Source organism: Brenneria tiliae (assembly GCF_023347575.1).
Taxonomy (GTDB): Bacteria; Pseudomonadota; Gammaproteobacteria; order Enterobacterales; family Enterobacteriaceae; genus Brenneria; species Brenneria corticis.
In genome coordinates, this window is the sequence record NZ_JAKPCB010000098.1 from 1 (window position 1) to 115,343 (window position 115,343).

Below are 115,343 nucleotides of genomic sequence, written 5' to 3' on the forward strand. Positions count from 1 at the left end.
TGGTCAACCTCATGCCGTCAATGGCAGCGGGTCGAGGTGGTGATGTTGAATCCAGATAAGCCAGAAACTGGGCTGAAAACGGCAGCATAAAAACGAATAAGGGTGTCAACTTCGTTGACAGCTACCGGCATCTGAAAGCAAAACATATCGAATGCTATATCGCCGGGCGGTTAGAGCAGGGAATTACTCTGCGCACGCTGCATAACGAAATGGCGGCGGTGCGGGTGATGCTGCGCACCGCCGGGCGGGACAAGCTGGCGGATGCGGACCGATTGAGCAACAGGGCGTTAGGCCTGAGTGGGGCCAGCCGGGACGGTACACGGAAAGCGATTACGCCGGAACGCTATCAGACTGGGCTGGCAATCCTGCAACAGAAAGACGCCGGACTCGCGTTGACGCTGCAACTGGCACGAATGATAGGTCTGCGATCGCAGGAAGCGGTACAGTGTTCGCAGTCGCTCAAGACATGGGCCACCGCGCTCGAGCGAGGCGACGAACAACTGACGGTGGTATTCGGCACCAAAGGCGGACGGCCCCGACAAACGCGGATTCTGGATCGGGAAGCATTAACGCAGGCAGTGCATCAGGCGATTGCGATTACCGCTGCTCGCAACGGTCGGCTGATTGATAAACCGGATCTGAAAAGCGCCATTAACCGCTGGCGTTCACAAACTGCTCTGGCAGGACTAAAGGGGCAATACTCCCCGCACAGCCTGCGTTACGCATGGGCGCAGGATGCGATGCGTTATTACCGGCAGCAGGGTTTCAGTAACCGGGAAGCAAGTGCGCTGGTGTCGATGGATTTAGGGCATGGCGATGGGCGTGGGCGGTATGTGGAGCGGGTTTATGGATGATTGGACTAGCTCAGGATTGGTACTGATGTCTCGGTAGGAAAAATATCTAAAAGTGAATGGCCTGTTTGTTGGGATGCGGACATTAGCACTGTTTAATTGATTCAAACCTAGCATCTAGAATCGGTATGACTTTTGAAAAGCCCTAGCCGACGCTGCGACTAAAAGAATTACCAAAGCAAATGCGATAGCTGGTAATGTCTAACCTGTCCGTTGCGACTAGCTGCCTATTGGAATTGCAGCTACTAAAACAGATTCGCCCGGCGAAAGCCTCCGCCACGGCATGGGCAGAGATCGATATTGAGAAAAAAATGTGAAGCATTCCGGCTGAACGATCGCTAAATTGCTCTGCAAGAAATCACGGGAGTACCACTTACACTCACACCACTGAATATATTTAAAGGTGTAGTTTTATAGTGTTATGGTGGGTGAACAATCTTGATGTGAGCCGAGAGCGATATGTTAAATCTTATTCGGTTGCTAAGAACGGAGACTAATTTCACATATTATTATATATCTGGCCGTAGACGAGTAGTATATTATTGGTGATTAACGATGTTGAAAAAGGGGGGAGGATTCCCCCTTTACTACATCTAACTGACTCTTGATTTTTTATAGGGACCACAACTCCAACTGAAGAAATCCCGCCCTAATTTATACCATTTTTCATGAAGTTCGGGCGGTAAGCTAGGGTTATACTGTCTCAAGTTACCTTTATTGATGTATTCTAGAGTATTATTTAGTAAGTTATCACCAAATCCATCATAAGTCAGGCAAGATGGTTCACATTCGCACTTTTTCAATTCAATGCATTTGCAATTATATTTATTGTTAATTTTTTTTAAAATTGAGCACCAAAAATCTCCATGAGTATTATCAAGTTTCAATGCCGTTTTAAGATCGAATCCTTTTTTATGATCAAAGTAAAACTTAACCGATTCATCTATAGAACAAATTTCTTTTAAAAAGGAGAGGGATATTTCCTTTCTTACCATTAGATTTAAGCTTTTAAGTACCGCTTCAATCGTCTCTAATGGTAATAATGATTCAATTTCATGAACATCTAAAATCTCTACAAACCCTGATCGATTAGTTTTTGGACCAAGGAAGTGTGTGCTTGTTCCACCATAAGGAGCTCTAGGATGTTTTTTATCATTATCTACAATGCAAAAAGCAATTTCATTATTTTTAATGGTGCGTTCGAAAATATATTTAGTGCTACCTCCACCACCGTTAATGGCATTAAAACCAATTGAGCAACGTGATAATTTTTCATTACGGGCATAAAACTCAGCGATAATTTTGAAAAAATCAGAGTCTAATGGATTTTCACAAACTATTTTTGTTTTTTGTAATTGTGACGAATCATTGAAGTATAAAGGGCCACATAAAAATTTATATTTTTCGCCATGATTGACCCATTTAAAAGATGTATCAGTGATTTCAAAATCGATGGAAATATAAAATGAAACTTGGTTTAGTATTGCATGATATTCTCTTAGACCTGATAATGCTTCAGATGCAAAATTTTTTGACGATATACTGTAAACACCGTTATGCTCTCCGATTATAGTGTTAAAAAAAACCTTAGATGCAATTACCAAGTGTTTTTTTTCTGCAAATGAACGAAGAATATTCTCGATAGCCATTGAGAACTTACTATTTAACACATCTTTTTGTGTGACATTTTCAATATTTATAATCATGCTCATCTACCTGAAAAAAAACCGACAGGCCAGTTTTGGAGAAAACCTTCTTCATTAAAGTACGATTTTGTAACTACCGTTTGCTGTTTTTCATTCTTTTCAAAAACTAATATTGAAACATCATTTTCTAAAAGCCCTTCATTATCTTCAATACATTCACCAAGAGCTTCTATCATTGTTTGACTATGTGTTTCAAAAATAATTTTCAAGTCTATTTTATTATTTTTTGCTTTAGTTACTACCTTTGCAAAAATCCTTGCTAAATTGTGTTGATACGATGAGTGAAGATGTAATTCAGGTTGTTCAATGATAAATGTAATCGGTTTCCTAGAAGTAGTTGCTCTGCGTTCCGTTTCGAGCCAAATAGCTGTAACTATAGGTAATACCTGTGAGTAACCGAACCCCATGTCACTTATATTATAGTTTTCGTTATTTTCGCCCGTATTTATCAAAATCGCGAAGTGAGATCCAGTTTGCTCAACTTTTATAATAAAATCAAAATTAGATTTAGTCCACTCTTCAAATCTTGTTTTTTCATTTGGCCTTAATGAATTTAACAGCATTGCCAAATTAGAGCCAGTATGGTCTATTTCATTTACTTGTAAATCTTGAAATCGGTAGAATCGCTCTGATGTAGCCCGAAGTGGTGCTATATATTTTACATTTCCAAACGAGTCAGATAAAGAAGTATTTATTATATCTATGAGATTATTAATGTTCCATCCAATTATAAATGGATATAATTCTTTCATGATATCATTTTGATGATGTTCGAAATTTTTACTGAATGTTTTTTGTTCTTTAAAGAGAAAAACAACTAATTTTCTTGCATATTTTTCAGGGAAAAAACTTATTTTTTTAAAGGCATCGATAACTTGATTTATATCCGATTTTACATGAAAGTATGGTTTAATAAACTTAGATGCTGAATCAATGAAGGATATTTCTAAAGCCCGATCATTTCTAGAGTTTCGTAAATAAAAAGGATTGGATGTAGTAGGTGTTTCTTCTTTTCCTTTTAAATAAATATTTGGTATAAATTGACCAAGGTTTTTAGCAATTATTCCCTCTCTCTCTAATACTCTATCCTCAGATTCTATCTGTAGCTTAACGTTATTATTCTCATCAAGAGAAAGTGTGATCGTTGCATCATTAAGAATGACTCTTATTTTTTTGTTTTTGTCTTTTTGTCTTTGGAATAAACAGTTAATTCGGTGTCAACATTGGTATTTTGCTTGGCCAAAACATTAAATCGATAGTAAGAATGCTTTTGAGTTACTTCGGGTGGTACTGAAAGTGAAAAACTAAAAGTGATCTCTTTACTTTCTGAGTTTTTAGAAAGAACATCAGTAAAGTCCCCATAATCTACATATCGACCATACCATAATATAGGGCCAGTAGTATTTTCTTCCACGGATTGACGAAACAATGGAAATGTACGAAGTAATGAGCTCTTCCCACTACTATTTTTACCAACAAAAACTGTTATTGGTTTTAAATCAATAAAAGTCTTACTGACAAAACTTCTGAAATTCTCAAGACCGATACCTCTAATCATTCTCAATTCACCTAAGCTAAACTATAACACCAATAGGAAGTAAATATTATTACCTTTGCCATTCGCGCGCAATGCTATCCCGGTAATCCCCCCGAAAAAGCAGAGTGTTCATAAGTAGAATTTTCTCGTAATCTAAACGCAGGAGATTCTTATGAAAAAATCACGTTTTACCGACAGCCAGATCATCGCCATCCTCAAGCAGGCCGAAGCAGGAACACCGGTGCCTGAACTGTGCCGGGAGCATGGCATCAGCAGCGCCAGTTTTTACAAGTGGCGGACTAAATTCGGCGGGATGGATGCGTCCCTCATGACCCGGCTGAAAGAGCTGGAAGACGAAAACCGTCGCCTCAAAAAGATGTATGCGGAAGAACGCCTTAAGGCTGAAGTCATTCAGGAAGCGATGCAAAAAAAGTGGTAAAGCCATCTCAGCGTCGGCAGATGGCAAAAGCAGCCGTGGAAAACAGGTATATCAGTATTCGTTTTGCCTGTCAGATATTTTCAGTCAGTGAAAGTTGTTACCGCTATACACCGAAACTTGATGAGGAAAATCAGCAGATTGCAGAGTGGTTGTTGCGTATTACCGACAGCCAGAGAAACTGGGGTTTTGGTCTGTGCTATCTGTACCTTCGCAATGTGAAGGGTTTCGGCTGGAACCACAAAAGAGTTTACCGGATTTACTGTGAGCTTTCGCTGAACATGCGCATTAAGCCGAAGAAAAGGCTGAAACGGGAAGAGCCTGAACCGTTAAGGGTACCGGAGCAAAATAATGAAAGCTGGTCGATGGATTTTATGCATGATCAGTTATCAGATGGCCGCTCAATCCGATTATTGAACATCATTGACGATTTTAACCGGGAGGCGCTGGCAATAGAAGTGGACTTCTCGTTACCGGCGGCCCGGGTAAAGCAAACACTGGAGCGCCTGATTGAATGGCGTGGAAAGCCGGCTTCGCTCCGCTGTGACAACGGTCCGGAATATACGAGTGGCGAGTTGGTTAAATGGGCTAAAAATAATGACATTGAACTGAATTTTATTCAGCCGGGGAAACCGCAGCAGAATGCCTATATTGAGCGTTATAACCGGACAGTACGCTATGACTGGCTGGGACAATATCTATTTTCATCACTGGATGAATTACAGCAGTATGCAACGGAATGGCAGTGGTTTTATAATCACGAAAGGCCCAATATGGCACTGGGTGGATATACACCAAAGCAGCATGTGTTACGTGCTGCATAACTCTACTTATGACCTCCGTTAAAAATGGGGGGATTACCAAGACTTGGAAAAATTTGCCAAAGATAAACTAGCTCATAGCACGTTACAGTATTGGTACCCAAACCAACACAGTGAACAGAGTATGTACTCGAACTCAGATATGCATGGCTCTGCGACAACTAACTTTCCGATAAATGGAAGCTTGGCCCTGGAGCTCGTAGCACAAGAGTGTGAAGGCGCTGATTCGTTTAAGAAAATGTCAGCTGTTACTGAAGGGAAGGCTCCATTGATACTGACAGCTTGTCGTTGTTACCGATATCCAGTTCCTTTCCATTTTATTGAAGATTGGTTAGTGGATTCCCTTCCGAAAAAAACTTCCGCCTCTCAATCTCAGCTAACCTAACGATTATTCAATCTGTCCGTTTCGCGCAAGAAACGGACACTTTACAAATGTACTGTTATTTCATCGGAAGTTGTTAAATAATCCATTGAAATAAAGAGCATTTTATTATACTTTATTTCCATATGTGTTTTCTCTGTTGAATAATATTTTTACTTCATAAGTTTATGAGAAAAAATAACAAGACTTGTAGGATTAAATTATGAAATGGAAAGAATTTAAACTTTCTTTATCGAAAAAAGATTTAATTGGTATAGATTCTGAATTCACCGCTTCAACAAGGCGTTTAATTTCTTTTTTTAAAGCAGATGGAGCCCATCTTAATAAATGGTGGGTTATGACATCGGTTGACTGGGTGTGCCCGTGCTGCAAAAGAAAAAAATCAGAAATTGTTAGGCTAAACAAAAATAATTTTCTAACCTGCCAACTACACGAACATCATGATCATATGAAGGAAGTCGTAAAATCCCTTTTCGAAGAGTTTTCAAAGAGAAAGAAGCGTATTGTTGCAGATGAACTATCTGAAAAATTTTCCATTAAGGCGGCCTTTTCATTATCAGCTTATGACAATACAGTTATATGTTTTGATTGTAATAAAGCAGATGCAGACGCAAAACGTTTAGTTAAGTGCCATAAATTCTTTTCATTCTCTCCGAGGGAAATCTCAGAGTTTATTTGTGTAATTCCCAATCATGAGCACCAGATTGATGTAAAAGCTGCGAATGAAGTTTGGGCACGAATAGAACCCATATTTAAAATGCGTTTAAATCTCGCCAGGCAATTCGCTGAAATAGCTGCAGAGAAGCAAGACTGGTATCAACCATCTGAGAGAACGGCAAAACAGACTGAGCGAATTGCAAAACGATTATTTAAGTTGAATGGATTACATGATTTTGATGAAATAGAGCCTGAAAGGCTACTATATAACACTGAACCATTTAAAGGTTCGAAAAATTCTTGGAGGATAAAAAATAATCCCACAGCAAAAAAAATCCCTTTAGCTAACGATATAGCACATTTAGCTGCTGTTAGAGGTAAATATTGGAACAGATATAATGAAGAATGGGTATGTCCATGTTGTCAGCGAAAGAAATATAGTTGCGTTAGACCATCTAAAAAGAATCAATGGGTTCTTGAAATAAAAAAAGCCCCATTGTTTGATGAGAGTAAATCTAAGACCAAACATCATGAAATTGCAATGTGCATGGATTGTGTTGATTCAGCGATAAATTTAGGGCGCGAGGTCTCACACTTTATATCAAAAGGGATCGAGTTTCCTAGTTCGGTTATCACACTTGAAGAACTTTCCAAAGTTATAATTCCTCGCCCCCACTCAATGCATGCATTTCATAATGATTTAATAGAAACGTTATTGCCTTCGATTATTAAAAGATACCTTAATTTTATTGATGATTAACTTAGTTTACTTCAAAAAAGCGCATTCAGAGACTCAAAAACCCTAAGTGTTTAACATCCGCTCATTGCTGCCTGTCAGATTTGCTGTGTTCTGCTTTTAAAATGCTGTCAGGTTAAGTGGTGGCTAATCCTGTTCATTACATCGCCCAAAAGCCTTTATCAAAAAACATTAACCAGAGGACTTTCTTTATAACAATTCATTTCCAATTAAAATAGATGGTATTTACATTAATATCAAGCCATTGATTAAAAGTTAAGCATATATATTCCATAAATACTTAGTGATAATATTTTCCATTTAGCCCCCTCTCATTCCTCTGATAAATATAACCCCATACTCACACCCCTTTTATCTTAAATATTTATTATTTATAGCTCAGAATTTCCACTAAGACCAATATTATAATTGATCTATGCTTAGCTAATTTTCTTTATAAACATCGTTACGCACAGTTCTGCGACATGCATAAATTGGGTTCTACGCAGGTATATATTTTTCTGACTATTCACAGTCGGAGCTGTATCGAACATGAATTATATGACTATAAAACATACAATTCGATTCCTCGGCTAAAAATATTTTTGCTACTCATGTCACAAATAAGTCCCACAGCCTCCATTTTAACCAAGCAAACAAAAATTTTAGGCCCACAGTTGGGCCCATAGAAAAAAAATTGAATCAGGAATAAGCCATCTAATCAAAATAATAGGCAACCTATTCAACTCCCCCCAGCGCTGAACGCCGCCTGGCTTCCCAAGTGTGATATGCCTTGATTACTATGCCCTATCAGGCCACTTAGTCTGTTTGACATGGCTAATAAATAGCCCATAATGTAACTACAAAAAGCAACTACACGGGGTGATTTTGGACATTCACCACATCCTTAATGGAATAGGGTTTGAGTGGGATGAAGGTAAAGCTCACACAAATTTGCATAAGCACAACGTCGCTTTTGAATTCGCTTGTGAAATCTTTTTTGATCCTAACGCGCTGAGCGTGCTTGATAACAGATTTGACTACGAAGAAAAACGATACCAGACAATAGGCAAAGCAGGCGATCAAATATTACTTCTGGTGGTACATACGGACAGATTCGGTTCAATAAGGCTTATTTCTGCCCGTAAAGCAAACGCCAAAGAGAGAGCGAGGTATGAGGATGATAAATCGTAAACAACAAATCGATCGCCTTAACAACATGGCGGATAAAGATATCGATTACAGCGATGCGCCGGAACTGCCTGATGCGGTGTGGAACAATGCGGTGCGTGGTAAATTCTATAAACCGGTAAAAGTGCAGAAAACGGTACGTATTGATGCCGATGTGTTGAACTGGCTTGAAAGTGAAGGACCGGGCTATCAGACACGGTTGAATAATATTCTGCGCCGGGAAATGGAAAAAGCATTGCGTTCCTGAGTACGCACCCTCCCTTTTTGCATAATCTTAAAAAACGGTGGCAGCCGTATATAAAGAGATTGTCCAGTCTGCCGGCAGGGACAGAGGCGCGGCCACAAGCCTCGCTAAAGGTTTGGGTGTGGCTGGAAAACGTATTCCTTTTGTTTCATTTGCTGTCGCCGCTTATGAAATTTTCCAGGCTGAGGATAAAGCAACGGAAACACTTCATCAGGGAGTCGTTGCCACGGCAGGGATTGCTGGGGGATGGGCTGCAGGAGCCGGTGTTGTGGCTGTTGGCGTTTGCGCCGCCACCGCTCCGGTATGCGTCGGCGTCGCAGCGTTGATAGGTGGAGAACGGGCTACAGCAGGCACAGAAATGTTATATGGAACAATTTATACGGTGCCTTAAAGGGAAAATCTGTGCATGAAACTAAGCGATCACGAACTGTCAAAACGAGTTCTAGTATGGCATGCCTTGTCCGATCTTTTTACAGCGCGTGAGTTACAGGACTACGACTATCAATGGATGGTCAAGGTGCTGAAAGAATCTGGCTTATCCAAGGAAACCATTTTTCAGATAATTGATGACGAAGTGGCGCCCGCCTTACTGGGAAATCTGCTATTCAACCCTACTCCGGTTATGGATGGCTGGGAACCCGAAGAAATAAAAGAATTGGTGCTCCGCTATTTGCATAAAAAATCAACAGTTATAGAGAAAATACTCCCGCGGAAGTCCCTAATTAAAAAAAGGCGTAAAACCATTCAAAACGAATTATCCCGACTATCGATCGAGCTGGATAAAAAACTAACCTGACACATCATCATTAACGCTATCAACTCAATGCCTACTGGCTGCCAGAATACGATATGCCTGATAGACACCAACAATGATAAAACCGTCTGGTGAAGAGGGTGTTGCATTCACGTTTGGCAACACCCACATTGAGGCAATCACAGCGGCTAAACCGAATCGGTATGCTGTGGTGATATTAATTAAACCTCCTGGATAAGAATCGATGGGTCGACCTTATTCACATCGGCGGTGCCGGTCAGCACCATGCTTGACTCAAGCTCACCCTGGAAGCGTTTGAACAGCATCTCAACCCCTTTAACACCACCGCCGAGGCTGGCACGTAGCATCGGACGGCCGACTAATACGGCTTGAGCACCACTAGCCAGTGCCTTGAGCACATCGCCACCATCGCGCACACCACCGTCCACCAGAATTGGCATCTTGTAACCGCGATCACGTACGGCTTTTACAATCGCGGGTAACACATGCATAGAGGCTGGGGTCGAGCTCAGTACGCGGCCACCATGGTTAGACACCACAATCGCACCGCAACCGGCTTCGGCGCACATCAAGGCTTCTTCAACCGTCATCACCCCCTTCGCCATAAAGGGGATCTTGGCGTATTTAACGATTTCTTTAAGCTTTTTCAGATCCTTAGGCTCAACCGTGTTGCCGGGTAGCGCACGGGCGGCGCGACCAGCCGAATCGATGTCAATCGCAAAGAAAGGCGCGCCGGCATTCTGTACGAGATCGATACGTTCAAAGATTTCCTGTTGAGTACGAGGCTTGATTTGCGCAATCGCGCGGCCTTTAAATTCTTTGACGACGTCTAAACGACGTTTGTAGGTATCGAGTGGATCGCCAATACCATCCGCCGCCCAACCTAAACAGCCTACGTTTGCCGCCCCTTCGATAATGCCGCGGGCGTATTTATCTTCGGTCATCACTTCGCCATCGAACGCTAATTTGTTAGCCGCGCCCATGTTGTAGGTTAGACCGCCGGTGACACCGGTTAGGATGGGCATAGCTAATTTAACGCCGAGTAACTCAGTTTCCATTTTCGGCTTGGTCACATTGTGCAGGCTGCGCATATTGAGGCTCATGCCTTCAAAGGCTTCAATGTTGCGCACAAAGCTTTGACGCATACCGCCCATACCAGGAACCCCCTCTCCACAGGGGCCTTTACCGTTACAACGGCCTGCGCCGGCTACATCACAAGCAGCGCAAGTACTCATAATTTTACGGGAATTGCTGAGTACATCTTTTAAGTTTTTAGACTCTTTAATGTAACCCTTGATGGCTTGCGGCGCCTCCGCAGCTTCAGTGGTTGCCGCTGCTGCGACAGCCGATGCGCCTGCGGCATTGACCGCAGATGAGGCCGACATGGCAAGCGTTCCTGCCGCAGCGGCGAGCACGGCTCCCTTGGTTAAAAATTCACGGCGATTTTGGTCTAATCTATTATCCATATTAGTGTCCCCTATGTTATTCAATTTTTTTTTCAGGAGTTATTGACGCATTTTTCTCACGATCGCAATTTACGTCGCGCGACTTCTTAGGGGGTAACACTCGAAGATAAAATTTGGCGATAGATCGCTTAACTCAAAAAACTTTGACCCTTGCATACCCAATTATGCATTTTTGCATAACAGCGAAAACTCAGCCGTTCAAAATCAATTAATTATCTTTATTTTCAATCAAATATAACCTGACCGTAGAATTGGCCACGCAAATTAAATGTGAAATCACTAGCAGAAAAGAGGCAACGGGCTGCCATTGTGGACTGACTGCGCTTATGGTTAAGCCCAATCCCAAAAGGCCCGGATCTCTGATTTAGCCTGGCACCGATTTTGGGAAGATATCAAGAAGGTGTGTATTCAGTGAACTATTGGCAGTATTTACGGGGAATGATATTGGCGCTGAGTCTGATCTCGACTCAAGGATGGGCGCAGCAGGATCTGATGTTCAATGTCCATAGCAATACCCCGCCCTTTGAGTGGCAAAATGAGGCCGGTGAAGAAACAGGCTTTAACATTGAATTAGCCCGTCAAATTGCCCAAAAATTGCAATACGATTTAGTCATCAACCGCCAAACCCTAGAGCAAACCCTGTATTCCGTGACCCATAAGACACGCCAATTAGCCGTGATTGACTTGCCCGCGGGAGAGACGTTCGCTCTCAATACCGCGCTGCCGCTGCTGCCCACCTATATCAGCGCCTATAATCGCCGCACCGAAGGCCATGCGAACTCCTGGGCGGCGCTGCGTAAAAAGCGCGTGGCCATCAAACAAGCCTCCTCGGTGGATATGTATCTTAAGGCCAATCCGCAGGATTTTATCCTCGTGCCCGTAGTCACCAATGAGCAGGGATTTGAGCTATTATCGGCCGGTAAAGTGGACTTTGTGCTGGCCGAATTCTACTGTGCCCGCCGCCTGTTGCAACTGTTCCCGATGACCAAAACGGCGAGTAATCCATTATTTTTCAGTCAGTTTTATTTAGTTATGTCCGATAAGGACCCTTTGTTTTCCAAGGCCGTAAGCGACGTTCTGGAGCAGAATTACCACGGCGGTTATTTCGATGACCTGATTGATAAATGGGCCGGATTCGGCAAGGAAAAAATCGAGCTGGGACAAGTGCGTAACGATTTGTTTCAAGGCGCGTTATTAGCCGCCATCGTCTCCAGCATTGGCCTGTTGATCACCCTCTATATCAGCCTGGTGCTCAGGCAAAAAACCAAATCCCTTAAACGGGAACTCAGCCAACGGCAAAAAGCCGAGGCGGAAATTAGCCGAGTATCGGCTCAATTCCACTCGGTATTAGACGGCTTGCCCTGCGGCGTTATCCTCCTGGATCAACACCTGCAGATAATTTGGCAAAACGGTAAGTATCAATGGATGTTAGCGCCAGAGGGGCTCAAACAGGCGTATCCAAAGGTGGCGCTAACGCAGCTTATCCAGTCGGGATTTAACGGTGAAGAATCGCAATTAATCGAGTTTTCCCTCGACAATAAACGCTGGAAACTTAACTTGTACCTGATCTCAAGCAATATGCTCGCCTTTTTTATCGAAGACTACACCGAACCATTTGAGTTAAAACAGGCGAGCGAGCTGTCCGGCCGTCTCGCTTCCCTTGGGGAGTTGACCACGGGCATAGCCCATGAAATTAATAATCCCGTAGGACTTATCAATCAATCCATGAGTCTGATGCAGGATATTATCGACGATCTGCGACGTGCGCTGCCGTTGGCGGTCACGCAACCGCAGGCGCTGCAACAGGGGTTTGAGGAGCTTAATTATACCAGCCAATCGGTGCAGGAATCGGCCGAGCGCATTGGCTGTATTATTCACGATCTCAAGCACTTCTCCCGCTATGGCCTCAACAATATTAAGCCTGTCGCGCTAAACCACGTTGTTGAAACCGCGCTGCGATTAACCCATAACAATGTCAAACGCTTGCAGTTGCAGCTCTCACTCCATCCTAAACTTCCCGCTATTAAGGGGGACGAACTGCAACTCCAGCTGGTGCTTATCAATCTGATCCAAAATGCCTGTCTGGCGATGGACAAAACCAATCCGCTGCTGACGATTGAAACCGGGGTCGAAGAGGGTCAGGTATACCTTAAGGTGATAGATAATGGTTGCGGTATGCAGCCTCACATACAGGCACGTATTCGCGAACCCTTCTTTACCACCCGCCGCGAGCAAGGCGGCACCGGACTTGGGCTTTCGACCGCCAATAAAATTCTTGTCGAACACGGAGCCCAATGGCTTATCCATTCGCAGCCCAATATCGGCACCGAAATGAAAATCCTGTTAGGAATGTGCAATGAAACTTAGCCGCAATATTCTCGTCGTCGATGATGAAACCCGCTGGTTACGCACCATCGATATGTTGCTCAATCGGCATATTCCAGAGGCCAAGACCTACACCTGCGAAAACAGCCGTCAGGCCCTGCAACTGATCAACGACTTGGATATCGCGCTGGTGTTACTCGATCTCAACATGCCAGCCCTTGACGGTCGGCAATTGCTTGGGGATATTCGCGAGCACGCCCCCTATGTCCGAGTGATCGTATTGACGGGACTCAATGAAACCGCAATCGCGGTAGAGTGCATGAAGCAAGGCGCCTACGATTTTATTACCAAAACCAGTTCGACCGACCACTTGCTGCTATGTGTCCGCCGCGCCATGGAGATGATCGGGCTGGAACGGCGTTACCATCAAGTTAAAGATGGTTTCTTTAACCGCATGAACCTGGAAGCATTCGATCAAATCCTTACCACCGACATCAAAATGCGCGACTGCTTCAACTTCGCCGCCACCCTGCACGATAGCCGCGAGCCCATTTTAATCGAAGGGGAAATCGGCACGGGTAAGCACCTGTTTGCTGAGGCGCTGCAACAACTGGTTTGCCCGGAATTGCCATTGGTAGAGCTGTCACTGGCCGATGTATCCCCGCAGATATTGGAGCAAAAACTGTTTGGGATTGCCAATCAGGCGGGCTTACTCGATATGGCGGGCTCAGGCTTTTTGCTGCTCGGTAATTTAGCGCTGGCGGGCGCGGAAACCCAAAGAACGCTCACTCAACTGTGCCAGCGCAAACGCTATTTTCCACAGGGCTCATTGCGGGAAACCGCCCTTAAGTGCCGATTACTGTTTAGCACGACGGTGCCGCTGGAACAACTCGAACAAAGGGCTTTTTCCCACGGATTGCTCTACTGCTTGCAACCACAACGGATCAAACTGCCGCCGCTTAGGGAACGAGCCGCCGATATTGGCCTGTTATTACAACATTTTAATGAGATGGCCTGCCAAGAGTTGGGCCGAGATTACCTCGCCCTGCCCCACGCTCTGGCGAGCCGATTAGAGGGGTATGCCTTCCCCGGGAATATTGCCGAATTAAAGTCGTTAACCTTTACCGCAGTTGGGATCAGTAACGGCCAGGAACTGGCCCTCGCGCCTTTTTTCAAGGTGCTGGAACAGACCCAACAGATGCCCCAAAGTGAACGGCTTGCCTTTCCGGCGAACTTGCCCACCATTAGAGAAATCACGCAGCAGTTGATCCATGAGGCGCTCATTCGCACCAATAACAACCAGAGCGCCGCCGCCAAACTGCTCGGGATCACCCAAAGCGCCCTGAGTCGTCGTTTATGCAAGACTACCATCCAGCGGGTTGCTAAATAAGTTGGGTAGTAGCAAGAACGCATTGCCGGATGAATCACTTTCGCACGGTACTTTATTTATTTCTTCAACAGACAATAATTTCGTACGCCGGCGTGAACACCAACTAACCAAAATGTGATGACGGGCATTGTATCAGCCGGCTAATACCGGAGTATTGGTCTCTATCGGCTTTATTTAACGCAACCCGCTGGTAAACTTTGCAGGACTTCGTAACCATACAGTTTTTCTGCAACGGGCGTTATTCGATTCGAGGAATTGATGCAATGGCCGTCCGGTTGTCGGTTTATGATATTTGGTAATTGACCAGATTGCACAATCTCTGAGGTCCCTGTGGGCAATCTACTATCTGAAACAGCTAGTTAACAGAAGATCTTGCTATGGAATTTCGTGATATTAAATATGTGTTAATGGTCGCTGAAGAAAAAAGTTTCTCTAACGCAGCGCAAAGACTCTTTATTACTCAGCCATCGTTAAGCCAATCCATCGCCCGCATTGAAGAATCCCTGGGGGTAAGATTATTTGATCGCAGCAGAAAACCGTTAATGCTGACTTTCGCCGGGAAGAAATTTCTTGAAATGGCCTATCAGGTTTTAAACTATGAAAAACAACTTCACAAGAAGATGAAAGACATAGCCGATTTAAAGAGTGGAAATATCACCGTTGGCGTTTCTCAATTCCGGGGAAAGTACTTTTTTCCCAAAGTACTTCCGGTTTTTTATGATAAATATCCCGGCATTACAGTTTCTATTTATGAAAATAATGCATCAAAACTTGAAAGTGCTGTACTTACTGGTGATATAGATTTTTGCGTGGAAATTTTACCGGTTAAAAACAACGATCTGACCTATTCTCTTATCAATAAGGAAAGGCATTTAATCGTATTGCCCCGCGATCATCCTGTTAACAATAAGTATAGCGTTAACAGTTCTGTTGGTTCATATCCCTCCATCAATCTGGTTGATTTACAAAATGAGTCCTTTATTTATCTTCTTCCAGATTCTCAATCCAGAATCCAGCTCACAAATTTCTTTAAAAAACAAAAATTTACACCAAAAGCAATCATTGAAGTCAGAAGTATGGAAACAGCCCATGCGTTAGCGGTCGCCGGCATAGGCGTTGCGTTCGTATCAGAAGTGATCATTCCTTACTGCAATCCTGAATTTCGCGGAAAGTATTATATATTAAACGGCTGTGAGCCTGATCAATTGCAAGTAGGATTCGTTTATAGAAAAAATGCTTATCTGTCTAAAGATGTATTTTCTTTTTTTTCAACGGTAAAAAGTATTTACAGGTAATGCTGCTTTATCTTCCGACGGAATTAATCCTGATTTTCACTCTCTACTATCTGTCCGCCCTGGAGCTATTCATGACTATAGCAATAACTTTCCTTTTTGTATTATAATTATGTATCTGGTAATAGCCCCTGGTGTTGGCCGTCTCACCATTATTACATTAATGTAAACAAAACGATAAATGCCGCTATAACAGTTGGAATCATATTACGTTTGCTAATTTCTATAGGATTAACCCCCGCAATTTTTGCCAGAATAATTGCCGCCGGGCATACCGGTGACATCGTACGCCCTAAACCTGCTCCGATTTGAACCATAGATCCCATTTCAATAATACCATAGCCGAAGGTCGGCGCGTGCGGTGTTACGGCTCCATTGAAAGCGAGTGCTGCCGCATTTCCCGTACCTGATATTGCCGCGATAATAAAAGGACCAAACGCCGCCGAGTATTTTGCCAGTTGCTGCGAGCTCTTCATTATATCCAGCAACTCGTCAACCAGACCAATGGCCTGCATCCCCTGAATAAACATGGCGGCGGAAGCGATAATGCCGACGACATCGCAGAAACCATCACCCATTCCGCGGAAGAACTGCTTTGTCATCTCTTTTAAATGCTGCCGGGTAATAATAAACCCTAAAGCTGTTCCCAGGATCATTGACTGAGGCACTGTAAATTCAGGTATCAACTGTACCTGTTTACTGCCTAAAACTAAAATAACAATAGGAACAACAGGTATAAAGGCAAATAAATAATTGACCTTGTTTTTTTCAATCTCCGCATCCTTACTGACAGAAGGGCTGCTTCCCACGCCCTCTTTTTTTATAAAAGCAATAACCATTAAAATCAATGCGGCGGCAACGGCAGCAATTAATACCTGCCTGGAAAAGGTCGAGATAACGGTCATTACATCCACTCCGGCCATTTCAGCCACCTGAGGGTTAAACATCAGGCCGGGACTCATGACGCTACCCCATGTTCCTAAAAACACAGCGCTGCCGGCCATTGCCGGGCGAACTCCCACAGCCAGCAAAGTAGGAATTAAAAGTGCTCCTACGGCTGCTGCTACGCCAGCCGCGCTTGGTATAGCAATATTCAGAAAAAATGTGGCCAAAACAGCTCCTGGAATAATAACTAACGGAACTTTCTTTAACAAATTCGTCATGAAAGTAACCAGATGTTTGCTGCAACCCGTATAGTCCATTACGTAGCTGAAGCCCATGACCGTGCAGATTGTTGGCACCAGACCGGGATTGGTTAACTCTTTGACAAAGGCATTGACCGCACTTACAACATTTCCACCGAGTAATGCCATAACCGCTCCGGAAATAATCAGCACTAATCTGGTTTCATAATTTTTTATGATAAAATAAAATGTTGCAATAATGATAAGAATACCAACCCATACCATGATTTTATTCTCCTAAATAGAATTACATTGGCTTTTATTGTTGGTTTTATCTGGTTTTTCAAAGCGTCGGGTTATTTTGGCGCCATGCAACCCCGGCAACTCATAGCCGTTTATATTCGATCATTTTTATTACTATTACACTGGAGTAAAACAGTATGGGCATCCGTCAGATTACTTTATTTTTAGATAACCTTATTTTATATCGCATTTATCAAAATCCCATTCCCAGTCACAATAAGGAGCCGTTTCTCTAACGTCATCTCGCAACTCAACGCCAAGTCCCGGACCTTCCGGCACCATTAAATACCCATTTTCAATTTTAAACGGCGTGGTTATCTCTTTTTGAATCCTCTCCCATTCACTTGTGATAGGACACATTTCCATTACTTCAAAATTAGGTATTGCGGCTGCCAGATGCAGGCTACCGGCAAGATTAATGCTGCCTGTGGCAATATGCGGAATGACATTTACATAATGACTTTCCGCAATTGCTGCAGCTTTTTTACAACCGGTAATACCCGCCATAACGCAAATGTCCGGCCGTATAAAGCTAACGCTTTCCTCCCGAAGCAGCATATCAACATCCTGAATGCAGAAACTGCGTTCTCCGGCACTGATCGGTGTTTTAGTTTTACGCGTTATTTCTTTCAGAGATAAATAATTTTCATAATTAATAGGATCCTCGAAGAAGAGAAGATTGCAGTCTTCCACCATCCTCAGCAGAGTAATGCTTTCATGCGGCTGTAACGCACGATGGATTTCGCAACCAAGATCCATATCCAGACCAACAGCTTCACGCACTGCATGAATCATATCGCTCATTGCTTTCATCTGCCGGGCGTAAGTACCGGTGGCCTCCCTGATGTTAGTTGGATTTAATCGAATACAGGTATACCCTTGCGCCTGCAGTTTTATCGCTGACTCAACGCTCTCCTCAATGGTTTTGCCATTCACAACGCCCCATAAACGAATTTTCTTGCGGACGGCTCCGCCTAACAACTCATAAATAGGGGCATTGTAATGCTTACCCTTGATATCCCACAAAGCAATATCAATGGCGGAAATCGCGCTGCCGACAACCGTGCCGCCGAATTTAAACCGGTTATATAACTCGCTTCCGATATACTCTATCCGCATCGGATCCTGACCAATCAACGGTTTTTCCATGCGGGCAACTGCGCCAGCCACCGCTTCCCTAAACCCCCAGTTTCCGCCTTCGCCTGTACCGATAATACCTTCGTCAGTGTACACTTTTACGAATAAGCGGCGAGAGCCTGTTAAAATAGATTCGACTTTTGTGATCTTCATTCATTTTTCCTTTGTGAGAATATTATCGAAATATATAACACTTCACATATTCGAGATGTTCGAGCGTAACTCAGAATTGGTTGCTAATGATAAATAGTGAGACAAAAGACAATAACTCTGCCGTAAATCCCCACAAACCCTTCCTCACCGGATATTTATTTTGACTATTGCACTCTATAAACAATAATTCAAATTGGAAATTACATATAATATTATAGGTTTTGATTATACTTCATTTTAAATAGCTTTTACTGGTTACCGTCACAAGTAGGAAGGGTTGTGTAATAAACAATTTTTTATTGAATGATATAAGTAAAGCAATTTCCGTGCTGAACTGGCTTGAAAGCGAAGGACCGGGCTATCAGACCCGGTTGAATAATATTCTGCGCCGGGAAATGGAAAAAGCAGAAAGGTAATGAGTCACTCGTCACCTGCCCCCCACTCATCACCCATTAATCTATTGATTATTAAAAATAAAACCGTCTAGTGGAGAAGGTGAACCGTTTTTTATAAAATCTTTTTATTTTGGCCTCACAGGCACTTTTCCTGCTAACGGGTATTCAACCTATCTTTTAAGGTGCGTATTTTATATACTTCTTGTACGGCAATTTGCCGGAATTACTTACGTGAGGTGGCTATGTCTACAACCGCAAGACTGGAAGCGCGCATTCCCTCTGAACTCCACGCATTGATCAAGCATGCCGCCGAGTTACAGGGGCGCACGATGACGGATTTTATTATCACAGCGACACAGGAAGCCGCTAAACGAGCAGTAGAGGAAACCGCGATCCTGAAACTGGCAATTGAAGATCAAAGGCAATTCGCTGACTCATTGCTGTCTGAATCGCCGGTTTCCCCAGCGTTATTAGGCGCAATGAAAAGACGTAAGGCGTTGGGAAGATAAAATGAGCTTATTGACCTACACGCTACTTACCAAAAGCCATAACAAGAAAGACTTTGATTGCGGCGTTCCTGAGTTAAATACCTACCTGCAAAAGTATGCCGGGCAGGATAGCCGGGAACGCTTTACAAAATGTTATGTCGCCGTTGATGAAAACAATAACGTCGCAGGCTTTTATACGCTGTCTTCCAGTGCGATCGACATCAGCGGCCTTCCCGATACGATTACCAGAAAACTTCCGCGTTACCCTTCCGTACCCGCTGCGTTACTTGGTCGCCTTGCCGTCGATTCTCAATTTGCGGGAAAAGGCATTGGCGGTTCATTACTGGTTGACGCGATTCTCAATGTATCGCGCTCGACGACGGGAATATGGGCTTTGCGTGTCGATGCGAAAGATCAGGCGGCGAAGAATTTTTACCTTAAATATGGGTTTATTAGCTTTCAACGTAAGCCTGATTCGCTCTATCTTCCAATCACTAACGCCCTGTTGAAAGAATTGTCGTCAGTGTAAAATAGCAAAAAAACAAACCGTTAATGCAAGGTTATGATGACCTGATACTCCACCAACAGCGAAAAAACCGGTTCCGGCCGTTTTATCGATTAGGTATAATTTTTATAAACTTGGCGGATAAATCGATTATTTTATTATCCGACGTAATAAAGATAAGGTTTTCATAATTAGCTTGAGAAATAAGCATCCTATCAAAAGGATCTTTGTGTATCGATTCCGGTAAATTCAACACATTAAGCGAATGTTCTCCTTTAACCGCAAGTTCCTTGAATCCATTATCAAAAAGTCCTTTTCTCAACTCGTCCGGATTGATATTGAAATCGGGCTTATTCAAAGAAAATTTGATAGCGATTTCCCAAATACTGGCGGCACTGAAATAGAGTTCATTATCGGTATCCTGAATAATGTTTTTTACCTCTTCCGTGAGGTGCTCTGAGCTATAAGCAAGAAAGAGCAAAATATTGGTATCAAGCAAATACATTATTCATATTTCCCTTCAAACATATCCTGTATTTCTGCGCCGTTGAGCTCATCAAAGTTATCTGGAACCGTTCCTTTGCCCTTCAGAAAATCCAGTTTACGTTTAGACTTTTCTTCCGTGTAAGCCACGACCTTTACCAACGTCTTGCCATTACGCGCGATCAGAAATGGCTCCCCTGTTTTCACTACGTCATTAAGTAGCTTGGAAAGGTTCGTTTTTGCCTCGTAGATGTTTACCTTTTCCATAACATCCTCCAGACCGTTAACCGTAGATAAATTAATCATAGTTCCGCCTGCTGTACTTGGTCAAGTCAATCTAACCAGACTAATATAAATTAATCATCAGATGCGGTATGGCGCAGTGGTGCCGCCGCCCCTTCCCCGCTCAGTTCAAAAACAGAATAAACATTGCGTTGCCGCTTTTTTCGTTATATTTTTCTGTAACGTTACACTAAAACGTTGCAGAGAATATGCATCAGAGATATTCCTTCCGTTCATGCATCAATACTCTGCGGTAATCCACATCTATCTCACTGTTTAGAGAGGATTAGCATGTTTCATGAATTAAAAGGCAGACGTGTTTTAATTACCGGTTCGACTACGGGTATTGGGCTGGCGGCAGCCAGACTGTTTCTAACCTATGGCGCCAGCGTCGGTATTAATGGTCGCAGCACTATTACCGATCCTCATATTCTGGATTCACTGAATGCGCTACCTGGTCAGTACTCTCAGTTTGCGGCGGATCTAAGCCATTCGGTTAATTGTCAGCGGTTGGTGGATGATTTTGTCGCTCGCTTCGCAGGAATCGACGTGCTGATCAACAATGCGGGCGGACTGGGCGGCAGGAGTATCCTGGAAAATATGGATGATGCGTTCTTCGATCGTGTCATGGATCTCAACGTACGCTCGGTATTGATGATGACCAAATACGCCATTCCCCATCTGCGTCAATCGGCCAAAGAGAGCGGCCTGAGCAGCGCGGTGATTAGTACGGGATCAATTGCAGGTCGCGACGGCGGTGGAATTGGCGCCGGCGTTTACGGTAGCGCCAAGGCCTGGATACATAATATGCACCGCAACTGGGTAAAAGAGTTCACCCAGGATAATATACGCTTTAATGTGGTCTCGCCGGGAAGCATCGATACCGCGTTTCATCACGGCAAAAGTGATGAAATAGTGCAAAAGATGCGCGACGCCATCCCAATGGGGCGCTTCGGCCGTAGCGAGGAGGTAGCGCCAATTTATCTTTTTCTGGCGACTCACGCGTTAAGTGGATACATTTCCGGGCAAATCATTGACGTTAACGGCGGTCAGATGGCGCCTTAGTCTCTATGCAAAAAACGTGTTTCCGGATAAAAAACTTATAATCAGGCAATAAAAACAGATGTAAGGAAAGTATGGCAAACATTCGTGATGTTGCGAAACACGCCGGCGTCTCCCTTAGCACCGTATCAAATGTGCTGAACGGGCGTACCGATCAAATGCGTCAGGAAACCCTGGAACGTATTGAGCAGGCCATGCGCGATCTGCACTACCATCCAAACAGGATCGCTCAGCAACTGAAAACGGGCCAGGCGAAAATGTTCGGCCTGCTGGTCCCTTCGATCATTAACCCGAGCTTTGCCGCTCTGGCTCGGGAAGTGGATCTGGCGGCGAAAACGCACCAGTACCGCGTATTGTTGGGAAATACCTATCGTCAGGTAGATGAAGAGCAAGCTTTCCTTGAAGATATGTTCGCGCATGGCGTTCGCGGCATCATCGTTGCGGCCAGTGATATGGAAAAGCCCCATTTTTCAAGGGCCGCGGCCCAAGGCATGATTATGATCGCCTACGACAGCCGCCTCTCCAGCGGGATTCAACCCGGCACGACGCCTTACGATAGCGTTTCAATGGATAACGTCGAAGCCGGCCGACTCGCCGCCGAACACCTGATCGCCAGGGGATGCCGTCATATCTCCTTTGTTACCGAGGCCAGCCTTACCGCCAGCCGCTCTCACAAGATTGAGGGGTTCCTCAGCGCTGCCCGGGAACATGGGTTGCTAAGAGATGAGATGATCGTCGAAGGGAAAGCCCTTTCCGCCTACGGGGACACGGAAATGACCGAGTTGGGGCGTCTGTTGGCTAAAAAAGTCTGCCAGCAGCCAGGCAGGCCGGATGGCGTCGTCACCATCAACGACGCGCTTGGTATCGGACTGATGGCGGGTCTGCACGAAGCGGGAATTAACGTGCCCCAGGAGATCTCCATTGTGGGGATCGATAATATTTCACTTTCCGGCCTGATTTACCCTGGACTGACCTCCGTGATGCCGCCACTGGCGGATATGGCCGCCACCATGGTGGAGCGTCTGCTTAGCCGAATAGATAACCCGGCGCTCCCTCCCAAAGAATATCTCTTCAAACCCGCGCTGGTCGTCCGCAAATCGGTCAGAGACGGCGAAGAGCAGCATTCCGGCCATGCCCGGTGATAAATATCTGTCCTGATGGCGCCGGCAGCGGGCGCCGGCACAGCATATAATCAGGCCGCAGGGGGCGTGCTTTATCGGCCTGGAGCCGTATTTCTCTCAGAATAGGATGGGGCCAACGGTAAGCAATATATTGGCAAAACGCCGGGTTTCACCAGAAGCTATCACCAGTAAAGTATCATCGCTTTTCACCAACGAGTAGAAACTATTTCTGTCAACGTAGGCGATGTCCAGCGTATCCGCGAGTAACTTCTTATATTCTTTCTCAATGGTATTATCAAAATCATCTGGATAAGCCATCAACGTCGCTTTTTCAACATTAATATAGCCAAGAATCTTATCCAGAATGGCCGTACTACCAATCATACCCGGTGCAAAGTTGAGATAAACCACTTGTGCATTGCGCGATGAATTAGTCACGAAAGAGTAGTTGGCGTCTGCAATTAAAATATTGGTTTTATGACCGCACTGCGCCAATATTTTCAGCAATTCAGGATGAATAATTTCTGATTTAATCATAAAAAACATCTCAAAAAATGCGATGAGAAATAAATCCCATCGCATGAATTTTTACATTCTGTAAATGCCGCCGTTTATATCAATGGTCGCACCGGAAATAAAGCCATCATATTCAGAGGCAAGAAACTGAATAGCTTTGGCGACATCTTCCGGCGTTCCCGCCCTTCCCAGCGGAATTGCCTCAATAGTCTGGTCGGCCGACTCCCTGCTGGTATGTTGATTATGGAATCTCGTTCCTAAAATCAGCCCCGGCGCAACGGCATTGACCCGGATCCCATGCTCACCCAGCTCCGCCGCCAGTGAACGCGTCCAGGTTAATACCGCGCCCTTGGTCGTTGAATATGCCAGAGATCCGGAATGACCGCCGGATCGCCCGGCCAGAGAGGCCAGATTGACAATACTTGCTCCGCCGCTGGCACTCTTTAAGTGTGGTAAGGCGCTTTGCGTCACATTAAGCATCGTCGTCATATTGACATCAATAACCGTCCGCCAAAATTTATTATCAATTTCGCCCAGCCACTTTCTGGCAATAATACCGCCAACATTATTGATCAATATATCAATACCGCCTAAAAAATCGGCGGCCTGTGATACGCATTTAGCGGCATCAGTTTCATCGGTTAAATCGGCATAGCCATAGTCTGCTCTCCTCCCCAGCTCCTTCGCTATTTTGACTAATTCTTTTGGTCCTTCCTCACCGCTAAAATAATGGATATAAATATCGCATCCTGATTCAAGCAAGGCTTGCGCCGTTGCTTTACCAATACCCTGCTCCGCGCCGGTAATCAGCACTTTTTTACCTGATAATGTTCCCATTATGGACTCCTGTTTATTGCACATCGCTTATATCAACCGGAAAGTCGGCTTTAGATTTGTGGACTGATTTATATGCGGCGACGCCGTTATTTACGCAAAAACGCGAATGGGCTTCCTTTTAAATACTCAACTATTCGTTTGGCAAACCCTATCCGATATTCCTTTTTACCCAGGTGCTTCATTAGTAACCGGCCAGCCCCGGTAGCCAGGTCGTCAACGAGGGCGCCAGCGCCACAATAATTATTCCGATAAACACCACCGCCAGATATTTCGCCATTGGCCGAATCACATTTTTCATCTCCACGCCGCAAATGGCGCAGGTGGTATACAATCCCAACCCGATGGGGGGAGCGAACAGCCCAAAGCCCATGGAGAGAATCATGACGATGCCGAAGTGCAGCGGGTTGAAACCCAGTTGAATGGCGATGGGCACCAGAATCGGAGCAAAGATAATCAGCGCGGGCGCCCCTTCCAATACCGCACCGAACACAATCAGAATGACGATGGTCAGCAGCAGGAATAGCCAGGCCCCCTGCTCCATGCCGATCCCTACCAGAAGCGCCGCAATCTGCTGTGGGATCATCTGAATGGTCAGCGCATAAGAAAGGCTGGTGGCGCAGGCGACGATAAACAGCAGCACCCCGGACATCGCCGCGATATCAACGAACATTTTCACCGTGGCTTTCAGCGTTAGCTCGCGGAAGGCCAGCCGCCCCACAACGATGGCGTAAATGACGGCAAAGGCGGAAATTTCCGTCGAGGTGGCGATCCCCATCATCACGCCGCGGCCAATCATGAAAATCATCACCAGACCGACGGCCGCCCCCAGATAGAGTTGAGCTCGTGGGCGTAATACCGGATAAGCTGCGCTAACGTTGATTTTAGAGCCAAAGCGGTTGGCGGCGATGAGCAGCAGTACCAGCAGACAGGCGGCGGGCACCAGTCCCGCGATAAATAGCGCGCCAATGGAAATATTGGCGACAAAGCCCATCACGATCAGGTTGACGCAGGGAGGAATGGTTTCCGCCATCACGGCGGACGCGGCAAAAACGCCGGCGGCTTCCTCACTATCCTGTTTAGAGCGACGCACCGCAGGCATCAAAACCCCGCCGACCGCGGCCACGTCGGCAAGTTTGGAGCCGGAGATACCGGAGAAGAAAGCCATCGACAGTACGGTGGTCATATTCAGGCCGCCGCGAAAGCGCCCCATGCCGCGAACAATCAGCTCCACCAGACGCGTCGACATACCGTTGATTTCCATGGCGGCGCCGGCCAGCAGGAAGAATGGAATGGCAAGCAGCACAAAGTGGTCAACGCCCGCCGCCACCTGCTGTGAAAAAAAGACGAACGGCAGCGAGGGGTCGCAGATAAAAAAGACCATCGCCGACATCCCCAGGGTAAAGGCGATCGGAACGCCGGCAAGAATCCCCAGGACAAAGCAGATCAGCATCAACCCGGCCGCGGCGGTGGCGGGATCGGCCATCATCGAAAGCTTTATATAGCCGAGCAGCATCAGCGCCAGGATCCCCACGCCGCTCAGCAGCACAATCCGGGTTCGTTCGCGCAAGGCGTGCTCCAGCGCGGCAATCATCATTACGACAGAGCCGATCAGCACCGGGATGACATAGATAATCTGCGGTAAGCCGGTCTCCGTTGTCTGCATCCGGGCAGCCTGCACCAGGTCATAGCTGGAAACCACCAGACCGACGGAAACCAGGAACAGAATCCAGCGGCTGGCGTGAACGACATAGGGACGAACCTTCTCCGGCAAAAAGCGCAGGAATAGATCGACGCCAATATGGCCGCCGCGGCCGGTCGAAGTCGCGACGCCGAAAAATACCAGAGCGATCATCATGGCCCGCGCCACTTCTTCCGCCCAGTGGATAGGAGAATGTAGCGCATAGCGCCAGATAACGGACGCAAACACCACCAAGACATTAGTGAGCAGCACCAATGCGCCGGCATAGGACGTTATGGTGGTCAGAAACCGGCTAAGCCGGCTCAGGAATACAACAGGCCTGGTTTCATCTTTGGCCGTCGTGGATAGTTCTGCCATGTTGAACCTCTCAATAGGGTTCCGGGTGCATATCAGGGGTTGGCATCAGGCTCGCCGTCGGTGCCGTGAGCCTGATGCCGCCAGGATCACTGCGCATCAGACGCCGCGGTGGCGCTAATCTCGTCAACAACCGGCTGCAACTGCGGATATTTGGCGAGAAACGCCTTCCAGACTGGCTGTACCTGCTGATAGAAATATTCACGATCGACTTCGTGGAATGTCACGCCTTTCGCTTTCAGATCCTGAATAGCTTTCTGCTCCAGCGCGTTCGATTGCTGACGCTCATATTCCGTCGCCTCTTTTGCCGCGGCCAGTACATCGGCGCGCAACGGCTGCGGAATTTGCTGGAAGCTGTTTTTATTCATGGCGATCATGATGGGGTTATAAATATGTCGGGTAAGCGCGGCGTTCTTAGCGATTTCATAATACTTGCTGGAATAAACGGTTGCGGCGTCATGCTCGACGCCGTCGATAACCCCCATCTGCAGACTGGAATAAACTTCACCGCCAGGCATGGGAATAGCCACCGCGCCCATATGATTCAAGGTTGCAATAAAGTTGGGCACCGGCAATACGCGAATTTTCAGATTCTTCAAATCTTCAGGTTTTTCAATGGGCTTTTTGGTGTAAATATTGCGCGAGCCAAGGCTGTAACCATAGCCCAGTACCATTACGCCGGCCTTTTTTGACATCAGATCGGAAAGCGTCTCTCCGGCTTTACCGTCAAGCGCTTTGCCGACCTGATCGTAATCTTTAAACAGATACCCTAAATCCAGCACGCCTATTTCAGGCACCAGCGTTGCCCAGATGGAACTTCCGGAAATCATCATGTTGATGGCGCCGATGCGTACCTGCTGGGTGGCATCGGCTTCTTTGCCCAACATACCGTTGGGAAAATAGTTCAGCTTGATTTGCCCATTAAGTTTTTCGTTTTTGTTCAAATTTTCCTGGAATCGCTGAAACCAAATGTAATGAGATGAGGTTCCATCGGCGGGCAGGGAAGAATAAACCCGCATATTGATGGCGGCCTGAGCCTGAACGGCCGAAAACGCCGCGCATCCCACAATTAAAGCGACGCTCAAACAGGTTGAGGCTATTGCACGGCGTAACGTAAAGCGTTGAATGGTTTTCATAATGATTATCCTGGCGTAGGCTGTACTTGGTATCTATCTGTGCCGTTTAGCGGTGAAAATACGCGAACGTCGCCTTATAAAATCACTGACTAATGGCTGTTATCCATTTTCTGCAACGTTTTAGTGTAACGTTACAGAAAAACTATCGGCACCCTGGTGAAAAAGCAAGCGGCCTGAAGTCAATAAGGTGAGAAGATTGAATTTTTGTGCACAACGTCGCTAATTTTGCTGAACGTGTTACAAAGGGAAAAATGACAAAACGGTGTTTGGTCACTGTTCAGTGAATGATTTTTAACACCGCTACACGGTGCGATATTGTTTACCCGCAACAAAACCAACGCCGAGTTTGCGGCGATATATTTCATTCGCCGTGAAGAAAGAACGCAGCAAGCTGGCGCAACGTTGTTTCATACAGCGTACCGGCGTAGTACCGGAGCTGTAGCCAGGCCGTCAGCCAGATATAATGCGCTTCGGAGAGGTCGCGGCGAGCGCTGTAGAGCTGCTGTTCGGCATTCAGTACGTCGAGGTTGACGCGCTCTCCGCCCTGAACGCTTTTGCGCGTCGCCGCCACTAGCGCAAGCGCGGAATGTAACCCTCTCTCGCCAGCGGGCGCAGCCCCTGCAACTGCTCGCTTAGTTGGCAGCCTTTTTGTTTTTAATTAGATACCCCAGAAATTATTGACCTTTTCCACTAAATAGCTGTTCCTAATACCGCTACACTTTGGTCTGTCCATATTTTCCTCCCGGGAATGGACTGACGGTCTCCATAAAATGGCGAACCTTTTTCAGCAGTTGCCACATGGCGCGGCACTGGTGGTTTCGGGTTATCGTGTCGTGCAGTGCCTGCCACAGTCGTTCAACGTGATTCACCCACGGTGAGTATACGGGCTGGTAAATAACCCTGAACTTCGGATTCTGTTTCAACCATTTCAGGGTTTGCTGGCCTTTATGGATGATGTAGTTATCGACGATAAGCGTGATCGTTTTCGCCCGCCGGTATGTCGCTTTCATGTGTTCCAGCAGACTGATAAACAGTGCTGAGCTTTTCCTGCTACCCCCGACGTAGCTGACTTTTCCTGTTCCGCTGTGCAGGGCTCCCGCCAGATAATATTTTTCGTTCTGGCCCGGTGTCACAACGCGCTTTTGCTGACCACGCACTTGCCAGTCTGCACCGATTTTGGGGTTGAGGTGGATATCCACTTCGTCCTCGTAAAACACCGGATGGTCCACGCTGCATTTTTGCAGTGCTCCGTGGATTGCCGTCATTTTTTCTTCCTTGTGTGGATCGCGTATATGCAAGGTAGGCGCAGCCCTGCGCCAGACAAGTCCGGCTGCCGGTAACCATCTCCGTATCGTAGAGGCATGAAGCTGACAACCTGTTATCTCGCGGATTTTTATCGCCAGCAGTTCTGTGCTCCAGCGCGAACGCTGGTAGCCAAAATCCCCCGGCGTTCGCTGGACCAGTTGGCGTAACAATGCACATATCTGTTCAAATGGCCATCGTCGTTGCCGTCCGGAAGGCAGGGTTTTCAGGCCTTCCAGACCATATTCCGTCAGCCAGTTAATCCAGCGGCCTATCGAAGAGCGGGCACAGCAAAGTGTTCTGGCGACATGGCTGACGCTGTTTCCATCGTGAAGCATCAGCATGGCGTTGAGCCTGCGTGCATGGTTTTTATCACGTGTTTTATGGATGGTTTTCCGCATCAGGCGTCGTTCGTTACGGGGCATTGGTGCTATGATCGGCATCGCTCAGTCCGGTTGGTGATTTTGGTTGGTTTGGCGATTGATCAGATCGCACAATTCGGACTGAGTTCCCTCACGGTGATCTACTATTTGGAACAGCTATTTAGCTCATTATTAATTAATCCGCCCACCAGCCACGTCCCTATCGAAAAATCTGTTAAGGTAATTTAGCCATCGCATCACCGTTCAATGCGGCAGCAACCAACTCACCAACAAAATGTGTAAATGGAATAATATTCTGTCTAACGCTTGCTTCTTCTAAAGCAGCCATATAATCAAACCGTCTATCCACTGGAATGACTGTCCACGGATACCCTCCCGCAGCGAGCATGAGATTCATGATAAATCGTCCCATTCGTCCATTCCCATCCATATAGGGATGGATATAAACAAAAATAAAGTGTCCCAGGACTACACGAACGGCTGGATTTTCTTCTGATTCCAACATTTCAAAAAATATCGGGATAGCATCACGCACGGCATCAGGAGAAAGAGGGATGTGCATTGAATTGCGAATAAACACTCTGTTATTGCGATAGCCAGCAAGCTCAACAGGTTTGATAATACCAGTTGCAACACTTGGAGCAAAAAGCTCACGATACCAATCACCGTGATCGTGGTCGGCTATTTGACCGGGGTTCTTGTTTTGGAGGACTGCTGCAACACTTTCTTTTACAGCACGAAATGCCTGAAAATAACCGCGTGCGGCCAATGCGTCTTTGTGTTCCCGATCTTTTTGATCGTTATCGGGATTCCAGCCACCACTCCGTACTCGTTCGATGAGTTCAGGGCTGACACGATAACCTTCTATTGACAGTGAATGATAGGCGTCGGTGGTATAAATATCATCAACACATTTCAAATAACCATCCACATCATCCGGTATTCCCGGAGCCTCTGGGAAATGGTCAATAATTGCCGGACGCATTGTTTGCCACATCAAACGGATCCTGCCTGCATAAGGAGATGTCTCCCTGCGAGGTAATTGAAGTGATACCTGGCTCTCAAAAGGATCGCTCACTCTGATGGTATACCCAGCGGAATTCATCGTTTTTACGATATTATCGGCAATATTTTCCCGGCCAATGTTACGAAATGCGCCAGCCAAACGTCCAGCGATAGTGCTACGCCCATCTTCAAGTAAATGCGCAAGAACCTCAGAGGCATCAGAAACCAGCGATAATGCGGTTCGCACATCCGTCGGGCTATGCGTAAAGATAGATGCCGATGCTTCAACAAGAGCATAACCAAGAGAATACACTCGTAATCCATCTATTTTGACGATGTTTTGTTCGGACGGCATGGCCGTGCGCATATCGAAAATTGATGTGCCATATAAAAGATTGGTCGGCTTGTTATTGCCTTTTGGCGCTCGGATAATCAGTTGAGACGGAACCGTTTTGTTGCCGCCGTAGAGAGATATTGATTGCTCGGGTGAGAGGCACCAATCATCGCCAAAACGTTCGTTGAGATAGCTGGCGCAAAAATCCCAGAACAATGCATACCATGCCGTTGTTTCGCCTTCTTTCTGACTTGGACTTGAAGGAATGTACCAACCCTTCATGACTTCTTGTAAAAAACCAAATTTAATCAAACGCTCCCGCCGGGTTCGAGAAAGATCATTTGAACGAATAGCAACATTTTGTTTCTCCTGAAGTTTTTTTAGTGTTTCCAGTGATTCTGCTAATTTTTCCTGCGGAGTTGCCATGCCAGTTTATGCCTCTGATTATCAACAATTCAGTCATCAATCCGCGCTAGTAATAGGTTATTGTGTTGTATTTTTAGTAGGTTATTTTGATGTTCTTTCTATAGGTTATTATGTTGTATCACTAATAGGTTTTTGCGTCAAACAGTGTGGGATAATGGATTATCTAAGGCAGGCACGACCATATTCATAGCGAAAAATGAAGAAACAATTGAGAAAACTCCGCCCCATCTATTAGCTGTTGGGCGAAATCAATACAATTATTAGTGAGCAGGTGATGGCGGGAGCGGACAAGGCAAGCAGCGCCACTGCCAGCCGCAGCGCCATTGCCTTGAAGATGCCCGGCTCCTATATGCCGACGTTAGTCCAGATTCAGATCGCTGTAACTGGATACCACCTTGCCAACAATTCCATAGTCAATCGCCTCCTGAGGGTTCATCCAGTAGTTACGATCGGTGTCTTGCTTCACCCTCTCTACTGTCTGTCCTGTTGCATCTGCAATTAATTTATTGACGCGCTCAAGCATACGAATAATTTCTTTAGCTTCAATTTCAATATCGCTTGCCTGTCCGCGAACGCCGCCAAGCGGCTGATGAATCATAAAACGCGTATTAGGAAGAGAATAGCGATGCTCTTTTTTGGCGGCCAGGAAAATAGTGATCCCCGCGCTGGCAACCCAGCCTGTACCGATAATATGCACTTCCGGCTGAATGAATTTTATCATGTCATGAATAGTATCAGCAGCCTCCACATGCCCGCCCTGGCTGTTAATATAGATCTTTATCGGCGCATTGCCGATCCCCTGCAACAGCAGAAGCTGTGAAACGACTTTTTCTGTCAGCGCCTGATTAATCTCGCCTGAAATAACGATAGAACGGGACTCCAACATTTTTTGCTGAATAAGAGACGAAGCGTTATTCTGCTGCGGCTCTTTTTCCACTTCATCTTCTTTTTGCATCGGTAACGACATAATCAATTTCTCCTTAACTCCGCCATAGAAACAGATACCACTATTTATAATAGAACGCCGACCGTTATCTATTATACTCGTCAGGCTGTAAATTGCCGGTGTGTTGACTGCCCCGCATATCACCCGGTTACGGAAAAAACTCGGCTTCCCAATCCGCTTTTTATTGACAAGCCTAACCCCGCAAGGCAAAAAAGTAGGCCACAATCCATCATCAGCATACCAACGCCATTTAAAGGAAGGCCCGGAGTGGATAGCCCTGCAGGACAACGCGCCAATATCTACATACATGCCCGGTATCAGCACCCCGCCTGGTTATTGCTCGCTTCGCGCCGCGCCCCTCTGGTTTTAGGCTGTCTGCAAACGCTGTTTGATCAACGTCACGACGGGGTTCCCGTTGAAGATGCGATTCAGTCGCTGGCTGATATTCTGGCCTCAAATGCCAATCAGCCGGATTTTGAGATCAACGGGGATAACTATCTGTTGCTGGCGCGTAAGGAGTTACGGAGCTGGATAAAAAAAGCGCTGATAGTTGAACGGGAAGGCGCTATTTTTGCCACCGACGCGCTGGAAACGGCGTTGAACTTCACCGCCAATTTGCAAAATCGGCTGATGACCTCCACCGCATCACGGCTGATGATTGTGCAGCGCGAAATAGAAAACCTCGAAACCCACCTCAACCCCGATCCCGAAAAGCGCGCCGCGCTGCTGAAGAAACAGATTATCAGGCTCGAAAAGGAACTGAAAGAAACGCTGAAAGGCGATATTGCGGTGCTGAGTGAAAATCAGGCGGTTGAATCGATACGTGAGATTTATAATCTCGCCAGCGGATTGCGCGCTGATTTTCGTCGCGTCGAAGATTCATGGCGTCAGGCCGATCGCCAGCTTCGTCAGGCGGTGATCGGCGAGCAGCAAAACCGCGGGGAGATCATCGATAGTTTGTTAAACGGTCACGATGCGCTGCTGGAGACGCCGGAAGGTCAGGTTTTTCAGGGATTCCAGCAGCAGCTTAGCCAGTCGCTGGAGCTGGAATATATGAAACAGCGACTGCGAAATATTCTGGAGTATCCGGCCGCGAGTAAAGCGCTTAACCTGCGGCAGCGGGCGGAACTGCGCTGGCTGACCATCCATCTGGTCAAAGAATCCGCTGCGGTTATCCGCACCCGGGCGCGCAGCGAACGCGACGTAAAGGGGTTTATCAAAACCGGACTGGCGGCGGAGCACCACCGGGTCGGCGCCTTGCTGGCGCAAATTTTCCAGCAGGCGCAAAACATCCGTTGGGAACAGGCGTCAATACGGCGCAGCCCCGGCCCGCTGCCGCCGGTGGCGGTCGGTTTCAGCACGCTGCCGCTGATTGAACGGCTGCGCTTCAAGTCCGTCGCCCAGACGGAGGAAAACGATCTTGAACTCTCGCCGCAACAGACCAGTCTGAACGATATTGAAGATGATTTCTGGCTGGCGTTTAACGGTCTGGATCGGGAAGCCCTGATAGAGCAAACGCTGGACGCTTTGTCGCAAAACGGCGGCGAAATGTCGATCGCCCAGCTGGCGCAGGCATTCTCTCCCGAGCACGATCTGGAAACGCTGGCGCTGTGGTTAAGTATGGCGCGTGAAGCCGGATTACCGATCCCCCAGGCGCGTGAATCGGTCGTTATCCATCATCCTGACGGCACGTCCGTGCGTTTTACCTTACCGGCGGTGCGATTACAGTTGGAAAAGCTGCAACACATTAACAGGGAGCTATAAATCATGACCGAAGGATCCGAACAGCGGACGCCGCCAGGCGCAGACCTATCCGCGCAGGCCGGCATTACGCCGCGGCAAATTAAAGATACCGTGCAGGAACTGCTGAAGTACGGACTGCTGGAAGAAAACCGCAAGCCTAATTTATATAAAACCGCGCTGCGGCATCGTGAAGAGATATTGCCGATTCTGGAACCGCTGGAACTGAGCATGAAAATTGACGATGTCCGCGGTCTGGTATGGCTGGCGGTCGATGCGTCATGGCTGAGCGAAAATCCGCAAGAAGAGGATGAATGGACGCATCCGCTGGTGAGACGCCAGCGTCTGAATCTGGAACAGTCATTGCTGGTCGCCATTCTGCGGCAGCATTTTGTCGCTTATGAACAGGAAGCTGGCGTCGGCGCGGCCGGCTGCAAGGTGTTGCTGGACGACCTGTTGCCCAATTTGCAGCTTTACCTTGGCGATCCGGGCAGCGACGCGCTGGCGCAGAAACGCCTGCGCGGGCTGCTGGAACAGTTGAAGGGGCACGGTCTGGTTTCAGAGGTGGATAGCCAGGAGCAGGTCGCCATCCGGCCGATTATCGTTCACGTCGCCAACCCGGAAAACCTGCAGGCCCTGTTGCGAACCTTCCGCAGCCATGCCAATCCCGGGCCGGACATGGCTGGGCCGGAGGACGAAATATGAGGCAGCAATCGCTACAGTTACCGTCCGAAACCTACGTGTTGACCCACCTTGAACTGTATAACTGGGGCGCGTTCGGCGGCAGGCACTGCGCCGAAATCGATATACAGGGCACCGCGATTATCGGCCCGACGGGCAGCGGCAAAACCACGGTGGTGGACGCCTTTATGACCCTGCTGACCGCCAATCCCCGTTATAATCTGGCTTCCACCGGCGGGCATGAAAGCGACCGCGATCTTATCTCCTACGTCCGCGGCGTCGCCGGCGCGGGCAACAGCACCGACGGCGGGCATATCGCCCGCAAGGGAAAAACCGTCACCAGCCTGGCGGCGCGTTTCAGCAATCAGGGCGCTTATCTGTGCATCGGGGCCATTTTCTGGCTAGATGACAACAGCGGCGCCACCGCCGATATGAAACGCCTGTGGATTTTTTCCCAAACCCCCGACTATGGCATGGATTACTGGCTGGATGTTCATCATCAGGGCGGCGCGCGGGCGCTGAAACAGCTGGCCAAAGAGACCGTCGGGCTACAGGTGTTCGACAGCAAACAGGCCTATCTGGCCCGGCTGCGCACCATGTTTGAAGTCGGCGAGAACGCCTTTACCCTGCTAAACCGCGCCGCCGGGCTTAAGCAGCTCAACAGCATTGATGAAATTTTCCGCGAGCTGGTGCTGGATGACTATTCCGCCTTCCAGCGCGCCGGCGAGGTCGTTAATGAATTCAACGACCTGAAAGAGATACGCAATGAGCTGGAAACCGCGCGTCAGCAGCAGCTATCCCTACAGCCTATCGTCGGCGCATGGCAACGCCACGGGGAACTCTCCTCCGCCCTCACCCAGTATGAAACGCTGAAAAAGCTGCTGCCGCGCTGGTATGCCGCGCAGGGGGAACGTCTGTGGAGCGAGGAAATTCATCGTCTGACCCTCGGCCTTGGGGACCTGGAAGCCCGGCAACAGGAGTGTGAAAATCAGCGCCAGTCGCTGACCTCGCAGGCCGCCGCCTTGTACGAGCGCTACCTGCAAAGCGGCGGCGGCAATCTGGAACATCTGCAAAATCAGATTGCGACCCAGCAGGATCTGGCGGCGATACGGCGGCGCGACAGCGAACAGTACCAGCAGTTGGCGCGCGCGCTACAGTTTGACGACGGCTTAAGCGCCGCCGCGCTGACCGCGAATCAGCAGCGGGCCGAACAGCAATGGCAACAGCTAGACCAGCAGGCCGGGCGACAGGAGCAGTTGGCGTTTGAGATCGGCGCCACCACCCAGCGCAAGGCGGAAGATCTCGCCGCGCTCAGACAGGAGCATGAGGCCATCCTACAGCGGCCCGGCTCCAATATTCCGCTGCCGTATCAGGCGTTTCGCAGCGATATGGCGGCGGCGCTGCATCTGGAGGAATCACAGCTTCCCTTCGTGGCCGAACTGCTTGAAGTGCGCAAAGAGGAGTCAGCCTGGCGCGGCGCGATCGAACGGGCGATCGGCGGCCACCGGCTGCGCCTGATGGTGCCCGCCGGCGCGATGGACGCCGCGCTGGCGTGGGTTAACCAACGGCATAACCGGCTGCATGTCCGCCTGCTGGAAGCCGAAACGTCGCCCTCCGCGGCACATTTTTTTGACGATGGTTTCGCCCGCAAACTGAATTTCAAGGCGCATCCTTATCGCGAAGCGTTGAAGCTGTTGCTGGCGGGCATCGATCGCCACTGCGTCGCTTCTCCCCAGCGGCTGCGCGAGGTGCCGCACGCCATGACGGCGCAGGGGCTGATGTCCGGCAAAGCCCGTTACTTTGAAAAACAGGATCAGAAACGGCTCGATCAGGACTGGATGACCGGTTTCGATAACCAGGATCGGCTGGCGAATTTACAACGTTCCATCGAACAGGCGCAGACCGAGTGGCAGCAGGCCAGCGATGAACAGCAACAGGCGCGCAAGGCGCTGGAAACCCATCGGCAGCGGTTACAGCTGCTACAGCAGTTGCAGACGTTGCAGTTCGAACAGATTAACCTGCCGGAGGCGGAACAAAAACTGGCCCAGCTGCGCCGCCAACTGGAGATATTAAAATCCGACGCCGGCGTAGGCCAGGCCCACGCGCAGTGGCAGGAGGTGGAAAAACAAAAGCTGGCGCTTGATGAACGGCGTATTCGCTTAACCGAGGAAAAAGGCGGCATACAGCAACAACTTAGTCACGCCCGGCAGGCGCGGGACAGGCTATTGACGCGCAGCGCGGAAAAATTGACCGAGGAGGAGCAGGCGCTGGCGCAGCGGCAACTGGGCGATGAAGCGCTCGGTCTGGGCACGCTGGATGAGGTGGAGCGTCGGCAGCTCGACCGAATTGACAATCTGATCGGCGCCACGCTGGGTAAACAACAGCAGTGCGAAAAAGATCTGATCCGTCAGATGGGCCTGGCGAAACAGAAAGACACCGGCGCACTGGCGGAAAGCGGCACCGAACTGAGCGACATCGACGACTATCTGGCGCGGTTGCGCGTGCTCAGCGACGAAGCGCTGCCGGAGAAACAGCAACGCTTTCTGACCTATCTCAACCAGTCGTCCGATCAGGGCGTCACGCAGCTGCTGATGGATATTCAAAACGAAGTCAACCGCATTGAGGAACGCATTGCGTCGTTGAATCAAACCTTGCAGCGGGTCGACTTTCAGCCGGGGCAATACCTGCGTCTGGAGCCGCGGCAGATTGCCCATGAACGCTTGCGCACCCTGGAGCAGGCGCAGCGTCATCTGCGTTCGGCGGCGCTGAAAGACGATCTGGGAGAGAGCCACTACCGGGCGTTGCAGCAACTGATCGATATTCTGAAAGAGGCCAGCGAAAACCGCAAAACGGTCGGCGCCCGGGCGCTGCTCGATCCCCGTTATCGATTGCAGTTTTCGGTGTCGGTGCTCGATAGGGAAACCCATGCCCTGCTGGAAACCCGTACCGGATCTCAGGGCGGCAGCGGCGGCGAAAAAGAAATTATCGCCAGCTATGTGCTGACCGCCTCGCTCAGCTACGCGCTCTGCCCGGACGGCAGCAGCCAGCCGTTATTCGGCACCATTGTGCTGGATGAAGCCTTCTCGAAAAGTTCGCAGGCGGTGGCGGGCAGAATCATCTCCGCCCTGAGCGAATTCGGCCTGCATCCGCTGTTCGTCACCCCCAACAAGGAGCTGCGCCTGCTGCGCAACCACACCCGCTCGGCCATTGTGGTGCACCGCAAAGGATTACAGGCCACCCTCGCCTCGCTGAGTTGGGAAGAGCTCGATCAACACGCCAGACAGCGGAACTAGCACCATGAAAAGCCCGCAGGAGCTACAGCGATTTCTGGCGCGGCAATGGCAGTCGGCCGAGGTGCGCGAGCAGCGCTTATCCGGCGACGGCTGGCCGTGGCGCCTGACCATCGGCCGCCCCTCGGCGCGTTTGTTCACCGAACAGACGGCGCGGGTGCGGGAACATATTCAGGCATGGCGCGCCGTAGGCATCGGCGCAGTGTGCGACGAGCAATACCGCTACCGCAGCGGCGGCGAGCCGGTTGCGCTGCCCGGCGTATGGCAACTGGCCTCGCCCGACGAATGGGTGGCCGCGACCGGCGACCGGCAAATCGCCCAGGAATACCGGCAGCTTACCCTGTTGCTGTCGCATATCGATCGGCGCTTCCACCGTCTGTTCATCCGCCAGCGTTCTTTATGGCGAGGCAAAGACAATGCGGAGACGCTCGCCGCCTGCGCCGCCGCGCTCAAACTCACGCCGGGCTGCGCCAACGGCATGCCGCTGCGCGCCCTGGCGTTAAATGAGATCGATAGTAAATTTTTTGAGCGCCACCAGCGTTTACTCACCAGCCTGCTGGATGTGCTGTATCACGGACGGGCCGGCAGCGAGGGGTTGACGGCATTTTTAGGCGCCAGCGCTGAAGCCGCGCACTGGCTGCTGCTGGTGCCCTTGGCCCCCGGATTGCTGCCGTTCGCGCAGCTGCGGGTCAGAGCGCAGGAGTTAAGCCGCGGCGCGCTGCCCGCCGGCCGGATCTTGCTGATCGAAAACGAACGGTGCCTGCATCAATTGCCGCCGCTGGCGGATACCATCGCCATCCTCGGCGCCGGGCTGGATCTGGAGTGGCTGGATAGCGCGCAGCTGCGCGCCAAACGGCTGGCCTACTGGGGCGATATGGATAGCTGGGGGATGACGATGCTGGCCAAGGCCAGACAATACCAGCCGACGATTCAGGCGTTGATGATGGATAAAACCTGCTTCGAACGCTACGCGCCGGACTACGCGGTGGCCGAACCGGAGCCGGCTCAGGCGCTGCCCTCCCCTTACCTTACCAACGAGGAACGGGAGTTTTATCGCTATCTACAGCGGCAGGAGAAAGGCCGGCTGGAACAGGAGCGCCTGCCCGCCGAGCTGGTGATGGCGACGTTGCGTCAATGGCATCAATCAACGCAATAGATTACGCGTTAAGCCTTTTATCATCGCCGCGCGCCAACGGCGTCGCGGCCTATGGTTCACATCGCCTGAGCGGTCAGCAGATCAACGTCGCTCGCACCGGCGACGCGCTCGATATAAGCGGCGACGGCCGGGCCGAAGCTAACGCCCTGCACAATGGTCAGCGAGCGGAGGACGGGGAACAGAATAAAATCGCTGGTGGAGATATCCCGCTTATCCGCCAGCAACGGTTCAAGCTGCGCCAGCTGTTGCTGAACCTGGGATAGCAGCGCGGGCGTGTCGGCCAGCAGCGCGTTCAGGTCGCCGAAGGCTTTTTCTTCCCGTTGCCGGTAAGCCGTACGGGCCTCGGCGGTGGCGAGTTCTTTAAAATCGGCCCTGGTGAAACGCGGCACCGCCAGTTTGAAAACCGCGCCGGAGGTGGCCTGGCACCAGGCTTCAATCGCGGGATCGACGGGTTTATCCGCAATTAAGGGCGTTTTCAGGCTATCGATATAGTGCACGATATCCATGCTTTCCGGCATAAAGCCGCCATCGTCTTTTTGCAGAATAGGCACCACCTTGCGCCCAACCATACTCGTAGGGGTGGCAACGTCTCCCTCCATAATGACGGACAGCTCAAACGGTATCTTCTTTAGTCCGAAAATCATTCTGGCCCTGACGCAAAACGGACAGTGTTCATAGATGAAAAGCTTCATTGCATAACCCCTTGATGATGTAAAACGTCGGGATACGGCTTTATCCCGACAACCACATCGTCAGAGTAATACCAGCAATAAGCGGCGGTAAAGAAAATGTAGCCCGATAGTTGCGGCGCCAGCGGCCCGGCGGCGTTATTTACCTTCAGCGCAGTTGAATCAGCGTCAATATGCCGCCGAATACCGCGCCGGTATCGATATAGAGCTGATTAAAAAATATCAGGGGTTTGTGAAGCGGCGTATGGCCGAAGATAAACAGATGCGCGCCGGCGATGCGCCGGCCCTTCCCCGCCATGGCTCGGGTGATGCGGGTTCGCCCCCAGACCAGCTCATCCGCATCGACCGCCTTGCCGAACGCATAGTCATCCGACGGGTAATCCGCATGGGCAATCACATAGCGGCGGCCATTGATGTCCACGTCGATAACCAGCGGCAGTTGCGCCGTTTGCGCTATCCGCCCGGCGGCTAATCGTTTCTCGGCGTCATCAAGCGCGGCATACCAGGAACCGCCATTGCGCGACCACAGCCAGCCGTTGTCCTCATTCAGCGCCTCGCGCGCCATTTGCTCATGATTGCCGCACACGGCGGTAAACCAGGGCTCGTCCAGCAGCGTCAGGCAGGCCGGGCTATCCGGCCCGCGATCGATCAGGTCGCCCACCGAGATCAGCAGGTCGGTCTGACGATTGAATTGCCGGGCGGCCAGCGCCTCCAGCAATAGCTTGTGGCAGCCGTGGATATCGCCGACGACGAATATTTTTCGGTAGTCATCCCCACTGATGGCGCGATACATCAATTTCTCCCCTCCCGCTGCCGGACATTCGCCCTCGTTGCGCGTTGAGATAAGTATGGCACTAACACACCGGGGTGAACGACTCTTCCTTGGGCTGATGCGGCGACCTCGTCAAGTCCCTGCCGCTCCGCCGCTTGCGCGCGCCAGCTCGGGGAAAAGCCCGCGCAGCGTATCGGCGATGGCCTGCCGGTCATAACCCAGTCGCTGCAAGATCGTGGCGATTTGCCGGGCGGAAATCGCATCCTGATATACCGAATGGAGCACATCGGCAATCAGCCGGGGAGTGATCGGGCTAATCAGGGCAATGTCCTTTGCCGTACCGCCCCACGCCTGAAGAATATGCTCAAGCGCCTGTTCCGGGGTCATGCCCTGCTCGTGGAGCGACGCCACCACCGTAATCAGCTTATCTTTTATTTCATTCGCCAAGGTTTGGCTCCTTGATCAACGGGAGCCCTTCCTCAATCCCCGCCGACCGACCATTTACCACAACCGGAAACCCCGTCCAGCTCCGGCTCGCCACAACCTGAAGTTGTGGCAACCACAAATAAAGGGTGTTTTTCCAATAGATCTCAGATGGTTATAGTGAAACCACCTCTTGTCGTCCCCCCAAAAACGCAACAATAACAGGGGGGATGGTCATTTGGACGCGTCCAGAGCGTTTATCCGGCCGCACCAGACCCCTTTCCCATCATACAACAGGCAGGCGATATAACCAGAAAACAGCACGAGGATTAGGTACCCCCTACAATAACAGGAAGATAACACTATGATCAGACTAAGAAAAAATACCGCTATCGGTTGCTTTCTTTTCATCTTCGGCCTCTCCCTCAGCTACGCGCAACCTGCTACCGCGCAAGAGAGCAAACTAGAAACCGACGTCGTGGTAATCGGATTCGGCGGCGCCGGCGTATCCGCCTCAGTCTCTGCGGCGGAGGCCGGACTGAAGGTGATCGCGCTGGAAAAGCAAGCCTTCGCCGGCGGCAGCACCAACTTCGCCGAGGGGCTGTTCGGCGTCGGCACCGACCAGACCCGCAGGGACTCGGTCCACATAACCCCCGAACAGGCTTACCGGACGTCGATGGAGTTCAACCAGTTCTACCGCGTCAATCCCGCGCTGGTGCGGACGTACCTGAAGGAGGCCGGCCCCACCATCCGCTGGCTGGAGAAGCAGGGCGTCAATTTCCGGCTGGGGCAGATGTCGAAGCATGAGCCGCGGGTGTGGCACGTAGTGGAAGACTACGGCAACTCCCACCACGGCGCCGCGCTGATCAAACGCATGGTGGAGCGGGCCAACGAACTGGGGGTGCAGGTGATGTACAAGACCCCGGGCAAGAAACTGATCTACCAAGACGGCGCGATCAAGGGCGTGGAAGCGGAAGACGCCGACGGCAACAAGCTCACCATCCTGGCGAAGGCGGTGATCCTGTCCACGGGCGGCTTCCCGGACAGCAAGGAGAAGGTGGCGGCCTGGACGCCATTCGATCCGGAAAAAGTGGCGCCGTTCGTTAGTCTAAATAAGACCGGCGAGGGCATCGACATGGCCAGGGCGGTGGGGGCGGATACCGTCGGGTTCGGACTCACGCTGCACCCGGGCATCAAAGGGAAAGGCATCCCGGTGGTCGGCGATCTGCAGGGCATGACTTTCGAGCCGAACCTGTGGGTCAACAAATACGGCGACCGCTTCGCTGATGAGACGATCGTGGAGAGTTTCGTCCTGGCCGGCAACGCCATCGAGTCGCAGCGCGACAGCTTCATCTGGTCCGTCTTCGATGAAAACACGGTGAAATTTGTCACCGAGCAGGGCGCCCGCATCGGGATGGGCGTCATCGTTCCGGTCATGAAAAAGCTCACCAACTTGCAAAAGGAGATCGACGACGCCATCAAGGAGGGCAACGCCAACGTCGTCAAGGCGAATACCCTGAATGAACTGGCGAAAAAGATGGGAGTAGACGCCAAACGGCTGCAGGCGTCCGTCGCCCAATTCAACCAGATCAGGGAGAAGAACGCCGACGAGGCATTCACCCGCGATCCGGCGACGGTGATCCCGGTTAACGCGCCTCCCTACTACGCGCTGCAGGTACGTCCCTACTACTTCACGACCACCGGCGGGATAAGAATTACGCCGGCGGCGGAGGCGACGGACGCCAACGACAACGTGATCAAAGGGCTTTACGTCACGGGCAGCGATGCGGGCGGGCAGTACGGCCGGACCTATACGCTGTGGGCATCGGGGTCGACCTTTTCGTTCGCGGTCACCACCGGCAGACTGGCCGGCGTGCACGCCGCGCAATACATCGCCACCCTGAAATAGCAACCCGCGCCGGAGAGAAACTGTCCTCTCCGGCGGATAACAACAACCGGGGGATATGATGATGAACACCGTGAATAAGCGGCTATGCCGGCTGGCGCTGTCGCTGATACTGACGGCCGCGCCGGCGGCGTATGGCGTGGAAAACGTCACGCCGTTGCAGCCGGGCGCGACAACCGGCAACGCGGCGGGGCTATTGCCGCCGGACGGGCTCTACTTTACGCTGAACAGCTCTTATGAAACCGGCTCCCTGCGCAACGAGGACGGCGATAAAGCCCTGACGCCGGGCGGCAGCGTCAAGCTCAAGGTGATCAGCACCGCCGCCTCTTTATTGTGGGTGCCGGGCTGGGAAGTGCTGGGCGCCCGTTACGGCGCCAGCATAGTGCAACCCCAGCGCGTCGTTCGTTCCCGCACCAACGATGGTCAGGCGGAGCACAAAGATCACTATGACGGCATGCTGAACACCTCGATCACGCCCGTGATGCTGTCGTGGGATCTGGGCCGCGGTCTGTTTGTGGGATTCGGCGCGGGAGTCAGTCTGAAGAACGGCAAGTTTGAGTATCAGTACAGCGAGGCCGAGGGCAGAAACGTCATACAGGGAAATTCCGTCGCCAATAATTTTTATATTTTCCAGCCTAATCTCGCCGTCACCTATCTGCGGGACGACTGGGCGTTCACGGTGAATAATATCTTTAATTTCAATACCCGCAACAAGACGACCGAATACCAAACCGGCCACCTCTACTATCTCGACGTCACCGCCGCCAAAACGATCAATAACTGGACGCTGGGCGCGATCGGCAACTATACCCGGCAGTTTCGCGACGACGAGATAAAGGGGCGAAAAGTCTCCGCCATACCGGGATTTCATGCGCAGGGGAAACGCACCGAATACGCCTCGCTAGGGCCGATGATCGGCTATAACTTCGGCGATTTTTCCGTTTCAGGCCGTTTTCTGTTTGCGCTGTTCGCCGAAAATGATGTGGATATGTCGATCTTCCATCTGGGGATCACCATTCCGCTGAAGTAACCCACGGCAACGCCGCGTTATGTTATCGCGGCGTTTTCCGTTTCCGACACAGCTGCGCGCGGTGAAAACCGTGCGCAATATCCCTTTTCTTAATACGCGTTTTTTATTCCTATGATAGCTGTCATATTTTGACGGAAATGGGCTGGTTACACTGTCCGTCTGTCCCCTGCACGATGACCGATGATGGTAGAGGTGGCATATGGATATCGGCACACTGAAATATTTTGTTCAGGTGTATGAGGATCGTTGCCTGACTCGTTCCGCACAAAAATTATTCATTAGCCAGCAGGCGCTGAGCAGGCAGATCCTCAATCTGGAAACCGAACTGGGCGTAACCCTGTTTCAGCGTAATTCCCGCGGCATGGCGCCCACTGAGATGGGTGACTTCCTCTATGCCAAAGCCCTGAGCGCCATCAACAGCATTGCCGCGTTGGAAAGCGATGTGCGCACCCGGCAACGGCATGAACATCCTCGTTACCGTCTCGGCTTTTCTCCCGGCACTTTGCAAATCCTGGGAGTACAGCGGGTGTTGGCGTTTCTGGCCGCCTACCAGGATGCGGACTGTGAACTGTCCGAACACACCGATATCGAATGCGAAGCGCGCGTGGATAACGGATCGCTGGATATGGCTATCACCGTCAAGCCTGGAGACAAGCCGCGACTGAGCTATACCAGCATCAAGCAGGAGCGGATCGTACTGGTGAGCAATAAGAAGCACCGTCTGGCGCGGCTGGCGCAAACGCGGCCCATCCGTCTGGCCGACATGGTCGACGTCTCTCTGATTATGCTGGATGAAACCTTCCGGCTACGGGAGACCATTTTGCAGCACCTGCGCCGGGCGGGCGTCTCTCCCCGCATCCATACCCATATCAGTCACGATCTGTATGTCGCCTATGATTTGGTCACGCTGAACCAGGGCGTTTTTGTCTTCGTCGAAGGATTGGCTCGCCCTCTGCTACGCGACGGCATGGTATGTATTCCCCTGTTGGACAGCGGCATGAAATGGGATATCGGGATGATCGTCGGCCATGAATCCGCGGCGCGTTCGCCGATACTGCTCAATTTCGTTAGCCGTTTTCAACATGAAATGCGCCAGGATGCGGAAACCTCACGCCAGACAACCGGCAGTGGCTGCCCATTATTTATCTGAAATAGCGCGCTGGTGCTGAAAGGCTCAGGAGACGGCATTTACCCCGGTGTATAATATAAGGAATTATTAAAAATAGTTTGCAACAACTCCGCGTACATTGAGTCATTCTCTTCGTTTTTTGAGATGCGATAATTCCCCAAATAAAAAATCGAATTTCATTCTGTGAGCAAAAAGGCCAAGCCATGATCACCACCGACGGTAACAATGCAGTCGCTTCTGTCGCCTGGCGGACAAACGAAGTCATCGCCATCTACCCTATTACGCCCAGCTCCACCATGGCCGAGCAGGCGGCGGCCTGGTCGAGCGACGGAGGAAAGAATATATGGGGAGACACGCCGCGCGTGGTTGAAATGCAGTCGGAAGGCGGGGCGATAGCCGCCGTGCACGGCGCGCTGCAAACCGGGACATTGGCCACCACCTTTACCTCGTCGCAGGGATTGCTGCTGATGATCCCCTCGTTGTATAAACTGGCCGGCGAACTGACGCCTTTTGTGCTGCACGTGGCCGCCCGTACGGTGGCGACCCACGCGCTGTCCATTTTCTGCGACCATTCCGACGTAATGGCGGTACGCCAGACCGGCTGCGCCATGCTCTGCGCCAGCAACGTGCAGGAGGCGCAGGATTTCGCGCTGATCGCGCAGATAGCCAGCCTGAACAGCCGGCTGCCGTTTATCCACTTTTTCGACGGTTTCCGCACGTCGCATGAAATCAACAAGATTGAACCGCTGAGCGATGACGCGCTGCGCCAGTTGCTCCCTCGGCAGGCTATAGAGGCTCACCGTGAGCGAGCGCTTACACCCGAACATCCGGTGATCCGCGGCACCGCCTCCAACCCGGACACCTTCTTCCAGGCGCGCGAAGCCGCCAACCCCTGGTATAACGCCGCCTGCCGGCACGTCGAACAGGCGATGAACGACTTCGCCGACGTCGCCGGGCGGCAGTACCGGCCGTTTGAGTACTACGGCCATCCCGAAGCCACCCGGGTTATCGTGCTGATGGGATCCGGCGTCGGCACCGTTGAAGAAGTGGTCGATACGCTGCTGACGCGCGGTGAAAAGGTCGGCGTGGTCAAGGTTCGCCTGTATCGTCCGTTTTCAGCCGGGCATTTGCTGGCGGTTATTCCGCAGACGGCGCAAAACATCGCCGTGCTGGATCGCACCAAAGAACCGGGCGCGCTGGCGGAGCCGCTCTATCTGGACGTGATGACCTCGCTGGCCGAGGCGTTCACCACGGGCGAACGCGCCTCTATGCCGCGAGCGATCGGCGGGCGTTACGGCCTGTCGTCCAAGGAATTCACCCCGCAGTGCGTGCAGGCCGTTTTCAATGAGTTGGCGCTCGCTAACCCGCGGCCGCGCTTCACGGTCGGTATCTACGATGATGTGACCAACCTGTCGCTGCCGCTGCCGACCCAGCATTTACCGGCGCATGCGTCGCTGGAGGCGCTGTTCTACGGGCTGGGCAGCGACGGTACGGTATCGGCCGCCAAAAACTCGATTAAAATCGTCGGCGACGCCACCCCGATGTTCGTGCAGGGCTACTTCGTCTACGACTCGAAAAAGGCCGGCAGCCTGACCGTCTCCCATATGCGCGCCGGCCCTCACCCCATCAACTCCGCGTACCTGATCGATCGGGCGGATTTCGTCGCCTGTCACCAGTGGCAGTTTATCGACAAGTACAGCATGGTCGAGCGGCTGAAGCCCGGCGGCGTGTTTCTGATTAACGCCCCTTACGCCAGCGACGATCTGTGGCATCGCCTGCCGCAGGAAGTACAGGCCGGCTTAAACCAGCGTCAGGCGCGGGTGTACTGTATCAACGCGGCGAAAATCGCCCGCGAGTGTCAGTTGGGCGCGCGCATTAATACCGTGATGCAGATGGCGTTCTTCCACCTGTCGCAGATCCTGCCGGGCGAGGCGGCGGTGGAAAAACTGCGTACGGCGATCGCCAAAAGCTACGGCAGCAAAGGCCAGGAGCTGGTCGAGCGCAACTGGCGGGCGCTGAGCGCCACGCTGGAAGCCCTGGCCGCCGTGCCGCTGCAAGCGGTCGATGCGCACAGCCCGCAGCGCCCGCCGGTGGTTTCCGACGCCGCCCCCGACTTTGTGAAAACGGTGACCGCCGCCATGCTGGCCGGCTTGGGCGATACCCTGCCGGTTTCCGCCCTGCCCCCCGACGGCACCTGGCCGACCGGCACCACCAAATGGGAAAAACGTAATATCGCCGAGGCGATCCCGCTATGGCGGCCCCAGCTGTGCACCCAGTGCAACCACTGCGTCGCCGCCTGCCCGCACTCCGCCATCCGCGCCAAGGTGGTGCCGGCCGAGGCGATGGAAAACGCGCCGGCGTCGCTGCAGTCGCTGGATGTCAAAGCCCGCGATATGCGCGGTCAGAAATATGTGTTGCAGGTGGCGCCGGAAGACTGCACCGGCTGTAACCTGTGCGTGGAAGTCTGCCCGGCGAAAGATCGCCAGGATCCGACGATCAAAGCCATCAATATGGAATCCCGGCTGGATAATCTGGCGGTTGAAAAAGAGAACTTCGACTTCTTTATGGCGCTGCCGGAAATCGACCGTTCCAGGCTGGAACGCATCGATATCCGCACCTCGCAGCTGATTTCGCCGCTGTTTGAATATTCAGGCGCCTGCTCCGGCTGCGGCGAAACGCCGTATATCAAACTGCTCACACAGCTGTACGGCGATCGTCTGCTGGTGGCCAACGCCACCGGCTGTTCGTCCATTTACGGCGGCAACCTGCCCACCACGCCGTGGACCACCGACGCCAACGGCCGCGGACCGGCCTGGGCCAACTCCCTGTTTGAGGATAACGCCGAGTTCGGGCTGGGTTTCCGCCTGAGCGTCGACCAGCACCGCCAGCGCGCCGTGCGTTTACTGCACGACCTGGCGCCGCAATTGCCGGCCGATTTGGTGGCCGCCTTACAGGAAGAGGCCATCGCCCCGGAGCTGCGCCGTCAGCAAATTGAGCAACTGCGAACCCTGCTGGCGACTATCGGCGGCGATAAGGCCGGCGCGCTGGCCGCCGCGGCGGATCATCTGGTGGATAAATCCATCTGGCTGATTGGCGGCGACGGCTGGGCTTACGACATCGGCTACGGCGGTCTGGATCACGTGATGAGCCTGAGCGAAAACGTCAACGTGCTGGTGCTGGATACCCAGTGCTACTCCAATACCGGCGGGCAGCAGTCCAAAGCCACCCCGCTGGGCGCGGTGACCAAGTTCGGCGAAAAAGGCAAACGCAAGGCGCGTAAAGATCTCGGCATTAGCGTGATGATGTACGGCCACGTTTATGTGGCGCAGATATCGCTGGGCGCCCAGTTGAACCAGACGGTGAAAGCCATTCAGGAGGCCGAGGCCTGGCCGGGTCCGTCGCTGATTATCGCCTACAGTCCCTGCGAAGAGCACGGCTACGATCTGGCGTTCAGCCACGATCAGATGCGCCAGTTGACCGCCACCGGCTTCTGGCCGCTCTACCGCTTCGATCCGCGTCGTACCGAGGAAGGCAAACCGGCGCTGGTGACGGACTCCCGTCCGCCGTCAACCAGCCTGAGCGAAACCCTGCTGCACGAGCAGCGTTTCCGCCGCCTGAACAGCCTGATGCCGGAAGAAACGGCGCTGCTGTATGAAGAGGCCGAAGCGGATCTGCGCCGCCGTTATGATTTTCTGACCATGATGGCGGGTAAAGCGGAGAAAAATCCGCAGGAGTGACGCGACTATCCTTTGCGACAGAGTTCTCACCCTACCCCAACCCTCCCCGGGAGTTTAGCTCCTCCCCCTGACAAGGGGGAGGCCGGGAGGGAGGGTCATTAATGTCAAAGCGCTAACCCACAAATCCATCCCCGCCAGCGCGCTTCGGCTTTTTACGAACACGACTAATGTACGCCGGTTCAATCGTTTCTTTGATAACCGAATTTTTGAAAGCAACGACTTTTGCCAGGTACGCCGCAGACTCGTCCTTGTTCATCGTGACGTCATGACAGATCCGATCGACCGGATATACGATGTGGATAGGCAAACGCATCAAATATGCCGATACTACGCCTTGGTTGTTGGACGATCTGCGCAGCACCGCTCAGGATTTACCCGTTCACTGGAACGACGATGGCTTGGCAATTAATAATACCGATTGCCGATTTCGCCAGTGAACTGCATTTACAGAGGAACGCGGCTAACTGTCTGACCCCGTTAGCGTTGTTCCCGTGGGCGTTCTCTTTTTTGTCTTAAGATAAGAGGGATTGATATGAAAGTCGCACTTGGACAGTTCGCCGTCGAACGCGAATGGCAAAACAATGTTAAAACCACGCTTGGGCTGATGTCCGACGCGCAGCGCGCGGGCGCCGATCTTCTGGTGCTGCCCGAAGGTATTCTGGCGCGAGATATCGCCAATCCCAAACTGGTGTTAACCGCCGCCCAGCCGTTGGACGGTCCTTTCGTTACCCAGCTGCTGGCGGCCAGCAAAGGCAGTCAAATGACCACCGTAATGAGCATTCATGTGCCGAACGGCACGGAAAAGGTGTGGAATATGCTCATTGCCATGCGCGACGGCGCCATCATCGCCCGGTACAAGAAACTGCATCTGTACGATGCGTTCGCCATGCAGGAATCAGAAAACGTTACCCCCGGCGATGAAATTCCACCGTTGATCGAGGTTGCGGGACTGAAGATCGGCCTGATGACCTGTTATGACATCCGTTTCCCCGAACTGGCGCGACGCCTGGTGCTGGATGGCGCGGAAGCGCTGGTGCTGCCGGCCGCCTGGGTCAAAGGGCCGTTGAAAGAGTCCCATTGGGAACTGCTGGTGCGCGCACGCGCGCTGGAGAATACCGCGTATGTCGTGGCGGTCGGCGAATGCGGGGTAAAAAATATCGGCAACAGCATGGTGGTTGATCCGTTGGGCGTGGTGGTGGTTCAGGCGCCGGAAGCGCCGGCGCTGATCTACGCCGATGTGGATCCCGATCGGCTTTCCTATGCGCGGCAAATATTGCCTGCCCTGACCAACCGCCGTTTTGAGAAACCGCGTCTGCCCAACGAATAACCCGGGAGATTTTTATCCACAGATTAAATGCTTCCTTACGGGTTGCAAAAAAGTGTGATTAGTTACACATGTTGATTCCCTCTTACGCCGTTCTGCACATATAATGCGCATCCGGTTCTATCGACCGGAATAAACCAGAATCACTATTTCTGGTATGGCATCTACCACTCAATAAAGACATGAAAATGAGTATTCGCGCGATCCTAACTTTCGTTGTGGCTGTGACGGCATTCAGCCAGGCCGCCTTTGCCGTTGTCTATCCTCTGCCGGCGGCCAACAGCCGGCTGGTGGGCGAAAACCTGGAATTCACCATCCCGACGGACAGTACGTTGCCGTTGGAGCATTTTGCCGCCCAGTTCCAGATGGGGTTGAGCAATATGATGGAAGCCAACCCGGGGGTTGACGCCTATCTGCCCACGCCGGGCAGCACCCTGACCATTCCTCATCAGTTGATTCTGCCGGACGCGCCGCGCGAAGGCATCGTGGTCAACAGCGCGGAAATGCGCCTGTATTACTACCCGAAAGGCACCAAAACCGTGGTGGTGCTGCCGATCGGCATCGGTGAATTAGGCAAGGATACGCCGATTAACTGGGTCACCTCCGTGCAGCGGAAAAAGGCCGGCCCGACCTGGACGCCGACCGCCGCCATGCATGCGGAATATGCCGCCCGCGGTGAAACCTTGCAGAAAGTTTTCCCGGCCGGTCCGGATAACCCGATGGGACTTTACGCCCTGTATGTCGGCCGGCTGTACGCCATTCACGGCACTAACGCCAATTTTGGCATCGGCCTGCGCGTCAGCCACGGTTGCGTTCGCATGCGGGCGGATGACATCAAATACCTGTTCGATCACGTCCCGGTGGGAACGCGGGTGCAGTTTATCAACGAGCCGATCAAAGCCACGGTAGAACCGGACGGTTCGCGCTATGTGGAAGTCCACCACCCGCTGTCGCGCACCGTGGAAGAGTTTAACTCCGATGTGCCGGCGCCGCTCACCATCACCCCCGCGGTGGGTAAAGTGGTGGCCGATGCCAGCGTCAATCAGAGCGATATCGACAAGGCGCTGCAGGAACGCTCCGGCATGCCGCTCAAGATTAACGGCCTGATTGAAGAAAGCGCGCCGACGCTGCCGGTTGAGTCCGTCGCGGCGCCGGAAGCGGTGAATCCGGACGCTCCCGTTACGCCGCAAGCGGTAACCCCTGGCGCCGCCGACCCTGTAGCGCCGGAAACGCAGCCGCAGGATAATTCAGCTCAGATAGTTGAACCCAACGCGGAGCAAGGCTCGGCGGATCAGGACACTACGGCGCCGCAAGCGGATGCCGCGGCATCAGAGTCCAGCGCCGATCGTTCTTGATTTACCCGCCCGATGAAAAATGGCACGGACGCCATTTTCCACCTCTCCCGCGAATCATCAAATCAGCGCCGCTTCTTTCAGTTCACTCTTCAGATAGGCGTAATAAATCGGTGCGGCGATAACGCCGGATAGGCCGAACGCCGCCTCAAATACCAGCATCGCCAGCAGGATTTCCCAGGCGTGCGCTTTAATTCTGGTGCCGACAATCTGCGCATTAAGGAAATATTCGAGCTTGTGGATCAGCATCAGATACACCAGCGCGATCAAGGCGATAGGCAGGGAAATGGATAAGGCGGAGATAAACACGATGGAATTCGAAATCAGGTTGCCGATGACCGGCAATAAACCGAAAACGAAAGTCAGCACCACCAGCGTTTTCGAGAAAGGCAGATGAATGCCGAAACAGGGGAATGCGCCAAGAATAAAAATGGCCGACAGCACGGTATTTACCGCGGAAATTTTTACCTGAGCAAAAACAATGTTGCGAAATGAAGCGGACAACAGCGATACCCGACGCAGCAATTCCGCCTTCAGCAGCGGCTTTTCCGTATCGCTCTCCACATTGTATAAAGAGATAATCGCCCCCAGCACCATACCTATCAGCATGGTGACGAAACCGTGCAGGAAACTTTTCCCCATGTTTTGCAAGATAGCGATATGCTGTTGAACCCATTGCAAAAACTCGTGTTGCAGTTCTTCAACGCTGACCGGCAAATATCCCGGTAAAAACAGCATCAACTGCTGCTGGATGTCGTTAAGGATATAGGCGATGCGGGTATTAAATGCCGTGGTGTCTTTCATTTCCTGCATCAGCAACCCCACCAGGCTACCGAAAAGCAGACTCAGCAAACTGACCACCAGCGTGCTGATAATCGCCACCACCATCCAGCGGGCGCGCTTGCCGCTGATCACTTTTTGAAAATAGGGCGTCAGCAGATTAACGATTTCATAAACAAGAAAACCGGCGATAAAACAGGCTAACAGACGCAGGGGCAGCAACAGCAACAGGCCCCCCATAATAAAGAAAAAGCTCAAAAACCGGGCTTGTTTGAGATTCAGTAACTGCATGATGACGTCCCGTGTGTAAAACCAATGCTAATATGTCAAACCGACGTTTTAAACCGTCATTCTTAGCGTTTTAGCGCAGAAACACCAGCAGGTTTTTGATCTTGACGGTTATCTGTCGCGCCCCTTTCCCTTTATCGACGGCCACCCTTACCGTTTCCTTACGGATGCCTTACGGTTTCCTTATATGGCCGATAGCATAAGAATCATAACGGACAGCATATTGAAATATATTGGATATTATTTTATCCACATTAAGAAACCAGTGAATAAAAATAAGGCCGACGGCGCCAATTGCACAATAAGGAAATAAGCCGGAAATAGATCGGTAACCGATAACGGAGGGTTAATCCATTATTTTTTATAAAGTGAATGCAGTTGGAAATAACAACCGCCCTGCGTCGGGCGGACGACAACCCGAAGCAGAGCCGCTCGCGTCGCATAACGGGCGTTTAACTAGCCAGATTGGCGGGTGATTCCGTCGGCTCCTGATTCAGGATCAATAAGGACAACACCCGATTTTCAACATTCAATTTAGAGAAAGAGAGCGTACCCAGCTGCTTGCGGGTAAAGCCGTCGGACAGCAGGTCTGAAACCACGCGCGTACTTAATACGCTGGAATCAGTCATAAAGTCTTGATAAGCGAACTTCACGTTAACCGGCAGTACATCGTCAATAGAAACCGGCGTGCTCATTTCGGAGCGCAGCCCAAAATGGGCATTAAAAGCAGAATTGGCGCAAACCACCTTACACTTCTCGTCAATCACCGCGGCAGCCCGCCGTTCATTCTGAACGGGTTGACTAAGCATGCCAATGATCTCATTCCGGCCAAATATCAGACTCATTATTTCCTCTGCTTCATGCTATGTAGAAGATACCATCAAGCGCCGTCAGGCAAGCTGTGGCCTACAGTAACCCGTTGATAAGCATTCAACCCGCCGGTTCGCCGGCATAGTGTAATTATCTAAATGTATAGTTTTGGAAACCGGATGTTGCTGAATAAAAACAAAAATATAACAATTCGCCTTTTTAGGTCTGATGGACCACCGCTTCGCTTCTGCTTCTGGCCGAAAAAACGGCGTTTTGCTCACCGTATCGCCCTGCGTCGCCGATTATCCATACTTGGCTGCGCGCTGATAATCAGATAAATCCAAATAGCGGTGGCGGGTAAAAATATACTCGAAACAACGTTGTCACTATCGGCGGAATAAGAGAGATCTTTATGCTGTTTGATCGTAAAAGACGATCAAAGTGGGAATAACAATAGATATTAGCTATTAAAAACAATAGATTGATCGTTATACTCATTGAGCTACAGAGAATAATTCTTATAATTTTTCTTATTATGACATATATAACTATCAATGTCTGACCTCTACTCGGCCTTCTACTTATTTACTGCACGCTCAGGGATTATTTCAGTCATTTCTTATCTCTTTTCACCCATTGCGTGATCCATAGCTCAAAAAAGAAACAAATGTTGCCGCACCACCACAATTAACCATTCATTGACATATCCTTAACATGTTTAAGGAGAAGTGCACATGACTCAACATCATAAACATGCCATACCGGCCGCCATTGCGGAAAATGCCCTGATAAACGCCGACCAATATCAGCAGATGTATCAGCATTCCATTGACGATCCTGCCGCTTTCTGGCGTGAACAGGGAAAAATTGTTGATTGGATCAAACCTTATCAACAGGTAAAAAATACCTCATTTGATCCCGGTCATATTCGGATTCGCTGGTTTGAAGACGGTACGCTAAACGTGGCGGCCAACTGTCTCGATCGTCATCTGGCCGAACGCGGCGATCGGACGGCGATAATCTGGGAAGGCGACGATGCCAAAGAAAGTAAAAAGGTTACCTATCGCGAGCTTTACCAGTCGGTGTGCCGTTTTGCTAATGCGCTGAAATCGCTGGGAATAAAAAAAGGCGACGTGGTCGCCATCTATATGCCGATGGTGCCGGAAGCGGCGGTGGCGATGCTGGCCTGCGCCCGCATCGGCGCCGTTCACTCGGTGATTTTCGCCGGCTTTTCTCCGGAAGCCATCGCCGGACGCATCATCGACTCCAGCGCCAGACTGGTGATTACCGCCGATGAGGGTATCCGCGCCGGACGCGTTATCCCGCTCAAGAAAAACATCGATGAAGCGCTGAAAAATCCGGGCGTCAAAACCATCGCCAACGTTATCGTTTTCCGTAGAACCGGGAAAGAAACGCAGTGGTTCGACGGCCGCGATCGCTGGTGGCACGATCTGATCGAACAGGCCGACGATCGCTGTCCGCCGGAAGAGATCAACGCCGAAGATCCGCTGTTTATCCTCTATACCTCCGGCTCCACCGGCAAGCCAAAAGGCGTGCTGCATACCACCGGCGGCTATCTGGTGTATGCGGCGCTGACCTTCAAATATGTTTTCGACTATCATCCGGGCGATATCTATTGGTGTACCGCCGACGTCGGCTGGATCACCGGCCACAGCTATCTGCTGTACGGCCCGCTGGCCTGCGGCGCCGTTACGCTGATGTTCGAAGGCGTGCCCAACTGGCCGGACGCACGGCGCATGGCGCAGGTGGTCGATAAACATCAGGTGAATATTCTCTACACCGCCCCCACGGCGATCCGCGCCCTGATGGCGGAAGGCGACAAAGCCATTGAGGGCACCTCGCGCGCTTCGCTGAAAATCATGGGTTCCGTCGGCGAGCCGATCAACCCGGAAGCCTGGGAGTGGTACTTCAATACCATCGGCAACGGCAAGTGTCCGATCGTCGATACCTGGTGGCAGACGGAAACGGGCGGCTTTATGATCACCCCGCTGCCCGGCGCCATCGAAGCCAAACCCGGTTCGGCGACCTATCCCTTCTTCGGCGTTCAGCCGGCGCTGGTGGATAATCTGGGCAATCCGCAGGAAGGCGCGAGCGAGGGCAATCTGGTAATTACCGACTCCTGGCCCGGCCAGGCGCGCACCCTGTTCGGCGATCACGACCGCTTCGAGCAAACCTACTTTTCCACCTTTAAAGGCGTGTACTTCAGCGGCGACGGCGCCCGTCGCGACGAAGACGGCTACTACTGGATCACCGGCCGCGTCGATGACGTGCTGAACGTATCCGGCCATCGGCTGGGAACGGCGGAAATCGAATCCGCGCTGGTGGCTCATCCCAAAATCGCCGAAGCGGCGGTGGTGGGCATCCCGCACAGCCTGAAAGGCCAGGCGATTTATGCCTATATCACGCTGAATCACGGCGAAGAGCCCTCCGGCGAACTGCATACCGACGTCCGCAACTGGGTACGTAAAGAGATCGGGCCGATCGCCACCCCCGACATCCTCCACTGGACCGACTCGCTGCCGAAAACGCGATCGGGCAAGATCATGCGTCGTATTCTGCGCAAAATCGCCGCCGGCGACACCAGTAATCTGGGGGATACCTCAACGCTGGCCGATCCCGGCGTCGTCGAAAAGCTGCTGGAAGAAAAGCAGGCTATGAGCGCCTCTCCCCAATGATCCTCTGACGAAACACGCTTCGCCCCACCTGGCGTTCGCGCCGGGTGGGCGCGACGGCCTTACACAACGCAGCCCCAGCAACAGATTACCGGAGACTTACGATGAATGACGCCATTTATCAACGGATTGAAAGTAACCCGCTGTTCAGAGAACTGGTGAATAAACGACAGCGCTTCGCCACCTTGCTTTCCCTGATCATGCTGACGCTTTACGTCGGCTTTATTCTGCTGATCGCCTTCGCGCCGGGCTGGCTGGGAACGCCAATCGCGCCCGGCGCCAGCATTACCCGGGGTATTCCGCTTGGCGTGGGGTTGATTGTGATCTCCTTTGTGCTGACGGGCATCTATGTCTACCGCGCCAACGGGGAATTCGATCGCCTGACCAAACGGTTACTGGATGAGGTAAGGCCATGAAAACGCGCTTCATTACGCTGTTCGGGCTGCTCGCCTCAGCGCCGGCGGCGCTGGCCGCCGATGCCCTGACCGGCGACGTTCAGCGTCAGCCGTTGAATATCCAGGCCATCGTCATGTTCCTGCTGTTTGTCGGCGCCACGCTGTATATCACCTACTGGGCCTCCAAACGCACGCGCTCGCGCAGCGATTATTATACCGCCGGGGGGAATATTACCGGCTTTCAGAACGGGCTGGCCATCGCCGGCGACTATATGTCGGCGGCGTCCTTTCTGGGGATCTCGGCGCTGGTTTACACCTCCGGCTATGACGGCCTGATCTACTCGCTCGGTTTTCTGGTCGGCTGGCCGATCATTCTGTTTTTAATCGCCGAACGCCTGCGCAATCTGGGACGTTACACCTTTGCCGACGTGGCGTCATACCGGCTAGGGCAGAGACCGATCCGCAGCCTGTCCGCCTGCGGCTCGCTGGTGGTGGTGGCGCTGTACCTTATCGCCCAGATGGTCGGCGCCGGCAAGCTGATCGAACTGCTGTTCGGCCTTAACTACCATATTGCGGTGGTGCTGGTGGGGATCCTGATGGTGATGTATGTGATGTTCGGCGGCATGCTGGCCACCACCTGGGTGCAGATCATCAAGGCGGTGCTGCTGCTGTTCGGCGCCACCTTTATGGCCGTGATGGTGATGAAATCCGTCAACTTCAGCTTCGACAGCCTGTTTAAGCAGGCGATGGCCGTCCATCCGCAAGGGGCGGCCATCATGAGCCCCGGCGGACTGGTATCCGACCCGATATCCGCGCTGTCGCTGGGACTGGGGTTAATGTTCGGCACCGCCGGTTTGCCGCATATCCTGATGCGCTTCTTCACCGTGAGCGACGCCAAAGAGGCGCGCAAAAGCGTGTTCTACGCCACCGGCTTTATGGGCTATTTCTACTTTCTGACCTTTATTATCGGCTTCGGCGCCATCCTGCTGGTCAGCGCCAACCCGGACTTTAAGGATGCGGCCGGCCAGCTTATCGGCGGCAACAACATGGCGGCGGTGCATCTGGCGGACGCGGTGGGCGGCAACTTCTTCCTCGGCTTTATCTCCGCCGTCGCCTTCGCCACCATTCTGGCGGTGGTGGCGGGGTTAACGCTGGCGGGCGCCTCGGCGGTTTCCCACGATCTCTATTCCCACGTCATCAAGAAAGGGAAAGCCACCGAGCGCAATGAGCTGAAAGTCTCGAAAATCACCGTGCTGGTGCTGGGCATCGTCGCCATCGCGCTCGGCATTCTGTTTGAAAACCAGAACATCGCCTTTATGGTGGGACTGGCCTTCTCCATCGCCGCCAGCTGTAACTTCCCGATTATTCTGCTGTCCATGTACTGGTCGAAACTCACCACCCGCGGCGCGATGGTGGGCGGCTGGGCCGGGTTGCTGACGGCGGTGATCCTGATGATCCTGGGGCCGACGGTATGGGTGAAAATCCTCGGCCACGCGACGCCCATCTATCCGTATGAATACCCGGCGCTGTTCTCGATGCTGGCGGCCTTTATCGGTATCTGGCTGTTCTCGATAACGGATCGCTCGGCAAGCGGCCAGCAGGATCGCGCCCGCTTCCACTCGCAGTTTGTGCGTTCCCAGACCGGGGTCGGCGCCTCGCGCAGCGGCGCGCATTCGGGGTAGCGCCAAACTTTTACAACAACCTGTGACGCGCCAGGCGTCACAGGTTGTTACCGGCAGCCTCCGTCTCATTAAGCGCCACCGCGTAGGTATGCACCTCGCCGTGCATATTGGAGCGAAATACCAGATAGTCGCCGTCCGGGGTAAAGGCCAGGTTTGGCTCCAGGCGATAATCATGGGCGGACATATCCACCAGCCGCCGGCAGCGCAGTACGCCCGGATCGATCAGGCTATCCGCATTCGCGGCGGAAATGCCGGCGACGTCCGGTATGCTTTCCGGCACCAATAATGAAATCCACTTGCCGTCCGGGGCGTGCGCCACCATCTCTCCATCGCCGCCGTCGCCGGCGAAATATCGGCCGTCGGAGGAAAGAGTAAAGTGTACCGACCAGCTATCGCGTTCCAGCGCATACCACCGCCGTCTGCCGCTATGCAGCTCATAACCCGCCAGCCAGAACACCTCGCCGCGCGGCGTTTGCAGGTCATACCAGATGGTATTGCCGTCGGGGCTGAAAAATTCATGTCCCGCGATTTCCATATTCATCGCGCGCGTGTGGATTTTGCTCAACGCCGAACCGTCGGTACGAATGGTCCAGATACGGTCCACTTTGTGCCACGGCCCTTCATGGCAGAACAGAATCTGCCGGGGATCGGTGGGCGAAAACTGTAAATGATTAAGCCAGTCGGTGGCCTGATGAACATCCCGCCGGGTTCCCGAGGCCACATCAACCACGAACAGGGTCATCGGCAGACGCCGTTCCAAGCGCTGATTGATATGCACCTCTTTTTGTTCGGCAAAGGTCAACGGCCGCCCGGTGTGCGGATGATACATCTCCGAGGCGACCATCCATTCCCCTTGCGGATTGGCATGACCGCCGGCCGCGTCGGAGACGGCGGCGGTGAAAATATCGTTGAACGCCTTATCCTGCCCGGTTTCGCTCCCCAGCAGCAGCGTTTCGTCGGCGTTCAGGGCGCTCACCGTTTCGCCCGGCGTCAGCCGATAGTGCCGCGCCGTCTCGCCGGTCAGCAGGTGCAGAGAAAACACCGCCCGCTGCCCGTCGACTTCATCGATATACCACAGGCGGGAAGTGCGTCTGCCCACCATCAGGATCTCCGCCGTCGGACTGGGCAGAACCAGCGTATTGCGCCGCGTCCGTATATCAATAGCGGCGATACCCTGCGGCGTCGTCACCACCATTAATTGACCGTCGCGGCTGAACGCATTTTGATGGAAATAGAGCGACGAGGTTCCCGCCAGCTCCGACAGCCGGATAATTCTTCTGCCGGTTACGCCATCGCGCCATTCGCGCGGGACGGCGCTGTTTCCGCCCAACGCCGCTTGCCGTGCTTTTTTCATATTTTCCTCTCCGCCGGTTCCAGCGCCCGCTCGGTTGCGTCCGCCTGCCAGCATTGTTCATAAGGCAACCCGGTCAGTTCTTCCACCGCGGCGCGCGTCGGCGCATCGACCTGCGCCTTGTGTCCGCCCTGTTTCAGGCGGGATATTTCCTGCAATATCAGCAGGTGATTATCCCGGTTAAGCCGAAAACGCCGGGAAACGATAATCCCCCACAGGCCGAAACAGAGCGGCACCACGGTATAGATAACAATAATGCTGTTAACGGTGATCTGAGGCTGCACGTCAACCCCCTGTTGAAACCCCGTCGCGGAGAGCACCGCCCCCAGCGCAAACATAATCGACGCCTGAATCACCGTATCCACAAAATTGAACACGCCGGAAAAAAGCGCCTCGCGCCGTTCGCGGGTGACCATTTCATCGACGTCGGGGATAAAGGACATCAGGTAAAAGGAGGCGTTGGCAATCCCCGTTTTGCCGAAGTTAAGAATAATGGTGAGCGCTATCAGCCAGATTTCCCCATGCGCGGGACGTAAGATCGCCAGACAGGCAAAGGCGGCGAAGACGATCACCGTGACGTAGGCTCCCAGACGGAACGACCTGGCCCCGTCGGTTTTGATGGTGTACCACATAAAAAAGGATAAAAATAACAGCCCCAGCAGATAGGCGATGCTATTGGCGCCCGCCACCACCGTCGGGCTCATCATCATGACGAAAATGATGAAATAGGTATTCACATAGCCCGAGATAGTGCGTTCCGAAATTTGCGCGATAAACATCGCCAGCAGCTGGCGGAAGGCTTTTACCCGCAGGGTGGATCCCAAATCGCGGAAGATCATTTTCATCTCCTGCCAGGCGCCGACGCCGGAGACAAAATGCAGCTCTTCCGCCGGTCGTTCAAAACTCCACAGATATTGCAGCGATAGCGCGGCGCAGGCCAGGACATTACACACCACCATGGTCCAGGTGAACGCCGCCATATCTTTGCCAAACCACAGAAACATCACGCCGGGCAGGGCGGAAATCGCCGTGGTGGCGATGGCTCCCACCGCCTGTTTCATTCCCTCGATTTTGGCGCGCACCGTCGAGTCGGTGGTCATTTCCGTCGTCAGGGTCGGAATAATGATCTGGGGAATGCGCAATACGCAGTTATACAGAATATAAACCACGTAATAGTAGGCGACGCCCATACCCGGCAGCCATACCAGAGGAAATAAAATGGTATGTACCGGGATAATCATTAATAACCAGAAGCGGCGGCGGCCAAATTTTTTCCCCAGCCGGGTTTGACCGAATTTATCGGAAAAATCGCCGAAGAACAGCGAGAAAAAAGCGCCGGCCAGTTTACTGATGGCGAACAGCGTCCCTACCGCCATAATCGACAGTCCGGCGTAGGTGGTGTAATAGTACATCAACCAGGCGGACAGCACATTCTGCGTCGCGGCGATAAAAATATTAACCGAAGAAACGCCGAAGTAATTCTTTAAGGTAATCCGTCTTATTATTTCCGGCATGGTAATACCCTCCCCCGCAGGGATAAAGTATAAAAATAGTATTTCAGTGAGCGCCGATTATTTAAAGGTATAAGCTACCCCGGCGCGCAGCCTAAGCTGCCGCTCGCTGGATTGAGAAGAACGATTGATATCGCCAAAGCTGATGTAGGGACTCCACTCCTTTTTATCGCCCAGCGCATAGTTGAACTGCAATTCCTGTTCATAATTATTTTTCTTTTTGGCGAATAAATTTTCATCGCCGTGCTGAAAAATGATTTTATAGGTGGTGGTCAGATCGCCGCTTCGATAACGTAAATAACCGTCTACCCGATTAACGGTGCGATGCTTATTGGTGGTACACACCGTCCCCACGTTGGTGCATTTGCTATCGTGCGCATAATCGGTCAATTCCAGACGATATAATCCGCCGATCGACCAGCTATCATTGATTTTATACCAGGGCGACACGCCGAATTTCCACTCGGTGCGCGTGGAGTTAAACTCCGGCTGGAATAACGGCGATATCGTCCAGTTGCCAAACTGATATTTTTTAGCCAGCGTCATTTCCACCGCGTTTAATACCGGATCTTTATAGGCTTTATCCTTAACGTTGGAACCGCCGGTTTTAAACTTGGTTTCCACCGCAAATGAATAGTCATTGGGGAGTTGCGTCGCCAGCGTCAGCTTATCGTAGTGCGTCCGATCCCGTAGTCGGTATTCATGCCGATAATCCATCGACACATTTCTTAATATCACATCGGCGCTCGCCTGCCCGACAAAAACCAGCAACAGGGAAACCGAAATAAATGCTTTATTTGAAGTTTTCATTATTAGTCCATTATTAATAATTTGTAGGATTTATCAGGAAGTTAAGGGATATTACTCTTCGCTGAACGTGACGATGTCATACATCAGGCTACCGCCCTGCAATTTAAGCGAGACGCGATTATTTCCGTTGCGCAGTAATTCGGCGTCGACGGGAATCCGCTCGAGATGATAACGGCCGCTTTTTAACGCCCCGCGATAAATGGCTTTATCATTCTCATATTTCAGCGTCGCCGCGGTTTTGCCATTAACCAGCACCGCCAGTTCAGGCGTGGTGGCGTCGGTCATGCCGAAATTACTGGCCGCGGCCAGGGAAATATTCAGGTAGTAGGTTTTCTTTTCCGGACGCATGGCGAAGCGAATATCCCATGTTCCCGGTTTGATCTGGGCGTAATACCAGTCCCGCTGATAGTCGCTGCGGCCGATATCAAAGATCAGATCCGCCGGCACCTCATTCTGCCAGCGGTAATTACGCGCTTCATTGCCGAAGCGGAACTCGCCGGCCTGACGATCCGCCTGCCCGATGGCCCAGATAACCGACGGGGCGGCGGGAATGGCGATATCCGGCAGCCGTTGGCTCTCACCGGCGATAGTTACCCTTTGCCGCGCCAGCACGCCGGGTTGAGTACCGCCGTTGGCATAGACGGTTAGCTGATATTCCCCGGCTCTCACCTGGTCGAGGCGGAATTTACCCTGGCTATCCGTGGTCGCCTGGTAGGAATAACCGCGCGTCTGCAAATCAAAAGGCTCGTCCGGTGATGAAGAAAGCACCACCGTCGCCGGCCGTTGCGCGCTCACCCGTCCGCTGACCTGGGTGCGATCCACGGCATAACGCGCATCGTTCACCCAGCGATAAGGCCAGGAGACTTTTTCCGTCGCCGACCGGCGCCGGGCATCGGCTATCACCTGCCGTTCATCGCCCTGATTGATATACAGCAACCACGGGCCGTAGAATTTCTTCCAGCCCGGCGTGGCGATCATATCCGGGGTGCCCAAATGCGCGCCGGTCATATAATTCAGAATAATGGCGTCCTGATGGACCAGCAGATCCTGTTTGAGCGCGTCGCCGGAAAAATACTCGGTATTGCCGTGAATCAGCCAGGCGCCCACGCCGTGGCCGAAGACTCCCCAGAAAGGCGTCTGTCGCATATAACCGGCAAAATCATATTTGGAATAGACATGGCCGTCAGGTAAACGCCAGGTTTCATCCTGCACCTTCGGTAATTGTTCAAGCTGGCCGTAAAGCAACGGCTTCCCCACGCGGGCGCCGTTATAAATATGATCGAGCCGTGCCGGGTCGAAACGGTATACGTTGCGCAATTCACTGACTTTCACATCCTGGGCGCCGCTATTTTCCGCCACCACATAGCTGTAAATACCGCTAACGCCGCGGCGAATAATCAGATGATATTCGAGGCGCAGCAGCCCTTCTTTATCATCAATATAAGCAATATGGGCCATATCACGGCTGTTGCCGATCACCTCGACTCGCTCGGGAGTGAAATCCTTTACCCCTTTAACGTAATAATCGAGATAAGCGCTGCGCGTCTTACTGGGATCTCGCTGCGCGCCGGAAAGATTGGTAATAATATTTACCCCGTCTTTAATAATGCTCGCCGCGCTGCCGTCCTCCCCGAACTCAACCTTTAGCAAGCCATTATCCAATACCGCGTTCATACCGGTAACGGATAAGGATACGGCGTTATTCTGCGTGCAATAGCCATAGGGCGCCAGCACGGTACTTATTATTAGCAACAAGGTGCTTTTCTTCACGGTCAATCCTCCTGATATTCAGCGTAACGGCCAAAAATCCCCGCAGAACGGCCTATTTTTTGAGGAATGCTATTTCTGTAACCACGCTGGCGATTGGAAAAATAGTGAATCATAAAAAAGGGAACCGCGCGGCAACGAAAAACAGTTAAAAAATTGTGGAATTAAAGCCGCTTTACTTAAAACGCTAATATTGATGGTTCCCCACACGGCTGAATTATAATAGGGTATGAAAGCAGGTATTGCCTTTACATTATTGCCATATTAATATTTCATCAGGCAGCCAAATGAAGATTGACATGATCCATCTCTCAGAAATAACAATTGAATTATCCGACATTACGACGCTATTTTATTAATTAACGTTAAATCATCCGTTATTCCCACAGGCGTAGATAATCTTCCCCAGGCTGTACGCTATTTTTGCGAAGCGCCACCGCTTGGCCGCCGTTATTTATCCGCTATGGTGCTGAAAGAACGCGGATCGGAGCCGCTCTTCCCGTCTTTATCGCGCCGCCGCGGGAAATTATAGGTTTACACCTATATAGCATATAAGCTATATTGACTAAGGAAAGTTATGTGGACGATCGAAACCACCGACACCTTAGCAGACCACGAGTTTTCTGCTCATCTGGAGAAACTCAACAAAAGCGGAGAGTAACAGTATGGCAAGAACACTCGATCAAATGCTGGAGCGAGAAAATCCTGCGGTGGTTGCCAAAGCGCGGGTCAAAGCGGACGAGATGTTGCTGAACATCCATCTGGCGGAGATTCGTGAGCGGGTGCAGAAAACCCAGCAGGACGTCGCGCTGGCGCTTGGCATCAAACAGCCAACCGTAGCCGGTATGGAAAAGCGAGGCCGCGACCTGAAACTGTCCACGCTGAAGCGTTACGTTGAAGCCACCGGCGGTAAACTGCACCTCGATATCGAGCTGCCCGACGGCACCCGCTACGGTTTTTCCGTCTGAGTCCTGTTAATGCCGCCTCGCCATGTGCGGCATGGCTTATCGCAAGGCGCTGCCGGCGGATAACCGCGCGGCGTTAAAACGCCAGTTCCCGAATCAGCACCGCCGAGACCACCTTCCAGCCGCGTACCAGCAGGCTTTGCGCTTCGCCGTCCATGACCACCGTGCCGGGTAAAACCTGGCGCTGGCCGCGGCCGCCGTCGGACAGCCGCAGCAGCACCCGGTAAACCGCCTGCTCAGGGTGCAGTTTGCGCTGCCCATCGCTCAGCGTGGCGATATCGCCGCCGTAGGTCGAGGCCAGTTCGGGTACGGCGCTCAAATCGCGGGTGGCGGTATGATCGATATCCACAATGGTCGCCGGCAACGCCGGACTGCCGACATCCCGCGGGTAAAAATGCCCCTGCCCGCCCGTCTTCAGGCGCTGCCAGTCTTTTTCCGCCACAAAGGCTTCCACCAGTCCCCCCCCCGGTTTGGCGATCACCGCCAGCCATTCCCCCTGCGCCAGCCACTCGCCGGCCGCCAGCGGCGCGGCGATATCCGCCACCACGCCGTCTATCGGCGCGCGCACCGTCAATTGCGCCGACTGTCGTTGCAGCACGCTGAGCTTTTGCCGCGCGGCGTCGCGCTCCTGTTTCACCCTTTGATGTTCCGCCGCAGCCTCCTTGTTGAATACCTGAAACGCGCCCTGCCAGTTCAGCGTGGCGATTTGCCGTTCCAACTGCCGCCGTTCATGCAGCAAGGCATCGGCCGACAGCGTAAACAGCACGTCTCCCGCCCGCACCGGCTGCCCGACCTGCACGTCAATGCTGTTTATCATCGCGGGCAGCGGCATATACAGGCTGCTTTGCCCTTCGGCGCGCAGCAGCGCCGGGGCATAAACGCCGCGCTGCCAGGGAAGCGTCAACAGCAGCAGTAAAATAGCGCTCAGCGTCAGCGTAACCAGCATGTTCCGGTTCATACGATAATCCTTGCGGCGTTTGCTCCATTCGCGCACTTCATTCACGACGGGCATCACCACGAAATAGCCAATTTCAACGGCGAACAGCAGCATCCCCAGCAGCTTGAACGCCATGTGATAAACCAGTATGGCGATACCGGTAAACAGAAAGAAACGATAGATCCACACGCAGAAGGAGTAGCCCACCAGCGTGCGCCGCAACCAGCGCGGAAATGGCTCCGGCGGTTCGTCCCCCAGTCCGAACAGCCACTCGCGCAGCTTCCAGCGCGCCATGGCGAAGCCGCGGTTTTGCAGATTCGGCATCTGCAGCCAGTCCGACAGCAGAAAATAGCCGTCAAAACGCATCAACGGGCTGAGATTAATCGCCAGCGTCATGATCCAGGTGGTGGTGGCCAGCATAAATGCCGCGCTGCGCAGCATGCCGTCCGGCAGAAAGCTCCAGGCCAGCGTCGCCCAGGCGGCCAGCGTCAGTTCGGTCGCCATGCCGGCGGCGCCGATCGCCATGCGCTGCCGGCGGCGGGTCAGCTTCCATGAGCCGGAGGTATCGGTGTACAGCACCGGCATCATCACCAGAAAGGCCACCCCCATGGCGGCGACCTTGGCGCCGAAGCGCTTGCAGGTATAGGCGTGCCCCAGCTCATGCAGAACTTTGGTAAAACAGAGCGTCAGGCCCGCCAGCGCCGCCCCTTCCAGGGTAAAAAAATGCAGAAAGGTATGCTTGAAGGTTTCCCACTGCCGCCCGGCCAGAAACAGCCCCAGCAGCGCGGCAATCAGCGTCAGATTTAAAAAGAAGCGGCTGAAAAAAGGCGCCACCCACGGCAGGGTACGGTGCAGAAAGCGATCCGGGTGCCACAGCGGAATGCGAAAAAACAGATAATTCTTCAGCAGCTTGCGCCACAGGGAAACCCGGCTTTGCGCCAACTGTCGCCCAAACTGCGCCAGCGCCTCATCGCCCGCCGCCCGCGTCAGATTATTGGCCTGCAAAAAACGGCTGAAATGCGCCACCTCGCCGTCATCGATATTCAGCGGCGACGTCCGGCGAACGGCGGCGACGATCTTCTCCGCCTCGCCCAGCGACCAGTGCGACAGCATCGCCATCTCCGCCCAGCCGATGCGGAAAAACAGACCGCGCAGCGGATCCTCCAGCGTCCAGCTCGGCGATCCGTCGCGGTTGGCGGGTCCGGCATGCAGGATCAGTTCATCCCGCAGCGGGCTAAGCCGCGGAGCCGGACTCTGGTTCATATTGTTTATGGCGGACGCCGGCAGCCCCTGCGTCATCACACGCCCAGCCAGACACGCAGCGTAGCCAATGGCTTACGCAGCAGGTAGACGATCAGCACCGTGCGCTGACCGTACACTTTCGCCGTGCCTTTCAGACCGACGCGCAATTGCGCGTCGTCCCGGGTAAAGCGGGCTTTCAGCCGATAGGCCATCACGTTGTCCGGCGTCGGCGCGGCGCGGTAGCCAATCTGCTCCAGTTGCGCCCGCTGCGCCGCATTCGGCGCGACGTTGAGAAACAGACGCACCTCCGCGCCCTGCTCCAGGGCGATGGCGTCGGCCGCCGGCAGCTGGATTTCCAGCTCAACATCGCGCGGATCGGCGATCATCATGATCCGCTCTCCGACCGCCACCGACCGCCCGATCCAGTCGCTGGCGTCGTCAAAGATCGCCACGCCGTCGCGCGGGGAGACCAGCTGCATGCGTTCCAGCTGCCGTTGCAGAAAGTCCATCTCGCTCTGCGCCTGTTCGCGCCGGCTTTGCAGCACCGCCAGGCTGGCTTTGCTATTGGCGTCAAACAGCGCCTGCTGCTGCGCCTGACGGTACTGGGCGTCGGCCGTGGCCAGCGCCTGGCGCGCCGACTCCTGCCGGTTTCCCAGTTCGCGGGCATCCAGCCGCGCCAGCGGTTGACCGGCGGCGATCTGCTGATTGGGCCGCACCAGGATATCGTCCACCACCCCGGCCACCGGCGCGCGCACCATCACCGGGCGATGCGCCACGATCTCCGCCGGCGCCAGCACCGACTGGCGCACCGGGAACAGCATCATCAGCAATAGCGCCGCCGCCCCGGCCAGTATCAGACGGCGCCGTTTGGGGCGGACTTCCGTTTTGCCGCGCCGGGTTTTACGCAAACCGATCCACGCATGGGAGTACGCATCCGCCAGCTTTTCCAGCAGCAGCAGTTCGCCGGGCTGCCACGCGCTGTCGCGCGCCAGGATCAGCGCCAGCGGCGTTTCACCCTGCGGCCGCCGCAGCGGCAGCCAGAGCAAAAACGCCGGCAGGTACTCCTGCCACAGCAGTTGGTCGCTGGCGGGCAGATCCTGCCAGCTCAGGGATTGAACCGGCCGTTCCTCCTGCTGCCACCGGCGGCACAGGCGGCCGAATTCGATGCAGAACGGCGCGTTATCATCGATGGAGACCAGTCCGGACGCCGCGCGCAGGCGCTGTTTTTCACAGTCCCACAGCAGCGCCTGGCGATATTTCACCAGGCCATGGGTTTCATTAACCATCAAAAACGCCAGCTCGTCCGGCGTCTCCCGCGCTCTGGCGCGGCTTTGCAGCTGCAACAGTTCCGCCAGCAGCGCCAGCCGGCTATCCTGCTCGTTTTCCGTCTGCGCGGCGCTGTGATTGCGGGTCATGGCGCGCCGCCGCCCGCCGCCGGCGTGATTTGCGCCACCCCGCTCATTCCCGGCAGCAATCCGGCGGTGGGCTGGGTGATGCGGCCAAACGCTTTCACCGACTGGCTGACGGGATCGACCGCCGAGGAGAGGCGGCTGATTTCCGCCGCATAGCTCAGCCCGGTCTCATCCAGCGTCACCTGAAAGGCATGGCCCGGCGTTAACCACGTCAGCCAGCGGGAAGGAACGATCATTTCCAGCTCGAAGGCGCTGTCATCGTAAATCGCCAGCAGTTCCTTGCCCTCCGGCACCGACTCCCAGCGCTTGACTTTGCTTTCCGTCACCCGGCCGGAGAACGGCGCCTTGATGGCGCAGCGCTGCAGCATGGCGCGGTTGACGCCGCTTTCCGCCTGCGCCATGGATACCGCCGAACGCGCCTGATCCACCTCAGACAGGCTGATCGAGTTGAGCTTATCCAGCCGGTTGGCGATGGCCAGTTTTTTACGCGCCGCATTTTCCGCGGCGGCGGAATAGTTCAGTTTCTCCTTCAGCACCGCGCAGTCAAAGGTCAGCAGCGTATCGCCCTGTTTAAAATGCTCGCCCTCTTTCACCGCGATATCCGTCACTTTGGCCGCGATTTCGCTGGAAAGCACCGTATAACGCTGGGCGCTAAGCTGTACGCGGATATCATTGCTGTCGGCGGCCTGGCCCCACAGGGGCGTCAGCAACGCCCCCGCCAGCAGCAACCGCTGCGCCTTCATCAGTGCGATCCCCCGGCCTGCAGGGATTGCAGGTTATCCCACATATCGGTGTTTACCGTGCGGTAGGGTTTTCCGGCGATGGCGCCCGGCGGCGTAACGACCGCGGTCGGTTTGGCTGCCGGCGTCGTCGTGACGGCGACCGCCGTCGGCGCGGCCAGGGAAAGACGCGGCACCGGCACGCGGCCGGTTTCGATATTGCCGGTGGTGCGGGCAATAGTGTTGCTCAATGCGGCCAGACTGGTATCGCCGACGTTATCCGGCAGCACATCCAGACCGGCGGCCTGATACACCGCGCCTAAGGCGTTTTGTACGTCCGCAAAACTGCGGTCGCGCGCGCGGGTGGTAAGGATGGTTTCGGTGCTGACGCGCACCTGTTCCATCCGCGTTTCCGCCTGATGGCGCACGTTTAATTCGGTCTGATTAAGAATGCCGCGCTGAATGCGGGCCAGCTCCTGATAGCGGCTGAACATGCGCATACTTTGCTGATACTCCTGCCAGGCCACGTTCACCTGCGTCAGCACCGCCATACGCAGCGCCTGACGCCGCGCTTCCGCCAGATCCTCATTCGCCTGTCCGGCGCGCTTCACCGGCGACCATGACAGCACATTCAGCAGATTGCCGCTGACCTGAACCCCGGCGTTCGCCCACTGATGATTAACCAGATAGCTGTTGCTGTCGCCGTTGATGCCGGCGAACAGCGACACGCCCGGCAACAGCCGCAGCAGCGATTTACGGGTTTCCAGCACCGCATTGCGCGCCTGATAGCTCTCTTCGCGCACTTCGGGACGCTGCACCATCGAGAAGTTTTCCAGATCGTCGAGCGAGTAGGCCAGTTTCGGCGCCGTCAGGCTGCTTTCGCCGGGCACCACCACATCGAATGTGCTGGCCGGCGGCAGGTTCATCAGCGACGCCAGACGGGATTTGGCGACCACCAGATCGCTATCGACGATTTCCAGTTGGCGCACCATTTCCAGCATGTTTTTCTGGAAACGCAGCGCCTCCACCGGGGCCAGCAGACGCTGTTGCTCGGTCTGGCGGGCATATTCCAGCGACTGACGCGCCTCGACCAGCGCGGCCGTCACCTCCGGCTGCAAACGCTGGGCGGTGGCGGCTTCCCAGTAGGCGGTACGCACCTGGCGGGTGATATCGGCCACCACGCGGCGGCGGCGCTCTTCGGCGGCCAGGGATTTATTGGCCTGCATCTTGGCGTTGAAATAGCTGATGCCGAAATCCAGCACGTTCCAGCTCAGCGCCAGATCCGCCGTCCTCATGGTTTTATCCTGACTGGTGGAGGCCTCCAGCGACTGCTGCCCGGTGCTCACCGATTCACTGCTGGAACCGGCCACGTTGTCGCGGGTTTGCAGCCCGGCACGCGCCGCCAGCCTGGGCAGCATATCCAGACTGGCGACGCCGACCAGATTATCCTCCATCGCCTGTTCCATCAGCGCCACCCGCTGCTGCAGGTTATATTTCAGCGCGCGGGCAATCGCCTCGTCCAGGGTGACGGTGCCGCGCACCGGCTCCTGATTGGCGAACATTTGCGTGCGATCGCTGAGCGCCTGCGCGACCTGATGTTCCGTCGTCACCGGCTCAGGCGTTACCGCACATCCGGCCAGCCCCAGACAGGCCAGCGCCACCGCCAGTTTAAGCGCGCGTGAACCGGCGGGTTGCGGCGTACGGTCCCAGAGTTTTGCTATGTGCTGATTCACCAGGGTTCTCCCCATCCAATGTTGTATGTTGATGTTGTTATGTATGTCACTGCGCCTGCCGCTACCCCCTCCCGGCCTCCCCCTTGCCAGGGGGAGGAGCCAACTCCCTCCCCTGCGAAGGGGAGGGGCGGGGTGGGGTGAAACACTACTCCGGCGACGCACCGTTTGCCGTTAGCTGCCGCAATGCGCTCAGCAGGTCGTCATACGCTGCCCGATCCTGCTGCAACTGGGCGGAAAAGGCCGCCTTGCCGGCCGGGATATCCGTCCGGACCGCTTGCGGGTCCGGCTGATGGTTTTCCCGCGCCGGCGCACCGGCCGCCGCGCGTTCCTGCGGCGAAAAATCCACTTTCTCCAGCGGCGGCATCAGCTCCGCCAGCGCCGGGTTGAGCAACCAGGGCGTGGCGGCATAGTCGAGCGCGCCGTTGGCCAGCGGATAGTGCTCCCTAGCTAAGCTATCGCCATCCTGGACCGTCGCCGGCGGCGCGGTCGGCCGCAGCGATGCGTTTTGCGCCTCTTCGCGACGCTTTTCCTCCTGTTCGCTCAGCCGCTCCATCATGTCCGACGCGTTGGACGCGGGCAGGAAGACCGGCGATACCGGCTGTTTATCAACCGTCAGCGTCAGGCTTCGGCTGGCCGTTCCCCCCTGTCCGTCGCTCACCGTTATCGTCAGTTCGAAGCTGCCGACAGCGAGCGTCCTGCCGCTGATGGTGCGCGTGTCGGCATCGAAGACCAGCCCCTCCGGCAGCCCGTCAACGCGCCAGCTCAACGCGTCGCCGTTGACGTCGCTGAACAGATCGCCCGCCAGCGTGGCGCGGTACGCCGCGGCCTGCGTGGCCGCCGGCAGTTCCGCCTCGGCGTCCGTCGCCTGCGGCGCGCTGTTGACGATATTGACCGTCGCCGCGATATTCAGAACGGCGGTATCCGCGCCGCCGTTCGCGGTGCCGCCGTCATCCTGCACCGCCGTCAGCGTAATAATGCGTTCGCCCGCCGTTACGACGGCGCTGTCGTTGGCATAGGCCAGGCCGTCGATCAGTGCCGCCGCGCCGGCGGAGGAAAGACCGTCGGCGCGGGTGATGACCAGCGTGGCGGTGCCGTTGTCGAGCGTTACCGTCACCGTCAGGCCGCTGGCGGTGGTAACGGCGCCGTCGGTCAGCGTGACGCTCGCGCCGTCGACTATCAGGCGCTCGGCATTATCGGCGACGCCGGAAACCGTCACGGTCAACGCCGCGATGGATTGCCCCGCTTCCACGGCGGCAACCTCGGCCCCATTGAACAGCGGCAACGCATCGTCGCCCGCCGCGTAGTTTGCATTGATCGGCGCGACGCTCAGCGTGGGCGCGTCGTTAACCGCCGTCACCGTCACGGCGGCGGTGACGGCGAGCGTCGTGGCATCGACGCCGCCGTCCGCCGTGCCGCCGTTATCCTGAATGGCGCTCAGGGTAATGCCGCGCGTGCCGACGGTGGGATCGTCGCTGACGTTGGCGTAAGCGATGCCATCAACCAGAGCGGCCGCGGCCGCGGCGGAAATGCCCGCCTCGCCGGCGATCGCTACGGTGGCGACGCCGTCGCTGAGCGAAACGCTGTAGGCGTAGCCGCCGGCGGTGGTGCCGGAACCGGCTATCAGGGCGATGGCGGTGCCGTCAATCGTCAGCGTCTCGCCGGCGCCGTCGCTCAGGCCGGAAACGCTCAGCGTCAGGGCGTTCACCCTCTGCCCCGCTTCCACGGTGGAAACGGCCGTGCCGCTAAACAGGCCGGCGGCCTCGCCGCCTTCCACATAGCCGGCGTCGGCGGACGTGGTGGTCAGCAGCGGGGCATCGTTAACTTCCGTGACGTTCAGAGACAGCGTCACGCCGGCGCCGGCGCCATAGGCGTCGGTCACGCGCAGCACGAGACTCAGGTTCGCGCCCGGATCGTCGCTGGCGTTGCTATAGCCGATCTGTTGCAGCACCCGATTGGCGCTAGCGGTGGTCACATCCGCCGTAAAGGTCAGCGTCAGCGTACCCTCAACGTCGGCGAAGGCGGCGATGGCCGCGCCATCCAGATAGATCGTGCCGTCCGCCAGCGTCAGACCGTTGCCGTCAACAAAGCTATAGCCATCGTCGCCGCTGGCGCCGCCGTCGCGCGCCAGCGTAATAACCGCGCCGTTATAGTTGCCGGCGCCGTCGGCCAGCGCGTCATAGTCGGCGTCGCTGAGGGTAATCGCGTTGAGCGGCCGTATGGTTTCCTGCTCGTGGTAATCAACGGTGATTGCCGTCAGGCCATCCTTAAGACTGACCACGCCGCCGCTGCCGATGACCACCACCGCGCCGTGCGCGCCGGTCACCACGCTCCGGGCGCCGGCCAGCGCGGCCGTCGACGAGCTGGAAAGCGTTTCGACCAGCGTCAGCGAACCATCAGATTTATAGCGGCTGATGCTGCCGTCCGAGCTGGTCACATATAGCGTGCCGTCGTCGCCGGACAGCGCAACGGCGGTAACGCCGGACAGGTCGCCCAGCGCGCCGTCATAGCTCAGCGTGCCGCCGGCGGCGTCAAAGCCGAATACGGCGACGCCATCCTCGCTGGCGACGTAAATCGTGCCGCCATCGCGGGAAACGGCGATATCGACGGGTCCGGACATGTTGATGGCGCTTTCGCCAGCGGCCGCGCCGTCACGCAGCCAGGCAACCGCGCTAAGCGTGCCGTCCGCCGCGCGTTGGTAGACGATCAGCGTATTGGCGACCGTCTCGGCGGCCGGATCGGTCGCCACATACACATAGTCGCCCACCGTCTCCACGCCAATCGCGGTAAACAGATAAGGCTCGCTGCCGGTGGCTGCGCTGATGGACTGGCGCAACGCATACTGGCCGCTCTCCGCGTCCAGGGTATAAACCAGCAGGCCGGAGTAGTTGCCGTCCACCACGTACAGGGCGCTGCCGTCGGCGGAGATGGTCAGGTCGACGACGTTTTCCGTGGTCAGCGACTGTACCTGCGTCAGGCTGCCGTCGCCGCCGTCGCGGCTGAAAATGGTAATGCTGTCCCCGCCCGCGCCCAGCAGATAAAGCGTGCCGCCGTCTTCGCTCACCTCGATCAGCGAAACGGATGAGACGCCGCTATCCAGCGTCTGCAACAGCACCAGTTCGCCGGTAGCCGTGTTGCGGCTGAAAATGGCGATGCCGCCGTCGCTGCCGGCCACATACAGATAATCGCCGCCGGCGGTCAGCGCACTGGCGGTAATATCGTTAAGACCGCTGACGGCCGTCAGGCTGGCCGCCACCTCCAGGTTGGTGTAATCGGCGCCGGCGCTGAACTCGGGCGCCGAGTTGTTCACCACTTCAATCGCCGCGGCGCTTTCCAGCAGGGCGGTATCGCTGCCGCCGTTGTCCCGGCCGCCGCTGTCCTGCACGCTAAGGGCGAAGGTGCGGACGCCGGCGGTCTGGGTATTACTGAGGTTGGCGTAGCTGCTCTGTTCGATCAGCGCGGCGGCGGCATCTGCCGCGATGCCGGCATCGCTGGCGATGGTCACGACGGCGGTATCGCCGTCAAGGGTAACCGTGTAAGCGTAACCATTGTCGAGCGTGCCGCTGCCGTCGACCAGCGCGATACGGCTGCCGGCGACGGTCAGCGTTTCGCTGTCGCCGTCCGCCAGGCCCGCAACGGTAAAGGTGATGGCGGAGAGAGTCTGATCGTTTTCCACCGTCGAGAGGGAAACATCGCTGAACAGACCGGCGCTGCTGCCGGAGGTGGAGTAGATGGCATCCGCCGGCGTGGCGCTCACCAGCGGCGCATCGTTAACCGCAACCACCGCGACGCTGGCCGCAATAGATGGCGTGACGCTATCGCTACCGCCGTTGGCCGTGCCGCCGTCGTCCTGCACCGCCGCCAGCGTCACGGTGCGCGCGCCCGCCGTCGGATCGTCGCTCTGGTTGGCGTAGCCCAGTCCGGCAATCAGCGCCGTCGCATCCTGCACGGCGATACCATCGCTGCCGCTAATCGTCACCGTGGCGGTTGTACCGTCCAGGGTAACGCTATAGCTATAGCCGTTCGCCGTTTCCCCGGCGGCATCCGCGGTCAGAGAAACGGCGGTGCCGTCGATAACCAGCGCTTCGCTGGCGCCGTCGCTGAGTCCGGAGACCGTCAGCACGATATTGCTGATGGCCTGCCCCGCCTCGCCCGTTGATAGGACAACGTCGCTGAACAGCGTCGCCGCGTCGGCATTCTCGACGTAGGTGGCGACGGCGGGCGTGGCGCTGACGGCGGGCGCGGCGTTGGTCAGCGCCACGGCCACGGTGCTGGCGATCGCCAGTTCGCTGGTGTTAACGCCGCCGTTGTCCGTCCCGCCGTTATCCTGAATCGAGGTCAGCGTAATAATGCGCTCGCCGATAGTCGGGCTATCGCTGGCATTGGCGTAGGCGATACTGTCGATCAAGGCGTCGGCGGCCTCCGTCGGCAGGCTGCCGCTGAGCGTAACGGTGGCGACGCCATCGATCACGCTGACGGAGAGCGTATAGCCGTAGTCGGCGGTGCCGCCGTCCTCGTTGTTCAGCGTGATGGTGCCCCCGGCGCTGGCGCCGTCGGTCAGCGCCACGCTGACGCCGCCCACCGTCAGCGTCTCACTCTCGCCGTCCGTCAGGCCGGAGACGGTCAGGGTCAGGCTGCTGACCGTCTGCCCCTCCTCTACCGTGGAGACCGCGCTGTCGTCGAACAGTTTGACCGCGTTGCCGCCGCTGGTGTAAACCACGCTGCCGCCGCTGGTTTGCAGCGTCGGCGCGTCGTTGATTTCGGTAACGGCGAGCCGCAGATCGAGGCTGCCTGACCTGTACTGGTCCGCCACGGAAAGCGTCAGCGTAATGCTGCCGCCGGGATCGGCGCTGCCATTGCTATAGGCGATCTGTTGCAGCACCTGATTGGCGACGGCGGTGGCGACGTCGGCGGTAAATTTCACCGTCAGCGCGCCGTCCGCGCTCGCAAAGGTGCCGATGGCCGCGCCGTTAAGGGAAATAATCCCATCGGCCAGCGTCAGGCCGTTGCCGTCGGTAAAGCCGTAGCTGTCCGCCGCATTGGCGCCGCCGGCGCGCGCCAGCGTAAAGGCGGCGCCGTTATAGTTGCCGGCGCCGCCGTTTAGCGCATCGTTATCGGCGTCGGAGAGAGTGACGCTGGCGGCGGGGTTGACGATGCCGCCTTCGGTGTAGGCAACGGCCACCGCGCCGGTGCTGATCTGCCCCAGGCCGGTGCCGTTGTAGAAGCCGCCGACGTAGATGGAGGATCCATCCGAGGAGATCGCATAGCGGAAAGCCCGGCCTCCGCTGTTGGTCAACGAGTCTGTTCGGGTCAGCGAGCCATCGTCGTTGACGCTGTAGACATAGACCGCGCCGGTCAGGTAGCCGACGTAGAGAGCGGTTCCATCGGCCGAGAGCGAGAGCCCCCAAACCTGCGCGGCGGAAACGGAGGCGACGCGGGTGACGGCGTTGCTATCGCTGTCGTAATGCAGCGTGACCACCGTCCCGCCGGAACCCGTCGCCACATAGATATAGCCGGCATCCGAAACCACGATGCCTCTTGAGGTGGCGCTCAGGCCGATACCGGTTCCTGTGGTGGCGTACGTCAGGGAACCGTCGTCATTGGCGCTGTAGACGACAAGCCGGGAGCCGCCCAGTACGTAGACATTGCCCGACGAGTCGACGGCGACGGCCGAAGCGGTGCCATAGCTGTCGCTGTAGGCGCCGGCCAGGGTCAGCGCGCCATTTTCTTCAACCCTGTAGGCGTAGAGCGTGCTGGCGGAGACGACATAAAGCGAATCACCGTCCGAGGACATCACCATCTGCTTGATTTGCGATGCATCGGCCACTTCCGCACTCAGGCCGGTGGCGCTGAGCGTACCGTCGTCGTTGACGCTGAGAACGGTAATGGCATAGGCGCCGGATGCGTCCTTGCCCACCAGATAGACATACTGGCCGTCGGCGGAGTAGATCGACGAAGTGGCGCTATCCAGGCCATTAATCTCAATACCGTTGGCATTATCGCCATCGTCGCCGGCGCCCTGGACAAAAGTTTGCACCAGGGTCAACGCGCCGGTCTCCGTGTCTCTGCTGTAGACATACAGCGTGCTGTTGCCCGAGGGGGTGATCGCGTGGGAGTTGCTGCTGTTGCCCAGCACGATCAGCGTACCGTCGTCAGCGGAGAGTTGCAGACCGTAGACATACTGGTTAAAGCCGGTCAGGTTGCCATCAATGGTGTACGCCAGCGCGCTGTCGGGCGCATCCAGCACCGGCGCGCTATTATTGGCCTCGTCCAGGGTAATCACCCGCAGCGTCAGCTCGGCGCTGGCGCTGGCGCCCGACTCGTCGGTCGCCGTTACGGTCACGGTATAGTCGCCCACTGCGCCGGCGGTGCCGGAGATGGTCAGGGTGGCGGCGTCGAAAGTCAGGCCCGTGGGCAGCCCTTCGACCGTCCAGTTCAGGCTATCGCCGTAGAGACTGTCGGCGTCGCTAAACAAGGAGGTATCCAGCGTGACGCTGTAGCCGGCGTTTTCGGTGGCGTTCGCCAGCGCGCTGGAAACCTCTTCATTGACCTGCGGCGCCCGATTGGCGATCTGCTCCACCGTCAGATCCAAATCCAGGGAAGCGCTGGCTCCCGAGGCGTCGCTGACCGTTACGGTGACGGTAAAATCGCCGGCTTCCGTGGCGGAACCGGAAATGGTGCGGGTCGCGGCGTCGAAGGTCAGCCCTTGCGGCAGGCCGCTGACGCTCCAGATCAGGCTGTCGCCGTCGGCGTCGTTGAACAGACCGGGGAACAGCGTAAAGCTGTAGTCGGTCTCGCTGGTCGCGGCACTCAGGACATAGCCGGTGGACGCATCGGTATTGACCTGCGGCACCGCGTTAACGCGCAGGGTGGTCACCACGCTATTGCTGGCGAGCGCGCCGTCGCTGGCGGCGACGGTAAGCAGGATATAGCTGCCGACTGCGGCGCCGTCGTTGGCGTAGGTAAGCTGTTGCAGCACCTGATTGGCGATCGCCGTGGCGGCGTCGGCGGTAAATTTCACCGTCAGCGCGCCGTCGTCGCTGACGCTCAGGGTGGCGATGGCGGCGCCGTCAAGCGAGATTACGCCGTCGGCATAGGTCAGACCGCCGCCGTCGGCAAAGCCGAAACTGCCGCCCGCCACGTTGGCGCTGACGGTGATGCCGGCGCCGTTATAGTTGCCGGCGCCGTCGTTCAGCGCGTCGAAGTTGCCGTCGGCCAGCGTTATGCCGTCGGCGAAGGTGGCGTAAGCCCCCCGGTCGAGGGTCTGCGCGGCGCTGTAGCGGCTTACCCCGCCGCCTCCGGCCACCAGCACGGACAGGCCGTCGCCGGAGACGGCGATATCGCTGGCGCTGCCGCCGGCGATGCTGCTGACCGGCGTCAGGGCGCCGTCCCCGCCCACCGCGTACACGCCGATGGCGCCGCCGGTAGTGGCCGCGTACAGCAGGCCGCCGTCGCGGCTCAGGGCGATGCCGGAAATGCCGTCAAGGCTCAGCGTGCTTTGCAGGGTAAGCGCGCCGTCGCTGAAGCGGTAGACCTGTATGCTGTTGTCCGCGCTGCTGCCCAGGTATAGGAAAGCGGCATCCTCGCTGACGGCCATCAGGTAGGTCGAACTGCTGGAACGCACGGCGCTGGCGGTGACCGAATCGATACGGGTGAGCGTGCCGTCGTCGTTGATCTTCAGCACCGACAGGGTATCCGTGTAGGCGACGAACGAGCTTCGATCGCCGATGACGAACAGGTAGCCGTTGGCGCTGACCACCGTCTCCGCCCGGGACACGCCCAGGTCGCCCTCGCTGACGGTCTGGATCAGGCTGAGCGCGCCGCTGTCGCCGTCGCGCGCGAAGACCGCCATGCCGTTGTTTTGCAAGGTGACGTAAACGTAGGCGCCGTCGGAAGAGAGGGCGATATTGCGCGTGGTGTCGCCGGCCGAAACGGTCGACACCGCGCCCAGGGAACCGTCCTCGGCCAGGCTGACGGCATAAACGTCGCCGTTGCCGCCGTTAACCAGATAGAGCGACCGGTCGTCGGCGCCGATCGCCATATCGGCGACGCTGCCCAGCCCCTCCACGGCGCTGGTGCCGACCAGCGTCAGGCGGCCGCCGTCGTCGACGGCAAACACCGACAGCGCGCCGTCTCCGGCGGCGTAGGCGTAGTCGCCGCCGCCAGCGTAAACCACCGTCACATTATCGCCAAGATCGTCGATGGTGAAAGACTCGGCCGGCTCCAGCGCGCCGTCGTCGGACAGCACCGGGGCGACGTTGACGCGGCTGTCGATGGTAACGGTGGAACTGATGTCCAGCGCGGCGCTGTCGCTGGCGTCGCTCAAGGTTTTCAGGGTGACGGTGACCGCGCCGCTTTCAACGGTATTGTCCAGCGGTTGATAAGCGATGCTGTCGATCAAGGCCGCGGTGGCCTGAGGCGTGCCGCCCTCCAGCGCGGACTCGATGCTGACGGTAATGGTGGCGGCGTCGCCGCTTACCGTTACCTGGTAACTGTAGCCGCCGTCGGTGCTGCCCTCGCCAGACTGCAGTTTTATTTCCGCGCCGTCGATGATTAGCGCCTGATTGGCGCCGCTGCGGTTTACCGTGACGACCAACTCCGTCAGATTCTGGCCGCTGCTATCGCTCGTCACGGTGACGCCGCTGAACAGATCCACGGCGGGGAAACTGTCGCTACTGTCGGTAATGGCGACGGCGGCCTGAACCGGGGTAGCATCGACGCCCGGCGCGGTATCGGTGGCCGCGACCGTGGCCGCGACGTCGGCCGCCGTGGTTACGGCGGCGGCATCGAACATCATGCGCGGTTCGAGCAGCATGGCCTGACGGTAACGAGGTGTGGGTTGGCGTATTGTCATCGTAGTTTTCCGCAAGTCAAAATGGTGTAAGGTCGGCGCGATTATTCGATTAATCTCACCAGGCTGCTCTGTTGAAACAACTCGTCGGCAATCTCTTCCAGACGCTGCTGAATGTCGCTTTCCCCGCCGGCAAAATCGACGTCCGTAAGATAGGTCTGGTCTGAACTATTCTCCGAACAGGTTTCCAATCCAGGTTTGGCGACCAGGTTAAAGGCTTCCGACGGATTCACGACGATCAGGTAAACCTTGAGGTCGCGCCGCCGAAAGCTGGAACATAGCGCGTTCAGGCGAGGCGTGACCTCGGCGGAGGTGCTGCCGAACGAGGTGAACGAGCCGTTGATAAGCATGATTATCGCTTTGGTGCGCCTGACGCCGTCCTCACTAAAATCCTTCGGCAGATCGTCATCCAGATCCCAGCCTTCGCTTCCGCGGAATGCCGGAGCCAGCGCCATGGCGCTCCATCCCAGCGCCAGATCAAAACTGTTGGATGACGATCCCGGCAGGCGCATCTCATCCAGCCGGGATTGAATGGCTTCGATATCGTTGCTTAGCGGGAGCAGCGGCGCGACGGGGCAATCAGGAGACGTGCGCATCCGATCGCCCTGATCGATTACCTGACCGCGAGAATATTGAATATAGCTATTGACCGGACGGTTCGGCCCCACCAGAACCGAATAGGGATTATCAACCTCGGCGCGCAGTTGAAAAGAGACCATAAACCGGCCCGTCGGCGCCTGTTCCCAGAAATAGTTTTCACCGACGTCCATGCCCCGATACAGGCACAGCAAGTTGGCGCGCCGATCCGGGATGCGGCCGTCCGCCAGAATGTTGCTGCTGATAGAAGGCTCCACCACCGCCAGGCCGGGGGGATTGATCCCCTCCGATGAAGCCCATTGACGAATCAGCGCGGGGCGTCGCTCATCGTATACGCTGACGCTGCCGGCATAAGGCACCAGCGCCAGCCAGACATTGTCGCTCTCTTCGATAAGCAAGTCGGCAAGGTAGCGGCCAAAGTTGCGCAACGCGGCCAGATTACCCGCACCGTTGCTGGCCGTATAGGCATTCGGCATCGCCAGCGCCACTTCCAGTGAGGCGGTGCGCACCTCCACCGTCGAATGGATCTGCTGTTCCCGGCTGTTCAGATCCAACAGTTCCGGGTCGGTGGCAAAGGTCGCGGTCACGGTATAGGTCGGGTAATTATCACCGCTGCGCCCGGCGCTGACGCTGACTTTCTCCGGCGAGAACTCTTCCGCCAGCTTGTCGTTTATGCCCAGGTTGGCGCGGACGTACTCGTAGGCCAGCGCGTTAATCTGCTCCTGATCGAAATCCTGATTCCGTTCGTTGCTCGCCACCGCCTGATGCCCCACCGCCAGCGCGGCGGCGTCGGTGGCGCGCTTAATCTGCGCCGCGTCGCCGGTGGCGACGGAGGAGTCGACGATAAACGCGGCGGTGACCAGCAGCGCCATGGTTCCCAGCACATAAAACGCCGCGCCCGCGCCGCGCTCCTGACGCAGGAAAACGCCCAGCGCGCCCATTAAGCGCCGCCCGCGGCCGGCGGTATTACTCTTCATTGTCCGCATACTCCTCTTCCGGCTGCCCCGCTTCGCGCCCCAGCGCGAGATCCAGCGCAATCACGCCGTCCGCCGTCCGGTTTACCTGGGTGACGTGCAGCAGGTTACTCAGCGACAGTCCGCCCAGCAGCGAGATATCCCGGCCCTGGCGGCACAGTTCCACCACCAGCATGGCGACGCTTTCGCTGCCGTCTTCCTCTTTTTCCGGCAGTTCGCCGGGATAGCTCGCGCCGTAGGCCGCCTGATTATCGGGGCACACATTTTGCGAACTGCCGCGATTCAACTGCCAGTACAGCGCCCCGGTCTGGCGGACATTGCTGATAAGCAACTGGTATTCGCCCTGTTCGCTCTCTTGCGGCAGCACCGCGTCCAGCAGCCCCTGCAGGCCTTCCTGCGTCAGATCCCGCTGCCGGCTCAGCACGGAAACGATGGCGCCGGCGCGCTGCTCCATCCGCTCCCGCTCCAGATTCACGCTATAGATGTCCGCGCACAGCGTGCCGATCGCCAGCACAATCGGCAGCGCCAGCGCGGTTTCCACCGCCGCGGAGCCGCGCCGCGCGCGCCGGAAGCGGCGTAACGTTTTTCTTACGCTAGTCATTACGCAGTTCCGTGCCGAAAACATGTTTGTACTGGTAGCGGAAGGTGTCGCCCAGCGTCAGCACCTCGGGCAGCGGGGTAATAAACGCCTTCTGGATTTGCACCGTCACCGACCACACCGGCAAGGTGCCGCCGGCCTCGCCGTCATCCGCCTCTTCGTCGCCGGTATTGACGGTCAGGCCGCCAAGCTGGCTCAGATTATCGAAGTGCAGCACGCTGACGGTGAGATCCTCTTCCTGCAAATAGCCGTATGCAGCGTCGATCATCCGCTCTTTCAGGTTGCTCGCCATCTGTTCGGCGCTGTCGGCGTTGAGATCGTCGAGGCGGAAGGTCTGTACCGCCTTGTCCAGAGCGGCGCTGCCCACGGCGATCACCAGCGCGATACGCGCCAGTTCGAACAGCATCATCACCCCCACCAGCACCACCGGCACCAGAAACGCCACTTCCACGGCGATCGCGCCGTGCGTACTGCGCCAACTCACACCGTCACGCCGCCGCATCTTCATCACTCGGGATTGCTAAGCTGCAAACGCTGACGGCTGGAGAGCAGCAGCGTTTCGCCGCCGTTGTTCTCCTGGCGCATCTGCTGTAAACGCTGCTGCAGCGTCTCCATCAGCCCGTCGATAAAGCGCGGCTGGGCGATGGTCGCCAGCGTACCGCGCGCCTCGTCCTGGCGACCGTCGTAGAGATAGGCCAGCGCCAGATTCAGCTTGTCGGCCGGGTTGCCGTTATCCACCGAACGCAATAGGCCGATGGCTTTGCCCGCCTCGCCGCTGGCCAGCCAGGAGAGCGCCAGATTGTTTATCGCCGCCACGTCCGCCGGGTTAACCTGCAACGCCTTTTCAAACAGCTCACGGGCTTCGCCGTGTCTGCCCGCCGCCTCCAGCACCACGCCCATGCCGTTAAGCGCGCCGACGCTGTCCGGCTGTGCTTTCAGCGCACAGGCGAAATCTTTCTGCGCCAGCGCATGGCGCCCCAGCGCCAGCTGCGCGCGCCCCATTCCCAGGCAGATCGCCAGCGCCTCCTGTGGTTTCAGCCTGTCGGTAGCGCCCAGCTCATGGCGGGCGCGGCCGTACAGCTCCAGCGTCTGCTGCGGCTGACGCACCGGCGCCGCCACGCTGGCGTACTCCAGCAGTTCGGTTCCCTGCAGCTCGCCGCGGCCGTCCATGCGGGCATAGACTTCCGTCGCCGCCTCAATGCGGCCCTGATCGCGCAATAACCGCGCCAGACGCAGCCCTTCATCTTTGGTGCCCTTAATCGCCATTGAGCTGCCGCACCCTGTCAGCAGCGCGCCCAACAGCAGCACCAGCAACAGACGGGCGCCCCACCGGCATCCGGTCGCCATTTTTTTCACCCGATCAAAATCAAACATGTTCGCATACCCTCAGTACCTTCTTTTTTTGTTGTAAGATTCCCGCCTGCATAGATACCCCTCCCCCTCATTCCCGCAGATACCCTCGTCATTCCCGCAGATACCCTCGTCATTCCCGCAGATACCCTCGTCATTCCCGCGCAGGCGGGAATCTGCTTTTCCAGACGACTCGGTGTCGCCTGAGATCCCCGCCTGCGCGGGGATGACGATGCCTGCGCGGGGATGACGATGCCTGCGCGGGGATGACGATGCCTGCGCGGGGATGACGACGCCTGCGCGGGGATGACGACTCCTGCGCGGGGATGACGGAGAAGAGTTCCCGTCCCGCCGCTACTGCGCCAGCAGCCGAATCACCCGCACCAGCGCGGGCGACGCCATAATGGCGATAATCGGCGGCAGGATAAGCGCCATCAGCGGCACGCTGAGCTGGGCGGGCAACTTGCCCGCTTTTTCCTCCAGCGTAAGCAGCAGCGTTTTGCGGCTTTCGTCGGCGATGGTGCGCAGCGCCTGCGACAGCGGCGTACCGTAGCGTTCGGCCTGGATCAGCGTGGCGACCATACTTTCTATTTCCGCCACCCGGGTTCTTTCCGCCAGATGGATCATCGCCTGGGTGCGATCGGAGAGGATCTGCAACTCGGCGGCGGTGTAATGCAGCTCGTCGGCCATTTCCGGCGACGACAGTCCCAGCTCTTTCGATACCACCTGCAATACGCGGCCGATGGGTAATCCGGCTTCGGCGCACACCACCATAAGATCCAGCGCGTCCGGCACCGCGCGCGCCAGCTTTTCGCCCCGGCTGGCGGCGCGCCATTTCAGCCACCACTCCGGCAACAGCGCGCCGACAAAAAAGCCGATCAGCCCGGCGGCGATGCCGGTCAAGCCGAGGCGGTCGGCGGGCGGCAGCCAGCCCCACACCAGTGTCAGGGCGCACAGCAAGCCGACGAAAAATTTGCCCATCACCAGCCAGCCCACCGCTTCGTGGCGGCGAAAGCCGGCCAGGTCGAGCAGGCGGCGCAGGTTAAGACGATCCCGATCGGATCCGGAAAGGCGATAGCCCTGTTGCGCTATCGGTAACAAAATTTTTTCCATCCAGGGAGCGAGGGTTGTTCCCTGTCCTCTCAGGATAGAATCCTGAGAGGACTCCCCTATAGGGGAGCTGGGCAGATGCGCCTGCATGCGCTCCGCCAGTTGGCGGTGCCGCCGCTGGCCGCTGTGGTAGCGGGCAAGGTATATCCCCGCGCCAATCAGCCCCAGCGCCAGCAGTAATAAGGGATCGCTAAATACCGTCATATGGGCTCTTCCCTCGTCCTCAGCTTATCCGCTTGACCATAAAATGGGTGACCAGCATCCCCAGGGAGACGCTGCACAGGGCGTAAATCAGCACCGTCGTTCCCACCGGATCGGCAAACAGGAAATTGAAATCATCCGGGGATTTCATATACAAATAGGCCAGACAGCAGGGAAACAGCGCCGCGACAATCTTGGCGGACGCCCGCGCTTCGGAGGTTTTGGACTGCACCTTGAGCTGCAACTCGCGGCGATCGCGCAGCGTGGCGGAGAGCCGTTCCAGCGTCTCCCCCAGGCGGCCGCCGGCTTCCTGATTGATAATCAAAATCACCACGAAAAAGCGGTATTCCGCCATCGGCACCCGTCCGGCCGAGGTCTGGATCACCTGGCGCAGCGGGATCCCCAGCTTCAGCCAGTGGTCGATGGTTTTGAATTCGACCGCCAGCGGGCCGGTCAGATGCTCCGCCACGATGGCGAAGGTGTTGGCCACCGGCACCCCGGCCCGACAGCTGCGGGTGATGGCGTCGATGGCTTCCGGCAGGCTTTCGCGCAGCGCCTTGAGGTGCTTTTGCAGCGTAGCGCGAAACAGCAAAGTGCCGACGCCGGCGAACAGCAGCAGGGAAAACAGCAGCCCCAGCGTCAACGGCAGCAGGGTTCGCTGGCCCAGCGCCATTCCCAGCAGCAACGAAGGCGCCGCCAGTATCAGCGCCCGCCGGCGCAGGTTTTTTTTCCAGCCGATAAACGCCAGCTGCGACCAGATCCCCGCCAGCCAGCGCCCCAGCAGCGGCACCTGCATCAGCGGCGTTTTTATCTCATCGCGCAGAATGGAATCGGAGACCTGCTGCGCCGGCGGCGGCTCGACGTCGGCCAGGATCCGCCGCCAGCGCTGTTCGCGCTGCGCCCGGCGCTGACGCGCCTTTTGCCAGAAATGAACCGCAAGCACCGCCAGCAGCACGCCGCAAAATACCAGCAGCGTCACCAGGTTGAGCAATAAGGGGGTCATCGGCGTCTCCTCAATCCGTCACGGCGCATCAAACAGATGCGCTTTATCGCTGTAGAACTGCGGACGCTGAATATGCTGCACATAGTCGCCGGTCAACAGGCCCTGTCCGTCTTTGCCTTTGATCTGGAAAGTAAACAGGTCCTGTAGCTGAATCACTTCATTTTCCATGCCGCACACCTCGGTGATGGATACCACCCGGCGCACGCCGTCGCGCATACGTTCGATCTGCACGATCAGATGCACCGCGCTGGCGATCTGCCGGCGGATCGCCATCAGCGGCAGCTGCATATTCGCCATCATCACCATATTCTCCAGGCGCTGGATCGAATCACGCGAGGTGTTGGCGTGAACGGTGCACAGCGAGCCGTCGTGCCCGGTATTCATCGCCTGCAGCATGTCGAAACTTTCGCCGCCGCGCACTTCGCCGAGGATGATGCGATCGGGCCGCATACGCAGCGCGTTGCGCATCAAGTCGCGCTGGTCGACCCGGCCGGTGCCTTCGGCGCTCACCGGACGCGTTTCCAGCCGGATCACGTGCTCCTGCTGGAGCTGCAGTTCGGCGGCGTCCTCAATGGTGATAATGCGTTCGTCGCTGCCGATCTTTTGCGACAGCGCGTTGAGCAGCGTGGTTTTCCCCGCCCCCGTCCCGCCGGAGACAATCACGTTCACCCGCGCCTGCATCGCCTTGTTCAGCACGTCGGCCATGGCGTACGACATGCAGCGGCTTTCCGCCAGCGCCTCCAGCGACAGGTTGCGTCGCATAAATTTACGAATGGAGATGGTGGTGCCGTCGATCGCCAGCGGATAGGTAATCACGTTCACGCGGCTGCCGTCCGGCAGGCGGGCATCCACCATCGGGCTGGCCTCGTCGATGCGCCGGCCGACCGCCGCCGCGATACGCTGCGCGGTATTGAAGACATGTTCTTCGTCGATAAAGGTGATGGGCGAGAGCTCCAGCTTGCCGAAACGCTCGACAAACACCTGATTGGCGCCGTTCACCAGAATGTCGTTGACCGTATCGTCGGCCAGCAGCGGCTGGATCGGACCGATGCCGGTCATCTCATCCAGCATCTCCGCGGCGATGGCCTCTTCCTCCTGGCGGGAAAGCTGCAAACGCTGCTCGTCGCAAATCCGGCGGATCACCGTTTCGATCTGCACCAGCAGCTTATCGCGCCCCATCATCGCCGCTTTGCCGGCGTCGATCTGATCGTAGAGCTGCGCGCGGATCAAACGCCGCTGGCCGGTACGGCCGTCCGTCTGCCGCGCCGCCGGCGTCGATGCGCCCGCATTGCCCGCCGCGGGCTGCGCCCGGTTTTCCGCCGCCGGGCGCGCTTTCAGTTCGGTGACGTTGGCCGCCGCCGCAGAGTGGGGAGCGCCGCTGGGCGCCTCGCCTTTTTGCAGATTGTTTTTATATGAATTGTTTTTACGAATCAGCATACTCTTTAACCTTTTGATAAATCGGCAATGTCAGCGGCCTCAGGCGCGCTTTAACCAGCGCGCGAACCAGCGTTTTTCCGCCGGCCTGGCGCGCACGCCGCAGGCCAGATCGACCAGTTGGCGCAGCCCTTGCTGAAAGGCCGGCGCCGCCGCCAGATTCAGCGCCCCCAGCGTCAGGCTCTGCGCCAGCGCATGGCCGGCATGGGGCAGCGCCAGATCGATTTTCCGCCCGGTGAACTGCTCGAACTGCTCGCGGCTGAGCGGCGCCGCGCCGGCGAAACGGCTTTGGTTATGCACCAATAGCAACCGCTGCCCTTCGCTCTCATCGCCGATTTCATGCAGCACGCGCCGCACGTTGCGGGCGTCCTGCAGCGTCAGCTCGGTGACGATGATGCGTAAATCCGCGTAGGTCAGCACCTCCAGCGCCCCGGCGGGATAGCTGCTGGGCAGATCCCAGATAACCTGGTTAAACATGCGGCACAGCGTGCCGCCGAGATTGAGCACGTTATCCACCTCGACCGGGCTTAGCTCCCCCAGATCGGGTTTCTGCGCCAGCAGATGCAAGCGGGTGTCTATGCGCAGCATGGCGCGCTGCAGCAGCCGGGCATCCAGCTCCTGAGTGCCCAGCACCGCGGCCAGCCCGGCGTCTTCGCTTTGCCCCTGCAACAGCAGTTGATCGCCGTTGCGGCGGTCGAAATCCACCAGCGCCACCGGCAGGTGACGCTCGCCGGAGAGCAGCCGGCTTAAGCCCATCGCCACCGTGCTGCCGCCGTCGCCGCCGCTGGCGCTGACCACGGCGATGGTTCGTCCGGTGCGGGCGTATTCCGGCCCGGCCTGCTGGCCGGCGCATTTCGCCAGCGTCGACGCCAGCAGATCCAGCGTGAACGGCTTGACCAGATAGTCCGCCACCCCCGCCTGCAGCAGCGCCCGATACAGACCGACGTCCTGCTCTCTGCCCGTGGCAATCACCTGGCTGGTGGGGCCGCACACGCCGAGCAGTTCCTCCAGCGCCGGCAGAGGCCAGTGCGCGCCGTCCAAATCCACCAGCAGAATGCGCGGCGGCGGGTTCTGCTCGCACCATTGACGCGCGGCGACGATGCCGCCCGCCCTCACCGGGGCGTCATGCTGCTTCAGGCGCGCCAGCTGGTCGCCGACCTCGGCGACCTCATGCTCTTCATGCACAAACGCCACCAGCGGCAGCGCCGGTTCGTCACCGTCGGTCGAGGAAGAAAGGGTTATTTCACTCATGGCACGCCGCTCCCTTAATCTTCATCAAAGTTGATGTCGATGAGCTCTTTCACCTCATCGGCCTGATAGCGTTCGATGCTGTTGACCGCTATTACGCCGTCCGCGTCATCCAGCGCTTTCGCCTGAATCAAATCGCGGGGCTCCGCCACCATCATCGCCAGGTTGTTTTGCGTCGCGCAGCCCAGATATCCCACGCCCTCGAACGGTTTCACCATCAGCAAGTCCGCATCGTTCACCTGGCAGCGGGTGGTTTTCACCGCCAGCGCTTCGGAGATCACCTCCAGATCGCCGGACTGGCCGGCGGCGGAAGAGAGCCGCATCTGTTTCACTTTGCGCGCGTCGGCGCCGGCATTTTTCAATACGCTGGCCAGCCGCCCGGCCATGTGTTCGCCGCGCGCGCTGCGCGGGATCAGCGTCAGCGTCTGTTGCGACAGCCGCCCCTGATCTTTAAGCATTACATTGAGCTGCTTAAGGGATTCCGGGGTAAACCCGCGCCCGCTCGCCGCCACCTGTAACGTCACCGCCAGCGAGGAGGGACGAACCTCGATCGGCGCCAGCTCCGGCTGCGCATAGCGCTGCAGACGCTGGCCGTTGACGTCGCGGTCCGCGCATGCCGCCAGCAACAGACAGACGGCGCAGAGGGTCAGGCGAGATAGCGGACCGGCCGACGGTTTTATCGCGTTATTCTGGTTATTCATTTTTTCACCGTTTCATCATCAGGTTCAGTAGAGGTAACCTACCGCGCCGTAGCTGGGCATTACCGAGTCCAGCGTTTTTACCCCCTGCCCCGGCGTTTGCAGTTCGCCTGCGCTCACCGGCTCCACCACATAGGCGGTGGCGATAATCACCAGTTCGGTTTCCTCATGACTGGACGCTTCGTTTTCGAACAGGCGGCCAAACATCGGAATGCTGCTTAGCCCCGGCACGCCGGTAACGGTCTGGCTGTTGGAGCTGCGCAGCATGCCCGCCAGCGCGAAGCTCTGCCCGCTGGCCAGCTCCACCGTGGTGTCGGCGCGGCGCACGGTCAGCGCCGGGATGGTCGATCCTCCTTCCAGCGTGACCGAACCCACCGAGGTCAGTTCGCTGACTTCCGGCGCGATATGCAGGCTGATGCGGTTGGCGGAGAGCAGGGTCGGCGTCATGCGCAGGATCACCCCGTACGCCTTGTAATCGATATTGACGTTGTTGTTGGTGATGATGACCACCGGCACCTCGCCGCCGGCGGCGAAGGCGGCGGTTTCGCCGGACATCGCCGTCAGGTTGGGTTCCGCCAGCACCGACGCCATCCCCTGTTTGTTCATGGCGGACAGCAAGGTGCTGAGCGAACCGTCGCCGCCGCTGAGGTTAAAGCCGAGGAAGTTGCTGCCGTCCGCCCGGGTAAAGGCCCCGGTGCCGGAATCAAAGAAGTTGCTCAGGGTGCCGGTGCCCGCGCCGATAACGCCGCTGCCCCGGTTCAGGGACGCTTCCCAGTTAAAGCCCAGTTCGTGGGTCAGATTGCGCGACACTTCCACCACCCGTACGCGGATATTGATTTGCGACGGCGTTTTGATTTTTAGCTGGTTGATGACCTTGCCGGACGATTCGCTGCTGCCGGGCAGATTGGCACTGCCGCCACCGCCGCCTCCCGCCGCGCCGCCGCCCGCTGCGGTAGAGACGCTGATATAGGCCTGCACGCTGTCGATCACCCGTTTGGCGTCCTGCGGGGTATCCACGCTGCCGCGCACGATAACGCCGCTCGGCACCGAGGCTTCCAGTTGGATATCCGCGCCGGGAAACTCCCGTTTCATCCGCTCGCTCAGGGCTTTCAGATCGTGTTCGGAAACGATGCGGATGGCGTTGATGACATTGCCGTTTTCGTCCATGGCGTACAGCGTGGTGGTGCCCACGCTTTTGGCGTAAATAAACAGATTGCCCGGCGAGGGCAGTTCAAAGCTGGCAATTTGCGGATCGGCCACCAGCACGCTGTCCGGCAAGGCGTCCAACTGTAATAACCGTCCCTGATGCACGGTCATATGCACCACGTGGGTTTCGGCAACTTCGGAAACGCCGGCGGCGAAAGCCGTGGCGGGTATGAACATCATTGCCAGCCAGCAGGCGGCGGGCAGTCGTTTACACGTATCCCAAAAATCCGCTTTCAAAAACAGGGAAAACATCGTCATTTACTTATATTTCCGTAATGGGCTTCATTTTTCCGTCAGCAGCCTGCCTGAGCGATTCAGAGGCTGCCGGATTGATTGCTCGTCCTATCGGGATGGGAACGTCAGCACATCTTTGTTCTCGCCGCGGAACACCTTGACCTGATGACCGCCGCCGGACAGGCCGTTATAAATATCGGTGGTTTGCGATAATGTGGTCACGTCAGAGCGGCCGGTCCGCGTATCGTCCGCGTCCTCCGGCGTGGTGCTGCGCAAGGCCAGATGCAACATGCCCAGCTCTTTCGCCACCGACAGCACTTCGGCCTGTTTCGGCGTCACTTCAACCGTTACCGTCTGGTAGCTGACCGCGCGCGGCCGGTTGCCGGCGGACTGGCGGTTTCTGGCGTTGGCGTTCGGCGCGCCGCCGGCTTCCGGTTCAACATCCTGCCGGGGACGCACATCGGTATCGGTTTGATTATTCAGCGCCAGCACCCGCAGGTCGCGCGCGATGGTTTGCGACGCCAGCATGGGGGGAACGATCGACTGCGTGCGGCTTGGCGCCGGCTCCGGCTGTTCGTCTCTTTCCAGACTGAGGATGATATCGACCCGATCGCCCGCGGCGACCAGCCCGGCGTTGCTGGCCACGGCGCTGGTGGGAATCGAGATCGCCCGCATGCCTTTGCGCAGCACGGCGGCGACAAATCCCGGCTCATCCTTCTTTACCACCACATTGCTGTTCAGCGGCGTGCCCGCGGGAATCGCTTCGCGCAGGGTGGCGCCGAACAGGGACGCCTCTCTGTCTTTGCCGCGGATAAAATTAAAAGTGCGGGATACCGGTTCTGCCGTGACCTGCCAGCGCAGAGAGGAGGAATCAAGAAAATCACCGGGATGCAGATCCTTCGCCGCCACCAGCACCGCGGTCTGCTGCGGGGCTTTTACCTCCGCCTGCGGCGGCGCGGGCGGCGGTGACGATAAATGGCTGCGCACCAGCAGCGCAACAATCCCTGCCAGGATCAGCGCCCCTGACAGTACGTATGTAGAGTTAACTTTCATGGCAACTTGCCTACCTCAGCCGTGCGCGTCTTAAAAACAGCGACAGAATTAAAACAAGGGAAAAATCAGCACGTACATCGCGCCGAATGCAATGGCTATCCCATAGGGGATGCCCTGCGAAAGGTCGGCCGGCAAAGCAGGCGGCATGGGGAACCGGCTTTTAAATATCCGGTTGGTGGTTTGAATACCCATGGCGACCGCGCCGGGCGCGGTATTGAGCAGCGGCAGGCACAGCGCCAGCACGCCCCCCGCCAGCGCGGTGATCATCACAAAAACGATCTGCTGCCCATGCCCCACCCACAGGCATAAAACGCTCATCAGCTTCACATCCCCGGCGCCGAGCCTGCCGGTAAGGAAAAGCAGAAAACCGATAACCAGCACCGCCGCCGCGCCCGGCAACGCCCGCAGCGCCTGCCACAGCGGCGGCAGATGCGGCCCGCCGGCCTGCAACACATCCAGCAGAGCGAACAACAGCCAGCCCGCCAGTAAAATCAATACCGCCTGATTGGGGATTTTGCGCGTCAGCAGGTCGGTGCCGACGCACCACAGCAAACATCCCGCCAGTAACGCCGTTTGCAGCCAGTGCGCGTAATACGCCGCCACTGGTTTTATTTCGCCGTTCCCGAAGTGCCGGATCCGCTGGTGCCCGCGCCGGTGATCTGGTCGGCGATTTCGCTGAACTTCTCATTCAGCGCCTGGACAAAAATACCGTCGCTGCCAAAAATGGCGCCGATCGCCGCCGCCATCGCCGCCGCCAGAATGCCGTATTCAATCGCCGTCACGCCGCTTTCATCGCGCAGGAAAGACGCTAATTTTGCTCGCATATTATTCATGGGAAGATCTCTTATCCGCAGCCAAAGGAGCCATGGCAAATAACGGGCGCCATGACGCTAATAAGAGTAATAATGAGACTTATTATCAGGCACTACAAGACGCGGAACATTAATATTAGTTAATCTTTTAACTCGTCAAATTAACTATATAAATCAATAAGTAATGCATATACGCAGTCTGTGTGATGATAATAAATATGCAGGTTTTTTGCGGGGGTATTCACGCGTTAGCCGCGCTTAAGGCACAGATAGACGTTCAACCCGGGATTGGCCGACTCCAGGCAGAGTTTGCCGCCGTGCAGATCGGCGATGGCTTTCACCAGCGACAGCCCCAGCCCGTAACCGGGCTGCTGCGGTCCGGCATTCAGCCGCTGAAAACGCTGTAACGCCTTCTCATGCTGCTCGGCGGGGATCCCCGGCCCGCGGTCGGCGACGCTTAGCGCCATCCAGCCGCGGTATAATTTTACGCTCAGGGTGATGTACTTGCCGTGGGAGGCGTATTTCAGGGCGTTCTCAATCAGATTGGCCAGCGCCTGAAACAGCAAGGCGCGGTCGCCAAACAGCGGAATGCCGGCGTTAACGTCGATCACCAGACGGCAGCCGCGATCCTCGGCCAGCGGCTGATAATATTCGGCGATCTCTTCCAGCAGCGGCCGCGCTTCAATGCGTTCAAACTGGTGGATGCAGCGCCCGCTTTCAATCTCGCCGATGCGCATCACCGTGCGGAACAGCCCGAGGATTTTATGCACTTCGCCCAGCGCCAGATGCAGCTCGTCATGCAGCTCGCCGTGCGGGCCGACGCGCTCCGTCAGGTTAAACAAACGGTTTTGCAGATGCGTCAACGGGGTGCGCAGCTCATGGGCGATATGGCTGGAGGTGCTGCGCACCTGCTCCATCAGGCGTTCGATACGCTCCAGGTTCTGGTTGATATCCGCGCTCAGGGTATCAAAATCATCGCCATAGGGTGATAAGGGCATCCTCACCTGCTGCTCTCCGGTGCTGTAGCGATGCAGCGCGGCGCGGATTTGTTCAACGCTGCGCAAACTGCGCAGGCTGAAGTGGCGGCTGACGAACAGACAAAACAACAGCACGATAAACAGCCCGGCCCCGGCCACCAGCGGGATAGTGCGCACCCGCTCCAGCATCGGGCGGATGTTATAGGCGGTGAAAAGCACCCCGCCGTCGTCAAGCATTACCGATAGGCCGATCAGGTCGGGATCGTTTTTGCTGGAGAAGATCGCCTTCAGGCAGGCGACATCCATCCTGCAGTCGGCGCCGGGCGGGTTTTTCAGCGGATGGGTGTGATACAGGATGTCGCCGCCGTTATTGATGACGAGAAATAACGGCAGTTCATCGTTTTTGGCCTGATTATCCTGCCGCAGGTGGGTAATCAGACGCTCGGCATTGGTTAAACGCGCCTGCATGGAGTAATCATAAATATTACCCAGAATAACTTCACGGACATGGGTTCTGATTAGCGTTTCACTTAACGAACTGAAACCGATAATACACATCAGCATCATCAGTAAAAATAAAAAAACAATGGTGATCGCCTGCCGGAAATTGGAGGTGGATAAAAAACCGGGATATTGGTTTGCCCCGATTAATTGCCAGTGTTTTATTTTTAGCTGCCAGCGGCGCCCCAGCTTCTTTATTTTTATTTTATTCAGCGTCGCTGCCGGCATTCGTTCTATCCTTGTCAACAGAACCCAGCGCATAGCCCATCGCTCTTAGCGTTTTAATTAACGGCCGCGGGAAACCCTTATCAATTTTCGCCCGCAGTTTCGACATGTGCACATCGATCAAATTGGTCTGCGGATCGAAATGATAGCCCCATACGCGCTCCAGCAGCATGGTGCGAGTAATCGCCTGTCCGGGATTTTCCATGAGTATAATCAATAGCTTGATTTCTTTATCCGTCAGGTCGATACGCTGACCGCCGCGCCAGGCGACCCGTTGCAGACGGTCGAGCTGCAGATCTTCAAACGTCAGTACCGAGGAATTATCGGCATGGCGTTTACCGCGCCGCGCCATAATATCCAGACGCAGTCTCAGTTCATTAAAATTAAACGGTTTGCCGAGATAATCTTCCGCCCCCAGCTCCAGTCCCATCACCCGGTCGACGTCGCGATCCAGGGCGGAAAGCAGCATTATCGGCGGGTGGCGCGATCCCTGTAATTCACGCAGCACGGTAAACCCGTCCATAATCGGCAGCATTCGGTCCAGCAGCACCACGTCATAAACTTCGTCCTTTATTGCTTTTAACGCGTGTGCGCCGTCATGCACCATACGACAGGAGTGACCGTGCGAATGTAATTTGGAGCCCAACCAATGGCACAGTACAGAATCATCATCAACCACCAGTACGCGCATATTTTTCCCCTACCACGGCTATTCGCCTATTTAATTTATGGTTAATGCCTATTTATTATTTCAGGCGCCACAACAGGCAACGCCGATGACGCCCCCATCGGCGCGGCATCAGCAGAAAACATCAATTTAAGAATTATTAGACGGATAATAACAATCATTATCATTTAGTGACAAGTTATTTACCATCGACAGGAGTAATTTTGCGCCCAAGGATTGAGCAAGATCCCCACCGACTGAGCGGTGGGAATAGCGGGAAAGATAAAAATCAACGGGATAGGAGGTAACCGTCCCTCAGCCTTATTCCCTTTCGCTCAGCACCGCCTCCAGCAGGTCCAGCTCGCGCAGCATTTTTAGCAGCGTTTCATTGCTGATTTGCTGGGTGGCGCGCAGGTGATAAAGCTCCGCCCGTTCCGAATTCAGCGCCGTCAGCCGGAAACGGCGCTCCAGATTTTCAACCAGCAGATTGTGTTCCGGATCGCCCTGATCGGCGATTTGCCGGCGCAAATTGCCGATCACCCTGGCGCTGACTTCCTTCAGCACCTGCTCGTCAATATTCTCTTCACGATCGGCGGCCAGCCGCTCTTCCATTTTATGCAGGCTGTTGATGGCCACTTCCGCTACGGCGGCGCGCGCCATGCGCTCCTCTTTGACGTACACCGCCTTATCCACCATCACGATTCCCCGCAACAGCAGCGGCAGCGCCAGTACGCCGCACAGCAGGGAAAACAGGATCACCCCGGTGGCGATAAACACCAGTTGATAGCGCGACGGGAAAGCGGTGCCGTCGGTCAGCAGCAGGGGAATGGAGAGCACGCCCGCCAGCGTAATGGCGCCGCGTACGCCGGCAAAGGAGGAGATCCACAGTTCACGGGTGGTGAATTCGGCAAACACCATCGGCTTCTTTTTCTGGATATGCAGGCTGTATCTTTTCATCATCCACAGCCAGCCAAAGCGCAGAAATAACAGCGCCGCATAAATCACCGCGATATCGGTGAACAGCATCCAGGTTTCCACCGTGGGATCCAGCTGCGCCTGGGTGATCGAGGTATCCAGAATGCCCGGCAGCTGCAGCCCGAGCATAATGAACACCATGCCGTTAAACACGAACTCCAGCATCGACCAGACGCTGTTGGCCCGCAGCCGCATCGCCAACGGCGCATTGCGGATGATCCCGGACTGGCCGATGGTCATCCCGGAAGCGACCGCCGCCAGAATGCCGGAAACCCCGATATGCTCGGCGATCAGATAAGCCGCGAAAGGCAACAGCAGCAGCAATACGATTTGCGTCGCCGCGTCGTTGCCGCTCCAGCGGCTGATGATGCGCAGCGATTTACTGTACAGCCAGGTGACCGCCACGCCGGCCAGCAGCCCGCCCAGCGCCACTTTAGTAAACGCCAGCGCGGCGCCGGAAACGCTGAACACCATGGTTCCCATGGCGATGGCGACGGCAAACTTCAGCGACACCAGGCCGGAAGCATCATTCATTAACGCTTCGCCCTGCAGGATCCCCATCAGTTTTTTCGGAATGCGATCCTCGCCGACGATACCGGAAAGCGCCACGGCATCGGTGGGAGACAGCACCGCCGCCAGCGCGAAAGCGGCGATCAGCGGCATGCCGGGCACCATCCAGTAGATGAAGTACCCCACCCCCACCACGGTAATCAATACCAGGATCAGCGCCAGACCTATAATCTCGCGCCCGTGCTTGAGAAATTCGCGGGTCGGCGTCTTCCAGCCGTCGGCAAACAGCAGCGGCGGGATAAACAGCACCATAAACAGCTCGGGATTGAAATCAACGTGCAAACCGAACTGGGGCCAGGCGAGTATGGCGCCAACGGCGATTTGCATTAACGGCAGAGGAACCTGAAAGGGTAAAATTCGTGTAACCACCCCCGACAGAGAAACCATCAGGGTCAAAATAAGAATAGTAAAAAAGATTTCCATGCTTTCCTTAGACTATCTCCCGCTGCATTAAAAGGTTGACGATCGGCCTGCCCGTCCCTAGAGGTACGGCCCGACGATTTAACGCATTTATTCTGGCACTAAAACGGGCGCCTGAGCGTAGAAATTTCCACTTTTGCGCATTTTTTTTCACCCCCCGAACGCCAGCGGATAACCGATGACGCCTTGAGCGGGACGGCGCCGGGTTATTCCGTTTGCCACCACTCCACCCGCCGGGCAAAAGGATCGGCTTCATGCCAGATCTTTTCCGGCGTCAGGCGTAATACCAGCGCCTGGTTTTCACTGTAGGTTGGCCAGTTTATCTCTCCATGGGCGGGGCGCTGATGGTGAATAAAAGCGGCCCACAGGGCGTGAAGGGAGCGGGCGAAAGCGGCGTCCGCGATACGCTGATAAGGCTTGAGATGGCTGAGATCGGCGCCGTCCCGATACCACACATGCCCGGCTTCGGCGCCGTGGGGCGCCCCCAGTTCATCCGCCGCCAGCGCGCCGTAAAGATATTTATAAACCGGCTGACGGCGGGCGTGAAACCGGGCAAAACGGGTCGACGGATTGTGAAAAACCAGATCGCCGCCGATCGCCCGCCACAGGCCGAGCGCGCTGTGGCCGGGCAGCCGCGCCCGATAGCGCCGGACAATCTCCGCGCCGCGCAGTCCGCAGGGTCTGACGCGCGCATCCAGCAGGCGCGCCGCATCGGCAAAGCTCAGCGCGTCATGCATCTGCGAGTGGGTAACATATTCTCCCGTCGTGCAGCCAATCATCATCGGCACCGGCGCAATCAGGCCGGCTTCCGCCGCCCGCTCCGGGTGCGACGGCAATGAAATACCGTCGATAACCGGCACAAAAGGAGCGCCCAGCATGGTTATGGCGCCGTCCCGCGCATAATCATGCCGGTGATAGGACTCGTCACAAACGGATTTTTGCGCCAGCAGCAGGCGTTCCAGCGGCAGCGTCCTCAGATCGCGCGCGTCCGCGTTCAGCGCACGCAATACTCTGGCGGTCACCTTGCGCGCCTCATCCGGCGAAGCGAGCCCGGTACTCGCCCCGCTTTGCAGCAACGCCCGGGAAAACAGCCCCGCGGCCTGCGGCATCGCCATCACCGCGGCGACGGAAAAACCGCCGGCCGAACGCCCGGCGAACGTCACGCGCCGGGGATCGCCGCCAAAGGCGGCGATATTCCGCTGCACCCACCGCAAAGCCGCGATTTGATCCAACAGCCCGCGGTTATCGGGATATTCGCCGCCCAGATGCATAAACCCCAGCGCCCCCAGGCGATAATTCACACTGACTTCAACAATGCCGCCGGCGGCGAAAGCGCCGGTTTGCAACAGGGCTTCATTGGCCGAACCCACCGCGTACCCGCCGCCGTGGATCCACACCAGCACCGGCGCGCATCCGCCAAGGTCGGGAGTGCGGATATTCAGGGTCAAAAAATCGCTTCCCGCCGCCAGATGCGAGGCGGCGGCGCAGCCCACCGGCCCGTAGGTGGGATGCTGAGGACAGACGCTGCCGAAGGTTTTCGCCGGGCGGATCCCCGGCCAGGCCGCCGCCGACTGCGGCGCGCAAAATCGATTTTCCGCCGTAATCGGCGCGGCGTAGGGTATCCCCAGAAAGGTGGCGATGCCGTTTTCCATCACGCCTTCCACCCGGCCGGCCTGCGTTTCCACGATCATCATATTTTTTCCGCTACTCGAGAAGGATAAAAGCGAGGCTTCACAGCGCCTTGCGTAGCCCGACCAGCCGCTCCAGAATCACCACCACCAGCACCGAAATCAAAATCAGCATCACGGAAAGCGCCGCGATTTGCGGGTCGGTGGAGTATTCCAGATAGCGATAAATTTCGGTCGGCAGCGTTGAGGTATGGGTTGAGACGATAAACAGCGACAGCGTGGCTTCATCAAAGGAGATCAGAAAAGCGATCACCGCGCCCGCTATCAGTCCCGGCCGGATTAACGGCAAGGTAATACACCGGAATACCCTGAACGGCCGGGCGCCGTGGATGAGCGCCGCCTCTTCCAGCCGGGGATCAACCGCCAGCAAGCTCATGCTGATGGTGCGCACGGTGTAGGGAATGGTAATGCCCAGATGGGCCAGAATAATACCGCCATAGCTATCGAGCAGCCCCAGCGGCGCAAGCACCAGCATCAACCCCACCGCCAGCACGATATGCGGTACCAAAAACGGAGCGGCCACCAGAAATGAGATTAGCCGCCGTCCGCGGAAACGGTAACGGGTTATCGCCAGCGCAAGCAGAATGCCGGCGATGACGGCAATCGTACCGACGGTGACGCCAATGACCAGACTACGCCAGAAAGCGGCGATAAATTCAGCATTATCAATCACCTTGCGATAGGAACCCCAGGAGAAACTCTCCGGCGGAAAAGAGAGATATTGCCGGGTATCAAACGAAATGATCAACACCACGATAATCGGGGCCAACAGAAAAAGATAAATCAGCGCGATCAAGGCATGCCAGGCAACCCTGCCGGCCGCGATACGGCGACGCGTCATGCCGCGCCCTCCCCTTCCACGGAGCGCAACGCCCGTTGATACAGAAAAATAATGCCGCCGAACAGCAGCAACAGGATAAACGACAGGGCCGCGGCCAGCGTCCAGTTAAGGGTGACCGTGGCTTCGCTGAATATTTCCGTGCCCAGCACGAAAACCCGCCCGCCGCCCATCAGCCGCGGCGTGACGAACGCCGATATGCTCAGCACAAAGACCAGCAGGGCGGCGGTTAAAATCCCGGGCAGGCTTAACGGCAGAATAATGCGATAAAAGATCTGCCAGCGATTGGCCCCCAGGGTACTGGCGGCTTCCTCCAACTGGCGGTTCAGCCTGCCGAAGCCGCTCAGCATCGCCAGAATGGCGTAGGGCATCAGAATCTCCACCAGGGCGATGCCGGCCCCCAGCGCGTTATTGGTTAATTTCAGCGGGAACTCAATCAGCGATAGCCACAGCAATAGGCTGTTTATCACCCCCTTATCCCCCAGCAATACCATCCAGCCGTAGGTTCTGACCACCATTGAGGTCAGTAACGGCGCCACGGCCAGCGCCGTTAATACGCCTCGCCAGCGGCTGGTGCTGCGCACCAGGAATAACGCCACCGGATAGGAAAGCGCCACCGCCGCCGCGCTGACGCCAAGACCCAACGCCAGCGTATTGCCGGCCACCCGCCAGTAAAAAGGATCGAGCACGATGCTTTGATAAGACGCCAGCGTCCAGGCGGAATCGCCGCCGCTGAACGCCGATGGGGAAAGCGAAGCGCGCATCAGCCAGAGCAGCGGCGCAAGGAAAGTGACGCCCAGCGCCAGCAGGCCGGGCAACAGCAGCATTAACAGCAGGGCGCGCCGATGGGTCCGCTCTTTCATGGGGTTTTCCGCCGGATTAAGGTGACGTCGGCGGGATCGACGGTCAGGGTAATAGGATCGCCCACCTGCGGCGCATAGCCGACATGGGTAAATATCTCCGCCTGCAGCCGATGCTGGCCGCAAATCACCGTCAGCGACTGCACCTGCCCGCGATAGACGATACGCTCGACGATACCGCTGAAGCGATTAACGCCGGCGTTATTCCCCGCCAGGGCCGGCGCCAGGCGGTGAGGACGAATCAACAGCCGCGCCGTCTCGCCCGGCACCGTCTCGCCGGCAAGGCGAATGGCGCCTAACCCGGCGATTTCAGCCTCCCCATTCGCGGTTATGCGCGCCGAGAAAAAGTTGCCGTTGCCGATAAAGCGGGCCACGAAGTCGCTTTGCGGACGGTCGAAAATATCGCCCGGGGTGCCGATTTGCTCCAGACGGCCGTCGGACATCACCACCAGACGATCCGCCATCGACAGCGCTTCATCCTGATCGTGAGTGACAAAAATAGCGGTAACGCCGGTGCGCCGCTGAATGTCGCGGATCTCATCACGCATCTCATCGCGCAGCTTGGCATCAAGATTGGATAGCGGTTCATCAAACAGCAGCAGCGCCGGTTCAATCACCAGCGAGCGGGCAATGGCCGCCCGCTGTTGCTGCCCGCCGGAAAGCTGGCCGACGCGGCGATCGCCAAAACCGTTCAGCTTCACCAGATCCAGCGCTTTCCTGACGCGCTCATCCCGTTCCGTGCGGCCCACCCCGCGCGCGTCCAGACCAAAAGCGATATTCTGGGCAATGGTCATATGCGGGAACAGCGCATATGACTGGAAAACCATGCCGATATTGCGCTGATAAACGGGAATGGCCGAGATATCCCGCCCGTTCAGGCTTATCGCGCCGGCATCCGGCTCTATCAGCCCTGCGATCATGCGTAAAATCGTCGTCTTGCCGCAGCCGGAGGGACCGAGCAGCGCCAGCATTTCCCCCTGGGATAGCGAAAAGCTGACGTGGTCGACGGACGGCGCGGCGCAACCCGGATACGTTTTTACCAGATCGTCCACCACAACATGGAAATCAGACATATAAACCCTGTCGGCATCAAATCAGTTAACCGCTATGACTTCGCGGCGAATCCGCTGGATCCACGGCGCGTATTGTTCCGCCACCCAGGGCCAGTCCAGCGACATTTGCGCCGCCTGCGCCTCCTTGCTGCCGTAGATTCGTTCGGCGACGGCGTCCGGCAGCGTCACCGCCTGATTCACCGGTCCGTAGAAACTCTTTTCGGCAAACAGGGTCTGCGCCTGCGCGCCGATGGCGTAATTGACGAACAGCTGAGCCGCATGGGCATTCGCGGAGCCCTTCACCAGATTAATGGTGTTGGTCTGACCGATGCTGCCTTCTTTCGGCAAGGCGATGCCGATTTTGCCCCCTTGCGTATCGTGAAGATATTGCGCCCGGCCATTCCAGCAGATCGCCAAATCCGCCTCGCCGCTCTGAATCACCGCGTAGCAGTCCGGCGCCGGATCCCAGGTGGATACATTCGGGGCGATTTGCTTGAGCAGGTTAATACCCGGTTCAATACTCCGTTTGTAATCGCCGCCCTGCAGTCTGGTCAGAATGGGGAGCAGAATCACCCCGCGGGTATCCGCCAGGGGCGCCGCTATTTTCCCTTTGTACCGACTATCCGCCAGATCGTTCCAGCTGAGCGGAGGCTGTTTGACGTTATCGGTGTTATACAGAATGGACAGGTTATCCTGGGAGAAGGCGATGGTGCGGTTGGCGTCAATATTGGCCCAGGCGGGAATATCTTTTAAATTGCCGACGATGTTCGGATCGAGCTGCGCAAATAAGCCCTGTTTATTGGCGCGGATCGCCACCGCCACATCAATCAGCGCCACGTCTATCTTGGGATTATTTTTCTGCAGCGTCAGCAACGCCAGAGACTCGGCCGAATTCTTGCTTTGCTGGTAATTCACCTCGATATGAGGATATTTGGCTTTAAAGGGTTCGATAACGAATTTTTTATAATTATCGGCAAATACGCCGGAGAAACCGACGATATTAACCACCCCGCGCTCCTCCGCATGGGCCGAAACGGAAATCAGCGCGCAGCAGACGATGGCGCTTAGGCCAGCGGCCATATTTAATAATGAAAAGCGGGATAAGGTATTTTTCATTGGATTGCCTCAGATTAATCAAACCGCGTCAGCCGCGGGCCGCCATGCCGCATCAAGCACTCGCAGCCAGTTGTCGCCCAGCAGTTTCAGGATCAGTTCGGGCCGCCAGCCGCGGGCAAACATGCGCTCGGTCAGGTTGGGAATATCGCTGATACGCGCAATTCCCTGCGGCTTATTGATTTTTACCGAACCAAATTCGGTTAGCTTGCGAGCGGTGCCCTTATCCCGATTGGCCCACAGCAAATACGGTCCCGGCCGCGGACGGCCCTGAGAGAAGTCGGTACCGATGCCCACATGATCTTCCCCCACCAGTTCAATGACATAACTCATGGCATCGAGATAATCCTCAATGGTGGCGTCATTGCCTGCCGCCAGCCCCGGAGCAAACAGGCTGATGCCGACTATCCCGCCGTTTTCGGCGCAGCCTTGCAGCAACTCATCGGGCTTATTGCGTTTAACGTCCTTCAGCGCCCGCGGCAGCACATGGGAAATGCATACCGGCGCGCGTGAGCGTTGAATCACATCGGCGCTGGTGCGATCGCCCACGTGGCTTAAGTCGCACAGCACGCCGACGCGGTTCATTTCCGCCAGCACTTCCTTGCCGAACCCGGTCAATCCACCGTCATGCTCCTCCAGATACCCCGCGCCGGAGTAGTTCTGGGTGTTGTAGGTCAATTGCATCACGCCGACGCCCAGATCCTTGAAAATTTCGATATAGTCCAGCTTGTCTTCCAGCGGCGAGGTGTTTTGCCAGCCAAGAATGATCCCAGTGCGATTTTCCCGTTTGGCCGCGGCAATATCGGCCACCGTTTTCACCGGACGGATTAAATCGCTGTTCTCGCGCAGCAGGCGTTTCCACTGCGAGACATAGGCAATCCCTTCACGAAAATTTTCCCATAGCACGGAGGAGCAATTAACCGCGGTCAAACCCGCGGCGCGCATTTCAATAAAATTTTCACGCGTCCATTCGCTGGTTTGCAAGCCGTCGATAACCCTGGCCCGCTGGTGTAATTGCCTGGCGCTCATAAAATTATCACCTGAATATAATACGATTAGTTTCTGATACGGACTCAGTGGAATTGACGTTCAAGATGCGAAAAAGCTATTTCCCGCTGACGGGGAAAATAAATCCCGCCGATAGCTTTATTAATATTAGATTCTCTCATCCACCATTATTAACCCTTATTTACTATTCATTATTTGCATTCTAAGCCACCTTTTATGTGATTTGTTAATTATAAATTTCGCTTAGCTTATGAGCCAAATAAAAAACATTATGATTACATATTGGATATCGGCGTCACGATGCCGGTGACGAAATTCAGATTCGGGATAGCGGGGAAATCAGGAAAAACGCGGGAGAGGTATAAGGTTATACGGGGGACGACGTCCCCCGCATGCGCGCCGGATTACAGCGCCCAGCCGCCGGCGTAGAACGCCACCAGCGCAACGGCGATAAGCACGGTGCCGATATTCAGCTTGCGCCATTCGCCGGAGAAAATACGCCCCAGCACCAGCGAACCGAAGCCCAGCATAATACCGGTCACGATGTTGCAGGTCAGCACGATAAACACCGCACAAACCAGGCCCGACATCGCATCTACGAAGTCGTCAAAGTTCAGTTTGGACACGTTGCCCAGCATCAGCAAACCGACGTACATCAGCGCGGGCGCGGTGGCATAGCCGGGAACCAGATAGGACAGCGGCGACAAAAACAGAATCAGCAGGAACAGCACCCCGACCACCGTCGCGGTCAGACCGGTTTTCCCCCCCGCGGCGGTACCCGCCGCGGATTCAATATATACCGCCGCCGGAGAAGTCCCCACCAGGCTGGAAAGAATACTGCTGACGGAGTCGGAGGTCAGCGCTTTGCCGCCATTGATGATTTGTCCGTCCTTATCCAGCAGATTCGCCTGGCCGGCAACCGCGCGGATCGTTCCGGTCGCATCAAACACCGCCGTCATCACCAGCGCCAGAACGCTGGGCAATATCACTGGCTGCAACGCGCCGATAATATCCAGACTGAAGATCAGCGACGTCCCGTCCTCGCCGGTCAACGTCGGCCAGGCAAACCAGCCCTGATATTTCACGTTCGGATCGAAGATCAGGCCGATAATGGAAATCACGATGATAACCAGCAAAATACCGCCCGGAACGCGGCGCTTTTCCAAGCCGATGGTGGCAGCCAGACCCAGCAACGCCATGATAACCGGGAAAGAAGTAAAATCTCCCAGGGCGACGGGCAGGCCCTCAATCGGATTTTTAATCACCAGCCCGATACCGTTGGCGGCAATAATCAGCAGGAACAGGCCGATACCTATCCCGGTTCCGTGCGCCACCCCCAGCGGGAGATTACGCAGGATCCAGGTACGGATCCCGGTGGCGGAAATAACGGTGAACAGCACCCCCATCAGGAAAATCGCCCCCAGCGCCACCGGAATGCTGATCTGCTGACCCAATACCAGGCTGAACGCCGTAAAGGCGGTCAGGGAAATCGCACAGCCGATAGCCAGCGGCAGGTTGGCCCACAGCCCCATCAGCAATGAACCCACCCCGGCAACCAGACAGGTGGCGACAAACACCGCCGCCGGAGGGAAGCCGGCTTTGCCCAACATGCCCGGTACGACAATCACCGAGTAAACCATGGCCAGAAAGGTGGTTAATCCAGCCAACACTTCCTGACGCACGTTGCTGCCGCGCTGCGTTATTTTAAAAAATGCATCAAGCGCACTATCCGCCTGACGAGTGGTATTTGACATGGTGGTATCCCCTGAGATGTCATCATTATTAAGGTCAATGCGGTTCCGTTCACCCGGCCTTGCACCGGGCATGCGTCAGCCGACGCACCATGAACCATAAGGCCGTGCACGCAAACGATTACTTCGTGCGATGCAAAACCACAAAATTGAGCCAGGTTATGCGAAGCAAACGATTATCCTGCTTCCCCGGCGTCCATTTCAACTGCTAATCAACACTATTTACCTATAGTTGCCGCATAAACGCACGCCAGCCATTCCGCTGATAAAAAAACGGCGTCGGCAGATCGGCGGGAGAGAAACTGCGAACGGGGAAAGGTTTTGATGGACGACGGAATGAATCAAAACGGCAGTTTACTTCAAGCAAACTCGGCGTTCATTTTTTGTGACTGACATCACAAAAAAATTGACCGGCCATATCAACTCGAGTATGCTTTAAAACGTGACGAGAATCACAGAAATAAATTCGCTAACGAGGAATCCGCAAAATGAAACTGCTGAAAAAAATCATCGCCATATTTGAAAACACCAGCGTAAGCTTTGGTACTTTCAACCTCTGAGAACAGCAAACGTGAAGGGGATAAAGATGAATATTGTCCGTAAAATCAATAAGCTATTAAAAGCGTTGGGCAAAACCTACTGCGGTAGCAACCCCCTCGCCATTTTCCGTTAATCGTACCGGGTGATTGCCGCCCGGCCAGATTACCGCTGCGTCACTCACCGGCGCCGGATCCCGCTATAACGGCGTTCGCCAGCGCCGAAGTGCCGCGCAGCCCGCAACCCTCTCAGGCATAAAGCGAGACTTCCCCGTTGGGGCGGGTTTTGAAACGGCGATGCAGCCAAAGATATTGCTCCGGCGCCCGCATGATTTCCTTTTCTATCACTTTGTTCATGTAACAGGCGGCTTGCTGCTCGTCATTATACGGATAATCCTGCAACTCAGGCTGAATCACCAGCTTATACCCGGAAGCGTCAGGCTTGCGGATAAGCACCGTGGTGACCATCGCCGGCTTGGCCAAACGCGCAATGGTAAAAGTGCCGCTGGTGGTCGCCGCTTTCTTCACGGCGAAGAACGGCGCGAAAACGCTGCCTTTCGGGCCGTAGTCCTGGTCCGGAGCAAACCATACGGCTTCGCCGCCTTTCAGCGCGCGCACCATGCCGCGCAGATCCTTACGATCGATCATCGCCTTGTTGGAACGGGAGCGGCCCCAGGTTTGCACCAGCTCCATCACTTTATTGTTATGCGGCCGATACATCGCCATCAGCGGCCGGCACAGCCCCATCGCCCTGCCGCCCAGCTCCAGCGACATAAAGTGGATGCCAATCACCATCACCCCGCGCTCTTTGGCGCAGGCTTGCTGTAAATTTTCCAGTCCCGACACATCAAACCAGTGACGAACACGGCGATCCGACCAAAACCAGGCCATACCCGTTTCCACCAGCGCCATCCCCAGCGAGGAGAAATTATTGACGATCATCGCTTCCCGCTCCGCAACAGAAATAGCGGGAAAGCAAAGTTCAAGGTTACGCCGGGCAATCGCCACTCTGCGTTTAAGAAAAAAGCGGGAAAAACGGCCGACGCTGCTGCCGATTTTCATCAGCAGCGGATAGGGAAGTTGCACCAGCAGAAACAGGAAGCCGAGACCGAACCATGTGGCCCAGTAGCGAGGATGGAGGAAACCCCTGGTAAATGTTTGTTTAATTCTCATGAGACTCATCTTTAAGTGTTCAAAGCGCGTACCGCATAAAGAAAGCACTCCTGCACGTAACATCGACTATGACACTACCTACCGTATAATAGTTGCCGTCTTGCACGAAATTCAGTCTAACCGCCTCGGTCTTTATGGTTAAAGCCAAAGCAGGGAAAGCAGGTTTGGAAGGGGCATGAGAAGTATTCAGGTCCCACCTGCCAATCGGCAACAGCTGCGGACATGATACTCGATTCGGAATAAGGATAGGAGTAGTAATAATAGAAATAATTAAGCCCCTCAGAATATCTGCGGGGCTTAATGCATAATCAGGTGTTTTCAGCGATGAACCGGACGAAAGCGCTAAAGCCAGGTAAGATTCATCGGCGGAAGACCATTAGATTACGGAAACATTCACTGCTGATGGGCCTTTCTGGCCGCTTTCAACGCTGAATTCCACTTTCTGGCCTTCGTCCAGACTTTTGTAGTCGTTACCCTGGCCTTGGATGGCGGAGAAGTGAACGAATACGTCTTTGCTGCCGTCAGTCGGGGTGATGAAACCAAAACCTTTACCAGCGTCAAACCATTTTACCAATCCAGTCATTTTATTAGACATAGAGAATTTCCTTTATATATTTAGATAGCCACTATAGGGCGGAGATGGTCTGTAACAGTGATTACTTATGGGCACTTATAAGAAGGAAATTCGTCGGATAAGAGATTGGGTGCATCGCTTGAACTAGGAACCGCTTAATTACAATGTCTTTCATAAATAGGTCTGCATTCCAGGCCGTTGAAGCTATTAACGCACGAACGAATTTTTATAGCAAGCCTTTCTTGCAAAGAATCTTGATTATCCCTTTATTGCTTCAGGCCGACAGGAATAATAGCGAACGCCTTAATCAAGGCAATCATCCTGATCTTATCAGTCATAGCCATCTCGCCGATACTTCCAGTGGCGATATCCGCGGCCCGCGTCAAAACAGCGCCGCTTTCAACCCGTCCCATCGAATTAACCACACTCTCCCCTCACCGCGTCCTTGATCTTACCAGCGTGCCGATTAGGCGCGGAGAAATTCAGGCCGTAATCGGCCTCATCCAGAATATTTCAAAATGATCAAAGTTTTAACCTATCAAATAGCCAGAATTGATCGATAAACCAATCGTTTTATCAGGTCAATATAATTATATTGATCAGTTTTAGCGATCGATCAATAATGCTCCAAACAGAGCCAAACAGGGAATTATGATGGCCGTCGAGTCAATCTCATATGCTAAGAAGCACTATGTTATGGAACCCATCTATAGTTGCCGGAACCGGCTATTCGCGATGGAGCTGCTTACTCGTTTCAATGATCAGGGGCTGTATTCGGAAAAATACATTCAGCAGATGAGTTCATCTGAAAAGCAAGCGTTACTCGTGGATCAGTTGGAATCGATTACAACAAAGCAATGCTATTTTATAGATAACGACATACTGCTATCGGTAAACGTTGATTTCGCCATGGCGATGTTTTTGTCCCGAGATTCTTATATCAGGAATTTACTGGATAATTTACCCTTTATTCGTCTGGAGATAAGCGAAAACTTCCCGAACCTTAGTGATGGGCTACGTAATCCACTCCTGGCAAAACTCTATGAACGTTACCTGCTGTGGCTGGACGACTTTGGCAGCGGAAACGCCAATATCTATGCGCTCAGCCAGTCTACATTCAGCTACGTCAAGGTGGATAAGCATTTTTACTGGGAAATGATAAGAAACGGAAAGGAATATACCTTACCTGTACTGATATCAAACATTAAAAAATACTGTCAAGGCGTCATTATCGAGGGAGTACAAAACAATGCGGAATATTTCCTTTTAAAAAATTGCGACATAGACGGAATGCAAGGGCATATTTACCCGAGCTATAGATTAGATAATTTACCAATATTAAAAAAATGAGCCTACCGATCATATTATTAGTATCAACTTTAATCACTATCTATTCCTTCATAAAACACCGTAAAAATATAAATAAAGATAAATTAATAAAAAAACGGAAAATGAGAAAACGAAGGTTGCATAGATAATGACTATTACCGTGCCATAGCAATGGCAGGAAATCGCACTGCTCCCGGAACTGACCCGCCGCGCCCATCGGCCAGACAGCCTGACGGTCACTTTTGCGCCGGGTAGTAAAAACGTTGCGCGCACAGGATTGACGACATCAAAAATCGACCAGGCCATCTGTACATTTGATACGCTATTGTTTAGCGCCCCCTGAAACTTCGCGGGCAAATTATTCTTTTTGAATACATATGGGCCGCAAACCATAAACTGTTGCAGCAGACTCCGCGGCATAACAGTTCAATGTAAAAAATTTTGCTTTGGTGAAATTATATATTGATAAATAATATTTTCTTTCAAATCACTCCCCCGTTTAATTTTGCACTAAACAAAATTTTTCAATACTATTCAACGGCATAGCCTATCAATACGGGTCGGATCGATCGGCCAATCAATCATTTTAAGCAATTAATAAGGATATATTGATCAGTTTTACTGATCGATCAATAATATTCCGCACCTTCGTAAACAGGGAGTCGGAAGATGGTAGATTCAGTATTAGACTTAAACGGCAGGTGGCACTATGTTACCCAGCCTATTTATAATTGCCAGTACAAAATGTTCGCCATGGAATTGCTTGCCCGAGATAAGGATGGATGGCTGAGTACCAAAAAACGCATTCAAGCCATGAGCCCGTCAGAAAAGCAAATTTTATTGATTGAACAACTGGAATGTATTTCAGAGAAACGCTCATACTTCATTGATAACGACGTCCTGGTAACCGTAAACATCGATTTCGTCACGGCGACTTTCCTACTACAGGATCGCTTCCTGAGTGATTTACTGGACAGCTCCCCATTTATCCATTTGAAAATAGATGAAATGTTCCCAAATCTTAACGATGGGAAGCGCAATCCGCTGCTGGCGAAATTGCACGAACGCTATCCGCTCTGGCTGAATGATTTGGGCAGAGGCAACGCCAGCCTCTATGCCGTTACCCAGTCAGTTTTCAGCTATATAAAATTGGATAAAAATTTTTATTTAGAGATGATGAAAAGCAGCAAAGATCATATTTTCCCGGTGCTGGTAAAAAATATGAAAAAATTTTGTCGCGGCGTCATTATTGACGGCGTACAGGACTATGCAGAATATGAGTATTTGAAATGCAGTGGAATAGAGGGGATGCAAGGAAACATTTACCCGACATACCTGCTCGATAACTTACCGGAATTGCCAACGCAAGCCAGCACGCGACCGCCATGGCGCACATGATGTGTAAATCTTTTCTTTCCACTGTCCGCCGTTCGCTATCCGCAGCTGTTCAATCAGAACATACCCGTCATACTGCAATCTGCAGGAAACTTAAGCGTTTTTCCTCCATAATCAATTAATCAGCATAACGCGTCTCGCAGATAAAACGGCTGACGGAACGCCTTTTCATCAAACAGGATTGAGCCTATCGAATAATATTAAATACCATTAAAATCAAATAAATATTAATAAATCTGAATGGAGGACATACTATGCCGCAGATTTTTACGCTCACCCTTGCCCCTTCTCTGGATTGCGCCACAACCACGCCCAGAATTTACCCTGAAGGAAAACTACGCTGCACGGCTCCGGTGTTCGAACCCGGAGGCGGCGGCATTAATGTTGCACGGGCCGTTGTCCATCTGGGGGGAAAAGCCCGGGCAATTTTTCCGATTGGCGGTCCCACGGGCGAGCATCTGGCCGAGTTGCTCGAACAGGAAGGCGTCGCAACCGAAACGCTGCACACGCAGGACTGGACGCGACAGAACCTGCACGTTCATGCCGATAATAGCGGTGAACAGTTCCGTTTTGTGATGCCCGGCGCCAGGCTGACCGCAAGCGAGTTCAACCAGTTGACCGAGCGGGTATTGAAGATCCCGTCGGATTCGCTATTGGTCATCAGCGGCAGCCTGCCGCCCGGTTGCGACGTCGATAAGCTGGCCCACCTGGTGAAGCAGGCTCAGGGAGGCGGATTAAGCTGTATTGTCGATAGCTCCGGCGCCGCACTGCAAGCCTGCCTGCAACTGGGGGGACTGGCGCTGGTGAAACCTAACCAGAATGAGCTGTCGGCCCTGATCGGACACCCGCTGGAAAGCCCGGATGACGTCTATAACGCGGCGGCCGAACTGGTGCGCAAAGGCGCGGCTGAGCGGGTGGTGGTGTCGCTGGGTCCACAGGGGGCATTGGCAATCGATGGTAAAAACTGCATTCAGGCCGTTCCGCCGCCGGTGAAAAAAATGAGCACCGTAGGCGCAGGGGACAGCATGGTCGGCGCCATGACATTAAAGCTGGCTGCCGGCGCCGGGCTGGGCGATATGGTGCGCTATGGCGTCGCCGCCGGGACAGCGGCGACGCTGAACCACGGCACGCGTCTGTGCGCGAAAGAGGATACGCAGCGCCTGTACGAATACATTTGCCAGAGCAAGGCATTATCCGCCTGAATGGGGTCAATCCTGCTGGGGCTGAGCAATAAAGATTTCAGCCCCGTTAACGCGTTATGACGAGAGCAAAAAGCGATCAAGATGCCGGCGTAACTGCTCATTCTCTTGTTTGAGCTCGTCGATTCTGTCCAGCAGGGTCAGCGTCATCGCAATGCCCGACCAGTCCAGATCCAGCTCGGCCTGTAGCCGCCGGGCACGCCGCAGGCAGCTCACCGCATCATAATCAAAAACCCAGCGCGGTTTATCCCGCTCCAGCGGCTCAATAACGCCCAGCCCGACGACTTCAATCAGTTCGTCCTGAGAGATATTTACTGACTGACACAGTTCCACCACGGTAAATGTCATTTCTTCAGCCATCATATTTACTCCCATCCATCCCGAGGATTAAACGCAGCCTGCTCGGCCAACTGTTTCCACAGGGCGCTGGCCTTTTCATCAGGTTTCGGGGGCATAACCACTTTCAGGATGGCGTACATATCGCCCGCCCCTTTCTTGCTGACTAACCCTTTACCCTTAATCCGCAACCGCCTGCCGCTCTGACTGCCGGGCGGCACCGTCAGCGCAATCTTGCCCGTCAGGGTTGGCACTTCGATAGTGGCGCCCAGCGCCGCTTCCCACGGGGCCAGCGGCACCACGATATGCAGATCCTGACCGTCAATATCAAACAGCGGATGCGGAGCAATGCGGATAACCAAAAATAAATCACCGTTCGGCCCGCCGCCGACGCCGGCGCTCCCCTGTCCTTTCAAACGGATGCGTTCGCCATTCCCGACGCCCGCCGGAATTTTCACATTCAGCGTTTTGGTAATTTCTTTCGTTTGGCGGCCCAGCTCGTCATAAACCGGCAAACGATAGGAAATCGGCCGGGTTTGCTCGACCAGCGTCTCTTCTAAAAACAGGGGCACTTCCATCTCGAAATCCTGGCCGCGGCCGCTGTGGGGAGCGTGCGCGGACGCTCGCTGTCCCGCCCCCGCGCGAGCGCCGAAAATGGATTCAAAGAAATCGGAAAAATCATGCCCGCCGCCTTGCGAACCTTGCCAGGTTTGCTCGCGACCGCCATAGTTCGGCGGCGGTTCGGAAAAGCGGGGATCGTTGCGATGCTGCCTCAGCTCATCGTATTCGGCGCGGCGCTCGCTGTCTTTCAGCACCTCATAGGCTTCGGCAACTTCCTTGAACTTGCTTTCTGCATTCTGCTCGGAGCTGACATCGGGGTGATATTTACGCGCCAGCCTGCGGTAGGCCGTTTTGATCGTTTTCAGATCGGCGGACGGGTCTACTTCCAACGCAGCATAGTAATCTTTAAACTCCATGCGGTAATACCCTCAATTCAATGGGTTATGCGATAGAAATCATTTTTATCTGTTCGATATGCTACTCATTCTGTTTGCTGTTCATTGCGATCATACACCTTTGATAAAGCGTCTACCTCCCTTAAAAACATAGACAATTAGCCTGGGTTACGGTGAGGATCGGAAAAATAATTGCAGAAAGAGATAGCGTTGCGCGCTTGAGGTGAATGCCCGGTCAAAACCGGGCATGGTGATGAAAACAATACGCTTAGAAGTTGTAAGTCACGCCGGCGCGGCCCGGTTCGTTATAGGTCGATGCGCCGGCAAAGCGTCCGTTCTCGGCGCCAGAGTGGAAGTGGGTTCGGTTCAGATCTTGGGCGTTCCCGCCAATTCCGCCAGAAGTCGTGCCAACGCTTGCGGATGCGTAATCATCGCATCATGCGATGCATCCAACTCGGCGTAATGCCAATCGGCCGTCTGCCGAACCCGCGCCAGCGAGCGTTCCAGCAGTTCGCCGGGAGCCCTGGTACAGCGGATATAACTTTTATGGGCGATCCCCATAGGATGCGCGCAGCGAATGCGCTCGAAATAGCTCCCCACCGGCTGTGGCGTCAGCCTGGCGTCAACCCACGCCTGGTCCGCGTCGCCGACGCCAAAAGCCGCCGAGGGCAAAGGGGGAATATGCCAGTCGGGATCGCCGTCTCTGGCTTCGGCATAGCGTTCAATCAGCATCGGAGCATGGTCGAGCAGCATTTCGCCATCGGCGGGCAGGAAAGCATCAAGCAGGATCAGGCGCCTGACCCGACCACCCAACCGGGAAGCCGCTGCCGTCGCGGGAAAACCGCCATAGCTGTGGCCCACGAGAGTGACGTCCCGCAAATCGGCATCGCGCACCAGGTCCACAATATCGGCGATGTGCGTACTTAATCCAATCGCTCGCGAGAGTTCCCCGCGGCGTTCGGCCAACCCGGAAAGCGTAGGGGTGAACACCTGATATCCCTCGTCGCGCAGCAGCGCCGCGACGCATTCCCAGCACCATCCGCCATGCCAGGCGCCATGCACCAGAACGAAATTCGACATAGATGGTTGCTCTATTCAGGTTAGGTACGTGCAATAGCAGAATACATAATCCAGCCAGCGCGGGCGACTCACGAAAGTCATTATTGAGGTTGTCGGTGGATTTTACTGGATGTCATGAGATGAAATGGAGCGAGTGAAGGGAATCGAACCCTCGTATAGAGCTTGGGAAGCTCTCGTTCTACCATTGAACTACACTCGCGCCGGAGATGCGCCAGGCATTATAGCGCTATCCCGTTGCCGGGCAAGTAAAAACCCCGGTAAACTGCTGGTGGAATAATCAATCAACTCATCTGACAACGCATTAAAACCTTGATGGCGCATGCAGCGAAACGGGTCAGCCGTCCGATCGTGCATTTTTTTCACTTTGCCGCAGTATGTTGAATTTCTTTCATATCCCCACGCGATTCAGACATGGTATGTTCGGAAGTTCTATAAAAAATGTGGTTCCCACAAAAAAAGAGAAAGAGATCAACGATGGAAAACCTAAAAACCGCTACGCCTCCATTTCGCGCCGACGTTGTCGGCAGTTATTTGCGTCCGGATTATTTGCATGCGGCGCGCGCGCAATATGCCAGGGGCGAGATCGATCATGACGAATTAAAACGCGTTGAAGATAAGGCCATCAGCGAATTGGTCGCCAAACAGAAGGCGGCCGGTCTTCAGGTCATCACGGACGGCGAATTCCGTCGCAGTTGGTGGCATCTGGATTTCATGTGGGGGCTCAACGGCGTTGAAAAAGCGAGTTTGTCGCGTGGTTACAATTTCTCCGGCACGGAAACTCGCCCCGAAACAGCCAGATTGACCGGCAAAATCAGCGGCGAAAATCATCCTTTCATCGATCATTTTCGCTTTCTGTCTACGTTCGCCGAAGGCGGCATTGTTCCTCGTCTCACGATCCCCGCTCCCGCTCAGTTTCTGAAAGAGCTATACCGGCCGGATAACCGGGAAAGCACGCTGCAATACTATCCCCGTCAGAGCGATCTGGTCGCGGATATCGCCGCCGCCTATCAGACATTTATTCGTGAAGTCTATGCCGCCGGCTGCCGCAGCCTACAGCTCGATGATTGCACGTGGGGCATGATGGTGGACGCGCGTTATAACAACGCCGGCGTCGCCGTCAAAGAAGAAAGCGCGTGTGGTTGTTCCCAACACGCCGATCATACCGTTATCAGCGACAATGTTCAGGAACTGGCGGAGCTGCTGCTGGAGGTCAACAACGCCGCGATTGCCGGCGCGCCGCAAGATCTGACGCTGGCGACGCACGTCTGCCGCGGCAACTATCGCTCGACCTGGGCGGCAAGCGGCGGTTATCAACCTATCGCCGGCATCCTGTTTGGAAAAGAAAACGTTGCCGCCTACTACCTCGAATTCGATACCGAGCGCGCCGGCGATTTTTCTCCCCTGGCGGAAGTTTCCGGAGACAAGCAGGTCGTATTGGGACTGATTTCATCCAAAATCGGCGAGCTTGAAGATAAACAGGCGGTTATCGCGCGTATTAAAGAAGCGACCCGTTATCTCCCGCTTGAACGTCTGTGTTTAAGCACCCAATGCGGTTTCGCGTCGACGGAAGAAGGCAATGCGCTGACGGAACAGCAGCAATGGGCCAAGATCGCGCTGGTTAAAGAGATCGCCGACGAAGTCTGGGGCGGCTAATCGCGATTCCCCAAATCATGCGGTAAAAAAAACCGGCGCCCAACCAAGGCGCCGGTTTTTTGTTTCAGCCAACGTGACCGCACGTTACTTCTGCGGACGCATCGCCGGGAACAGTATCACGTCGCGGATGGTATGGCTGTTGGTAAACAGCATAATCATACGGTCGATGCCGATGCCCAGACCGGCGGTCGGCGGCATGCCATGCTCCAGCGCGGTGACGTAGTCTTCGTCGTAGAACATGGCTTCGTCGTCGCCCGCGTCTTTGGCGCTGACCTGCTGGGCGAAACGATCCGCCTGATCTTCCGCGTCGTTCAGCTCGGAGAAACCGTTGCCGATTTCCCGGCCGCCGATAAAGAACTCGAAGCGATCGGTGATGTCCGGGTTCCGATCGTTACGGCGCGCCAGCGGCGACACTTCCGCCGGGTATTCGGTAATAAAGGTCGGCTGAATCAGATTGCTTTCCGCCGTCTCTTCAAAGATCTCGGTGACGATGCGGCCCAGCCCCCAGCTCTTCTCGATTTTGATGCCCAGCGACTCGGCAATCGCCGTGGCCTTCGCCAAATCGTCCAGGTCGGCGACGTTGGTTTCCGGGCGGTATTTGCAGATGGCTTCGCGCATGGTCAGCTTGGCAAACGGCTTGCCGAAGTCGAAGGTCTGATCGCCATATTCGATGGTCGTGGTGCCCAGCACGTCCTGCGTCAGAGTGCGGAACAGCGTTTCCGTCAACACGATAAGATCTTTATAGTCGGCATAGGCCATATAAAGCTCCATCATGGTGAACTCGGGATTATGGCGCGGGGAGATGCCCTCATTGCGGAAGTTGCGGTTGATTTCAAACACCCGTTCAAAACCGCCCACCACCAGGCGTTTCAGATACAGCTCCGGCGCAATACGCAGATACATATCGATATCCAGCGCATTGTGATGGGTGACGAACGGACGCGCCGCCGCGCCGCCGGGGATCACCTGCATCATCG

At 55.1% G+C, this 115,343-nt stretch carries 90 protein-coding genes, 1 tRNA gene and 2 pseudogenes (1 of these 93 running past the window's edge); 32 read left to right on the plus strand and 61 right to left on the minus strand.

Annotated features, from left to right (window positions below; translation table 11 throughout):
- Positions 1 to 113: 113 nt before the first annotated feature.
- A pseudogene (locus MFP24_RS12530) lies at positions 114 to 854 on the plus strand (integrase domain-containing protein); the annotation flags it as partial.
- Positions 855 to 1,444: 590 nt separating this feature from the next.
- On the opposite strand, the gene MFP24_RS12540 reads toward MFP24_RS12530, so the two are convergent.
- Genes MFP24_RS12540 through MFP24_RS12550 form a run of 3 tightly spaced genes read right to left on the minus strand, consistent with a single transcriptional unit; the run spans position 1,445 to position 4,115 of the window.
- Positions 1,445 to 2,557: a hypothetical protein gene (locus MFP24_RS12540; RefSeq protein ID WP_249230634.1), complete on the minus strand. Its 1,113-nt coding sequence runs from the start codon at positions 2,555 to 2,557 to the stop codon at positions 1,445 to 1,447.
- 2 nt (positions 2,558 to 2,559) lie between these two features.
- Positions 2,560 to 3,768, minus strand: coding sequence for a DUF3696 domain-containing protein (locus MFP24_RS12545; RefSeq protein WP_318011343.1), 1,209 nt, complete (start codon positions 3,766 to 3,768; stop codon positions 2,560 to 2,562).
- The gene (locus tag MFP24_RS12550) at positions 3,723 to 4,115 is read right to left on the minus strand and encodes an AAA family ATPase (protein WP_249230635.1); all 393 of its coding nucleotides are present in this window, start codon (positions 4,113 to 4,115) and stop codon (positions 3,723 to 3,725) included. The genes MFP24_RS12545 and MFP24_RS12550 overlap by 46 nt, the downstream gene beginning before the upstream one ends.
- A 151-nt stretch (positions 4,116 to 4,266) precedes the next feature.
- Between MFP24_RS12550 and MFP24_RS12555 the strand changes: the two genes are divergently transcribed.
- The 6 genes from MFP24_RS12555 (at position 4,267) to MFP24_RS12580 (ending at position 9,357) form a co-directional block, all read left to right on the plus strand.
- Positions 4,267 to 5,354, plus strand: a protein-coding gene (locus MFP24_RS12555; protein WP_249230636.1) for an IS3 family transposase whose coding sequence is annotated in 2 segments (ribosomal slippage) — positions 4,267 to 4,519 and positions 4,519 to 5,354 — 1,089 coding nt in all. Because the reading frame shifts where the segments join, the coding sequence is not laid out codon by codon here.
- A gap of 581 nt (positions 5,355 to 5,935) precedes the next feature.
- Complete coding sequence (locus tag MFP24_RS12560; RefSeq protein WP_249230637.1) at positions 5,936 to 7,150, plus strand: hypothetical protein; 1,215 nt, start codon at positions 5,936 to 5,938, stop codon at positions 7,148 to 7,150.
- Between the two features lie 858 nt (positions 7,151 to 8,008).
- Complete coding sequence (locus MFP24_RS12565; protein ID WP_249246718.1) at positions 8,009 to 8,320, plus strand: BrnT family toxin; 312 nt, start codon at positions 8,009 to 8,011, stop codon at positions 8,318 to 8,320.
- Positions 8,307 to 8,564 carry a BrnA antitoxin family protein gene (locus MFP24_RS12570; protein ID WP_249230639.1) on the plus strand — a complete coding sequence of 86 codons (258 nt, stop codon included), beginning with the start codon at positions 8,307 to 8,309 and terminating at the stop codon, positions 8,562 to 8,564. Before MFP24_RS12565 ends, MFP24_RS12570 begins: the two co-directional genes overlap by 14 nt.
- A gap of 118 nt (positions 8,565 to 8,682) precedes the next feature.
- Positions 8,683 to 8,952, plus strand: a complete 270-nt coding sequence (locus MFP24_RS12575) for a hypothetical protein (protein WP_249230640.1) — start codon at positions 8,683 to 8,685, stop codon at positions 8,950 to 8,952.
- Positions 8,953 to 8,967: 15 nt separating this feature from the next.
- The gene (locus MFP24_RS12580; RefSeq protein WP_249230641.1) at positions 8,968 to 9,357 is read left to right on the plus strand and encodes a DUF7079 family protein; all 390 of its coding nucleotides are present in this window, start codon (positions 8,968 to 8,970) and stop codon (positions 9,355 to 9,357) included.
- Positions 9,358 to 9,536: 179 nt separating this feature from the next.
- Here the strand turns inward: MFP24_RS12580 and MFP24_RS12585 are convergent, their stop codons facing one another.
- Positions 9,537 to 10,802, minus strand: coding sequence for an alpha-hydroxy-acid oxidizing protein (locus MFP24_RS12585; RefSeq protein WP_249230642.1), 1,266 nt, complete (start codon positions 10,800 to 10,802; stop codon positions 9,537 to 9,539).
- Positions 10,803 to 11,213: 411 nt separating this feature from the next.
- On the opposite strand from MFP24_RS12585, the gene MFP24_RS12590 reads away from it, so the two are divergent.
- From MFP24_RS12590 to MFP24_RS12600, 3 genes are all read left to right on the plus strand, one after another.
- Positions 11,214 to 13,169, plus strand: a complete 1,956-nt coding sequence (locus MFP24_RS12590; protein WP_249230643.1) for an ATP-binding protein — start codon at positions 11,214 to 11,216, stop codon at positions 13,167 to 13,169.
- A complete protein-coding gene (locus MFP24_RS12595; protein ID WP_249230644.1) occupies positions 13,159 to 14,517 on the plus strand; it encodes a sigma-54-dependent transcriptional regulator in 1,359 nt (452 codons plus the stop codon). Before MFP24_RS12590 ends, MFP24_RS12595 begins: the two co-directional genes overlap by 11 nt.
- Positions 14,518 to 14,894: 377 nt before the next feature.
- Positions 14,895 to 15,812 (plus strand): LysR family transcriptional regulator, encoded by a 918-nt coding sequence (locus MFP24_RS12600; protein WP_249230645.1) that lies wholly within the window; start codon positions 14,895 to 14,897, stop codon positions 15,810 to 15,812.
- A 152-nt stretch (positions 15,813 to 15,964) separates the two neighbouring features.
- Here the strand turns inward: MFP24_RS12600 and dcuC are convergent, their stop codons facing one another.
- Both dcuC and MFP24_RS12610 read right to left on the minus strand, forming a co-directional pair.
- Positions 15,965 to 17,218 carry a C4-dicarboxylate transporter DcuC gene (gene dcuC / locus MFP24_RS12605; RefSeq protein WP_249230646.1) on the minus strand — a complete coding sequence of 418 codons (1,254 nt, stop codon included), beginning with the start codon at positions 17,216 to 17,218 and terminating at the stop codon, positions 15,965 to 15,967.
- Positions 17,219 to 17,410: 192 nt separating this feature from the next.
- Positions 17,411 to 18,526 carry a mandelate racemase/muconate lactonizing enzyme family protein gene (locus MFP24_RS12610; RefSeq protein ID WP_249230647.1) on the minus strand — a complete coding sequence of 372 codons (1,116 nt, stop codon included), beginning with the start codon at positions 18,524 to 18,526 and terminating at the stop codon, positions 17,411 to 17,413.
- Between the two features lie 637 nt (positions 18,527 to 19,163).
- Here MFP24_RS12610 and MFP24_RS12615 point away from each other — a divergent pair.
- Together MFP24_RS12615 and MFP24_RS12620 are read left to right on the plus strand one after the other, a co-directional pair.
- A complete protein-coding gene (locus MFP24_RS12615) occupies positions 19,164 to 19,430 on the plus strand; it encodes a type II toxin-antitoxin system TacA family antitoxin (RefSeq protein ID WP_249230648.1) in 267 nt (88 codons plus the stop codon).
- Between the two features lies 1 nt (position 19,431).
- Positions 19,432 to 19,938, plus strand: coding sequence for a GNAT family N-acetyltransferase (locus tag MFP24_RS12620; protein WP_249230649.1), 507 nt, complete (start codon positions 19,432 to 19,434; stop codon positions 19,936 to 19,938).
- An 82-nt stretch (positions 19,939 to 20,020) separates the two neighbouring features.
- On the opposite strand, the gene MFP24_RS12625 is transcribed toward MFP24_RS12620, so the two are convergent.
- Together MFP24_RS12625 and MFP24_RS12630 are read right to left on the minus strand one after the other, a co-directional pair.
- Positions 20,021 to 20,419 (minus strand): type II toxin-antitoxin system VapC family toxin, encoded by a 399-nt coding sequence (locus MFP24_RS12625; protein ID WP_249230650.1) that lies wholly within the window; start codon positions 20,417 to 20,419, stop codon positions 20,021 to 20,023.
- On the minus strand, positions 20,419 to 20,703 hold the full coding sequence (locus tag MFP24_RS12630) for a type II toxin-antitoxin system Phd/YefM family antitoxin (protein ID WP_249230651.1): 285 nt from the start codon (positions 20,701 to 20,703) through the stop codon (positions 20,419 to 20,421). Before MFP24_RS12630 ends, MFP24_RS12625 begins: the two co-directional genes overlap by 1 nt.
- 267 nt (positions 20,704 to 20,970) lie before the next feature.
- Between MFP24_RS12630 and MFP24_RS12635 the strand changes: the two genes are divergently transcribed.
- Together MFP24_RS12635 and MFP24_RS12640 are read left to right on the plus strand one after the other, a co-directional pair.
- The gene (locus MFP24_RS12635; protein ID WP_249230652.1) at positions 20,971 to 21,744 is read left to right on the plus strand and encodes an SDR family NAD(P)-dependent oxidoreductase; all 774 of its coding nucleotides are present in this window, start codon (positions 20,971 to 20,973) and stop codon (positions 21,742 to 21,744) included.
- 71 nt (positions 21,745 to 21,815) lie between these two features.
- A complete protein-coding gene (locus MFP24_RS12640) occupies positions 21,816 to 22,883 on the plus strand; it encodes a LacI family DNA-binding transcriptional regulator (protein WP_249230653.1) in 1,068 nt (355 codons plus the stop codon).
- Between the two features lie 96 nt (positions 22,884 to 22,979).
- Here MFP24_RS12640 and MFP24_RS12645 read toward each other — a convergent pair whose 3' ends face one another.
- The 8 genes and pseudogenes from MFP24_RS12645 to MFP24_RS12680 all read right to left on the minus strand — a co-directional run bounded on the left by MFP24_RS12645 (position 22,980) and on the right by MFP24_RS12680 (position 31,809).
- Positions 22,980 to 23,399, minus strand: a complete 420-nt coding sequence (locus MFP24_RS12645) for an RbsD/FucU family protein (protein ID WP_249230654.1) — start codon at positions 23,397 to 23,399, stop codon at positions 22,980 to 22,982.
- A 51-nt stretch (positions 23,400 to 23,450) separates the two neighbouring features.
- Positions 23,451 to 24,215, minus strand: a complete 765-nt coding sequence (locus MFP24_RS12650) for an SDR family NAD(P)-dependent oxidoreductase (RefSeq protein WP_249230655.1) — start codon at positions 24,213 to 24,215, stop codon at positions 23,451 to 23,453.
- Between the two features lie 181 nt (positions 24,216 to 24,396).
- Positions 24,397 to 26,271, minus strand: a complete 1,875-nt coding sequence (locus MFP24_RS12655; RefSeq protein WP_249230656.1) for a TRAP transporter large permease — start codon at positions 26,269 to 26,271, stop codon at positions 24,397 to 24,399.
- Between the two features lie 86 nt (positions 26,272 to 26,357).
- Positions 26,358 to 27,404: a TRAP transporter substrate-binding protein gene (locus tag MFP24_RS12660; protein ID WP_249230657.1), complete on the minus strand. Its 1,047-nt coding sequence runs from the start codon at positions 27,402 to 27,404 to the stop codon at positions 26,358 to 26,360.
- 361 nt (positions 27,405 to 27,765) lie between these two features.
- Positions 27,766 to 27,990 (minus strand): annotated as a pseudogene (locus tag MFP24_RS12665) (TolC family protein); the annotation flags it as partial.
- 127 nt (positions 27,991 to 28,117) lie between these two features.
- Positions 28,118 to 29,149, minus strand: coding sequence for an IS630 family transposase (locus MFP24_RS12670; RefSeq protein ID WP_249230658.1), 1,032 nt, complete (start codon positions 29,147 to 29,149; stop codon positions 28,118 to 28,120).
- Between the two features lie 154 nt (positions 29,150 to 29,303).
- Positions 29,304 to 30,854, minus strand: a complete 1,551-nt coding sequence (locus MFP24_RS12675) for a Fic family protein (RefSeq protein ID WP_249230659.1) — start codon at positions 30,852 to 30,854, stop codon at positions 29,304 to 29,306.
- Positions 30,855 to 31,212: 358 nt separating this feature from the next.
- The gene (locus MFP24_RS12680) at positions 31,213 to 31,809 is read right to left on the minus strand and encodes an ATP-dependent Clp protease proteolytic subunit (RefSeq protein ID WP_407062004.1); all 597 of its coding nucleotides are present in this window, start codon (positions 31,807 to 31,809) and stop codon (positions 31,213 to 31,215) included.
- Between the two features lie 258 nt (positions 31,810 to 32,067).
- Here MFP24_RS12680 and MFP24_RS12685 point away from each other — a divergent pair, with 258 nt between their 5' ends.
- Genes MFP24_RS12685 through MFP24_RS12700 form a run of 4 tightly spaced genes read left to right on the plus strand, consistent with a single transcriptional unit; the run spans position 32,068 to position 38,667 of the window.
- Positions 32,068 to 33,564 (plus strand): DUF3375 domain-containing protein, encoded by a 1,497-nt coding sequence (locus MFP24_RS12685; RefSeq protein ID WP_249230661.1) that lies wholly within the window; start codon positions 32,068 to 32,070, stop codon positions 33,562 to 33,564.
- 3 nt (positions 33,565 to 33,567) lie between these two features.
- Positions 33,568 to 34,245: a DUF4194 domain-containing protein gene (locus MFP24_RS12690; RefSeq protein WP_249230662.1), complete on the plus strand. Its 678-nt coding sequence runs from the start codon at positions 33,568 to 33,570 to the stop codon at positions 34,243 to 34,245.
- Positions 34,242 to 37,514, plus strand: a complete 3,273-nt coding sequence (locus tag MFP24_RS12695) for an ATP-binding protein (protein ID WP_249230663.1) — start codon at positions 34,242 to 34,244, stop codon at positions 37,512 to 37,514. Before MFP24_RS12690 ends, MFP24_RS12695 begins: the two co-directional genes overlap by 4 nt.
- Positions 37,515 to 37,518: 4 nt before the next feature.
- Positions 37,519 to 38,667: a Wadjet anti-phage system protein JetD domain-containing protein gene (locus tag MFP24_RS12700; protein WP_249230664.1), complete on the plus strand. Its 1,149-nt coding sequence runs from the start codon at positions 37,519 to 37,521 to the stop codon at positions 38,665 to 38,667.
- Between the two features lie 56 nt (positions 38,668 to 38,723).
- Here MFP24_RS12700 and grxB read toward each other — a convergent pair whose 3' ends face one another.
- From grxB to MFP24_RS12715, 3 genes are all read right to left on the minus strand, one after another.
- A complete protein-coding gene (gene grxB, locus MFP24_RS12705; RefSeq protein WP_249230665.1) occupies positions 38,724 to 39,359 on the minus strand; it encodes a glutaredoxin 2 in 636 nt (211 codons plus the stop codon).
- A 145-nt stretch (positions 39,360 to 39,504) separates the two neighbouring features.
- Positions 39,505 to 40,149, minus strand: a complete 645-nt coding sequence (locus MFP24_RS12710) for a metallophosphoesterase (RefSeq protein ID WP_249230666.1) — start codon at positions 40,147 to 40,149, stop codon at positions 39,505 to 39,507.
- A 111-nt stretch (positions 40,150 to 40,260) separates the two neighbouring features.
- Entirely contained in the window at positions 40,261 to 40,575 is a 315-nt protein-coding gene (locus tag MFP24_RS12715; RefSeq protein ID WP_249230667.1) for an IS66 family transposase, read from the minus strand.
- A 340-nt stretch (positions 40,576 to 40,915) separates the two neighbouring features.
- Between MFP24_RS12715 and MFP24_RS12720 the strand changes: the two genes are divergently transcribed.
- The 6 genes from MFP24_RS12720 (at position 40,916) to MFP24_RS12750 (ending at position 51,032) form a co-directional block, all read left to right on the plus strand.
- On the plus strand, positions 40,916 to 42,460 hold the full coding sequence (locus tag MFP24_RS12720) for an FAD-dependent oxidoreductase (RefSeq protein WP_249230668.1): 1,545 nt from the start codon (positions 40,916 to 40,918) through the stop codon (positions 42,458 to 42,460).
- A 61-nt stretch (positions 42,461 to 42,521) separates the two neighbouring features.
- A complete protein-coding gene (locus MFP24_RS12725; protein WP_249230669.1) occupies positions 42,522 to 43,487 on the plus strand; it encodes a SphA family protein in 966 nt (321 codons plus the stop codon).
- A gap of 199 nt (positions 43,488 to 43,686) precedes the next feature.
- Positions 43,687 to 44,637, plus strand: coding sequence for a LysR family transcriptional regulator (locus MFP24_RS12730; RefSeq protein WP_249230670.1), 951 nt, complete (start codon positions 43,687 to 43,689; stop codon positions 44,635 to 44,637).
- Positions 44,638 to 44,819: 182 nt separating this feature from the next.
- Positions 44,820 to 48,353 carry a pyruvate:ferredoxin (flavodoxin) oxidoreductase gene (nifJ, locus tag MFP24_RS12735; protein ID WP_249230671.1) on the plus strand — a complete coding sequence of 1,178 codons (3,534 nt, stop codon included), beginning with the start codon at positions 44,820 to 44,822 and terminating at the stop codon, positions 48,351 to 48,353.
- A 532-nt stretch (positions 48,354 to 48,885) separates the two neighbouring features.
- Positions 48,886 to 49,680 (plus strand): deaminated glutathione amidase, encoded by a 795-nt coding sequence (locus MFP24_RS12745; RefSeq protein WP_249230672.1) that lies wholly within the window; start codon positions 48,886 to 48,888, stop codon positions 49,678 to 49,680.
- Between the two features lie 185 nt (positions 49,681 to 49,865).
- Positions 49,866 to 51,032 (plus strand): L,D-transpeptidase family protein, encoded by a 1,167-nt coding sequence (locus MFP24_RS12750; protein WP_249230673.1) that lies wholly within the window; start codon positions 49,866 to 49,868, stop codon positions 51,030 to 51,032.
- A gap of 57 nt (positions 51,033 to 51,089) precedes the next feature.
- On the opposite strand, the gene MFP24_RS12755 is transcribed toward MFP24_RS12750, so the two are convergent.
- Together MFP24_RS12755 and MFP24_RS12760 are read right to left on the minus strand one after the other, a co-directional pair.
- Positions 51,090 to 52,100 carry an AI-2E family transporter gene (locus tag MFP24_RS12755; protein WP_249230674.1) on the minus strand — a complete coding sequence of 337 codons (1,011 nt, stop codon included), beginning with the start codon at positions 52,098 to 52,100 and terminating at the stop codon, positions 51,090 to 51,092.
- A 449-nt stretch (positions 52,101 to 52,549) separates the two neighbouring features.
- Positions 52,550 to 52,942: a transcriptional regulator gene (locus MFP24_RS12760; protein ID WP_318011341.1), complete on the minus strand. Its 393-nt coding sequence runs from the start codon at positions 52,940 to 52,942 to the stop codon at positions 52,550 to 52,552.
- A gap of 699 nt (positions 52,943 to 53,641) precedes the next feature.
- On the opposite strand from MFP24_RS12760, the gene acs reads away from it, so the two are divergent.
- From acs to actP, 3 genes are all read left to right on the plus strand, one after another.
- Positions 53,642 to 55,603 carry an acetate--CoA ligase gene (gene acs / locus MFP24_RS12765; RefSeq protein ID WP_249230676.1) on the plus strand — a complete coding sequence of 654 codons (1,962 nt, stop codon included), beginning with the start codon at positions 53,642 to 53,644 and terminating at the stop codon, positions 55,601 to 55,603.
- A 101-nt stretch (positions 55,604 to 55,704) separates the two neighbouring features.
- Positions 55,705 to 56,016: a DUF485 domain-containing protein gene (locus MFP24_RS12770; RefSeq protein ID WP_249230677.1), complete on the plus strand. Its 312-nt coding sequence runs from the start codon at positions 55,705 to 55,707 to the stop codon at positions 56,014 to 56,016.
- Positions 56,013 to 57,677, plus strand: coding sequence for a cation/acetate symporter ActP (gene actP / locus MFP24_RS12775; RefSeq protein WP_249230678.1), 1,665 nt, complete (start codon positions 56,013 to 56,015; stop codon positions 57,675 to 57,677). Before MFP24_RS12770 ends, actP begins: the two co-directional genes overlap by 4 nt.
- 37 nt (positions 57,678 to 57,714) lie before the next feature.
- Here the strand turns inward: actP and MFP24_RS12780 are convergent, their stop codons facing one another.
- From MFP24_RS12780 to MFP24_RS12795, 4 genes are read right to left on the minus strand one after another with little or no spacing between them, the layout of a single operon-like run.
- Positions 57,715 to 59,031 (minus strand): oligogalacturonate lyase family protein, encoded by a 1,317-nt coding sequence (locus MFP24_RS12780; RefSeq protein WP_249230679.1) that lies wholly within the window; start codon positions 59,029 to 59,031, stop codon positions 57,715 to 57,717.
- The gene (locus MFP24_RS12785) at positions 59,028 to 60,542 is read right to left on the minus strand and encodes an MFS transporter (protein WP_249230680.1); all 1,515 of its coding nucleotides are present in this window, start codon (positions 60,540 to 60,542) and stop codon (positions 59,028 to 59,030) included. Before MFP24_RS12785 ends, MFP24_RS12780 begins: the two co-directional genes overlap by 4 nt.
- Positions 60,543 to 60,599: 57 nt before the next feature.
- Positions 60,600 to 61,349 carry an oligogalacturonate-specific porin KdgM family protein gene (locus MFP24_RS12790; protein ID WP_249230681.1) on the minus strand — a complete coding sequence of 250 codons (750 nt, stop codon included), beginning with the start codon at positions 61,347 to 61,349 and terminating at the stop codon, positions 60,600 to 60,602.
- 51 nt (positions 61,350 to 61,400) lie between these two features.
- Entirely contained in the window at positions 61,401 to 63,119 is a 1,719-nt protein-coding gene (locus MFP24_RS12795; protein WP_249230682.1) for a polysaccharide lyase family protein, read from the minus strand.
- 662 nt (positions 63,120 to 63,781) lie between these two features.
- Here MFP24_RS12795 and MFP24_RS12800 point away from each other — a divergent pair.
- A complete protein-coding gene (locus tag MFP24_RS12800; RefSeq protein ID WP_249230683.1) occupies positions 63,782 to 64,084 on the plus strand; it encodes a helix-turn-helix domain-containing protein in 303 nt (100 codons plus the stop codon).
- Between the two features lie 73 nt (positions 64,085 to 64,157).
- Here MFP24_RS12800 and MFP24_RS12805 read toward each other — a convergent pair whose 3' ends face one another.
- The 31 genes from MFP24_RS12805 to MFP24_RS12955 form a co-directional block, all read right to left on the minus strand.
- On the minus strand, positions 64,158 to 66,317 hold the full coding sequence (locus MFP24_RS12805) for an HlyD family efflux transporter periplasmic adaptor subunit (protein WP_249230684.1): 2,160 nt from the start codon (positions 66,315 to 66,317) through the stop codon (positions 64,158 to 64,160).
- Positions 66,317 to 67,675 carry an efflux RND transporter periplasmic adaptor subunit gene (locus tag MFP24_RS12810; protein WP_249230685.1) on the minus strand — a complete coding sequence of 453 codons (1,359 nt, stop codon included), beginning with the start codon at positions 67,673 to 67,675 and terminating at the stop codon, positions 66,317 to 66,319. The genes MFP24_RS12805 and MFP24_RS12810 overlap by 1 nt, the downstream gene beginning before the upstream one ends.
- Positions 67,672 to 68,415 carry an efflux RND transporter periplasmic adaptor subunit gene (locus MFP24_RS12815; RefSeq protein WP_249230686.1) on the minus strand — a complete coding sequence of 248 codons (744 nt, stop codon included), beginning with the start codon at positions 68,413 to 68,415 and terminating at the stop codon, positions 67,672 to 67,674. The genes MFP24_RS12810 and MFP24_RS12815 overlap by 4 nt, the downstream gene beginning before the upstream one ends.
- A complete protein-coding gene (locus MFP24_RS12820) occupies positions 68,415 to 70,124 on the minus strand; it encodes a TolC family protein (RefSeq protein WP_407062002.1) in 1,710 nt (569 codons plus the stop codon). Before MFP24_RS12820 ends, MFP24_RS12815 begins: the two co-directional genes overlap by 1 nt.
- A gap of 145 nt (positions 70,125 to 70,269) precedes the next feature.
- Positions 70,270 to 78,975 carry a putative Ig domain-containing protein gene (locus tag MFP24_RS12825; RefSeq protein ID WP_249230688.1) on the minus strand — a complete coding sequence of 2,902 codons (8,706 nt, stop codon included), beginning with the start codon at positions 78,973 to 78,975 and terminating at the stop codon, positions 70,270 to 70,272.
- A gap of 41 nt (positions 78,976 to 79,016) precedes the next feature.
- Positions 79,017 to 80,546, minus strand: a complete 1,530-nt coding sequence (locus MFP24_RS12830) for a TadE/TadG family type IV pilus assembly protein (protein ID WP_249230689.1) — start codon at positions 80,544 to 80,546, stop codon at positions 79,017 to 79,019.
- Complete coding sequence (locus MFP24_RS12835; protein ID WP_249230690.1) at positions 80,536 to 81,144, minus strand: TadE/TadG family type IV pilus assembly protein; 609 nt, start codon at positions 81,142 to 81,144, stop codon at positions 80,536 to 80,538. The genes MFP24_RS12830 and MFP24_RS12835 overlap by 11 nt, the downstream gene beginning before the upstream one ends.
- Positions 81,137 to 81,643 (minus strand): TadE/TadG family type IV pilus assembly protein, encoded by a 507-nt coding sequence (locus tag MFP24_RS12840; RefSeq protein WP_249230691.1) that lies wholly within the window; start codon positions 81,641 to 81,643, stop codon positions 81,137 to 81,139. The genes MFP24_RS12835 and MFP24_RS12840 overlap by 8 nt, the downstream gene beginning before the upstream one ends.
- A 5-nt stretch (positions 81,644 to 81,648) precedes the next feature.
- Entirely contained in the window at positions 81,649 to 82,488 is an 840-nt protein-coding gene (locus tag MFP24_RS12845) for a tetratricopeptide repeat protein (RefSeq protein ID WP_407062005.1), read from the minus strand.
- A 357-nt stretch (positions 82,489 to 82,845) separates the two neighbouring features.
- Positions 82,846 to 83,805, minus strand: coding sequence for a type II secretion system F family protein (locus tag MFP24_RS12850; protein WP_249230693.1), 960 nt, complete (start codon positions 83,803 to 83,805; stop codon positions 82,846 to 82,848).
- Positions 83,806 to 83,824: 19 nt separating this feature from the next.
- Positions 83,825 to 84,805, minus strand: a complete 981-nt coding sequence (locus MFP24_RS12855) for a type II secretion system F family protein (protein WP_249230694.1) — start codon at positions 84,803 to 84,805, stop codon at positions 83,825 to 83,827.
- An 18-nt stretch (positions 84,806 to 84,823) separates the two neighbouring features.
- Positions 84,824 to 86,242, minus strand: a complete 1,419-nt coding sequence (locus tag MFP24_RS12860) for a TadA family conjugal transfer-associated ATPase (RefSeq protein WP_249230695.1) — start codon at positions 86,240 to 86,242, stop codon at positions 84,824 to 84,826.
- 39 nt (positions 86,243 to 86,281) lie between these two features.
- Complete coding sequence (locus MFP24_RS12865; protein ID WP_249230696.1) at positions 86,282 to 87,490, minus strand: CpaE/TadZ family protein; 1,209 nt, start codon at positions 87,488 to 87,490, stop codon at positions 86,282 to 86,284.
- Between the two features lie 14 nt (positions 87,491 to 87,504).
- Complete coding sequence (locus tag MFP24_RS12870) at positions 87,505 to 88,188, minus strand: CpaD family pilus assembly lipoprotein (RefSeq protein ID WP_249230697.1); 684 nt, start codon at positions 88,186 to 88,188, stop codon at positions 87,505 to 87,507.
- Positions 88,189 to 88,212: 24 nt separating this feature from the next.
- A complete protein-coding gene (locus MFP24_RS12875) occupies positions 88,213 to 89,649 on the minus strand; it encodes a type II and III secretion system protein family protein (protein WP_249230698.1) in 1,437 nt (478 codons plus the stop codon).
- A gap of 84 nt (positions 89,650 to 89,733) precedes the next feature.
- A complete protein-coding gene (cpaB, locus tag MFP24_RS12880) occupies positions 89,734 to 90,678 on the minus strand; it encodes a Flp pilus assembly protein CpaB (RefSeq protein ID WP_249230699.1) in 945 nt (314 codons plus the stop codon).
- A 48-nt stretch (positions 90,679 to 90,726) separates the two neighbouring features.
- Complete coding sequence (locus tag MFP24_RS12885; RefSeq protein ID WP_249230700.1) at positions 90,727 to 91,281, minus strand: A24 family peptidase; 555 nt, start codon at positions 91,279 to 91,281, stop codon at positions 90,727 to 90,729.
- 5 nt (positions 91,282 to 91,286) lie between these two features.
- The gene (locus tag MFP24_RS12890; RefSeq protein WP_318011342.1) at positions 91,287 to 91,511 is read right to left on the minus strand and encodes a Flp family type IVb pilin; all 225 of its coding nucleotides are present in this window, start codon (positions 91,509 to 91,511) and stop codon (positions 91,287 to 91,289) included.
- A gap of 227 nt (positions 91,512 to 91,738) precedes the next feature.
- Positions 91,739 to 93,196 (minus strand): sensor histidine kinase, encoded by a 1,458-nt coding sequence (locus tag MFP24_RS12895; RefSeq protein WP_249230702.1) that lies wholly within the window; start codon positions 93,194 to 93,196, stop codon positions 91,739 to 91,741.
- Entirely contained in the window at positions 93,174 to 93,884 is a 711-nt protein-coding gene (locus MFP24_RS12900; protein WP_249230703.1) for a response regulator transcription factor, read from the minus strand. Before MFP24_RS12900 ends, MFP24_RS12895 begins: the two co-directional genes overlap by 23 nt.
- Before the next feature lie 297 nt (positions 93,885 to 94,181).
- Positions 94,182 to 95,828 carry a Na+/H+ antiporter gene (locus tag MFP24_RS12905; protein WP_249230704.1) on the minus strand — a complete coding sequence of 549 codons (1,647 nt, stop codon included), beginning with the start codon at positions 95,826 to 95,828 and terminating at the stop codon, positions 94,182 to 94,184.
- Positions 95,829 to 96,031: 203 nt separating this feature from the next.
- The gene (locus MFP24_RS12910; RefSeq protein WP_249230705.1) at positions 96,032 to 97,519 is read right to left on the minus strand and encodes a carboxylesterase/lipase family protein; all 1,488 of its coding nucleotides are present in this window, start codon (positions 97,517 to 97,519) and stop codon (positions 96,032 to 96,034) included.
- Positions 97,520 to 97,556: 37 nt separating this feature from the next.
- Complete coding sequence (locus MFP24_RS12915; RefSeq protein ID WP_249230706.1) at positions 97,557 to 98,354, minus strand: ABC transporter permease; 798 nt, start codon at positions 98,352 to 98,354, stop codon at positions 97,557 to 97,559.
- A complete protein-coding gene (locus MFP24_RS12920) occupies positions 98,351 to 99,214 on the minus strand; it encodes an ABC transporter permease (RefSeq protein ID WP_249230707.1) in 864 nt (287 codons plus the stop codon). Before MFP24_RS12920 ends, MFP24_RS12915 begins: the two co-directional genes overlap by 4 nt.
- Positions 99,211 to 100,284, minus strand: coding sequence for an ABC transporter ATP-binding protein (locus tag MFP24_RS12925; protein ID WP_249230708.1), 1,074 nt, complete (start codon positions 100,282 to 100,284; stop codon positions 99,211 to 99,213). Before MFP24_RS12925 ends, MFP24_RS12920 begins: the two co-directional genes overlap by 4 nt.
- Positions 100,285 to 100,305: 21 nt before the next feature.
- The gene (locus MFP24_RS12930; protein ID WP_249230709.1) at positions 100,306 to 101,379 is read right to left on the minus strand and encodes an ABC transporter substrate-binding protein; all 1,074 of its coding nucleotides are present in this window, start codon (positions 101,377 to 101,379) and stop codon (positions 100,306 to 100,308) included.
- Between the two features lie 18 nt (positions 101,380 to 101,397).
- Entirely contained in the window at positions 101,398 to 102,405 is a 1,008-nt protein-coding gene (locus MFP24_RS12935; RefSeq protein ID WP_249230710.1) for a dipeptidase, read from the minus strand.
- Positions 102,406 to 102,788: 383 nt separating this feature from the next.
- Positions 102,789 to 104,138 (minus strand): NCS2 family permease, encoded by a 1,350-nt coding sequence (locus tag MFP24_RS12940; protein WP_249230711.1) that lies wholly within the window; start codon positions 104,136 to 104,138, stop codon positions 102,789 to 102,791.
- Between the two features lie 782 nt (positions 104,139 to 104,920).
- A complete protein-coding gene (lpxP, locus tag MFP24_RS12945) occupies positions 104,921 to 105,844 on the minus strand; it encodes a kdo(2)-lipid IV(A) palmitoleoyltransferase (RefSeq protein WP_249230712.1) in 924 nt (307 codons plus the stop codon).
- Positions 105,845 to 106,220: 376 nt separating this feature from the next.
- The gene (gene cspA / locus MFP24_RS12950; protein ID WP_009114380.1) at positions 106,221 to 106,439 is read right to left on the minus strand and encodes an RNA chaperone/antiterminator CspA; all 219 of its coding nucleotides are present in this window, start codon (positions 106,437 to 106,439) and stop codon (positions 106,221 to 106,223) included.
- A gap of 245 nt (positions 106,440 to 106,684) precedes the next feature.
- Positions 106,685 to 106,843, minus strand: a complete 159-nt coding sequence (locus MFP24_RS12955) for a hypothetical protein (RefSeq protein WP_249230713.1) — start codon at positions 106,841 to 106,843, stop codon at positions 106,685 to 106,687.
- A gap of 271 nt (positions 106,844 to 107,114) precedes the next feature.
- On the opposite strand from MFP24_RS12955, the gene MFP24_RS12960 reads away from it, so the two are divergent.
- The 3 genes from MFP24_RS12960 (at position 107,115) to pfkB (ending at position 110,344) form a co-directional block, all read left to right on the plus strand.
- The gene (locus tag MFP24_RS12960; protein WP_263458493.1) at positions 107,115 to 107,768 is read left to right on the plus strand and encodes an EAL domain-containing protein; all 654 of its coding nucleotides are present in this window, start codon (positions 107,115 to 107,117) and stop codon (positions 107,766 to 107,768) included.
- Positions 107,769 to 108,416: 648 nt separating this feature from the next.
- The gene (locus MFP24_RS12965; RefSeq protein WP_249230716.1) at positions 108,417 to 109,145 is read left to right on the plus strand and encodes an EAL domain-containing protein; all 729 of its coding nucleotides are present in this window, start codon (positions 108,417 to 108,419) and stop codon (positions 109,143 to 109,145) included.
- 251 nt (positions 109,146 to 109,396) lie between these two features.
- Positions 109,397 to 110,344: a 6-phosphofructokinase II gene (gene pfkB / locus MFP24_RS12970; RefSeq protein WP_249230717.1), complete on the plus strand. Its 948-nt coding sequence runs from the start codon at positions 109,397 to 109,399 to the stop codon at positions 110,342 to 110,344.
- Positions 110,345 to 110,398: 54 nt separating this feature from the next.
- Here the strand turns inward: pfkB and MFP24_RS12975 are convergent, their stop codons facing one another.
- The 4 genes from MFP24_RS12975 to MFP24_RS12990 all read right to left on the minus strand — a co-directional run bounded on the left by MFP24_RS12975 (position 110,399) and on the right by MFP24_RS12990 (position 112,912).
- Positions 110,399 to 110,701: a chaperone modulator CbpM gene (locus MFP24_RS12975; protein ID WP_249230874.1), complete on the minus strand. Its 303-nt coding sequence runs from the start codon at positions 110,699 to 110,701 to the stop codon at positions 110,399 to 110,401.
- Between the two features lie 5 nt (positions 110,702 to 110,706).
- Positions 110,707 to 111,654, minus strand: a complete 948-nt coding sequence (gene cbpA, locus MFP24_RS12980; protein WP_249230718.1) for a curved DNA-binding protein — start codon at positions 111,652 to 111,654, stop codon at positions 110,707 to 110,709.
- A 345-nt stretch (positions 111,655 to 111,999) separates the two neighbouring features.
- Positions 112,000 to 112,713 (minus strand): alpha/beta fold hydrolase, encoded by a 714-nt coding sequence (locus MFP24_RS12985; RefSeq protein WP_249230719.1) that lies wholly within the window; start codon positions 112,711 to 112,713, stop codon positions 112,000 to 112,002.
- Positions 112,714 to 112,838: 125 nt separating this feature from the next.
- Positions 112,839 to 112,912 (minus strand) — tRNA-Gly (locus tag MFP24_RS12990).
- Between the two features lie 275 nt (positions 112,913 to 113,187).
- Here MFP24_RS12990 and MFP24_RS12995 point away from each other — a divergent pair.
- Complete coding sequence (locus MFP24_RS12995) at positions 113,188 to 114,366, plus strand: 5-methyltetrahydropteroyltriglutamate--homocysteine S-methyltransferase (RefSeq protein WP_249230720.1); 1,179 nt, start codon at positions 113,188 to 113,190, stop codon at positions 114,364 to 114,366.
- 84 nt (positions 114,367 to 114,450) lie between these two features.
- Here the strand turns inward: MFP24_RS12995 and lysS are convergent, their stop codons facing one another.
- On the minus strand, positions 114,451 to 115,343 hold the 3' portion of the coding sequence (gene lysS / locus MFP24_RS13000; protein WP_249230721.1) for a lysine--tRNA ligase. 625 nt of this gene lie beyond the right edge of the window; only the last 893 of its 1,518 coding nucleotides appear in the window; its start codon lies beyond the right edge, outside the window; the stop codon is at positions 114,451 to 114,453.

Bases quoted from the DNA above. Each gene is read 5' to 3' on its own strand.
- MFP24_RS12540 (WP_249230634.1), bottom strand. From the start codon at position 2,557: ATGATTATAAATATTGAAAATGTCACACAAAAAGATGTGTTAAATAGT.
- MFP24_RS12550 (WP_249230635.1), bottom strand. From the start codon at position 4,115: ATGATTAGAGGTATCGGTCTTGAGAATTTCAGAAGTTTTGTCAGTAAG.
- MFP24_RS12560 (WP_249230637.1), top strand. From the start codon at position 5,936: ATGAAATGGAAAGAATTTAAACTTTCTTTATCGAAAAAAGATTTAATT.
- MFP24_RS12570 (WP_249230639.1), top strand. From the start codon at position 8,307: ATGATAAATCGTAAACAACAAATCGATCGCCTTAACAACATGGCGGAT.
- MFP24_RS12580 (WP_249230641.1), top strand. From the start codon at position 8,968: ATGAAACTAAGCGATCACGAACTGTCAAAACGAGTTCTAGTATGGCAT.
- MFP24_RS12585 (WP_249230642.1), bottom strand. From the start codon at position 10,802: ATGGATAATAGATTAGACCAAAATCGCCGTGAATTTTTAACCAAGGGA.
- MFP24_RS12595 (WP_249230644.1), top strand. From the start codon at position 13,159: ATGAAACTTAGCCGCAATATTCTCGTCGTCGATGATGAAACCCGCTGG.
- MFP24_RS12600 (WP_249230645.1), top strand. From the start codon at position 14,895: ATGGAATTTCGTGATATTAAATATGTGTTAATGGTCGCTGAAGAAAAA.
- dcuC (WP_249230646.1), bottom strand. From the start codon at position 17,218: ATGGTATGGGTTGGTATTCTTATCATTATTGCAACATTTTATTTTATC.
- MFP24_RS12610 (WP_249230647.1), bottom strand. From the start codon at position 18,526: ATGAAGATCACAAAAGTCGAATCTATTTTAACAGGCTCTCGCCGCTTA.
- MFP24_RS12615 (WP_249230648.1), top strand. From the start codon at position 19,164: ATGTCTACAACCGCAAGACTGGAAGCGCGCATTCCCTCTGAACTCCAC.
- MFP24_RS12620 (WP_249230649.1), top strand. From the start codon at position 19,432: ATGAGCTTATTGACCTACACGCTACTTACCAAAAGCCATAACAAGAAA.
- MFP24_RS12625 (WP_249230650.1), bottom strand. From the start codon at position 20,419: ATGTATTTGCTTGATACCAATATTTTGCTCTTTCTTGCTTATAGCTCA.
- MFP24_RS12630 (WP_249230651.1), bottom strand. From the start codon at position 20,703: ATGATTAATTTATCTACGGTTAACGGTCTGGAGGATGTTATGGAAAAG.
- MFP24_RS12635 (WP_249230652.1), top strand. From the start codon at position 20,971: ATGTTTCATGAATTAAAAGGCAGACGTGTTTTAATTACCGGTTCGACT.
- MFP24_RS12640 (WP_249230653.1), top strand. From the start codon at position 21,816: ATGGCAAACATTCGTGATGTTGCGAAACACGCCGGCGTCTCCCTTAGC.
- MFP24_RS12645 (WP_249230654.1), bottom strand. From the start codon at position 23,399: ATGATTAAATCAGAAATTATTCATCCTGAATTGCTGAAAATATTGGCG.
- MFP24_RS12650 (WP_249230655.1), bottom strand. From the start codon at position 24,215: ATGGGAACATTATCAGGTAAAAAAGTGCTGATTACCGGCGCGGAGCAG.
- MFP24_RS12655 (WP_249230656.1), bottom strand. From the start codon at position 26,271: ATGGCAGAACTATCCACGACGGCCAAAGATGAAACCAGGCCTGTTGTA.
- MFP24_RS12660 (WP_249230657.1), bottom strand. From the start codon at position 27,404: ATGAAAACCATTCAACGCTTTACGTTACGCCGTGCAATAGCCTCAACC.
- MFP24_RS12670 (WP_249230658.1), bottom strand. From the start codon at position 29,149: ATGCCGATCATAGCACCAATGCCCCGTAACGAACGACGCCTGATGCGG.
- MFP24_RS12675 (WP_249230659.1), bottom strand. From the start codon at position 30,854: ATGGCAACTCCGCAGGAAAAATTAGCAGAATCACTGGAAACACTAAAA.
- MFP24_RS12680 (WP_407062004.1), bottom strand. From the start codon at position 31,809: ATGCAAAAAGAAGATGAAGTGGAAAAAGAGCCGCAGCAGAATAACGCT.
- MFP24_RS12690 (WP_249230662.1), top strand. From the start codon at position 33,568: ATGACCGAAGGATCCGAACAGCGGACGCCGCCAGGCGCAGACCTATCC.
- MFP24_RS12695 (WP_249230663.1), top strand. From the start codon at position 34,242: ATGAGGCAGCAATCGCTACAGTTACCGTCCGAAACCTACGTGTTGACC.
- MFP24_RS12700 (WP_249230664.1), top strand. From the start codon at position 37,519: ATGAAAAGCCCGCAGGAGCTACAGCGATTTCTGGCGCGGCAATGGCAG.
- grxB (WP_249230665.1), bottom strand. From the start codon at position 39,359: ATGAAGCTTTTCATCTATGAACACTGTCCGTTTTGCGTCAGGGCCAGA.
- MFP24_RS12710 (WP_249230666.1), bottom strand. From the start codon at position 40,149: ATGTATCGCGCCATCAGTGGGGATGACTACCGAAAAATATTCGTCGTC.
- MFP24_RS12720 (WP_249230668.1), top strand. From the start codon at position 40,916: ATGATCAGACTAAGAAAAAATACCGCTATCGGTTGCTTTCTTTTCATC.
- MFP24_RS12725 (WP_249230669.1), top strand. From the start codon at position 42,522: ATGAACACCGTGAATAAGCGGCTATGCCGGCTGGCGCTGTCGCTGATA.
- MFP24_RS12730 (WP_249230670.1), top strand. From the start codon at position 43,687: ATGGATATCGGCACACTGAAATATTTTGTTCAGGTGTATGAGGATCGT.
- nifJ (WP_249230671.1), top strand. From the start codon at position 44,820: ATGATCACCACCGACGGTAACAATGCAGTCGCTTCTGTCGCCTGGCGG.
- MFP24_RS12745 (WP_249230672.1), top strand. From the start codon at position 48,886: ATGAAAGTCGCACTTGGACAGTTCGCCGTCGAACGCGAATGGCAAAAC.
- MFP24_RS12750 (WP_249230673.1), top strand. From the start codon at position 49,866: ATGAGTATTCGCGCGATCCTAACTTTCGTTGTGGCTGTGACGGCATTC.
- MFP24_RS12755 (WP_249230674.1), bottom strand. From the start codon at position 52,100: ATGCAGTTACTGAATCTCAAACAAGCCCGGTTTTTGAGCTTTTTCTTT.
- MFP24_RS12760 (WP_318011341.1), bottom strand. From the start codon at position 52,942: ATGAGTCTGATATTTGGCCGGAATGAGATCATTGGCATGCTTAGTCAA.
- acs (WP_249230676.1), top strand. From the start codon at position 53,642: ATGACTCAACATCATAAACATGCCATACCGGCCGCCATTGCGGAAAAT.
- MFP24_RS12770 (WP_249230677.1), top strand. From the start codon at position 55,705: ATGAATGACGCCATTTATCAACGGATTGAAAGTAACCCGCTGTTCAGA.
- actP (WP_249230678.1), top strand. From the start codon at position 56,013: ATGAAAACGCGCTTCATTACGCTGTTCGGGCTGCTCGCCTCAGCGCCG.
- MFP24_RS12780 (WP_249230679.1), bottom strand. From the start codon at position 59,031: ATGAAAAAAGCACGGCAAGCGGCGTTGGGCGGAAACAGCGCCGTCCCG.
- MFP24_RS12785 (WP_249230680.1), bottom strand. From the start codon at position 60,542: ATGCCGGAAATAATAAGACGGATTACCTTAAAGAATTACTTCGGCGTT.
- MFP24_RS12790 (WP_249230681.1), bottom strand. From the start codon at position 61,349: ATGAAAACTTCAAATAAAGCATTTATTTCGGTTTCCCTGTTGCTGGTT.
- MFP24_RS12800 (WP_249230683.1), top strand. From the start codon at position 63,782: ATGGCAAGAACACTCGATCAAATGCTGGAGCGAGAAAATCCTGCGGTG.
- MFP24_RS12805 (WP_249230684.1), bottom strand. From the start codon at position 66,317: ATGACGCAGGGGCTGCCGGCGTCCGCCATAAACAATATGAACCAGAGT.
- MFP24_RS12810 (WP_249230685.1), bottom strand. From the start codon at position 67,675: ATGACCCGCAATCACAGCGCCGCGCAGACGGAAAACGAGCAGGATAGC.
- MFP24_RS12815 (WP_249230686.1), bottom strand. From the start codon at position 68,415: ATGAAGGCGCAGCGGTTGCTGCTGGCGGGGGCGTTGCTGACGCCCCTG.
- MFP24_RS12825 (WP_249230688.1), bottom strand. From the start codon at position 78,975: ATGACAATACGCCAACCCACACCTCGTTACCGTCAGGCCATGCTGCTC.
- MFP24_RS12830 (WP_249230689.1), bottom strand. From the start codon at position 80,546: ATGAAGAGTAATACCGCCGGCCGCGGGCGGCGCTTAATGGGCGCGCTG.
- MFP24_RS12835 (WP_249230690.1), bottom strand. From the start codon at position 81,144: ATGACTAGCGTAAGAAAAACGTTACGCCGCTTCCGGCGCGCGCGGCGC.
- MFP24_RS12840 (WP_249230691.1), bottom strand. From the start codon at position 81,643: ATGCGGCGGCGTGACGGTGTGAGTTGGCGCAGTACGCACGGCGCGATC.
- MFP24_RS12845 (WP_407062005.1), bottom strand. From the start codon at position 82,488: ATGGCGACCGGATGCCGGTGGGGCGCCCGTCTGTTGCTGGTGCTGCTG.
- MFP24_RS12850 (WP_249230693.1), bottom strand. From the start codon at position 83,805: ATGACGGTATTTAGCGATCCCTTATTACTGCTGGCGCTGGGGCTGATT.
- MFP24_RS12855 (WP_249230694.1), bottom strand. From the start codon at position 84,805: ATGACCCCCTTATTGCTCAACCTGGTGACGCTGCTGGTATTTTGCGGC.
- MFP24_RS12860 (WP_249230695.1), bottom strand. From the start codon at position 86,242: ATGCTGATTCGTAAAAACAATTCATATAAAAACAATCTGCAAAAAGGC.
- MFP24_RS12865 (WP_249230696.1), bottom strand. From the start codon at position 87,490: ATGAGTGAAATAACCCTTTCTTCCTCGACCGACGGTGACGAACCGGCG.
- MFP24_RS12870 (WP_249230697.1), bottom strand. From the start codon at position 88,188: ATGAATAACCAGAATAACGCGATAAAACCGTCGGCCGGTCCGCTATCT.
- MFP24_RS12875 (WP_249230698.1), bottom strand. From the start codon at position 89,649: ATGACGATGTTTTCCCTGTTTTTGAAAGCGGATTTTTGGGATACGTGT.
- cpaB (WP_249230699.1), bottom strand. From the start codon at position 90,678: ATGAAAGTTAACTCTACATACGTACTGTCAGGGGCGCTGATCCTGGCA.
- MFP24_RS12890 (WP_318011342.1), bottom strand. From the start codon at position 91,511: ATGAATAATATGCGAGCAAAATTAGCGTCTTTCCTGCGCGATGAAAGC.
- MFP24_RS12895 (WP_249230702.1), bottom strand. From the start codon at position 93,196: ATGCCGGCAGCGACGCTGAATAAAATAAAAATAAAGAAGCTGGGGCGC.
- MFP24_RS12900 (WP_249230703.1), bottom strand. From the start codon at position 93,884: ATGCGCGTACTGGTGGTTGATGATGATTCTGTACTGTGCCATTGGTTG.
- MFP24_RS12905 (WP_249230704.1), bottom strand. From the start codon at position 95,828: ATGGAAATCTTTTTTACTATTCTTATTTTGACCCTGATGGTTTCTCTG.
- MFP24_RS12910 (WP_249230705.1), bottom strand. From the start codon at position 97,519: ATGATGATCGTGGAAACGCAGGCCGGCCGGGTGGAAGGCGTGATGGAA.
- MFP24_RS12915 (WP_249230706.1), bottom strand. From the start codon at position 98,354: ATGACGCGTCGCCGTATCGCGGCCGGCAGGGTTGCCTGGCATGCCTTG.
- MFP24_RS12920 (WP_249230707.1), bottom strand. From the start codon at position 99,214: ATGAAAGAGCGGACCCATCGGCGCGCCCTGCTGTTAATGCTGCTGTTG.
- MFP24_RS12925 (WP_249230708.1), bottom strand. From the start codon at position 100,284: ATGTCTGATTTCCATGTTGTGGTGGACGATCTGGTAAAAACGTATCCG.
- MFP24_RS12930 (WP_249230709.1), bottom strand. From the start codon at position 101,379: ATGAAAAATACCTTATCCCGCTTTTCATTATTAAATATGGCCGCTGGC.
- MFP24_RS12935 (WP_249230710.1), bottom strand. From the start codon at position 102,405: ATGAGCGCCAGGCAATTACACCAGCGGGCCAGGGTTATCGACGGCTTG.
- MFP24_RS12940 (WP_249230711.1), bottom strand. From the start codon at position 104,138: ATGTCAAATACCACTCGTCAGGCGGATAGTGCGCTTGATGCATTTTTT.
- lpxP (WP_249230712.1), bottom strand. From the start codon at position 105,844: ATGAGAATTAAACAAACATTTACCAGGGGTTTCCTCCATCCTCGCTAC.
- cspA (WP_009114380.1), bottom strand. From the start codon at position 106,439: ATGTCTAATAAAATGACTGGATTGGTAAAATGGTTTGACGCTGGTAAA.
- MFP24_RS12960 (WP_263458493.1), top strand. From the start codon at position 107,115: ATGGAACCCATCTATAGTTGCCGGAACCGGCTATTCGCGATGGAGCTG.
- MFP24_RS12965 (WP_249230716.1), top strand. From the start codon at position 108,417: ATGGTAGATTCAGTATTAGACTTAAACGGCAGGTGGCACTATGTTACC.
- pfkB (WP_249230717.1), top strand. From the start codon at position 109,397: ATGCCGCAGATTTTTACGCTCACCCTTGCCCCTTCTCTGGATTGCGCC.
- MFP24_RS12975 (WP_249230874.1), bottom strand. From the start codon at position 110,701: ATGGCTGAAGAAATGACATTTACCGTGGTGGAACTGTGTCAGTCAGTA.
- cbpA (WP_249230718.1), bottom strand. From the start codon at position 111,654: ATGGAGTTTAAAGATTACTATGCTGCGTTGGAAGTAGACCCGTCCGCC.
- MFP24_RS12985 (WP_249230719.1), bottom strand. From the start codon at position 112,713: ATGTCGAATTTCGTTCTGGTGCATGGCGCCTGGCATGGCGGATGGTGC.
- MFP24_RS12995 (WP_249230720.1), top strand. From the start codon at position 113,188: ATGGAAAACCTAAAAACCGCTACGCCTCCATTTCGCGCCGACGTTGTC.